Source organism: Virgisporangium aurantiacum (assembly GCF_016863635.1).
GTDB lineage: Bacteria > Actinomycetota > Actinomycetes > Mycobacteriales > Micromonosporaceae > Virgisporangium > Virgisporangium aurantiacum.
Genome location: NZ_BOPG01000014.1, coordinates 1 through 84165, shown reverse-complemented (window position 1 = coordinate 84165; position 84165 = coordinate 1). Strand labels below are relative to the sequence as shown.

Genomic DNA, 84165 nt, shown 5'->3' with positions numbered 1-84165 from the left:
TGCTGGCTTGTGCCGCTCTGCTTGTGTCGCTCTGCTTGCGTCGCTCCGGCCTGTGCCGCGGTTCTCGAACCGGCTTGCGTCGCTTCGGCGGACAGGCTGGGTCGGGGGGCCTAGGGTGAATCGGATGGTGGAAAGCGCCGAGGTGGTCGTGGTCGGGGCCGGGCTCGCCGGCCTCGTCGCCGCGCGCCGCCTGCGTGACGCCGGCATCGACGTACTGGTGCTCGAGTCCGCCAACGAGGTCGGTGGTCGAGTCCGCACGGATCTGGTCGACGGGTTCCGGCTCGACGCCGGGTTCCAGGTGCTGTGCCCCGCCTATCCCGCGGCCGCCCGCGAGTTCGACCTCTCCGCACTCGACCTGCGACCGTTCCTACCCGGCGTCCGCGTGCACACCGACGACGGCAGCCACCTCCTCGCGTTCACTCCCGCGGCGGTCGCCGGTGCGTGGAAAGCGCTTTCTTCAGGACTTTTCCGGCCGGGTGACCTGTTCGCGCTCGCCGCGCTGAGCGGCCGCGACCTCGTCGGCGCCCGGAAGAAGCTGCGCGCCGACCGCCCCACCCACCGCGAACTGCAGCGGCTCGGCTGCTCGAACCGGCTGATCAACACCGTGCTCGCCCCGTTCCTGTCGGGCGTGTTCCTGGAGGGTGAGCTGACCACGTCCAGTAGGTTCTTCCACCTGGTCTGGCGCTCTTTCCTGCGGGGTGGCGCGGCCCTGCCCGCGGCGGGCATGGGCCAGCTACCGGAGCAACTCGTCGCGCGGCTGCCGGCCGGAACCATACGTATGAGAACGGCCGTGAGCACCGTGGCGCCGGGCGAGGCGCGCACCGCCGACGGCAAGCGGTACGCCGCCCGTGCGGTCGTGGTGGCGACCGACGCCAGGTCCGCCGCGACGCTGCTGCCGGGTATCCGCGTGCCGTCCTGGAACGCGGTGACGACGTACTATCACGCCACCACCCAACCGTTGGACCCCGAGCCGGTGCTGCGCGTCGACCCGACCGACGGTCTGCTGGCGAACAGCGTCGTGGTCAGCGCCGTCGCGCCGGCCTATGCGCCGCCGGGCACGAGCCTCGTGGCGACGTCCGTGCTCGGTGTTCCGTCCACAGTGGACGCGACTGAGCGCCGCGTCCACGAGCGACTGCCCCGGTTGTACGGCGTGGATGCCGGCGCGTGGACCACCGTGGCCGCGTACCCGGTGCCGTACGCCCTCCCGGCGATGCCGGCGCCGCACCCGTTGCGGGGCCGGGTGCGGCTCGGCGAGGGGTTGTACGTGTGCGGGGACCACCGCGACACGAGTTCGATCCAGGGGGCGCTCGCTTCCGGCCGGCGCGCCGCCCGCGCGGTCCTGGCCGATCTGCGGCCGCGCTACCCCGACGTCGTTCAGTAGTCGGTGTTCAGCGTGAAGTAGATGTACAACGGGGTGATGATCGCGCCGATGACGATCGCCGTGATCGTCCAGCCCTTGGCCTTGCCCACTTTCTCCAGGGCCTCGTAGTAGTCGCCCCGGTTCTCGGCGTTGACCGCCAGGGCGGAGTAGACGATTCCGACGATGCCGGCGAGCGTGCAGCACAGCAGCGTGGCCGCGATGGACAGGCCGAGCCACAGTCGGGCTTTGGTATCGGGCCGGTCCGGGTACGTCATTGCGCCTCCACGGATATCGATGGACGCTCAGGGTAAGGGTCGACCGCAACAGTCGGTGAATGGGTCGTGTCACTCGGTGTTGCTGTCGCCGCCGCCGATGATCGTCCCGTTGTTGCCGTTGCCGTTGCCGTTGCCGTTGCGGTCGCTGCCTCGTCCTCGCCGTTGCCGATGGTCGTTCCGTTGTCGCCGCCGCCTTGTCCCCGTCCCCGTCCTCGCCGTTGCCGTCCTTGCCGGTGCCTCATGGTGTTCCGTTGTCGCCGGGCTGGCATCGCCGGCCCGTTGACACCGTTCCTCCGTCCTCAGCGGCTCGCACCCCGTTCTCGGCCCCATCGGGCAACTCGGCGGGACAAGCCCGGCCGCGCCGGGCAGCACAACAGACCCGGGGTGCCCATCGGCCCACGGGCGGACAACGTCGGCAGCCGACCCGATTCCGCGCCCGGTTTTGATAACGATAACAATCGACAATCGTCTATGCTCCTCCCATGACACCCACCAGCAGGAATGCGCTTTCCGCAGTACTTGCGGCCCTCGTGGTGGTCACGGCCGCGACCGCCACTCGCGCCGCAACCGCTCCCGCCACCCCGAGTGCCCTGAGCGCCCCGGTCGCACTTGCCACCCCCACCGTGCCGCCCGCCGCCTATCCCGCCCCCGGCCGTCTCACCGGCGACACCGGCGCGCACGACCCGGTGATGATCCGCCGTCCGGAAGGCGGTTACCTGCTCGCGATGACGGGCAACGGGGTCAGCCTGAAGACGTCCACCGATCGCGTGACCATCCGCAACGCCGGGTCGGCGTTCCCGAACGGCACGCCGTGGGCGAACACGTACACCGGGAATGGCCGCAACCTCTGGGCGCCCGACCTGTCCTACCGCAACGGCCGCTACTACATGTACTACTCGGCCTCCACGTTCGGATCGCAGCGGTCGGCGATCTTCCTCGCCACCAGCACCACCGGCGCGGCCGGTTCGTGGGTCAACGAGGGCCTGGTCATCGAGAGCAGCAGCGCCAACGACTACAACGCCATCGACCCCAACCTGTTCGTCGACGGGCAGGGCCGATGGTGGCTGACCTTCGGATCGTTCTGGACGGGCATCAAGCTGATCAGCCTCAATCCGGCCACGGGTCGCCGGTCCACGACGGACACCGCCGTGCGTCCGCTCGCGTCCAGGTCGGGGAGCACCGCGATCGAGGCCCCGTTCATCGTGCAGAAGAACGGATACTTCTACCTGTTCGTGTCGTTCGACCTGTGCTGCCGTGGCGCCCAGAGCACGTACCGCATCATGGTCGGCCGGTCGACCAGCATCACCGGCCCGTACGCCGACCGCGCCGGAACCCCGATGACGTCCGGCGGCGGAACGCAGGTGCTCGCCAGGCACACCACGGTGATCGGACCCGGGCACCAGGCCGTACTTTCCGACACCGATTCCGACGTGCTGATCTACCACTACTACCTGTCGAACGGGCAGTCCCGCCTCGGGATCAACCTGCTCGCCTACGACACGGCCGGATGGCCGTTCGTGTACTGAGACCGCCGGCCGCGAGCGTCGTCGCACGGCCAGGCTCTCTCGTGTGAGGAAAGCGCTATCCCGGGCACGGGCGCTGCCTCTTGCGGCCAGCGGTGAGGTCCGGGATAGCGCTGTCCTTGAGCAAGCGCTGTCGTTGCGGGGCGGGCGCTGTCGCCGAGGCAAGCGCCGTCCCCGAGGCAAATCCGCGCGACGGCCCAGGGCAAGCGCCGTCCCCGAGGCAAATCCGCGCGACAGCCCAGGGCAAGCGCCGTCCCCGAGGCTAACCGCGCCATCCAAAGGCGCATGTCTCGCCCACCGGTTCACGTCGCGTTCGTGCGGGCGGGGGTCGTTCGTTCACCCCGTCCGCCATAGCATCGACGTATGTCGCTCCCGTATCCGATCAGCCGCCGCCGGTTCGTCGCCAGCGCCGCCGGGGCCGTCACCGGGCTCGTCGCTGGTCCCGCACTCATCGGGCCCGACGGTGCCCGCGCCGTCCCGCGGCCCGGCGCCTCGCCCGCGCTTCCTGACGGGCTCTTCGCGCTCGGTGTCGCCTCCGGTGACCCGGGCCCGGACGGGGTCGTGCTGTGGACGCGCCTCGCGCCCGACCCCGTTCACGGCGGCGGCATGCCCGACGTCGACGTGCCGGTGTTCTGGGAGGTCGCCGAGGACGAGCGGTTCCGCCGCGTACGGCAGCGCGGGACAGCGCTTTCCCGGTCGCAACTGGCGCACTCGGTGCACGTCGAACTGCGTGGCCTGCGGCCCAACCGCGAGTACTGGTACCGGTTCAGGGTCGGGAAGCAGGTCTCCGAGACGGGCCGGACGCGCACCGCTCCGGCACCCGGAGAACGCGTCCACGACCTCCGCTTCGCGTTCGCCAGTTGCCAGGACTTCCAGGCCGGCCACTACACCGCGTATCCGCACCTGATCGACGAGGACGTGGCATTCGTGGCGTTCCTCGGCGACTACATCTACGAGAACACGCCCAACCCGGCCGCCCCCCGCCTCCACGAGGGTACCGGCGAGCCGATCACGCTCACCGACTACCGCAACCGGCACGCCCAGTACCGCACTGATCCCGACCTGAGGAAAGCGCATTCCTCCGTGCCGTGGATCGTCACGCTGGACGACCACGAACTCGACAACAACTGGGCCGACGAGATCCCGCAGGACCCGGCCCTGCAGACGCCGGAGGCGTTCCGGGCGCGCCGGATCGCCGCGTTCCAGGCGTACTACGAGCACATGCCGCTCCGTCGCTCGTCGATCCCCGACGGGCTGGACATGCGGCTGTACCGGCGGCTGTCGTTCGGACGGCTGGTCAACCTGCACGTCCTCGACACCCGGCAGTACCGCAGCGACCAGGTCGCCACCCTGGAGGAGACCTACGATCCGACGCGCTCGATGACGGGCGAGGAGCAGGAGCGTTGGCTCGTACGCGGGATGAGCGAACGGCACGTCCGCTGGAACCTGCTCGCCAACCAGGTGATGTGGGCGCAGAACGACCGCACCGCCGGCCCGACCCAGACCTTCGACCTCGACAACTGGGACGGCTACCGGGCGCAACGCCGTCGCCTGCTGGAGTTCTTCGGGTCCGGCCGGACCAGCAACCCGGTCGTGCTCACCGGTGACCGGCACGCCACGTGGGTCTGCGATCTCAAGCCCGACTTCGACGACCCGGCGTCGCCGGTGGTGGGCGCCGAACTGACCGGCACCTCGATATCCACAGGCGGCAACGCGAACACGGCGGCGTTCCACGCCACCTACGACCCGATCATGGCGGAGAGCCCGCACTGGAAGTTCATCGACAACCAGCGCGGCTACATGGTCTGTGACGTGAGCGAGGAGCGGTTGCACGCCCGGCTGCGGGTTGTCGACACGGTGCTCGCGCCGACGGCCCAGGTGTCGACCGTCGCGCAGTTCGAGGTGACGGCGGGGCTGCCGGGGGTCCACATCGTCTGACCGGCACGAACAGTAGGCGTCAAAGCACGATCTGTAGACAAGTCGGGACCACGGACGCCAAATGCGGGGTTCCTGGCTTCCGATCAATAGCATCGGCGCATGCCGTTGTCCTATCCGTTGAGCCGGCGTCGGTTCGTGGCACAGGCCGCCGGGGCGGTCGCGGGCCTGGTCGTCGGTCCGGCGTTGATCGGACCGGAGGGGCAGAGTCCCCTGGCCGTGCCGGTTCCCCGGCCGACGCCGACCCTGCCCAGCGGGCTGTTCTCGCTCGGCGTCGCCTCGGGTGATCCCACGCCCGATGGCGTCGTGCTGTGGACACGCCTCGCCCCCGACCCGGTCGCCGGCGGAGGCATGCCCGACGTCGACGTATCGGTGGACTGGCAGGTCGCCGAGGACGACCGGTTCCGCCGTATCGTGCAGCGCGGGAAAGCGCTTGCCCAGCCCGAACTGGCGCACTCCGTGCACGTCGAACTGGTCGGCCTCCGGCCGGGCCGCGAGTACTGGTACCGCTTCCTGGCGGACGGACAGGCGTCCGAAACAGGCCGGACGATCACCGCGCCCCCCGCCGACCAGAGCCCGCGCCGACTGCGCTTCGCGTTCGCGAGTTGTCAGGATTGGGCGGCCGGCTACTTCACCTCCTACCCGCACCTCGTCGACGAGGACCCGGCGTTCGTCATCTTCCTCGGCGACTACATCTACGAGAACGGGCCGAACAAGGGCGCGACGCGCCTGCACGAGGGCATCGACGAACCGTACTCGCTGGCCGACTACCGCAACCGGCACGCCCAGTACCGCACCGATCCCGACCTCAGGAAAGCGCATTCCTCGTTCCCGTGGATCGTCACCCTCGACGACCACGAGATCGACAACAACTGGGCCGACGAACATCCGCAGGACCCCACCCGGCAGACCCCGGAGTCCTTCCGCGCCCGACGCGTAGCCGCGCTCCGGGCGTACTACGAACACATGCCGCTGCGGCGGCAGTCGCTGCCGAACGGCCTGGAGTCCCAGATTTACCGGCGGCTCGACTTCGGTCCGTTGGCCAGCCTGCACGTCCTCGACACGCGGCAGTACCGCACCGCCCAGCCGTGGAACCTGGCGAGGGCCAACGACCCGACCATGACCATGACCGGCGCCCGGCAGGAGGAGTGGCTGATCCGCGGAATGCGCGGGGGCGCGCGCTGGAACCTGCTCGCCAATCAGGTGATGTGGGCGCAGAACGATCGCGTCGCCGGGCCGCGGCAGACATTCGAGATGGACTGCTGGGACGGCTATCGCGTGCAACGGCGCCGATTGCTGGACTTCTTCGGCTCCGGCCGCACCAGCAACCCGGTCGTGCTCACCGGTGACCGGCACGCCACGTGGGTCTGCGATCTGAAACCCGACTTCGACGACCCGGCGTCACCGGTCGTCGGCGCCGAGCTGACCGGCACGTCGATCACCTCCGGCGGCGACTACAGCCGCACCGCGTTCCACGCGTTGTTCGACCCGATCATGGCGGAGAGCCCACATTGGAAGTTCATCGATAATCGACGCGGATACATGGTGTGCGAACTCACCGCCGACAGCCTCCAGGTCGCGCTGCGCACCGTGGACACCGTGCAGACGCCGGCGGCCAACATCGTCACGGCCGCGAGGTTCGAGGTCCTTGCGGGAGTACCGGGGGTCCGGCTGGTCAGCACGCAAGGCTAGAAAAGAATCGATGACGCCGTGAGCGTCATCGATCAACCCCTATGTGTTCGTTGTACCGTGCCGCGGATGCCAGCAGCCTCGACTTCGCGTCACCGGTGAGGACCCGGCCCCACCACCCGCCGTAGATCGAGTCGAAGTCGAACGGCTCCAACAGCCGCACCGCCCGCGCGATCGTCTCGGGATGCTCCGGAATCAGGTTCGGGTAGCTGTACATGAAGCTGACCCAACGCCGGTCCATCACCACCATCACGATGTCGCCTGTGCACAACGCGCGGCCGCCGGCCCAGTGGAGAACCGTTCCACCCGGGAAGTGCACACCGCAGTTGACGAGCGTGCGTCCCGGCAGGATCTCCCGCGTGTCACCGCTCCAGAGGACGACGTTGCCGGACCGGCGGACCCACTCGCGATCGGCCTCGTGCACGTAGATCGGCACGCCGCCGAACGCGTCGCTCCACTCGACCATCGAGCCGAAGAAGTGCGGGTGCGAGATCGCGATCGCGGCGATCCCGCCCTGCGCGCGCACGGCGTCCACAGTGGCGTCGTCGATGACGGAGACGCAGTCCCACAGGACGTTTCCGCCCTCCCCGGGCACGAGCAGCGCACGTTGCCCGATCGCGGTCGCCGGCTCGGCGCCGACCCCGTAGAGGCCGGGCCCCTCCTCCCGCACGACGCCACGGTGTCCGTCCGCTGCCAGCGAGGTCACCGTCGTCCACAGCTGCCCGTTCCAGCCGACGTACTGACGGTCGTCCGCACAGATCGGGCAGACCTCGGCTTCAACGTCCTGTTGTACCCCACAGGTGCGGCAGATCGGCGCGCCGGAGAACGCCATCAGGAGCCGGTGTAGTAGCGGTCGGCGACGTCGAGAGCGTCGTCGATCACGTCCAGCCCGTTGGAAAGGTCCTTCTCGGTCGTGACGCAGGGCGGCACCACGTGCAGGCGGTTGAAGTGCGTGAACGGCCAGACGCCCTGCGCCTTGCAGGCGGCGGCCACCTCGAGCATCGGCTTCGCGGCCTCGCCGGCGGCGTTGTAGGGCACCAGCATCTCGCGGGTCGCCCGGTCCTTCACCAGTTCGATCGCCCAGAACAGGCCGAGTCCGCGGACGTCGCCGACCGACGGGTGGCGCTCCTGCAACTTCGCCAGCCGCGGCCGCACCACCTCCTCGCCGAGACGGCGTACCCGCTCGTTGATCCCCTCGTCCTTCATCGCGTTGATCGTGGCGACCGCCGCGGCACAGGCCAACGGATGCCCCGAGTACGTCAAACCCCCGGGGTAAGCCCTTTCCGCGAACGTCTCGTACACGCGCGGCCCGAGCACGACACCGCCCAACGGCACGTACCCCGAGTTGACCCCCTTCGCGAACGTGATCAGATCCGGGGCGACGTTCCACCGGTCGACGGCGAACCACTCGCCGCACCGGCCGAAGCCGCTCATCACCTCGTCGCAGATCAGCAGGACGCCGTGCCGGTCACACAACTCGCGTACGCCGGCCAGGTAGCCGTCCGGCGGCACCAGAATGCCGTTCGTCCCGACCACCGTCTCCAGGATGACGGCGGCGATGGTCTGCGGACCCTCGAGCGTGAACACCTCGTCGAGATGCGCCAACGCCCGCTCGCTCTCCTGCGCCTCCGACTCGGCGTGGAACGGCGACCGGTACGGATACGGCCCGAAGAACCGCACGACGCCGGGCATCGCGGGTTCGTTCGGCCACCGTCGCGGGTCGCCGGTGAGCGTGATCGAGCCGGTCGTGGCGCCGTGGTACGAGCGGTACGCCGCGAGAATCTTGTGGCGACCGGTGGCCAGTCGCGCCATCCGGACCGCGTGCTCGTTCGCCTCGGTGCCACCGTTGGTGAAGAAGACATGGCTGAGATCGCCGGGCGCGAGATCCGCGATCAGGCGCGCGGCCTCACTCCGGGCGGCGTTGCCAAAAGACGGGGCGACCGTGCACAGCGCGGCCGCCTGCTCCTGGATCGCCGCCACCACCCGCGGGTGCTGGTGGCCCATGTTGAGGTTGACCAGTTGCGACGAGAAGTCGAGGTAGCGGGTGTCATCCTCGGTCCAGAACCAGGCCCCCTCACCACCGACGACGACGGCGGGTGCGAGAGCACGCTGCGCCGACCACGAGTGGAAGACGTGCGCACGATCGTCCTGAAACGCCTGGCTGGTCATCGGAGGACCTCCCGGAGTGGCAGCACTATGCCGCCGACCGTAATGGCACAACCGTCACCAGACAATACGTGTTCTGTTACAGCTGTTCGGCGTGTTCCACAGAGCCGCCCGTCGTGAGGCGCCGTCGCGGAGACGCTGTCCGGCGTCCGGATGGCCGCGCCGAGCATCGGCCGCGGGACGCTGTCCGCCGGCCACGAACGACCTGGCCGTGAGCACTGCTCGCCGAGCACGCCGCCCGGGCCGCTGCCAGCTCGGCCCGGGTGCCGGTCGCGCTGTCACGACCGACCCGGGCGCCCAGGGTCGTGGCGGCGCCGTCCGCGTGTCGAGGTCGCGGTGGCGCCGTCCGCGTGCCCAGGTCGTGATGCCGCCGTCCGCGTGCCTAGGTCGTGGTGGCGCCGTCCCGGGTGCCTACGCGCGGTGGCGCCGTCCGCGCGCCCGAGCCGCGTCGGCGCCCTGCCGCCGATGTCAGCCGCGCTGGACCGAGTCCAGAGCGGCGACGGCGGCGCCCCGCGCGCCCGCCATGTCGAGGTCGGGGACCAGCGCAAACGTCGACGCGTGCTCCTGCTCCTCGCGGAGCAGCGTGTGCTCGCGGACGGTGGCGAGGAACCAGTCGCGGAAGTGCGGGGCGGCCTCGACCACGCCGCCGCCGACGAAGTACGCGTGTGGATCGGTGACGTTCGCCGCGATCGTGAACAGCCGGCCGATCGCCTTGGCCTGCTGCCCGAAGACGGCCATGGCGAGCGGATCGTTCCGTTCCCCGAAGCCGCGGAGCAGTTTGGCGGCCTTGTGGATATCGATGTTGGCCAGCTCGTGGTCGGGATACCGCGTGAGCCAGTAGGGGAGGAGGTTCTTCTCGATCCCGGTCAGCGAGGCGAAGCTCTCCGTGTCGCCCTCGAAACCGCAGTTGCACTGCGGCATCGGCTGGTCGGCCTCGAGCAGACCGTGGGTGGGGATATGGACGTGGCCCAGTTCGCCGGCCATGCCGGCCGCGCCGGTGATCACCGTGCCGTCCTGGATCACGCCGCCGCCGAGGCCCGTGCCGACGATCGCCGACACCGACGAGCGCGCGGTGGCGTCGGCGCCGAAGTACTGGTGGTGCGCGTAGAGAGCGGCCGCGTTGGCGTCGTTGGTGTAGACGACGGGCAGGCCGAGGCGGCGCTCCAGTGCTCCCCGGATGTCGAAGCCCCACCACTCCCGCTGCGAGAAGTTCGTGGCGCCCTTCGACGAGATGACGCCGTCGGCGCTGGCAGGCCCCGGGGTGTCCAGGCCGACCGAGCGCACGAGGGTGCGCACCGTTCCGGTCAGTTCCAGAATCGCATCGAACGCCGTCGCCAGGGATTCGACCGCCACGGAGGGACCTTCCAGCACGCGGCTGGGTGTCTCCACAAGCTGGTCGACCAGGTACTGGCCGGTCGCGTCGAGCACCGTCGCGTTGTTGGTGGTGCCGCCGTTGTCGAGCCCGACGACCACCCAGGAGGCGGGAGTGCGCATAGCGATTATTGTGCGTCGAACGTCCGCCGCGGCGGAAGGATCATGAGGGTGTGGAACGGGTGCCGATGTGGGCCGGACGCGTTTCCGCTCGCCCGCGCGGCCCCGCGCGGCCACCTGCGTTCCCGCGTGGGCCGTCGCGTTCCCGCCAGGCGGGGGCTGCGTTCCGCGGAGGTCTGCCAGTACTCCCACGCGAGGCCGCGTACGTTCCCACCAGGCGGGCCCGCGTTCCCGCCGGCTTGCTCCGTTCCCGCCGGGTCTGCCCCGTTCGCGCCGGGCTCCGCCCCCGTTCCAGCCGGGCTCCGCTCCCGTTCCCGCCGGGCTCCGCTCCCGTTCTCGCCACGAAAGATCATGGCCGCTGGTCGGTAGCCGAAACAGATCTGTGGCACGGTGGGAATGGTGATCGCCTTGGCGGACTGGAACGCGCTTTCCCCGGCGGAGGCCGCGCAGGAGCTGGTCGTCTGCTGCGCCGCGCCGGCCTGGGCGCTGGCGCTGGCCGAGGAAAGGCCTTTCCCCACGACGAGCGAGATGCTCGACTCGTCCGACCGGGTGCTGACCGCGCTCGACTGGGTCGACCTGCAACCTGCACTTGCCGCCCACCCCCGCATCGGTGAGCGGATCCGGCGCCAGGGGGCCGAGGCCGACTGGTCGCGCCGGGAGCAGGCCGGCGCTCAGGACACCGACGACGCGACCGCGCGTGCGCTGATCGAGGCGAACGAGGCCTACGAGGAACGGTTCGGCCACGTTTTCCTGATCTTCGCGACCGGGAAGTCGGCCGGTGAGATGCTCGCGGCAGCGCGCGAACGCCTGCGCAACGATGAGATCACCGAGCAGGCCGCGGTCCGGGCCGAGCTAGCGAAGATCACCCGGCTACGGCTGGAGAGGTTGCTGACGTGACGCTGTCGACCCACGTGCTCGATACCGCGCGGGGCGAGCCGGCAGCCGGCGTGCCGGTGACGCTGGAACATCTCGACGGCGACACCTGGCGCCTCATCGCCGACGGCCGTACCGACGGCGACGGTCGGCTGCGGGACTGGGTCCCCCCGGCTCGCTTCGTCGCGGGCCGGTACCGGCTGACCTTCGACACGGAGGCGTACCTCGGGGAAGGCGCTTTCTTCCCGACGGCGGTGGTGGTCTTCCACGTGGCGGCGCCGGACCGGCACCTCCACGTCCCCCTGCTGTTGAGCCCGTACGGCCTGACGACCTACCGGGGGAGTTGATGGCGATCACGTTGGGTCCCAACCGGTACGGCAAGGCCGAGATCCGGATGGTGCACGTCGACCGGACGACGCCCAGCCACGTGCTGACGGATCTCAACGTCAGCGTGGCGCTCTCCGGGGACCTCGACGCCGCGCACACCGTCGGCGACAACTCGGCCGTGCTGCCGACCGACACGCAGAAGAACACCGTGTACGCCTTCGCGGCCGAGCACGGGGTGGGCGCGATCGAGGACTTCGGGTTGCGGCTGGCGCGGCACTTCGTCACCACGCCGAGCATCACGCGCGCGGTGGTGACGATCGAGGCGTACCCCTGGCGCCGGCTCGGCCCGCACTCGTTCCAGCGCGACGGCGGCGAGTCCCGCACCGCCCGGATCACCGTCGCCGACGGCGGTGAGCATGTGATCTCCGGCGTCACCGGCCTCGTGCTGATGAACACGACCGACTCCGAGTTCGTCGGCTTCATCAAGGATCGCTACACGACGCTGGCCGAGACGACCGATCGCATCCTGGCGACGTCGGTCACCGCGGCCTGGCGTCACGCCCCGGCCGGCCCGGCCGGCGACCCCGCGGAGGCGACAGCGACGCCGACCGCGCCGGACGCCGACTGGAACACCTCGTACTCCACCGCTCGGCAAGCGCTTTCCGACGCCTTCACCGGTACCTACAGCCGGGCGTTGCAGGAGACGTTGTTCGCCATGGGGCAGGCGGTGCTCGGCACCGGGAAAGGGCTTGCCGAGGTCCGCCTGTCGCTGCCGAACCGGCACCACTTCCTCGTCGACACCGCGCCGTTCGGGTTGTCCAACGAGGGTACGGTCTTCCACGCCGACGACCGCCCGTACGGACTGATCGAGGCGACCGTGCGCGACGACGAGCTACCGGAGGCGCCGCAGGCATGGACTTCCTGAGTCCCGCCACCTGGGCGGACGCGCTCGCGGCGAAGGCCGAGCATCGCGACGCGGTGCCGATCGCCGGTGGAACCGATGTCATGGTCGAGCTGAACTTCGATCGGCGGCGGCCGGCCGCGCTGCTCGACCTCACGCGGATTCCGGAGCTGTCCACGCACGGCACCGACGGTGAACTGATCCGGATCGGCGCCGGCGTTCCGTACGCGCGCGTCATCACGGAGTTGGGAAAGCGCTTGCCCGGACTCGCGCAGGCGTCGCGCACCGTGGGCTCGCCGCAGATCCGCAACCGCGGCACGATCGGTGGCAATCTCGGGTCGGCGTCGCCGGCCGGTGACGCCCATCCGCCGCTGCTGGCCGCCGGTGCGCTGGTGGAACTGGCTTCCGTCGAGGGCACCAGGCGGGTACCGATCGGCGATTTCTTCACCGGTCCCAAGAAGAGCGTGCTGGGGCCCGACGAACTGATCGCCGCCGTGCTGCTGCCGCCCGCGCCCGGCCCGCAGCAGTTCGCGAAGGTGGGCACCCGGAACGCGATGGTGATCGCCGTCTGTTCGGTGGCGGTCGCGCTCGACGCCGAGCGGCGCACGATCGGCACCGGGATCGGTTCGGCCGCGCCGACGCCCGTCCGCGCACCCGACGGGGAAGCGCTTTCCGCCGACCTCCCGTGGGAGACCCGGGGCGAGCTCCCTGAGCTGTTGGCGCGACGGTTCGGTGAGCTGGTCGCGGCCGCCGCTTCACCGATCGACGACGTGCGTGGCACCGCCGCGTACCGCAGGAAGGCGCTTTCCGTGCTCGGCCGCCGCACGCTCACCTGGGCCTGGGACGAATACCGGAAGGGGACGGCATGACCGTGGCGGCGATGCGGAAACGGGTCGGCCGGGAACTCGTCCGCGAACGGCGGCTCACCGCGGATGCGAGAGCGACCGGCGGTCCGGTCGTGGAAGGCGGGTCGACGTGAGAATCACGTGCACCGTCAACGGTGAGACACACGAGGCCGACGACGTCTGGCCCGGCGAGAGCCTGCTCTACGTGTTGCGCGAACGCCTCGGCCTGCCCGGCGCGAAGAACGCCTGTGAGCAAGGCGAGTGCGGGTCGTGCACGGTGTACCTCGACGGCACCGCGGTCTGCTCGTGCCTGGTCGCCGCCGGGCAGGCCCAGGGCCGGTCCGTGGTGACCGTGGAAGGGCTTTCCCGTGACGACGGAAGCCTGCATCCCGTACAGGAAGCCTTTCTGGCGACGGGGGCGGTGCAGTGCGGGTTCTGCACCCCCGGGCTGATCGTCGCCGTCCACGATCTCTTGGCCCGCAACCCGGCGCCGGCCGACCCGGAGATTCGCGAGGCGCTGGCCGGGAATCTGTGTCGCTGCACCGGGTACGAGAAGATCCTGGAAGCGGTTCGAATGGCGGCGCGGTCATGAGCGTCGTCGTTCTGCAGAATTGCGCGGTGGCGCCGGTTGTCGGCGAGGAGTACCTCGACGGCCATGTCGTGGTGCGCGATGGCCGGATCGCGGCGGTCGGATCCGGGCACGCCGGCCGGTTCTCCGGCGAACAGGTGCGGATGATCGATGCCACCGGATGTCTGGTGACGCCCGGCCTCGTCAACACGCACCATCACCTGTACCAGTGGGCGACGCGTGGGATGGCCGTCGACAAGAACCTGTTCGACTGGCTGGTCGAGCTGTATCCGGTGTGGGCGCACATCGACGCGCCGCTCGTCGAGGCCACCACCGCGGCGGGCCTCGCCTGGCTTGCCCTGAGCGGCTGCACCATGTCGATGGACCACCACTACGTCTATCCGCACGACGCCGGTGACCTGTTCACCGCTCAGGTCGAAGCGGCGCAACGGATCGGGCTGCGCTTCCATCCGACGCGCGGCTCGATGGACCTCGGCCAGTCGCGGGGCGGCCTGCCACCGGACCGGATCGTCGAGGAGACCGACGCGGCGCTCGCCGCCACCGAGGATGCGATCGACCGCTGGCACGACCCGGCGCCCGACTCGAAGCTCCGGGTCGCGGTGGCGCCGTGCTCCCCGTTCTCGGTGACGTCGCGCCTCATGACCGAAGCCGCGGAACTGGCCCGCCGTAAGGGCGTTCGGCTGCACACCCATCTCGCCGAGACCGTCGAGGAGGAGGAGTTCTGCCGCAAGACGCACGACTGCACGCCGACCGAGTACGCCGAGCGCCTCGGATGGCTCGGCGACGACGTGTGGCTCGCGCATGGCGTCCACCTGAACTCGGACGCGATCGGTCGGCTGGGTGCGACCGGCACCGGCGTCGCGCACTGTCCGAGCTCCAACGGCCGTCTCGGTGCCGGCATCGCCCCCGTACGCCAGTTGCTGGACGCGGGTGCGCCGGTCGGGCTGGGCGTGGACGGTCCGGCGTCGCAGGAGGCCGGCCGGCTCGGCGACGAGTTGCGGCAGGCGTTGCTCGCGGCGCGACTCCGCGGCGGTCCGGCCTCGTTGACCGCGAGGGAAGCGCTTTCCATGGCGACGATCGGCGGCGCGCGCTGCCTCGGCCGGGACAAGGAGACGGGCTCGATCGAGAAGGGCAAACTCGCCGATCTGGCCGTGTGGCGCCTGGACGGCATCGGGCAGGTCGGTATCGACGACCCGGTCGTGGCCCTGGTGTACGGCGCGCAGCCGCCGTTGGAGTTGCTGCTTGTCGGTGGCGAAACCGTTGTGCGGCACGGCGAACTGCAGACCGGTGACGCCGACTCGCTCGCCCGGGGCGTGCGACGGGCACACCGTCAACTGATGAAGCGGGTACGTCGGTGACCGCGCCTGCGTCCACGGGAACCGGAACCACCGGCGGTGTCGGCAGCAGCCCGCGCCGTCCCGACGGGACCCTGAAGGTCAAGGGGGAGTTCGCCTTCTCCTCGGACCTGTTCGCCGACGACATGCTCTGGGGCGCGACGCTGCGCAGCCCGCATCCGCGCGCCCGTATCCGGTCGGTCGACATCGGGAAAGCGCTTGCCCTGCCGGGCGTGTACGCGGTGCTCACGGCCGACGACGTCCCGGGCGAGAAGGTGTACGGCCTGGAGATCGCCGATCAGCCGGTCCTCGCCTTCGACGAGGTGCGGTACCAGGGCGAGCCGGTTGCCGTAGTTGCCGCCGAGCACCCGGAGACGGCGCGGCGGGCCGCGGCCCGCATCGAGGTCGAGTACGAGGTGCTGCCGCCGGTCGCCGATGTGACGGCGGCTCTCCGGCCCGGTTCGCCGACCGTGCATCCGCCGGCGGAGGACCCGCCGGTACCGGGAGACTCCGAGCCCGGACACGCCCTGCCTGTCATGGGAAACGTGCTGCGGCACGTGCCGGTGCGGCGCGGGTCTGTGTTCGAAGCCGATGTCGTGGTCACCGGCGAGTACGAGGTCGGCATGCAGGATCAGGCCTTCCTCGGGCCGGAGTCCGGGCTCGCCGTGCCGGCCGAGGACGGCGGGGTCGACCTGTACATCGCCACCCAGTGGCTGCACGTCGACCAGCGACAGGTAAGCGCTTGCCTCGGGCTCCCGCCGGAGAAGGTTCGGCTGACGCTGGCCGGCGTCGGCGGCGCGTTCGGTGCCCGCGAGGACCTGTCGATGCAGGTGCACGCGTCGATGCTCGCGCTGCACACCGGCAAGCCGGTGAAGATGGTGTACTCCCGCGAGGAGTCGTTCTTCGGGCACGTCCACCGGCATCCGGCCAAGATGCGGTACGAGCACGGCGCGACCCGCGAGGGCCGGTTGGTGTACGTCAGGGCACGCATCGACCTCGACGGCGGGGCGTACGCGTCGTCGTCGCCGGCTGTCGCGGCGAACGCGGCGACGCTGGGCATCGGTCCGTACGACGTCCCCAACGTCGAGATGGACGCGTATGTCGCCTACACCAACAACCCGCCGTGCGGCGCGATGCGCGGCTTCGGCGCCGTACAGGCGTGCTTCGCGTACGAGTCGCAGATGGACAGGTTGGCCGCCGCGGTCGGCCTCGATCCGGTGGAGCTGCGCCGGATCAACGCGTTGGAGACCGGCGCGCTCATGCCGACCGGACAGGTGGTCGAGGGTCCGGCACCGGTGGCCGAACTGCTCGCCCGCGTCAAGGCGGCACCGATGCCCGGCCCGGCGTCCGGCGACCCGCGCGAGCAACCCGGTGGAGTCTCGAACACCACCCACGGCGAGGGTGTGGTGCGCGGTGTCGGATACGCGATCGGCATCAAGAACGTGTGCTTCTCCGAGGGTTTCGACGACTACTCGACCGCCCGCGTGCGGCTGTCGGTGGTCGGTGGCGAGCCGGCGGTGCTCGTCCACACGGCGGCGGCCGAGGTCGGGCAGGGCCTGGTGACCGTCCAGGCGCAGATAGCCCGCACCGAGCTGGGCGTGGATACGGTGACCGTCGCGACCGCCGACACCACCGTCGGCAGCGCGGGGTCGACATCGGCCTCCCGGCAGACGTACATGACCGGCGGCGCGGTGCGAGCGGCCTGCGAGGCGGTACGGAGGAAAGTGCTCTCCCGCGTACCCGGTGCGGTGGGGCTGGGCGGCGGCATGGTGCTGGGAGCGGACGGCGAAGCGCTTTCCTCGCTGGTCGACCTGCTCGGCACCGACGTGGTCGAGGAGACCGCCGAGTGGCGGCACCGCCCCACGTCGTCGCTCGACCCGGCCACGGGTCAGGGTGACGCGCACGTGCAGTACGCGTTCGCGGCCCATCGCGCCGTGGTCGACGTCGATGTCGACCTGGGTCTGGTGCGGGTCGTGGAGATCACCACGGCACAGGACGTCGGCAAGGCGGTGCACCCGCAGTCGGTCGTCGGGCAGATACAGGGCGGCACCGCGCAGGGACTGGGGCTGGCGTTGATGGAGGAGATCCAGGTGGTGGACGGGCTGGTGCGCAACCCGTCCTTCACCGACTACCTGATCCCGACGATCCTCGACATGCCGCCGATGAACGTCGATGTGCTCGAGATGGCCGACCCGCACTCGCCCTACGGCCTGCGCGGTGTGGGCGAACCACCGACGATCTCGTCGACGCCGGCGATCGTCGCGGCGGTGCGGGCGGCCACGGGGAAACCGCTTTCCCGAGTTCCCATCCGCCCCGAACACATCGTGTGACTCAGAGGTTCAGCCGGTACTCCACCGACCTGGTCGCGGTCGTGAAGCCGGCGCCCTCGTACACGCCGACCGCGCCGGTCGGGCTGTCGGCGTCGACCCACAGGTACGCGTAGCCCTTGCCGAGCGCCGCCGTCCCGGTCAGGACGTCCGAAAGCAGCGCGCCGGCGGCGCCAGGCCCGTCGGGTACCGACGTGTCCGATGTAGACGCGGTCAGGGTCGGCGTCGTCGTAACTGAGTACGTAGGCGGCCAGCTCGTCGCCGTCGAACGCCAGCCGCGACAGGTCGGCCCGGAATGACTCGGACCGTACGGTGAACCCGGTCCACTGGTCGAACGTCCGTTGCTGGTGTCCCCAGTGGTCGCTGAACGCCTCGGTATGGGCCTCGAAGAGCGCCCGCTCGAACCGTGGTTCGTAGGTCTGGACGCGCAGACCGTCGGGTGCCGGCCTTGGGCCATCCTTTGCCGGGGCGACCATCTCGAAGTAGTACCGCGACGGAGCCGCCCCGAACCGTTCGAACAGCCGGACGGCCGCGTCGTCGGCGAGGAGCGTGTTCGTCTCGAACACCCAGCCGTCGGGCGAGCCCGCGGCCCGGTGGATCTCACGCGACCGGTCGAGCTGCCAGCCGAGCACCTCGCGCCCCAGCCCGCGCCCCCGCCACTGCGGCGCCACGCCGCCGTGCGCGTCGATCCGGAACCCGCCGGGCGGCGGCGTGGCCACCACACCCGCCGCGACCAGCTCGCCGTCGGGGGAGAACACCAGGCGGGAGTCGGTTTCCGGGTCGGCGACGATCGAGTTGATGATCGCCGCGGTCTCGTCCTCGGTGTTGCCGGGATGACCTCCCCCGTGCCGTTCGACGGCGTTGTACAACGCGGTGAGCGCGGCCGCGTCGCCGAGCCGGTACGGGCGGGAGGTCGGATCAGCCATGCCACGACGCTATCCGGGCGGGCACCCGAAATACCTCAGACCAAGGTAGCTAGATCAACGTGATCATGAATTGCCGGAGCGACGTTAAGCTGGCGTGATGGAGGAGAGTGGGCGGCTGGGCGCCGAGGTCTCCGCCGAGCTCGATCAGTTGCTCGGCCCGGTCGACGCGGTGCTCGCCGCCACGTATCCCGGTCCGCTGCGGGGCCGCCAGCCCGTGCACACCGTTTACGTTCCCGCCGACCGGATCGTGCCGAGCCTCACGGCCGCGTGGGGAAGGGCCGCGAGGGAAGCGCTTTCCGCCCACCCGCCCACCCCGTTCGAAGCCGACCTGCTGCCCCGGGTGCATGCCAAGCTCGACCGGGAGCCGATCGAAGACCTGCGGGTCGACTTCGAGGACGGCTTCGGCGTACGGCCCGACGCCGAGGAGGACGCCGCGGTCGACCGCGCGGTGGCGGCGCTCGTCGCCGGTCCGATGCCGCCGTTCGTGGGCCTGCGGTGCAAGAGCCTCGAGGCGGCCACCCGAGCGCGAGCGGTCCGTACCCTCGACCGCTTCCTCGACGTGCTCATGAGTACCGCCGACCTGCCGGACGGGTTCGTGGTGACGCTGCCGAAGGTCAGCGCCGTCGAGCAGGTGACGGCGATGGTCCTGCTGTGCGAGCGGCTGGAAAGCGCTTACCAGTTGCCCGTCGGCCGCTTGCGGTTCGAGCTCCAGGTGGAGACACCGGCCGCCGTCCTGGGCGCCGACGGTACCGCCACGGTGGCCCGGATGCTGCACGCCGCCGCCGGCCGGTGCGCCGGTCTCCACTACGGCACCTACGACTACAGTGCATCACTCGGCATCGCCGCCGCCCAGCAGGCGATGGACCATCCGGCCGCCGACCATGCCAAGGCCGTGATGCAGTTGGCCGCCGCCGGTACGGGAGTGCCGGTGTCGGACGGATCGACCAACGTGCTCCCCGTCGGCGATCCGGAGCAGGTTCACACGGCGTGGCACCTGCACGCCCGGCTCGTCCGGCGTTCGCTGGAACGCGGGTTCTACCAGGGATGGGACCTGCATCCCGCACAACTGCCCACCCGCTACGCCGCCACGTACGAGTTCTTCCGGAAAGGGCTTTCCCCCGCAGTGGCCAGGCTGCACGCGTACCTGGAACGCCGCGTCGAGGGCATCGCGGACGAGCCGGCGACGGCCCGGGCACTTGCGGGCTATCTGCTGCGCGGGCTGTACTGCGGGGCGCTCGACGACGACGAGGTTCCGTTCGAACGGTCCACATTGGAGGCCCTGTGATCCTGGAGGCTCGGTGACGGATCTGGTGCTCCGGTCGCGGCGGGTGGTGTTCCCGGACGGCGAGCGCCCGGCGACCGTTCACGCGCGCGGCGGCCGCATCACGGAGATCACCGCCTATGGCGACGAAGGGACCGACGTCCCGGCGCTCCTGCCCGGCCTGGTCGACACCCACGTGCATGTCAACGAGCCGGGCCGCACCGAGTGGGAGGGCTTCGCCACCGCGACGCGCGCGGCCGCGGCCGGCGGAGTCACCACGATCATCGACATGCCGCTGAACTCGATCCCGGCGACGGTGTCGGAGGAAGCGCTTTCCGTGAAGCGCACCGCCGCCGAGGCCGCCCGGCCGTCGGTCGACGTGGGCTTCTGGGGCGGCGCGGTGCCCGGCAACGCTCCCGACCTGCCCGCCCTGCACTACGCCGGCGTGTTCGGGTTCAAGTGCTTCCTCATCGACTCCGGTGTGCCCGAGTTCCCGCCCCTCGACGTTGCCGGCCTCGACCGTGCTCTGTCCACAGTGGACGCGCTGTTCGTCGTACACGCGGAAGACCCGACGATGGTCGTCGACGCGTCCCCGTCCCCCCACTTCTCGGACTTCGTGGCCTCACGACCGATGCGGGCCGAGACACGCGCGGTCGCGACCGCCATCGACGCCGCGCGCCGGCACGGTGCCCGCGTGCACATCCTGCATCTGTCCGCGGCGGAGGCTCTGCCGCTGATCGCCGCCGCGCAAGAGAGCGGGCTACGCGTGACGGCCGAGACCTGCCCGCATTACCTGACGCTCGACGCCGCCGACGTGCCCGACGGGGCGACCGAGTACAAGTGCTGCCCGCCGATCCGCGACGCGGCGAACCGGGAGGCGCTATGGAAAGGGCTTTCCTCGGGCACGATCAGCTGTGTCGTGTCGGACCACTCGCCGTGCACGCCCGACCTGAAAGTGGGCGACTTCGCCACCGCCTGGGGTGGCATCGCGTCCGTGCAACTGGGACTTCCGGTGGTGTGGACCGCTGCCCGGGAACGCGCTTTCCCGCTCGCCGAGGTGGTCCGCTGGCTCGCCACCGCACCGGCCGATCTGGTCGGGCTGCGGAACAAGGGCCGAATCGCCGTGGGTGCGGACGCGGATCTGGTGGCGTTCGATCCCGACGAGCCGTTCGAGGTCGATCCGGCCCGGTTGCATCACCGCCACCCGGTGACGCCGTACGCCGGTGCGCGGCTGGTCGGCACCGTACGGTCGACGTGGGTCCGCGGTGTGCCAGCGGCGTCCGGCACCGGCCGGCTGATCACCCGGGAGGTGGCCGCGTGAGCGGGTGGTCATGGGAACTGCGGTTGTCCTGACGCGCACGGCGGCCGTCGAGGCGGGCGCGGTGCGCGTGCGGACGGGCGCGGGGGCGTGGTGGACGGGCGCGGCGGTCGTGTGGATAGCCGCGGTGATCGCATGACGAGTGTGATGACCGTGCAGACGGGTGTGGTGGACGCGGGGACATTGCGGACGGGCGCGGCCGGCGTGGGGACCGTGTGGACGGGCACGGTGGGCGTGGACGGCCGCAGCGGGCGTGTGGACAGGTGCGGTGAGCGCGTGGACAAGCGCGACGAGCACAAGCGCAGCGAGCGAAGTGGGGCGATCGCGTGACGGAGTTTGAACTGCTTCCGGATCTCGCCGCCCGCAGTCTGGGTGGGGGCGTCGTGTACGCCAACGACGAGCTGTTCGCGGCCGCCGATCATCTGGTGCACGATGCGGCACCCGTGTTCAACCCGGCGACGTTCGGGCCGAAGGGACAGATTTACGACGGGTGGGAGTCGCGGCGGCGGCGGTCACCGGGCCATGACCACGCGATCGTGCGGCTCGGGGTGCCCGGCGTCGTGCGCGGGGTGGTGGTGGATACCGCTTTCTTCACCGGAAATTATCCGCCCGAGGTGTCGGTGGAGGCCTGCAGCAGCCCGGGGCATCCGGCGCCGGACGAGCTCGCGGCGGCGGACTGGGTCACCCTCGTTCCGCGGTCGCCGGTGGTGGGTGACAGCCGCAATCCGTTCGCGGTCGGGGTGCCGGTGCGCTTCACGCACGTCCGATTGACGATTTTTCCGGACGGCGGAGTGGCGCGCCTGCGTGTGCACGGCGAACCGGTCCCGGACCCGCGGCTGCTGCCCGGTGGCCTGATCGATCTCGGGGCGCTGGAGCACGGGGCGCGCGTGACCGCGTGCAGCAACATGTTCTACGGCAGTCCCGGCAATCTGCTGCGGCCCGGCCTCGCGCGCGTGATGGGCGAGGGCTGGGAGACCGCGCGACGTCGCGACGCCGGCAACGACTGGGTCGAGGTGGCACTGGCGGCGCCGGGTCGGGTTCTGGTGGCCGAGCTGGACACCACGCATTTCAAGGGAAACGCCCCGGGGGCGGCCAGCCTGCGGACCATGACGAGCGGTGCGGCCGGTGGCGACCTTCTTCCCCGGACCCGGTTGCAGCCAGACACGCGGCACCGGTTCGCGATCGACGGGTCGGACGAGGTCGAGGCGGTTCGGCTGGATATCTTCCCGGACGGGGGGATGGCCCGGCTGCGGTTGTGGGGGCGGCTCGGGCCGGTGGCGGCCGAGCGGTTGACCCGTCGTTGGATCGAGGCGCTTCCGCCGGCGGAAGCCGCCCAGGTGCTCGACGGCAGGTCGGTGGAGGCGCTGGTCGCGGAGATCGCCGGCGGCTGGTCGCGCTAGCGCTGGTCGCGGAGGCGAACACAACGGTCGCGGAGACGGCGGAGTCGGATACGGCGGTCGCGGCAGCCGTGGACAGCGGCCGCGGGGACAGCGGCAGCGCAAGACAGCGGACGCGGAGACGGCGGTCGCGGCAGCCGGAGACCGCGGCAGGGCAAGACAGCGGGGGCGCAAGACAGCGGTCGTGGACGCGGAAGACAGCGGACGCCAAGACAGCGATCGCGGACCCGAAAGAGAGCCGGGACACCCAGCGTCAACCAGCAAGAACGGGTGCAATGTCTCACCGGCTCTTGCGCTCCTGCCATCCCCTATGGCTACCCTAACTTAGGATAGGCTAAGCGCAGGGGAGTGTCCGTGTTCGTGTGTATTTGTGCCCGGGTTCGGGAGTGTGAGGTCCGCTCCGCGATTCTGTTGGGCGCGCACACCGAGGACGCGGTGGGCGATGCGTGCGGCGCCGGCACCCACTGCGGGACCTGCCTCGACCGGATCGAGGAGATCCTCACCGAGGAGGACAACGTCGTAAGGGTTGGCTGACCATTGTTAGGTCTGGCTGACAAGAAACGGACATTTGGCCCCCCGTAACGTCTGTGGACATGCAGGGCGACACCAGAGTCATCGAGTTCCTGAACGAGCAGTTGACGGCCGAGCTTACGGCGATCAACCAGTATTTCCTGCACGCCAAGATGCAGGAGAACTGGGGCTACACCAAGCTTGCGGCCCACACGCGGTACGAGTCCATCGACGAGATGAAGCACGCCGAAGTGCTCACCGACCGCATCCTCTTCCTCGAAGGACTGCCGAACTTCCAGAAGCTGTTCCCGCTGCGCATCGGCGAGACGGTCAAGGAGCAGTTCAACTGCGACATGAAGATCGAGGTCGAGGCCGTCGACCGGTTGCGGCGGGGCATCGAGTACATGCGGTCGATCGGCGACGTGACGTCGGCGCGGATCTTCGAGGACATCCTCAAGGACGAGGAGCACCACGTCGACTACCTGGAGACCCAGCTGCACCTCATCGAGACGCTGGGCGAGCAGCTGTACCTGCAGAATGTGACGGAGCATCCCGAAGCAGGATGACGCCGAAGTGCTACCCTTACTCGTTTCACGGCAACAAAAAAGAGCGGCATAAAGCCGCTCGACCAGTCGCCAGTGTATCGAATGGGGTAACGGCTTGTCAAACGACGTCGAGTGGGAGCAGGGCCAGGAGCAGGTCCACCTGGACCTGCTCTACGGCCACCTCGATGAAATGCGGGAACGGGCCCAGGCGCGGCTCAGGGAAACCCGACTGAGCCGCGGCAGCACGCACCAGGCGATGTCGGAGCGCGACAGCATGTCCGCGCTGCTCGCCGATCAGATCGAACGCTACGACGCCGTCGAGAACGGTCTATGTTTCGGACGCATAGACGGGTTCGACGGCACCACCCGGTACATCGGCCGCATCGGCCTCTACGACGAGAAGAGCGGCGAGCACATCCCGCTGCTCACCGACTGGCGTGCCCCGGCGTCGCGGCCGTTCTACCTGGCCACGGCCGCGTCGCCCGAGGGCGTCCAACGACGACGCCACATCCGCACGCGCGGCCGGAAGGTCACCGACCTCGACGACGAGGTGCTCGACCTCGACGTCGCCAACGTCACCGCCGGCAAGACGCTGAGCGGGCTGGCCGGCGAGGCCACGCTCATGGCGGCGATCAAGGCCAAGCGAACCGGCCGGATGAGCGACATCGTCGAGACCATCCAGGCCGAGCAGGACGTGGTGATCCGCTCCGACCTCGGCGGCGCGCTCGTCGTGCAGGGCGGGCCGGGCACCGGCAAGACCGCGGTCGCGCTGCACCGGGCCGCATACCTCTTGTATACATTCCGCGAACTGCTCGAGACCCGGGCCGTACTCATCGTCGGGCCGAACGACACGTTCCTGCGCTACATCTCGCAGGTGCTGCCGTCGCTCGCCGAGACCGGGGTGCTGCTCTGCACGGTCGGCGATCTCTTTCCGGGGGTCACCGCCCGCCGCGAGGAACCGGCCGTGGTCGCGGAGATCAAGGGACGCCTGACCTTCACGGACATCCTGAGAAAGGCACTCGACGACCGCCAGCGCCAGCCCACCAAGCGGATCCCGATCGAGATCGACCGCGACGGCAACCGCGAGACGCTGTACCTGGAGCCGGGCGAAGCACGGCGGGCCCGGAACCTCGCCCGCGCCACGAAGAAGCCGCACAACGCGGCAAGAGCCGCCTTCGAGAAAGAGATCGTCGAGGCACTGACAACAAAGATCGCGGAGCGGATCGGCGACGACCCGTTCGCCGACATCACCCGCGCCGCGTTCGAGAGCGGACGCAAGGACGACTTCGCCAACGCCGAGGACATCGGAAACAACGTCCTCGACCAGTCCGACATCGCCGAGATCCGGAAGAGCCTCGCGAAGGAGCCCGAGGTGCTGGCCGTCTGCGACTGGTTGTGGCCCGTCCTCACGCCGCAGCAACTGGTCGCCGGGCTCTACGCGTCACCCGAGCGTCTCGACAAGGCCGCGCCGCAACTCACCGGAAGCGAACGCGCGGCCCTGCGCCGCGACCCCCGCGGCGGCTGGACGGCGGCCGACGTGCCCCTGCTCGACGAGGCGGCCGAGCTGCTCGACGGCGACAAGCCGGTCAGCGACGAGTTCGTGATCGAGGAGCGGGAGCGGCTGGCCCGCCGCGAGTACGCCGAGGGCGCGCTGCAGATCCTGGAGGGCTCGCGGTCGCTCGACGACGAGGAGGACCCCGAGTACCTGGCCGCCACCGACCTGATCGACGCCGCCGACCTGGGCGAACGCCAGCGGGTCAGGAGCCACGTGACCGCCGCGCAGCGGGCCGCCGCCGACCGGAGCTGGGCATTCGGGCACATCATCGTCGACGAGGCGCAGGAGCTGTCGCCGATGGCCTGGCGGCTGCTGATGCGGCGCTGCCCCAGCCGCTCGTTGACGCTGGTCGGCGACGTCGCGCAGACCGGCGACCTGAGCGGCGCCGCGTCATGGGAGACCACCCTGCGGCCCTATGTGGAAAACCGGTGGCGCCTCGCCGAGCTCACCGTGAACTACCGGACGCCGGCGGAGATCATGGCCGTCGCGGCCGGTGTGCTCGCCGACATCGACCCGACGATGTCCCCGCCGCGGTCGGTGCGCGAGACCGGGGTGCCGCCGTGGGCGGAACGGATCGATCCGGTCAAGCTGACCGACCGCCTCGTCGACGCCGTGCGGCAGGAGACCGCGGAGGCCGGCGACGGTCGCGTCGGGGTGCTCGTGCCGGCCGGGCGGGTCGCCGACCTCGGCGCCGCCGTCGCGTCGGCGATCGGGGGCACCGCCGTGGGCGCCGGCGCCGACCTGGTCAGCCCGGTGGTCGTGCTCACCGTCAAGCAGGCCAAGGGCCTGGAGTTCGACTCGGTGCTCCTGGTGGAGCCGGACGAGATCGTCAAGGGCTCACCGCGCGGCGCCAGCGATCTCTACGTGGCGCTGACCCGCGCCACGCAACGCCTGGGGATCCTCCACACCAAACCGCTGCCACCGGCGGTGAGACTGTAAGAACCGCGGTGACCACGGGAGAATGCCTCCCGTGGTCACCGTCGAGTTCGTCAAGGCCTTCTGTGCCGGCCTGCCGCGCACCGAAGTGAAGATCATCCGGGACCGGCTGAAGTTCCGCGTCGGTCCCATCGTCTACGCGGCCTACTCCCGCGACGAGACCCAGCTCGGCTTCGGGTTCCCCAAGGAGGAGCGGGCCGCCCTGGTCGAGGCGGAGCCGCACAAGTTCTTCCTGCCCGGGCCGTCCGACATGCGGTTCAGGTGGGTCTGCTGCTGGCCCGCCGCGATCGAACCCGACGAGATGGAAGAGCTTCTCCTGGACGCATGGGCGATGTGCGTACCTAAGAAGGTGCGCCGAACGGTAGTCCCACGTAGTTCTCGGCCAGACTGGTGAGAGCGGCCGTCGACGACGCCGTGTACCGGAGTTGCGAGAGCTGCAACCGGTGGTCGAACGGGTCGCCGGCCGGGTCGCGGTGCAGCATCGACGTCATCCACCAGGAGAAGTGCTCGGCCCGCCAGACCCGGCGCAGGCACGTGTCGCTGTAGGCGTCGAGGAGGTCCGTGCGGCCCTCGCGCAGGAAAGCGCTTGCCGCCGACGCGAGCACCCGGACGTCCGCGATCGCCAGGTTCATGCCCTTGGCACCGGTCGGCGGGACGATGTGGGCGGCGTCGCCGGCGAGGAACAGCCGACCGTGGCGCATCGGCTCGACGACGAAGCTGCGCATCGGGGTGACGCTCTTCTCCAGGATCGGGCCGGTGGTGAGCGTGAACCCGTCGGCGGAGAGCCGCGCGGAGAGCTCGTCCCAGATGCGATCGTCGGACCATCCGTCGAGGGATTCGTCCGGCGGCACCTGCAGATAGAGCCGGGTGATCTCGGGCGAGCGCATGCTGTGCAGCGCGAACCCGCGGTCGTGGTAGGTGTAGATCAGCTCCTCGTGCGACGGCGCGGCCCGCGCCAGCACCCCGAGCCACGCGAACGGGTAAGCGCGTTCATAGAAGGAAAGTTCAGAAGCGACAGCGGGCCGGCAGATCCCGTGGAACCCATCGCAGCCCGCGATGATGTCGCACTCCAGCGTCTGCGCCACGCCGGCGGCGTCCACGTAGGAGATGCGGGGTCGCGAAGACGTGAAATCGTGCACGCTCACGTCCGTCACCTCGAATTCGATCGCGAGCCCGGCGCCGAGCCGGGCCGCGATCAGGTCCTTGACGACCTCCTGCTGCCCGTAGACGGTGATCTCGCGGCCGGTGAGGTCGGTGAGCGCGACGCGGTGGTCGACCCCGTCGAACCGCAACGCGAACCCGTGGTGCGGCAACCCCTGCGCGTCGAGCCGCTCGCCCAGGCCGGTCTCGCGCAGCAACTCGACGGTTGGGTGCTCCAGCACTCCGGCCCGCACCCGCTTCTCGACGTACTCGCGGCCGCGGTTCTCCAGCACCACCGACTCGATGCCGGCGAGGTGCAACAGGTGCGCCAGCATGAGGCCGGCCGGGCCGGCACCGACGATTCCGACCTGCGTTCTCATGGCACCAGACTATGGCTGTTGCCGGCCCGCCCAGTCCACCACCACGATCGCCGCGTCGTCGTCGAGCGGGACGCCCTGCCGGAACACGTTGTGGTCGGCGAGGACGGCCCGCACCGCCTCGGCCGGCGGCAACCGGCGGGTGCCCACGAGGGTCTGCCGCAACCGCCCCTGCTCGGTGTACCGCTGGTTCCCGTACGGCGACTCGTGCACGCCGTCGCTGAGGACGATCAGCCGGTCGCCCGGTTCGGCCCGGAACGTCTGCTCGACGTACACCGTCGACTCGAACATGCCGAGCGGAAGCTGGGCCTCCAGGTTCACCTGGGTCAGCTCCGCGCCGCGCAGTCGCAGCACCATCGGCGATCCGGCGTCGACCGCGGCGACCATCCCGGTGTCCAGGTCGAACCGCAGCAGCAGCGACGACAGGTGTCGACGGCCGGCATGCTGAGCGTATACAGCCTGGTCGGCCAGCGCGGCGTGGTCGGAGATGCGCGGGCTGGCGAGCCGGGCGTTGCGCATCGCGGTCACCGCGAGCACGGTCAGCAGCGACGCCTCGATGCCGGTGCCGTGACCGTTGGTGACGGTGAGCACGAGGTGGTCGTCCTCGGCCGCCCAGTCGAAGTTGTCACCGCACACGGAGTACGCGGGTTCGAGCTGCCCGGCCAGGGCGAACTCGGGCTTGCGGCACGAGCGTCCGGGCAGCAGGTGCCACTGCATCTCGGCGGCGACGGTCAACGCGGTCCGGCGCCGCGCGTTGCGGTAACGGTCGGTCACCGAATCGGCGGCGCGGAGGTCATGGCCGAGGGCGGTCGCGAGAAAAACCAACTCGTCCAATTCCGACGGTCCGGGCCGCGCTTCAAGATCAAGAATTAATACGCCCGCAGCGTCCCCGCGTGCGGCCGCGGGCAGCAGTAACCGGACCCCCTCGGGCCCCTCGGTGACGATCGCGCGCCGGTCGACGAACACCTGGCCGGCCGCGCTGCCGGTGACCGGTACCGGTTCGGCGACCCCGATGACCGGGCACAGCACGTTCAGCTCGTAGTCGGCGAGCAGGAGATCGACGGCGAGCACGCCGTAGTGCTCGCGCAACGCGGCCGCGAGGGCGTCGATCAGTGCGTGCGCCGGTGCCTCGAACATGGCACGTTGGCAGCGGAGGTATCGGTCGGGCCTCGGCTCGGACTCAGTCACCGGCGTCCTCCCAGCGCGACGAGGCGGCGATAATGGTGCACAGTACAAACGATCCACCGGTTCCGTTGCGGGGCTGGGCGATCGCCCGACGCAGGGGAGGAGAGACGCTGCCCGACATCCCCGACGTCGACGTTGGCGACCCGGTCGCGCTGGCGGCCGCGGTCGACGCCGCGACGCGGGCACTGGTCATCACCCTCGGCCGCGCCGAGGAGGAGGTGCTGCCGCGCGTCTCGGTGTCCCAGCTGCGCGCGTTGCTGATCATCAGCCGGCAGGCTCCGACCAACCTCAACCAGCTCGCCGAGGAGCTCGGCGCGATCCCGTCGTCGGCCAGCCGGCTCTGCGACCGTCTGGTGGCCGCCGGCCTGGTGACCCGCCGCCCCGGGAGCGTCGACCGGCGCGAGGTGGAGCTGCGGGTCAGCGCCGAGGGACAGCGGCTGGTCGACGGGCTGCGCGAGACCCGGGTTTCGCAACTGGCGACGGTGCTCGCCGCGATGTCCGCCGACGGGCGGCGGGCGCTGCTGCAGGGCCTGCGGGAGTTCGAGCGCGCGGCGGAACGGCTCGAAAATGCCGCCGCCGCGTCCGACGACCCGCCCGCCGACCACGACGTGGCCTGATCTCGCACTCTCCACCCCTGCCCTTATTTGTCGCGCGGCAAGAGTATCGCCTCGTGCCGTGACAAACGCCGGTGGCCGGCCTCCACGGGGGAAGAGGCCGGCCACCGGTTCTTGGGGTGTTGTTTCAGGTTTTCCGGGCTTGTTACGCGCGGGCGTACGGGTTGGTGTCGTGGTCGCCGTAGTGCACCTCGTCGAAGACGCCGTCGAAGTCGGTGTCGGTGACGGTCTTGTCGATGTTGCCGTCCTCGTCCGGGTCCACCTGGACCTGGTCGACGCGGCCGTCGAAGTTGCGGTCGAAGGCGGCCAGGTCGAGCGCGCCGTCGTGGTCGGTGTCGGCCGCGGCGGCGTCGACGTAGCCGTCCTCGTTGGTGTCGGCGTAGACCTGCTCGGGGTTGCCGTCCTCGTTGTGGTCGACGTAGACCGTGTCGAGCGCCGGGCCACCGTGCTCGTCGGTGTACACCAGCTCGGGGCGGCCGTCGCCGTCGGCGTCGGTGGCCAGGATGTCGGCGTAACCGTCGTGGTCGTAGTCGGCGACGCCGATCTGCGAGCCGTCCGTGAACTGCGCGACGATCACGTGCTCGTCGTGCGTGGGCTCCGGGGCGTAGTCGTCGTTGTGGCCGTAGTCTTCGCCGGTCGGCTCGTACTCGCTCATGTGAATCTTCCTCCGAGTTTATGTTTTTCGTTCCGTTGTTGCGGTGTTGAAGAGAACAGTAGGAGGAGTTCGGAGCCGGGTGCTCCCGGCTTCGTGCCACCCCGTAGGGGTTCCGTTGGCCCCGGTGGGGGGCATATATTGCACTCACCGTGTAGAAAGATTGGGGGCCGCGGTGACAGCGTTGACAGAGGCCGCCCTGCGCGAGCAGGTCGCCACGTTCCTGGCCGGGCACGACCCCGCCGGTTCTCGGTTGGAGTTCCTGCGCGCGCGTTTCGACGCCGGTCTCGCCTGGGTGCACTACCCGGAGGGGCACGGCGGCCTCGGTGCGCCGCGCGCCCTGCAGGCGGTGGTCGACGTCGAGTTCGCCCGGGCCGGCGCGCCCGTGGTGAACCCGGCGCTCAACCCGATCGGGCTGGGCATGGCGGCGCCGACGATCCTGCGTCACGGCACCGAGGAGCAGAAACGCCGCTACCTCCGTCCACTGTGGACCGGTGAGGAGGTGTGGTGCCAGCTCTTCAGCGAGCCCGGCGCCGGCAGCGACCTCGCCGGCCTGGCCACCCGCGCGGTGCGCGACGGCGACGACTGGATCGTCGACGGCCAGAAGGTGTGGACGTCGCTCGCGCACCTGGCGCGGTTCGCGATCCTGGTGACCCGGCACGATCCGGCGCTGCCCAAGCACGAGGGCATGACCTACTTCGTGCTCGACATGACCGCGCCGGGCGTGGAGGTGCGGCCGCTGCGGCAGCTCACCGGCGAGGCCGAGTTCAACGAGGTGTTCCTCACCGACGTGCGGATCCCCGACTCGATGCGGCTGGGCGCCGTGGGCGAGGGCTGGAGCGTCGCCCGCAGCACGCTGATGAACGAGCGGGTGTCGATCGGCGGCGGGCCGATCCCGCGCGAGGGCGGCGCGATCGGCGTCCTGGCCGACCTGTGGCGCTCCAGTCCTTCGGTGCGGACACCCGGGGCGCACACCGAGCTGATGAAGCTGTGGGTCGACGCGGAGGCCGCCCGGCTCACCGCCACCCGGCTGCGCCAGCAGCTGGCGGCCGGCGAGATCGGGCCGGAGGGCTCGGCCGTCAAGCTCACGTTCGCCACGCTGATGCAGCGCATCTCCGGGCTGGAGATGGAGGTGCGCGGCGAGGAGGTGCTCCGCCACGACGACTGGAACGGCGGCCGGGGCCGGGAAACCCCTTTCCTGGAACGCTCCGCCGGCTACCGGTACCTGCGGGCGAAGGGCAACTCGATCGAGGGCGGCACGTCCGAGATCCTGCGCAACATCATCTCCGAGCGGGTGCTCGGCCTGCCCAGCGAACCCCGTTCGGACAAGGACATCCCGTGGAAGGACCTGCCGCGATGACCTCTGACCTTCTCTATGACGAGGTGGACGAGGAACTGCGGGCCACCGTCCGCGGGTTGCTGGCCGCCCGGAGCCCGTGGTCGGCCGTGCTCGCCCGCACCGAGAGCCCGGAGCCGTACGACACGAAGCTGTGGGCCACGCTCGCCGGCGAGATGGGCCTGGCGGGCCTGCCCGTTCCGGAGGACGCCGGCGGCGCGGGTGCGACGTGGCGCCAGGTCGCGGTGGTGCTGGAGGAGCTGGGGTCGGCGGTGGCGCCGGTGCCGTACCTGGGCAGCGCCGTCCTGGCCACGGCCGCGCTCCTGGTGGCGGCCGGGGAGAGCGCTTCGCCGGGGGCCGCCGAAGGCGCCCCGCCCGGCGCCGGCGCGGAAAGCGCTTCCCCGGCGGCCGCGGCCGAGGTCCGTGCCGCCGCCGAACTCCTTGCCCGACTGGCCTCCGGGGAGAGGTCGGCGGCGCTCGTCGTTCCGTTCTCCACCACCGCCGGGACAGCGCTTTCCCCCACGGTCTCGGCCGCCGGCGACACGCTCGACGGCACGGTGACGTCGGTAGCCGACGCGGTGACCGTCGACGTGCTGCTGGTGCCCACCACCGACGGCCTGTACGCGGTCGACGCCGCCGCCGCCGGGGTCACCCGGACGCCACTGTCCTCATTGGACATGACCCGGCAGGTGTGCGACATCGGGTTCGCATCGGCGTCCGGGATAGCGCTTGCCCGTGGTGAGACGGCCGTGCGCGCGGTGACCACCGCGCTCACGACGGGCGCCGCGCTGCTCGCCTCCGAGCAGGTCGGCCTGGCGCAGTGGTGTCTCGACAGCACCGTCGACTACCTGAAGAACCGGTACCAGTTCGGCCGCAAGGTCGGCTCGTTCCAGGCGCTCAAGCACCGCCTCGCCGACCTGTGGACGCGCGTGGCGCAGGCCCGCGCCGTCGCCCGGTACGCCGCCGCGAGCATCGGCACCGACGACGCGGAGGTCGCGGCCGCGCTGGCGCAGTCCTACTGCTCCGAGACCGCGGTGCTCGCGGCCGAGGAATGCGTGCAGCTGCACGGCGGAATCGGGTTCACCTGGGAACATCCCGCGCACCTGTACCTGAAGCGGGCCAAGAGCGCGGCGATCGGCCTCGGCACGCCCGACCGGCACCGCGCCGTTCTGGCGAACCTGGTCAATCTTCCACCTGCCTGAGGGAGCCCTTTTCATCCCGCCTTGGCGTAATGTGAGCACCCCCGAAATTCCCTGGTCACAGCCTCGCAACAAGACCGTTGACGGGGCGATCCAAAAATGTACACTCCCGATGTAATTACTTTGATCGGCTCGTACCTCGCATCACCAGGCGCGTCCCCGGCGCGGTAGCGCCCCACCCCACCCCAGAGGTGAAGATGAGCCCGCCGTCCGCTGATCCCCCGGATACCGGTATCGGCAGTACCGGTATCCGCAACACCGGTGCCAGCCTCGACCTGAGCGGCATCGGCGTGAACTTCGGTGGCCTGGTGGCACTGGAAGACGTGTCGCTGGCCGTTCCGGCCGGCAGCGTCGTCGGTGTCATCGGGCCCAACGGTGCCGGAAAGACCACGCTGTTCAACGTCGTGTGCGGGTTCGTGGAGCCCAGCAACGGAAGCATCACGTTCGACGGCCGGCCGTTGCGGCCGAAGCCGCACCAGCTGGCGCGCCGGGGAATCGTGCGCACCCTCCAGGGTGTCGGGCTGTTCCGGGGCCTGTCGGTGCTGGAGAACGTGATGGCCGGCGCGACGCACACGTCCGACGCGGGTTTCCTGTCGGCGCTGTTCGGGCTGCCCCGCAGCGACCGCGACGAGCGCCGGCTGCGCGCCGAGGCGGTCGCCCGGCTCGACGAGCTGGGCGTCGCCGACCACGCCGGTGCCTACCCGGAGACGTTGCCGTACGCGGTGCGCAAGCGCGTCGCCCTGGCCCGGGCGTTGGTGGCGAGGCCGCGGCTGCTGCTGCTCGACGAGCCCGCCGGCGGTCTCTCCGCGGAGGACATCGAGGAACTGGCCGCGCTGATCGTCGGGTTGCCCGCGCGGTCGGAGGGAGCCTGCTCGGTGATGCTGGTCGAGCACCACATGGACCTGGTGATGCAGGTGTGCACGGGAATCGTCGTGCTCGACTTCGGCCGCGTCATCGCATCCGGTACGCCGCAGGAGATCCGCGACAACCCCGCGGTCGCCGAGGCCTATCTCGGTGCGGAGGTCACGTCATGACGCTGCTGGAAGTGAAGGACCTCAGCTCCGGCTACGGCGCGGTGCCCGTCCTGCGCGACGTGAACCTCACCGTTCCACAGGGGACGATCACCGCGGTGCTGGGCGCCAACGGCGCCGGCAAGACCACGTTGCTGCGCACGCTCACCGGCCTGGTGAAGCCGACCGGCGGCAGCGTCACGTACAACGGCACCGATCTGCGCGGCTGCAAGGTCGAGCAGTACGTGCAGCGCGGCATCGCGCACGTGCCCGAGGGCCGCGGCGTCGTCGCCGAACTCACCGTCGAGGAGAACCTGCGGCTCGGCGGGTTGTGGCGCAAGGACAAGGCCGACGCGAAGAAGGCCACCGACGAGGTCTACGAGCTGTTCGAGCCGTTGGCCCGCCGGCGCCGCCATCTCGGGCACCAGTTGTCCGGCGGGGAACGGCAGATGCTCGCGGTGGGGCGGGCGCTGATCGCGCGTCCCGAACTGTTGTTGCTCGACGAACCGTCGCTCGGTCTCGCGCCGAAGGTGACAGCGCAGATCATGGCGCTGCTGCGGCGGTTGCGTGACTCCACCGGTCTCACCGTGCTGCTGGTGGAGCAGAACGTCCGCAGCGCGTTGTCGATCGCCGACCAGGGCGTGGTGATGTCGCTCGGCCGCGTCGTCATGACCACCGACGCCGACCGGTTGCGCGACGACGAGTCCCTCCGCCACGCGTACCTCGGTTTCTAGGGGGATTGCCTTGGAACGCTTTGTCTTCCTCACCTTCGACGGCGTGTCGAGGGGCGCGATCTACGCCGCGTTCGCGCTCGCGCTGGTGCTCATCTGGCGGGCCGCGCGGGTGGTGAACTTCGCGCAGGGCGCGATGGCCGTGGTCACCGCGTACGCGGCCTACCTCGTCTCCGACTCGACCGGCTCGTACCTGCTGGGGCTCGTGGTCGGGCTCGTCGGCGGGTTCCTGCTCGGCGCGGCCGTGGAGCGCGGGCTGATGCGGTTCGTCGGCCACGCGAATCCGCTCAACGACGTCATCGTCGCGCTCGGGCTGGTGCTGTTCCTCACCGCGGTCGTCGGCATCATCTGGGGCGGCGAGTACCGGGCGGCGAACCATCCGTTCGGCACCGCGGCGATCGAGGTCGGCGGCGTACCGCTGATGACCCAGTACGACCTGTTCATCTACGGGTCGGTCGCCACGATCGTGGTGCTGCTGGCGTTGCTGTTCACGCGCACCGCGATCGGGCTACGGATGCGGGCCGCGGCGTTCGCGCCCGAGGTGTCGCGACTGCTGGGTGTGCGCGTCGGCCGGATGCTCACGCTGGGCTGGGCGCTGGCGGCGCTGGTCGGTTCGCTCGCCGGCATCCTCATCCTGCCCACCGAACTCGGCCTGCATCCGCACGCGATGGACCTCGTGTTCGCGTCCGCGTTCACGGCCGCCGTGGTGGGTGGTCTCGACAGCCCGGTCGGCGCCGTCGTCGGCGGCATCATCGTCGGGCTGATCCTGTCCTACGTCAGCGGATACCTCGGCGCCGCCGTGACGCCCATCGCGGTGCTCGTGGTGCTGCTCGGCGTCCTGCTGTTCCGGCCGGGCGGAATCTTCTCCAGCGTGCGAGCGAGGACGGTATGACGACCACGGAAAAAGCGCGCGAGACCGTGCCGGTGACGCCGCAGCGTTCGCCCTTGCGCCGCTTCGTTTCCGCCGGCATCGCGCCGGCACTGCCGGGCCGTGGCGGCTCGACCCTGCTGCGGCACCTGATCTGGGTGGCCGTCGGCGCGATCCTCGTCTACTTCATCAGCTACGGCATCGAGCCGTTCCGCAACTACCAGTTGGCGACCGTCGCCGCGTACCTGTGCGTCACGGTCGGGCTCACGATGCTCACCGGGCTCAACGGTCAACTGTCGTTGGGGCACGGCGCGTTCATGGCGTGCGGCGCGTACACGGTCGCGTTGATGCAGAACGAGTTCAGCGACCGCAACCTCCTCGGCAACTGGACGCTGCTGGTGTCGTTGCCGTTGGGCGTGATCGTCGCGTCGCTCGCGGGTCTCGTCATCGGGATGTGCGCGGCCCGGCTGCGCGGCCCGTACCTCGCCGGCGTGACGCTCGCGGTCGCGCTCGTCGTGCCGGCATTCACCACGCGGTTCGCGAGCGTCTTCAACGCCGACCAGGGCTTGTCGGTCTACGTCGAACCGTCGCCGGCCGCGCTCGGCCCGTACTTCCCGCCCGAGCGGTGGCTGGCCTGGATCGCCATCATCTGCGCCCTGGTGGCGGTGCTGTTCGTCGCCAACCTCGTACAGAGCCGGTTCGGCCGTTCGTTCAAAGCCGTCCGGGACGACGAGGTGGCCGCCCGGTTGTGCGGCATCCATGTCGCCCGCACTCAGGTGCTGGCGTTCGTGGTGAGCGCGGCGTGCGCCGGTCTCGGCGGCGGCGTGCTCGCGGTCATCTCGCAGAGCGTGTCGCCCAGCGTCTTCGGGTTGACGCTCTCGCTCAACCTGTTGCTCGCGATCGTGCTCGGCGGGCTGGGAAGCCTGTTCGGCGCGGCGTGGGGCGCGCTGCTGCTCGTCGTCCTCCCGTATCTCACCACCGAAATGACCCGCAGCTTCGAGATGAGCCGGGCCATGGCCAACAAGCTCGAAGGAAACCTGCCGCTGGCGATCTTCGGGCTCACCCTGATCATCGTGATGCTTCTGGCGCCCGGCGGCATCCAGGGCGCGTTCCGCAAGGCCGGTTTCGCCATCCGCCGGCGCCTGCGTGCCCGTAAAGCCTGAACCTGTAGAACCCGAACCCACCCTCTTCGCAGGAAACCCACCACCAACCCACCCGAACAGGAGAGCCATGCATCGCATCGCACGGCGCGGCATCGCGATCGCCGCCGCGCTCACGCTCGTTGCGGCGGTCGCCGCGTGCTCCGACGAAGCACCCGACGAGGGCGGCACCGCCGAGAACGTTCCCGGTGTCACCGCCGATTCGATCACCTTCGGCACGCACATGCCGCTGACCGGTCCGGCCGCGGCCGGTTACTCGAAGATCGCGCCCGCCACCAAGGCATACTTCGACTACGTCAACAAGAACGGCGGCGTGCACGGCCGTCAGATCAAATACCTGATCGAGGACGACGCCTACAACCCGGCGAACACCCAGAACCTGGTGCGCAAGCTGGTGTTGGAGGACAAGGTCTTCGCGATCCTCAACGGTCTGGGGACGCCCACCCACACCGGCGTGCTCGACTTCCTCAAGCAGCAGAAGGTTCCCGACCTGTTCGTCGCGTCCGGCAGCCGTAGCTGGGACCAGCCCGACAAGTACCCGGGCACGTTCGGCTTCCAGCCTGACTACACGGTCGAGGGCAAGATCATGGCCGACTACGTGAAGCAGAACTTCTCCGGCCAGACCGTCTGCCACTTCGGCCAGGACGACGACTTCGGCCGCGACAGCCTCGCCGGCGTCGAGAAGATCCTGACCCCGGCCGGCGTCAAGGAGAAGCAGAAGTACGTCACCTCCAACGCCAACATCACGCCGCAGATCCAGGCGTTCAAGACGGCCGGCTGCCAGGTCGTCATCTCCGGCACCATTCCCGGCTTCACCGCCCGGGCGCTGGGCACCGCCGCGCAGCTCGCGTTCAAGCCGCAGTGGGTGGTCTCCAGCGTCGGCGCCGACAACCTGACGCTCTCCGGCCTGCTCGGCCAGAACAAGGGCCTCCTCGAGGGTCTGCTCAGCGTCGGCTACCTGCCGATCGCGACCGACGAGTCGAACCCGTGGATCCAGCTCTACAAGAAGGTCAACGCGGAACACAACGCGAACGCGCCGTTCGACAACAACATCGTGTTCGGCATGACCGTGGGCTACCTGACCGTGCAGGCGCTGCAGAAGGCCGGCAAGAACCTGACCCGTGACAAGATCATCGAGGCGATCCAGTCGGGCGGCTTCAAGAACGCCGCGGCCGGCCCGTACCGGTACTCGAAGACCGACCACTCGGGCATCGGCGGCATGCAGATGGGCAAGATCTCCGGCGGGTCACAGGCCGCGTTTGGCCCGGTGCTGGAGACCGACGAGGCCGACGGCGCCGTGAAGGAGTACTCGGAGAAGGCCACCGCGCCGCCGGGCAACGGCATTCCGTCCTGATGTGACACGCGAGCGGGCCGCCACAACGGGGTGGCGGCCCGCTTCGTCTGTCAGAAATAAAGACGGGCGACGGTCTGCGCGACGCAGATCGGCTTCTCGCCGCCCTCCCGCTCCAGCGTCACCTCGTTGGTGACCTGGTAGCCGCCGTCCTTCGTCTGCTCGACGCTCATCAGCGTGGCGCCCGCGCGGACCTTGCTGCCGACCGGCAGCGGCGACGGGAACCGCACCTTGTTCGTGCCGTAGTTGATGCCCATCCGCACGCCCTCGATCGCGTAGATCTCGGGCGTGAGCGCCGGGAACAACGACAGCGACAGGAACCCGTGCGCGATCGTCGTCTTGAACGGTCCGGCGGCGGCCTTCTCGGTGTCGACGTGGATCCACTGGTGGTCGCCGGTGGCGTCGGCGAACTTGTTCACCCGGTCCTGGTCGATCACGTGCCAGTCGCTGTAGCCCAGGTGCTCACCGACGGCGGCGGTGAGATCCTCGGGGGAGGTGAAGATCCGCATGTACGGCTCTCCTTTCAGCTCAGCTCATTCTCTCGATGATCATTGCCATGCCCTGGCCGCCGCCGACGCACATCGTCTCCAGGCCGATCTGCTTGTCGTGCCAGCCGAGCGAGTTGATGAGGGTGGTCGTGATCCGGGCGCCGGTCATGCCGAACGGATGACCGACCGCGATCGCACCCCCGTTCACGTTGAGCTTCTCCCAGTCGGGGCTGAGGTCGGCCGCGCTGGGGACGACCTGCGCCGCGAACGCCTCGTTGATCTCGACCAGGTCGACGTCGTCGATGGTCATCTTCGCGCGGGCGAGCGCCTGGCGCGAGGCTTCCACCGGTCCGAGCCCCATGATTTCCGGCGACAGCGCCGACACGCCGGTCGAGACGATCCGCGCGAGCGGCGTGACGCCCAGTTCGCGGGCCTTCGTGTCCGACATGATCACGACCGCGGCGGCGCCGTCGTTGAGCGGGCAGCAGTTGCCGGCGGTCACCGTGCCGTCGGGCCGGAAGACCGGCTTGAGGTTGGCGACGGCCTCCAGCGTGACGTTGGCGCGCGGACCGTCGTCCCTGCTCACCACCGTGCCGTCGGGAAGCGTGACGGGCGTGATCTCGCGGGCCCAGAAGCCGCTCGCGATGGCCGCTTCGGCGAGGTTCTGGGAGCGGACGCCGAACTCGTCCTGGAGTTCTCTCGTGATTCCCTTGGCGTACGCCAGGTTCTCGGCGGTCTGGCCCATCGCGATGTAGATGTCGGGGATCAGGCTGTCCTCGCGCGGGTCGTGCCACGCTTCGTTGGTCTCCGCCCGCTTCGCCGTGCGCTCCAGCGCCTCGGCGAAGTCGGGGTTGTGGGTGTCGGGGAGGCCGTCGCTGCGTCCCTTTCCGTAGCGGGAGACGCATTCCACGCCGGCCGAGACGAAGATGTCGCCCTCGCCGGCCCTGATGGCGTGGAACGCCATGCGGGTGGTCTGCAGCGACGACGAGCAGTACCGGTTGACGGTGGTGCCGGGCAGCGTGTCGAGCCCGAGTTTCACGGCGATCACCCGGGCGAGGTTGTAACCCTGCTCGCCGGCCGGCTGGGCGCAGCCGACCATGAGATCGTCGATCGTGGCGGGGTCGAGCTGCGGCACCTTGTCGAGCGCGGCGCGCACGATCGTGGTGGCGAGATCGTCGGGGCGCAGCTGGGTCAGGGACCCTTTGCCGGCGCGTCCGATGGGGGAGCGGGCGGTGGAGACGATGACGGCCTCGGCCACGGTGGGGGTCCTCTCGGGTCGGTTCTGGCATACCCGGCGTTGCTTTCCTGGGGCTGGCTCCATAGTATCTGCACTTACGATGCATAAATAGGGGAGCGTATGACTGGACGTCTTGCCGGCCGGGTGGCCATCGTCACCGGCGCCAGCCGCGGTATCGGGCTCGGCATCGCGACCCGGCTGGTGGCCGAGGGCGCGAAGGTCGGCATCACCGCCCGCAAGCCGGAGGCGCTGGCCGAAGCCGTCGCGTCCCTCGGCGCTGATCACGCCGTCGCGATTCCCGGCAAGGCCGACGACGCCGACCACCGGTCGGAGGCCGTGGAACGGGTGGGCGCGGCGTTCGGGCCGGTCGACATCCTCGTCAACAACACCGGGATCAACCCCGTGTACGGGTCGCTGGCCGAGCTCGACCTCGCCGCCGCGCGGAAGATCTTCGAGGTCAACGTGCTGAGCTCGCTGGCCTGGGTGCAGGAACTGTGCCGCACCGGGCTGGCGGAGCGGGGCGGGGCGATCGTGAACGTGTCCTCGATGGCGGGGCTGCGCCCGTCGGGCGGGATCGCGTTCTACGGCGTCACCAAGGCGGCGCTGAACCACCTCACGATGAATCTGGCCGCGGAGCTCGCGCCCAACGTGCGGGTGAACGCGGTGGCGCCGGCCGTGGTGAAGACGCGCTTCGCCTCCGCGCTGTACGAGAACGACGAAGAGGCGGCGGCAAGCGCTTACCCGTTGAAGCGACTGGGCGTGCCGTCCGACGTCGCGGGTGCGGTGGCGTTCCTCGTGTCGGACGACGCGGCCTGGATCACCGGACAGACCCTCGCGATCGACGGCGGCGCGCTCCTCGGGCGGGCCTGAATGCTTCCCGGGTTGGACCTCCATGTCCTCCGCCGTTACCTCGACGACGCGGTTCCCGGCCTGGTGCGCGGTGACCTGTCGGGCGAGGTGATCGCCGGCGGCCGGTCGAACCTGACGTACGTCGTCACCGACGGCACCGACCGGTGGGTGGTGCGGCGCCCGCCGCTCGGTCACGTGCTCGCCACCGCGCACGACATGGGCCGCGAGTACCGCGTGTTGACAGCGCTCTCCCCGACGGGCTACCCGGTGCCGTCGACCATCACGTTCTCCGCCGACCCGGACCTCGTCGGCGCGCCGTTCTACGTGATGCAGTTCGTCGAGGGTGACGTGCACCGGGAAGCGTCGTCCCTGGCGGCGTTCGTCCCGTCGCTCATCTTCGATCTTGTCGACCGGTTGGCGGATCTGCATGCCGTGGACTACGGATCGGTCGGGCTGGGCGACTTCGGGCGGCCCGACGGCTACAACGAGCGCCAGGTGCGGCGCTGGAAGAAGCAGCTCGACCTGTCGCGCAGCCGTTCGGTTCCCGGGCTGGATGAGCTGCATCTGCTTCTGGCCGCTTCGCCGCCGCCGGTGCGGCAGGGGACGATCGTGCACGGCGACTTCCGCATCGACAACGCGATCGCGGTGGGAACCCGGATCGTCGGCGTGCTCGACTGGGAGATGTCGACGCTCGGCGACCCGCTCAGCGACCTGGCGCTGCTGCTCCTCTACACGGCCGACCGGACCCTGTCGGTGCCCGGGCATCCGAGCCTCGACGACATGGTCTCCCAATACGCGTCCCGGTCCGGGCGCGACGTCTCCGACCTGCACTGGTACCGGGCGATGGCCGCGTTCAAGCTCGCCGTCATCTCGGAGGGCATCCACTTCCGTTTCACGCAGGGGCTGACGGTGGGCGACGGCTTCGACGTGGTCGGCGAACGGGTGGCCCCGCTCGCCGCGATGGGACACGACTTCCTGGGGGAGAACTGATGGACTTCGCGTACGACGCAACGACCGTCGAGTACCGGGACCGGCTCCTCGCGTTCATGGAGGAACACGTTTTCCCGGCCGAGCCGGTGTTCGCCCGGGAGTTGGAACAGCGGAACGACCCGTGGTCGATCCCACCGGTCGTCGCCGTACTGGGCGCCGAGGCGCGCCGGCGCGGCCTGTGGAACCTGTTCCTTCCCGGCGAGCACGGCGCGGGCCTGACCAACCTGCAGTACGCGCCGCTCGCCGAGATCACCGGACGCAGCGGGCTGGGGCCGATGGCGCTCAACTGCGCCGCGCCCGACACCGGCAACATGGAACTGCTGGCGCAGTTCGGCACCGAGGCGCAGCGCAAGGAGTGGCTGGAACCGTTGCTGGAGGGGCGGATCCGGTCGGCGTTCGCGATGACCGAGCCGGCGGTCGCCTCGTCCGACGCGACGAACGTCGAGACCCGCATCGAACGCGACGGCGACGGGTACGTCGTCAACGGCCGGAAGTGGTTCATCACCGGCGCGCTGAACCCGAACTGCCGCATCTTCATCGTGATGGGCAAGACCGATCCGGCCGCGCCCCGGCACCGGCAGCAGAGCCAGATCCTGGTTCCGCGCGACACCCCCGGGCTGAGCGTCGTCCGCGCCATGCGGGTCTTCGGTTATTCCGACGACGACCACGGCGGCCACGGCGAGGTCGTGTTCGACAACGTGCGGGTGCCGGCCGAGAACCTCATCGGCGGCGAGGGCGACGGGTTCGCGATCTCCCAGGCCCGCCTCGGCCCCGGCCGGATCCACCACTGCATGCGCCTCATCGGCACGGCCGAGCGCGCGATCGAGCTCATGTGCCGCCGCGCGGTGGCGCGCACCGCGTTCGGGAAAGCGCTTGCCGACCAGGGTGTGGTGCAGGACTGGATCGCCGAGGCCCGGGTCCGCGTCGAGCAGGCGCGCCTCCTGGTGCTGAAGACCGCCTGGCTGATGGACACCGTGGGCAATCAGGGCGCGCACACCGAGATCCAAGCCATCAAGATCGCCGTGCCGTCGACGGTGGAATGGATCCTCGACAAGGCGATCCAGGCCCACGGCGCCGCCGGCGTGAGCCAGGACACGCCGTTGGCGCGCCTGTGGAGCGGCGCCCGATCACTGCGTCTGGCCGACGGCCCGGACGAGGTCCACCGCCGTTCGCTGGCACGCCGCGAACTAGCCCCATATCGGGCCGCTTCGGGACAGGTCTAGACTTCCCGCTTGGCCTGGCGAGCCCCTGACCACTACAAACCGACGAAGGACAGCTTGCGATGACCGACATCGAAGCGTCGAATCGGGTCGACGGCCGGTCGGCGCGCTCCGAGCGCACCCGACGGGCGATCGTGGCCGCACACCTCGCCCTGATCGACGAGGGTGACCTCAAGCCCACCGGCGAACGCATCGCCGAGCGGGCCGGGGTATCGCTACGCACCCTGTGGACGAACTTCAAGGACATGGAGACGCTGTTCGCGGCGTCCGGTGAACTGGTCAAGGAGCGCCAGGACGCCATGTACCGGCGCATCGAGCCGGAGTTGCCGCTCGTCGAACGGGTGGAGGAGTTCTGCTCCCAGCGCGTCGAGGTGCTCGAGATGCTGGCGCCGTCGGCACGGGCGTCGTCGTTGCGCGAGCCGTTCTCGGCCCAGCTGCGGATCAACCGGGCCCGCAACATCGCCCGGGCGCGCCGCCAGATCGAGGAGGTCTTCGAGACGGAGCTGGCGTCGGCCGTGGAACGCGACCAGCTGGTGAACGCGATCACGGTGGCGAGCACGTGGTCGTCGTGGTCGATGATGCGCGACGCCCTCCAGATGCCGATCGACGACGCGGAGGCCATCATGCGGCGGATGGTGGCCGCACTGCTTCAGTAGGGCGTCCTCAGAACACGACCACCGACCGGCCGCCCTCGCCGCGGGCCATGCGCTCGAACGCTCCTGGTGCGTCATCGAGCTCGATGCGATCGGTGATCAGCGGCCCGAGGTTCAACGTCTTGTTGAGCACGGAGGCGGCGAGCGCCGGCACGTCGCGGTCGGGATCAGCGGCCCCGTACACCGACGACCGCAGCACCTTCGCGGAGTGGAAGATGTCCAGCGCGCCGAGGCTGACCATGTCGTCGCGGCGTCCCATGCCGACGACGGTCACCTGGCCACCGCGGCGGGTGGCCCGCCACGCGGCCTGGATCGTCGCCGACCGGCCGACGCACTCGAAGGCGTGGTCGACGCCGCGCCCCTCGGTGAGCCCGCGCACCGCCTTGGCGAGCCGCTCGTCGGAGACCAGGTAGTCGGTGGCGCCGACCGCCTCGGCGAGCGGGCGCTTGGCCTCGGACACGTCCACCGCGATCACCGGCGCGGCCCCGGCCGCCCGCGCGGCGAGCACCACCGACAGCCCGACCCCGCCCAGCCCGATCACCAGGACGGACTCGCCGTCCCGGACGGCGGCGGTGTTGCGTACGGCCCCCGTACCCGTGAGCACCGCGCAGCCGAGCAGCGCCGCCACGTCGGCCGGCACGCCGGCCGGGACCTTGACGACGGCGTTCCCCGGCACGAGCACCTCCTCGGCGAGCGCTCCGAGCCCGAGCGTGACGCTCACCGGAGTGCCGTCCGCCGTTGTGCCGCCGGGCTTCGCCGGGCCGGCGGCCGTCTCGCACAGCCACGGCTGACCGTGGGTGCAGTGCCAGCACTGCCGGCAGGCCGGTGACCAGTTGAGCACCACCTCGTCGCCGGCGCTCACGTGCGTCACCCGATCGCCCGCCGCGACCACGACGCCGGCCGCCTCGTGGCCGAGCACGAGCGGAAAGCTCGGCGCGAGCGTGCCGTTGATCATCGACAGGTCGGAGTGGCAGACCCCGGCCGCGCGGACCCTGACCCGGACGCTGTCCGGACCGAGGTCGGGCAGCGTGATGTCCTCGACCACGAGCGGCCCGTCGACGCCCCGCGAAACCAGCGCTCTGACCATCGTGTCTCCCCTCCGGATCCGCGAACCGTACCCCGCCACCTTCTGCGCGGAGAAACCTAACACTGGAAGTTTAATGCGGGTAGTCTCCCGCCATGGACCTCACCCTCAGCCCGGAGCAACAGGCCGTCCGGGAGCTTGCGGCCGGGTTCGTCGACCGCGAGATCGTGCCCCACGCCGCCGAGTGGGACCGGCGCGAGCGGGTCGACACCGGCATCGTCGAGAAGCTCGGCGACCTCGGGTTCCTCGGGCTCACCATCCCCGAGGAGCACGGCGGTTCGGACGGCGACCACCTCACCTACTGCCTGGTGCTCGAGGAGCTCGGCCGGGGCGACTCCGCCGTGCGCGGCATGGTGTCGGTGTCGCTCGGGCTCGTCGGCAAGTCGATCGCCGGGTTCGGGACGCCGGAGCAGCAGCGGGAGTGGCTGCCGCGCCTGTGTTCCGGGAAAGCGCTTGCCTGCTTCGCGCTCACCGAGCCCGACACCGGGTCCGACGCGGCCTCCCTCAAGACCCGAGCCGACAAGGACGGCGGCGACTACCTCATCACCGGCTCGAAGATGTTCATCACCAACGGCACCTGGGCCGACGTGGTGCTGGTGTTCGCCCGCACCGGCGGCCCCGGTCACCGCGGGGTAAGCGCTTTCCTCGTCCCCACCACCGCGGCGGGCCTGACCCGCCGCGAGATCCACGGCAAGCTCGGCCTGCGCGGCCAGGCCACGGCCGAGCTGGTGTTCGACCACGTCCGCGTCCCGGCCGACGCGATGCTGGGCCCGGAAGGAAAGGGCTTTCGCGTGGCGATGACCGCGCTCGCCAAGGGACGCATGTCCGTGGCGGCCGGGTGCGTCGGCATCGCGCAGGGCTGCCTCGACGCGGCGGTCGCCTACGCGCGGCAGCGCGTGCAGTTCGACAAGCCGATCGCCGCCCATCAACTGGTGCAGAGCCTGCTCGCGAACATCGCCGTCGACACCGAGGCCGCCCGGATGCTGGTGTGGAGAACGGCCGACCTGATCGACCGCGGCGAGCCGTTCGCCACCGAGGCGTCGATGGCGAAGCTGTTCGCGAGCGAGGCCGCCGTGCGCGCGGCGAACAACGCGCTGCAGGTGTTCGGCGGTTACGGCTACATCGACGAGTACCCGGTCGGCAAGTACCTGCGCGACGCCCGGGTCATGACCCTGTACGAGGGCACGAGCCAGATCCAGGAACTGCTGATCGGCCGTGCCCTCACCGGAATCAACGCATTCGGAGGAACAACGTGAGGTTCACCGACCGGGTTGCCGTCGTCACCGGTGGCGCACAGGGAATCGGCGCCGCCACCGCGGCGATGCTCGCACAGGGCGGTGCGCGCGTCGCAGTGGTCGATCTCACAGCGGATCGTTCGGCGTCGATCGTGGAAAAGATCACATCTGACGGCGGCCGCGCGCTCGCGATCGGCTGCGACGTGACCGACGCGGACGCCGTCACCGCGATGGCCGGGCAGGTCTTCGAGACGTGGGGACGCGTCGACATCCTGGTCAACAACGCCGGCATCACCCGCGACAACATGCTGTTCAAGATGCCCGAGGCAGACTGGAACGCCGTGCTCACCACGAACCTGACCAGCATGTTCCTGTGCTGCCAGGCGGTGCAGAAGTACATGGTGGAGCAGCGCTACGGCAAGATCGTCAACCTGAGCAGCCGGTCTGCGCTGGGCAACCGCGGACAGGTCAACTACGCGGCCGCCAAGGCCGGCGTTCAGGGGCTGACCGCGACGCTGGCGATCGAACTCGGGCAATTCAACATCAACGTCAACGCCGTGGCACCCGGCTACATCGCCACCGCGATGACCGCCGCCACCGCCGAACGCGTCGGCGCGACGCCGGAGGAGCACCAGAAGCACGTCGCGGCGAGCACTCCGCTACGCCGGGTCGGCCAGCCGGAGGAGGTGGCGTCGGTGATCGCGTTCCTCGCCAGCGACGACGCGTCCTACGTGAGCGGCCAGACCCTGTACGTGAACGGCGGCGCCCGCTGAGGATCGCCAAAGCAGCGGGCGCCGGCGCGGGTCAGACGCCAGCGTCCGCTGAGAAGGCCGAGCAGGTCCGGTCCGCCGCGCCGATCTGGCCCTGACCGACGCGGCGGACCGTAGCTACCAGTCCCTAGGCATCCGCAATGGCCGAATGCCGAGGCCGATTGAAGAACCGTGCCCAGCACGCCTCCTGAGCCAGCCGCATCAGCGGACCCAGATCGAGACGCCCGGCGGGAGGCACCGCCGACCGCCTCTCCACCGGAGGCAGTTCCACCGGGAACGCCGGCAGGCGGCGTCCGCCGGCCGCGTTGACCGTCCAGCGGGACCGGTAGGCCGTGTCGAAGTTCTGCGCGGCCCGCCGGCCGACCCCGTTGTACGCACGCTCGCGGTCAGCGTCCATCGCTGCGCCCTCCCATCAGGGCCCTCCCATCAGGCCGGCCGGGGGTGGCCGGCATTCGTCAGCGACCCCGCCACGACCTTGCCGGGATGGACAAGATCGGTCGTTCGCCACAACTGGCGCAGGTGACGTGGTCGCCGCACTGCGGGCACCACGAGTTGATGCGACGCAGGTACCAGCCGATCGCGACGCCGGTGAGGAGCGCCAGCAGGCCGACCATGGCGATCATGGCGAACCTTTCGAGGGGGTTGAAGCGGGCGGGACGGTGCCGTGGTGCGTACTACGAGGTGGTGACGCGATCGAGCAGGGGGTCCCGATCAGCACGGGCGAGAACGAACCGCGCGGTCAACGTATCGACGCCCGTGCCACGGGAGTCGCTCGGGCGATACGTGACCATCGCGGCGCGTGCGGACGCGGCTTCGATCACTCCCGCCCGCCAGTTGCCGCCGCGGAAGACCCAGACCGGGTCGAAGCGCTGGTAACTGTCGGTAGGCGCCACATCTGCTGGATCGCGGAGTTCTGGGTCGATCGTGGGGACCGGCATGCCTGGTTGCCTCCCGCCTGCGTGCCGTCCGGGTGGGGAAGTTTTGCGCTATGTAGCTGGGGAAGTAGCGGGGAGTTTCGGTTGGTCACCCGTCTGGATGAAGAGCAACCCTTTCGGCCTCATAAGTCGTCATTGAGCATGTCTGTGCCTGGCCGATCCTCACTCCCTGTGCGATATCATCCTCCGCGTCGCATGCAGGCGCAAGAGCGGATGCACGTGCAGATGACGGATTCACCGCTCGACAGAGCACCCAGTCCCGCCTGAGACATAGAGAGACACACATGAGCGAAGTGAGTGTGAGATCGTCGGCCAGTGATTTACCCGTCCTGGCCTGGCGGAAGAGTCGTCGGAGCAACCCGAGCGGCAACTGCGTCGAAGTTGCCGAGCTTCCCGACGGCAGGGGTGTCGCGGTGCGGAACTCCCGTGATCCGGAGGGTCCCGCGCTGATCTACACACCCGCGGAGATTGCGGCATTCATCCTCGGCGCGAAGGATGGGGACTTCGACGATCTGATCACGTGACCTGAACCGGCAGTTTCGCCGGTTACCGATTGGTCATAGCATGCCTACGGGGGAGAGCAGCGGCCTGACGTCGGGTCGCCTCTCAGTAACCGGAGGTATTTCGTGACGACGGCCCAGCCGGAACCTGGGTCGGCCGGTGGGCCGACCGTGCTGCGTATTCTGCTGGGCAACCAGCTCCGCACGCTCCGCGAGGCGAACAATGTCACCCGGGAAGCGGCCGGGTACGAGATCCGCGCCTCCGAGTCCAAGATCAGCCGTATCGAGCTTGGCCGCGTCGGCTTCAAGGAGCGCGACGTCGCCGACCTGCTCACGCTGTACGGCGTCACCGACGAAAAGGAGCGTGCGGCGCTGCTGTCCCTCGCCCGGGAGGCGAACACGCCCGGGTGGTGGCACCGGTACGGCGACGTCATGCCCAGCTGGTTCCAGTCCTACATGGGCCTGGAGTCGGCCGCGGAGATGATCCGTACCTACGAGGTGCAGTTCGTGCCGGGTCTCCTCCAGACCGCCGACTACGCCCGCGCCGTCATCTGCCTCGGCCACGGCGACGCCTCCGACGCGGAGATCGAGCGCCGCGTCCAGCTCCGCATGGACCGCAAGCGCCTGCTCACCCGCACCGCACCGCCCGAGATCTGGTTCGTGGTCGACGAGGCCGCGCTGCGCCGGATGATCGGCGGCCGCGACGTGATGCGCGCCCAGCTCGAGTACCTCATCGAGGTGGCACAGATGTCGCACGTGCGGCTGCAGGTCATCCCGTTCCACGCCGGCGGCCACGCCGGTGCCGGCGGCGCGTTCACGATGCTGCGCTTCCCCGAGGAGGAACTGCCCGACGTGGTCTACGTCGAGCAGCTCACGAGCGCGCTCTACCTCGACAAGCCGGAAGACCGCGACCAGTACGCCCTCGCGATGGAACAGCTGTGCATCGAGGCCGAGTCGCCCACCCGCACGGTGGAGATCCTGGACAAGATCCTCCAGGAGATCGATCTCTATCACCGCTGAAAAGCTTATGAGACGGGCGCGGCGCCGCCCGGCTACGGAAATCCCGCGCCGTTGTGTCTAGGAGCGCGTCCCGTCGAGGTAGGCGAGCACGGCCAGCACCCGCCGGTTGTCGTCGTCCGACGGCGCGAGCCCGAGCTTGGTGAAGATGCTGGCCGTGTGCTTGCCGACCGCGCTCTCGGACAGGAACAGCCGCTGCCCGATCGCCGCGTTCGACCGGCCCTCGGCCATCTGCTCCAGCACCTCCCGCTCGCGCGGGGTCAGGGCTGCCAGCGGCTGGTCGGTGGAGTTGCGGGCGAGCAGCTTCGCGATCACCTCGGGGTCCATCACGGTGCCGCCCGCGGCGACCCGCCGCACGGCGTCGACGAACTGCTCGGAGTTGAACACCCGGTCCTTGAGCAGATAGCCGACCCCGCCCGAACCGTCGGCGAGCAACTCGCGGGCGTACAACTGCTCGACGTGCGACGAGAGCACCAGCACCGGTAGCCCGGGCCGCTCCCGCCGCGCGGAAAGCGCTATCCGCAGGCCCTCGTCGGTCTGCGTCGGTGGCAGTCGCACGTCGACGACGGCCACATCGGGCTGGAGGTTCGGGAGGGCGGCCGCCAACTCGGGGCCGGTCGACACCGCCGCCACCACGTCGAAGCCGTGGGCGGTCAGGAGATGGCGCAGCCCGTCCCGAAGAATCGCCAGATCCTCGGCCAGCACAACCCGCATGGGGGCGAGCCTAGGGCCAGGGCGCCGGTGTAGTTACCTACACCCGGGTGGGTATCCATCGTCATTACCGCGGGCCGGCGTGATCCATAGCGTTTTCCCCATGCCAGTCATCGACGTTTCCCAGCTCCGTAAGGCCTACGGCGCGCGGCGGGTGCTCGAGGATGTCTCCTTCTCGGTCGAGCGGGGCGAGATCTTCGGCATCGTCGGCCCGAACGGCGCCGGCAAGACCACGACGGTCGAGTCCATCGCCGGCATCCGCACGCCGGACGCCGGAACCATCCGGGTGCTCGGCCTCGACCCGCGCCGCGAGCGCGACACCCTCCGGACCCGCCTCGGCGTGCAACTGCAGAGCGGCGACCTGCCCGACAAGATGCGGGTGGGGGAAGCGCTTTCCCTGTACGCGTCGTTCTACCGCGACCCCGCCGACCCGGCGGGACTGCTTGCCGACTTCGGCCTCGACGGCCACCGGAAGACCGCGTACGGCAAGCTCTCCGGCGGCCTGAAGCAGCGCGTCTCCATCGCTCTCGCCCTGATCGGCAATCCCGAGGTGGCGATCCTCGACGAGCTGACCACCGGCCTCGACCCGCACGCCCGCAGGGAGACCTGGCGGATGGTGTCGCAGATCCGCGACCGCGGCGTCACCGTGCTGCTCGTGACCCACTACATGGACGAGGCGGAGCGGTTGTGCGACCGCATCGCCGTGATCAACAACGGCCGGGTGGTCGCCCTCGACACGCCCGCCGGCATCCGGGCCCTCGCGGGCCCGGACGCCTCTCTCGAAGACGCCTACGTGACCCTGACGACCACTGGGAGCGACCGATGACGACCGGACTCAGGCAGCTGACCCTCATGGAGTTCAAGCTCGCCGCGCGCGACTTCATCACGATCCCGCTCGCGCTGGTGCTCCCCACGGCGCTGGTGCTGGCGTTCGGGTTGCCGGCGAGCAGCCGGGTGCCCGACCCGAACTTCGGCGGCGCCCGCGCCGTCGACTCGGCCCTGCCGGCGCTCGCGGCGACGCTGGCGGTGGCGGCGCTCGCGCTCACCGTGCTGCCGACCTACTTCGCCACCTACCGGGAAAGGGGAATCCTGAAACGGTTGTCGACGACGCCGGCGAGGCCGAGCGCCCTGCTGTTCGCGTACCTGTCGGTGCACGTGGCGCTGTCGCTGGCGGCGCTGGTGCTCACGCTCGTGGTCGGCGTGCTCGCCGTCGACATGAAGCCGCCGCAGCACCTGCCCGGGTTCATCGCGTCGTACGTGTTCGGCCTCGCCGCGATGTTCGGGCTCAGCATGCTGGTGGCCGCGGTGGCGCGGACCGCGCGGGGCGGCAGCGGCTACGGGTTCCTGCTGTTCTTCCCGTCGCTGTTCTTCGCCGGCGCGTACCTGCCGAAGGAGCAGATGCCCGACTGGCTGAGCCGGACGGGCGACTTCACGCCGCTGGGCGCGTTCCGCATCACCGTGCAGGAGTCGTGGGCGGGCACCGCTCCCGAGTGGATCCTGGTGGTGTTCCTCGCGGCTTTCGCGGGGATCGCGTTCTGGGCCGCGTCGAGACTGTTCCGGTGGGAGTAGTTTACTTGTGGACGCAACTAGGTGAAGGAGGACGGAGATGCCGCAGCCACAGGGCGAGGAGCTCGCCGCCGTACGGCAGCGCCGCGACGAGATCCGCGAGCGTTACCTCCGTCCCCGCACCGAACGGACCCCGCCCACGACGCGGGGGATCCACCACGCGGCCCTGATCTGCCGCGACGTGACGGAGACGATCGAGTTCTACCAGGAGTTCCTCGGTTTCCCGCTGGTGGAACTGGTGGAGAACCGCGACTACGCCGGGTCCAGCCACTTCTTCTTCGACCTGGGAAACCGCAATCTTCTGGGGTTCTTCGACTTCCCCGGTCACGACCACCCGCCGTTCACCGAGACCATCGGCGCCGTGCAGCACCTGGCGCTGTCGGTGAGCCCGGAGCAGTTCGCCGCGGCGAAGGCGAAGCTCGACGAGGCGGGCGTCGAGTACCTCGGTCCGGATCGCGGGGTGGAGGACAGCCTCTACATCCGCGATCCGAACGGGGTCGGCATCGAGTTGTACCGCGAGGTGCTCGGCCGCTTCGAGGGCACCGAACTCCTCTAGGGAGCCAGCGTTTCCAGGATCTCCTCGGCGCGTTCGACGGCCTCGACCGGGTCGGCGTCGGGGGATCCGATCCGCGGGTCCCAGTTCAGGTCGTAGAAGACCTCGGTGACGCCCTGCGACGCGAGCCACTCGGTGCCGGCGCGCACCTGTTCCGGCGTCCCGGACAGCGGAGCGTCGGTCTTCTCGCCCAGCCGCACCACGCCCCGCGACACGACGCGCAGCGCCGCCGGGTCGCGGCCCGCCTCGGCGGCGGCCTCGCGGACGATCGCGACGTCGCCGGCGATCGACGACAGGTCGGTGGCGCTGCGGCTGACCCAGCCGTCGCCGAGGCGGCCGGCCCGCCGCAGGGCGGCCTTCGCGGAGCCGCCCACGAGGATCTGCGGGCCCGGCCGCTGCACCGGCCGGGGATCCATGCGGCTGGGCGGAACGGTGTAGAACTCGCCGCGGAAAGCGCTTACCTCGTCGGTCCACAGCGTGCGCAGCACCTGGATGTACTCGTCGGCGCGGGCACCCCGGCGCTCCATCGAACCGCCGGTGGCGACGAACTCGGACTCCGAGTGGCCGGTGCCGAGCCCGAGGTCGAGCCGTCCGGCGGAGAGGACGTCGAGGGTGGTCGCCTGCTTCGCCAGGTAGGCGGGCGACAGGAACGGCAGGTTGATGACCGCGACACCGAGCCGGATGCGGGTGGTGTGCGCGGCCGCGAACGTCAACGCCAGCAACGGATCCAGGACGCTACGGTAGTTCGGCGGTGGCGGTTCGCCGGCGTCGACGAGCAGCCGCTGGAACGTCCACAACGACCCGTACCCCAATGCCTCCGCCCGCTGGGCGAAGCGCACGACGTTCTCCGGTGTCGCCCAGACCCCGGCGACAGGCAACCCGAACCCGATCCGCATGGCCCTACGGTAATCCCCGGATCATGGCGCCGTGCCGCCGGAGCCAGCCAGGTGGCTACCCGACGCCTTGCACGGTTCTGTGCCGACATCGCCCGGCATCGTTGTTGCTAATAGTGAACGTACGTATCCTCTAGGTAAGCGGTGGCGTCGGGGAAGGGCGCCGCCGCTTCAGCGTTGGCGACGCATCGATAACCGCCAAATCGTCGTCATTCAGTGATCTTCTCGAATGGACACGGCCCTGCGCCCGTGCCAAGGTCGGGTACGCGCACCCGCCGTTTCCTTCGGGGAGGAACCGATGCATCGACGCATCCTGCCCGCGCTCGCCGCCGTCCTGCTCGCCGCCTCCGCCACGTCCGCGTGCCTCGGCAGCGACGACGAGCCCGATACCGCCAAGAACGCCGACGCCAAGGAGTTCAGCCTCACGATCGCGGCCAACGCGATCGCCGGTGGCAAGAACGCCGCCGGTGCCGAGTGGATCGAGAACTGGGTGATCCCCAAGTTCATCGAGGCCCAGAAGGCCAAGGGACGCACGGCGAAGGTCGAGTTCCAGCCGTCCGGCGCCGGCGACGAGGACTACAAGAGCAAGATCGCGCTGGACCTGAAGACGGGCAGCGGCGCCGACATCTACTCCCTCGACGGCATCTGGGTCGGTGAGTTCGCCGACGCCGGTTACATCAAGCCGCTCAACGATCTCGTGGGCGCCGACGTCGTCGACGGGTGGGACGGGTGGAAGCAGATCCCGCAACCCGTGCAGGGCAACATGTCCTACAAGGACAAGCGGTACGGCGTCCCGGAAGGCACCGACGGCCGCGTCATCTACTTCAACCGCACGTTGCTGGCCAAGGCCGGCCTGCCGCGTGACTGGCAGCCGAAGTCGTGGGACGAGATCATCACCGCGGCGCAGACCATCAAGACCGCCGCGCCCGGCGTGACGCCGATCCAGCTCAACGCCGGCACGGCGATGGGCGAGGCGACCACGATGCAGGGCGTGCTGCCGTTGCTCGTCGGCACCGGCAAGCAGATCTGGGCCGACGGCAAGTGGCAGGGCAACAGCGCGGCCGTCCGCGACGTTTTCGGCCTGTACCAACGGGTCTACGGCGGCGGGCTCGGCGATCCGGTGCTGCAGCAGGACGCCAAGGGTCGGGACAAGTCGTTCCAGGCGTTCGCCGAGGGGAAGATCGCGATCCTCCTCGAGGGCGACTACTTCTGGCGCAGCGTCGTCGAGCCGACCAAGGGCATCGCGAAGATGGCCGACCGCAACGAGAACGTCGGCTACGCGCTGATTCCGGCCACCAAGGCCGGTGGCGGCGTCCGCGGACAGGACTTCGTGTCGATGTCCGGCGGCGCCGGACGGGTACTGAACCCGGCCACCAAGTACCCGCGCCAGGCCTGGGAACTGCTGCAGTTCATGAACTCCAAGGAGGCGACGGTCGCGCAGGTCGGCACCTCGCCCCGGCTCACCCAGCGGCAGGACGTCAACGACGAGATCCTGAAGAACGATCCGCTGTTGACGTTCATCGCCCAGAAGGTGCTGCCGCTGACGGCGTTCCGGCCCGGCTTCGCCGAGTACCCGCGGGTGTCGCAGGCGTTGCAGCAGGCGACGCTGTCGGTGGTGACCGGCACGGCACCGGCGGCGGCCGCGTCGGAGTACCAGAAGAAACTGGAGTCGATCGTCGGCGGGGCGGACAAGATTGCCTCCGACTGACCCCGACACCGGCCCGGGGCCGGCGTCGTCTGGACTGAGGAGCGCAGGGAGCGTAGCGACCGGAGCGACGAGGGAAGACGACGCCTCCGGAGGCCCCGGGCCCGCGCGAGCGGACGCGAGCGCAGACAGCAGAGCGAGCACAGACGCGGCGGGGTTGGGGCGGTGGCGCGCCTTCGGGTTCACCGCCCCGGCCCTGACCCTCATCGCGGTGTTCCTGGTCTTCCCGGCCCTGTGGACCCTCTACATCGGACTGACGAACTTCCGGCTCACCGGCGCCGAGGCCCGCCGCCCCGCCTTCGTGGGGCTGGACAACTACAGCCGCGCGCTCACCGACGAGACGTTCTGGAACTCGCTGTGGCTCACGCTGCTGTTCGTGCTCGGCTCGGCCGTGCTGGGCCAGAACGTGTTCGGATTCCTGCTCGCGTACGCGTTGCGGGCGGCCGGCACGGTGCTGCGGCGGATGGTCGAGGCGCTGGTGCTGCTGGCGTGGATCCTGCCGAGCTCGGTGGTGGCGTTCCTGTGGATCGCGATGCTCGACCGCGACGCGGGCACGCTCAACAACATCCTCGGCGGCGCCACCGCGTGGCTCGTCGAGTACCCGATGATCTCGATCGTCGTGTTCAACGTCTGGCGCGGCACCGCGTTCTCGATGATGCTGTACGGCGCGGCGCTCACCAGCGTGCCGCCGTCGCACCTGGAGACCGCGCGGCTGGCCGGATCCGGCCGCTGGCAGACCCTGCGCGACGTGGTGCTGCCGCACCTGCGTCCGTACGTGCTCACCAACACGCTGCTGATCAGCCTGTGGACGTTCAACGACTTCACGCCGTTCCTGCTCACCGCCGGCGGTCCGGGGAACGAGTCGGAGATCGTGCCGGTGTACATCTACAACACCGCGATCATCGGCGGCGACATGGGGTACAGCGGCGCGATCTCGTTGCTGGTGCTGCTCATCAATCTCGGGCTGGCGCTGGTGTACCTGCGGGCGTCGAAGGTGCGTGGGTCGTGATCATCCGGTACGTGGCCGGGCGCGTCGGCGTGTACGTCCTCGTCGGGCTCGGCATGGCGTTCTTCGCGCTGCCGTTGCTGTGGTTGCTGTCGGCGCCGTTCGACGAGACGCCCACGTACGCGGTGCGCCCGCCGTCGGATCCGACGCTCGGGAACTTCGCCGAGGTCGGCGACAACCGGTACGCGTTGCCCTCGTTGCTGAACTCCGTGCTGCTGTCGGTGGGCGCGATGCTCGTCGTGGTCACGGCCGCGGCGCTGGCGGCCTACGCGCTCAGCCGGGTGCGGATTCCGGGACGCGACGCGCTGCTGTACGCGTTGCTGCTGCTGTCGAGCGTGATCACCGGAACCGCGGCGATGGTGCCGATCTTCCTGCTCGTGTTCGAACTGGGGCTGATCGACTCGCGGGCCGGCGTGATCCTGGTGCTGTCGGGCGGGCTGCTGCCGGCGGCCATCTTCCTGTTGAAGGACTTCATCGACACGATCCCGCGGTCCTACGAGGAGAGTGCCCGGGTGTTCGGCGCCTCGCCGTTGCAGGTGCTGCGGCACGTCGTGGTGCCGGTCGCGCGGCCGGGCCTCGCGACCATCGGCGTGTGGACGATCGTGCAGGTGTGGGGCAGCTTCCTCACCCCGTTCATCCTGCTGCGCGACCCTGACAAGCAGCCGGCCGCGGTGCTGGTGCGCACCCTCTACACCGAGGGCGGCTCGCCGAACCTCGCCCTGATCTCGACGTTCTCGTTGCTCTACTCGATACCGGTGGTGCTGATGTACCTGTTCGCCTGGAGCCGTTACGGGTTCCGCTTCCACGGCGGGATCAAGAGCTGATGGCCGACATCGTCCTCAGTGGACTCGTGAAGGAGTTCCCCGGTGGCGTCCGGGCGCTGGACAAGCTCGACCTGACGATCGCCGACGGCGAGTTCTTCGCGCTGCTCGGGCCGAGCGGCTGCGGCAAGACGACGCTGCTGCGCACGATCGCCGGTCTGGAACCGCCCACCGACGGCACCGTCCACATCGGAGCGCGCGACGTCACCCGGCTCGCACCCGGCGCCCGCGACGTCGCCATGGTGTTTCAGGACTACGCGTTGTTCCCGCACATGACGGTCAGCGAGAACATCTCGTACCCGTTGAAGGTGCGGCGCCGTCCGCGCTCCGAGCGGTCGTCGCGGGCTGCGGAGGTCGGTGCGCAACTCTCGCTGTCGACCTTGCTGGAACGGCGTCCGGCGGCCCTCTCGGGCGGGCAGCAGCAGCGGGTGGCGCTGGCCCGCGCGGTGGCCGTGCGGCCGGCCGCGTTCCTGTTCGACGAGCCGCTGTCGAACCTCGACGCCCGGCTGCGGCTGGAGGCGCGCACGTTCCTCAAGCGGCTGCAGCGGGAGTTGGCGGTGACGACGGTGTTCGTCACCCACGACCAGGCCGAGGCGCTGGCGCTGGCCGACCGCATCGCGGTGATGGACGCCGGCCGGATCCGGCAGGTGGGCACGCCGCGGGAGGTGTTCGGTCGGCCGGCCAACACGTTCGTGGCGAACTTCATCGGGTCGACGCCGATGAACCTGATCGACGGGTCGGTCCACGATGGAGGGTTGTCGGTCGCCGGTGCGCTGCTGCCGTGGAAGGGCCCGTTGGAGGACGGCGAGAAGGTGGTCGTCGGCGTGCGGCCGGAGTACCTGACGCTGAGCACTACCGACCCGGGCGGGCCGGCGCTGCGGGGCACCGTGTCGGTCGCCGAGAATCTGGGTACGTCGGCGCTCATGAGCGTGGCGGTGGGAGACGAACTGATCGGCGCGGTGGTGCCGGAGGAGGCCGAGCCCGCGGCCGACACACCCGTGTGGCTGACGCCGCAGCCCGGCCGGATGCTCGTCTACCGGGCGTCCGACGGAGAATTGGTGACGTGAGCGAGCACTTGTGCGAGCGAACCATTGGCTCAGTGCCGTGCGAACGCATCGCACCGCGGAGCGGGGCGATCGCGTGAGCACCGTCCACCGTGGAGTGTGGCGGCCGGAGGACCGGGCGGCGGCGCCGTACCGCTACCTGCCGGTCGACGTGCCGGCCGGCGTCCGGACGCTGCGGGTCGAGCTCGACTACGACCGGTCGGCCGGCGTGCTCGACCTCGGCTGCTTCGACCCGAGCGGCGCGTTCCGCGGCTACTCCGGCGGTGCGCGCGAGTCGTTCGTGGTGGGGGAGTCGGTGGCGACGCCCGGCTACCTGCCCGGGCCGCTGCCGGTCGGCACCTGGCAGGTGCTGCTGGGCCTGCACCGGGTGCCGGCCGACGGGGTCGCGTGGCGGATCACGGCCGAACCCGGTGTCTCCCTTCCCGTTCCCGCGGCGACGGCGCCCGACGGAGCCGGTACGGCGGGCACGGGGCCGCGGCGTCGCATGCTCCCCGCGTCACCCGGTTTCACCTGGCTTGCGGGCGACCTCCACGCCCACACCGTGCATTCCGACGGAAGCTTGACGGTCCCGGCGCTGGCCGCGTTGGCGGCCGGCGCGGGCCTGGATTTTCTCGCGGTGACCGACCACAACACGGTCTCGCACCATCCCGAGCTCGCGGCGGCCGGTGCGGCGGCGGGGATCCTGCTCGTGCCCGGGCAGGAGGTGACGACCGGACGCGGCCACGCCAACGCGTTCGGCGCACTCGACTGGGTGGACTTCCGCGACCGGCCGGACGCCTGGCTGTCCACTGTGGACGCCGGCGGCGGGCTGCTGTCGGTGAACCATCCGCTCGGCGGCGACTGCGCCTGGCTCATGCCGATGACGGGTCGCCCGCCGCTCGCGGAGGTGTGGCACTCCGGTTGGTGGGACCGCACGTGGGGCGCGCCGCTGGCGTGGTTGCTGGCGTGGGCGCCGGGCGCGGTGCCGGTCGGCGGATCGGACTTCCACACGATGGACGGCCCGGAACGGCCCGGATTGCCGACCACGTGGGTGGCGGTCGCGGAGCCGTCGGTGGCCGGGATCCTGGACGGGTTGCGCGCGGGCCGGGTCGCGGTGAGCGCGGCGCCCGACGCGCCGGTGCTGCTGCGCGCCGACGACCGGTTGGTGGCCGTCGACGCCGACGGGACGCTGCTGGTCGACGTGGAGGGCCGGCGCCGGCCGGTGCGCGGCGGGGTGGCCCGGTTCCACGTGTCCGGTGCCGGTCCGTTCTGGCTGGAGGACGCGAAGGCCCAGGTGCTGGCGCTGACGGCGTAGTGTCCGGCGGATCCTGGCCGCGCGGGGTGGTTACGCTCGGCGCGTGGCGGACGAGATCGAGGACGGGTCGTTCCTCAGCGACGACTGGTACGGCGAGGACCTCGGCGACCGCGTCTACACCCAGTGCTTCTTCACCAACGTCGACCTGACCGAGGCGGTCAGCCGGGGCGCGGTGTTCACCGAGTGCCGGTTCGGCGGGGTGCGGTTCAACGCGTCGCGGCACGAGGACAGCGCTTTCCTGCGGTGCACGTTCGAGCGCTGCAACTTCTTCGAGGCGTCGTTCAGCGGGTGCAAGCTCGTCGGCAGCACGTTCACCGAGTGTGACCTGCGTCCGCTGACGGTGACCGGCGGCGACTGGTCGTTCGTCTCGCTCGCCCGCGCCGACCTGCGCGGTGTCGGGTTCACCGGCACCCGGATGCGCGAGGCCGACCTCACCGGCGCGAACCTGACCGGCGGCACGCTCACCGGGGTCGACCTGAGCGCGGCGCGGCTGGGCGGCATCAAACTGGGGCAGTGCGACCTGCGCGGGTCGGACCTGAGTGCCCTGGACCCGCGCGACGCCGACCTGCGCGACGCGGTCATCGACGCCGAGCAGGCCCTCACGGTGGCGCGGGCGTTGGGCCTGCGCATCGGGTGAGACGGTCGGCTACGCGACCCACCTCCTGATACGTCGAGTTTCCGGCTGCCGTCGCGCCCCGGCGTCCGCACCCTTCTACGGTGAACAGCTACCACCTCGACCTGACCCAGTGCCCCGACCCGGAGTGCGGTGCGCCGGCCGAGGTCGCCCACCGGTGGACCCTCGGCTCCACGTCGGGCGCCATGACGATGGCACACACGATCTGTCTGCGCCGGCACATCTTCGTGCTCCCGGAGTCCTGGTTGCCCAACCGGGAAAGCGCTTTCCAGGCCGGCGGTGTCGCCCCGACACCCTGACCGGGACCCGCGCATTCGCCCGCGTCACTGGCTTTTGATCGACGCACGCGAATAGGCTCGGCGCACCCGATTCAGGAGGCGCCTGCGATGCGATCCGTCCGTCAGCTCGTCACCCTGACCGCCGCCGCCACCGTGGCGCTGCTCGCCGTCACCGCGAACCCGGCCTCGGCGGTGCCGAAACCGCCCGGGATCGTCGTGCAGAACGGGGTGACCCAACCCGTCTTCGACTACACCCAGGCGATCCGCGAGCGCCGGTACGTCGAGACGGAGATCGACAGCGATCACGACGGCAAGCGGGACCGCGTCGAGGTGCGCGTGATCCGGCCGGCCGAGACCGAGCGGGGGCTGAAGGTCCCCGTCATCTTCCAGCCGAGCCCGTACTACGCCGGCCTCAACGACGTCCCCAACCACGACGACATCGACCGCGACGACCCGGCGGCCGCGCGATCGGCCGGCGGGGCCGACCGCGCCGCGGAGACGATCCTGTTCGCCGGCTATCTCGACAACTACTTCGTGCCGCGCGGCTACGCGGTGGTGTTCGCCGACAGCATCGGCACCGGCGGCTCCGACGGCTGCCCGACGTCCGGCGACCCGAACGAGACGCTCGGCATGAAAGCGGTCGTCGACTGGCTGAACGGGCGGGCGCGCGGCTTCACCCCGGAGGGTGACAGCGCCCGGGCGACCTGGTCGACCGGGAAGACCGGCATGATCGGGGTTTCCTACAACGCGACGCTGCCGAACGCCGTCGCGACGACCGGCGTGCGCGGGCTGGAGACGATCGTGCCGATCGCCGGGATCTCCAGTTGGTACGACTACTACCGCGCCAACGGTGGTGTGGTCGCGCCGTTCCCGTTCCAGGGCGAGGACACCGATGTCCTGGCGAGACTCGTGCTCACCCGGAAGAACCCGGAGGTGTGCGCCGGGGTGATGGACGAGCTGGAACGGCGGCAGGACCGGGAGACCGGCGACTACAGCCGCTACTGGGACGAGCGGAACTACGTCAAGGACGCGCACAAGGTGCGGGCAAGCGTTTTCCTGGTGCACGGCCTCAACGACTGGAACGTCCGGACCAAGAACGGGATCCAGTGGTGGAACGCGCTTTCCTCGAACGGCGTCCAGCGCAAGATCTGGCTGCACCAGGGTCCGCACACCGACCCGTTCAACGTGCGCCGGGCCGAGTGGATCGCGACGCTGCACCGCTGGTTCGACTTCTGGCTGCACGGCGTGCGCAACGGCATCATGAACGAGCCCATGGCCGACGTGGAGACCGCGCCGAACCAGTGGACGACCAGCCGCTCCTGGCCGGTCCCCGGCACGACGCAGGTGCCGCTGTTCCTCGGTCCGGAGGCCGCGGACGGACGCCCGGGCACGCTGAGCCGCTGGCCGTCCGGGTTCGGGCACGATCAATCATTCGTTGACGACACGAGCCAGACCGCCGACCAGCTTGTGGACAACGAACTGGCCGCCGACCCCAACCGGCTGGCGTTCCTGACCACGCCGCTGACGTCGCCGGTCCGGCTGTCGGGCACGCCGCGCGTCACCGTGCGGGCCAGCCTCGACGGGCGCTCGCCGTACCTGACCGCGCTACTGGTCGACTACGGCACCGACGTGCGGTTCGCCGGCATCGCGACGGTGCCCGGGCAGGACTGCATCGCGCCGGGCATCCCGGAGGATCCTGGCTGCTTCAACAAACGGGCGTACGTGACGCGGGAGACGCCGCTGAAGATCGTCAGCCGCGGCTGGCTGGACGTCCGCAACCGCTACTCGCAGTGGGACGAGACCCCGGTGGCGGCGGGCCGCACGTACACCCTGTCCTGGGACCTGCAACCCCAGGACCACGTGTTCAAGCCCGGCCACCGGATTGGCGTGGTCCTGATCTCGACGGACCGCGACCACACGCTGCGCTATCGCACCGGCACCCGCGTCGAGGCGGAACTGGGCCTCAGCCACGTGCTGCTCCCCCTGTCCTGAGCGGTGATCCCCGTCGATCTTGCAGTTGTGGTGCCACCCAAATATGTACAAAACAGGGTGATTCCGGCACCACAACTGCAAGATCGACTCGCGAGAGGGGGGCGGTGGCGCGCGGGGTTACGGACGGTGGTGGCGGGCTCTCGCGGTGGCGCGGCGCCAGAGCACGGTCCAGTCGGCGCCGGCGAGCCAGGCCGCCGGCACCACCAGGCCGGTTACGGCGATGCGGTCCCAGAACTCGTCGACGGGTGCGCCGAGGTCGCGGACCGCGGGCCAGGCCCGCTGCCACGGGCCGTCGGGGTCGTCGAGGGTCGAGGCGGGGAAGCCGGGCACGCGCACCCGGCGCGGCGGCAGGATCCGCACCGAGTCGACAGTGTCGGCCCACAGCGAGGTGGCGGTCACCAGCGCGCACAGGGCGGGCGTGGTCGACTCGGTGGCCACCGCCGTGGCCAGGGCCGGGTCGCCGGACCGGGCGAGGCGGCCCAGCGCGGCGCGCAGCCGCGCGTTGACGGCCTCCAGGGTGCGGCCGGGCGCGATCTTCGGCGTGCGCACCAGCAGGCGTAGGGAGCGCGGGAGCTCGTCGTCGCCGGTGAGGCGGGACAGGGCGGGATAGCGGTCGCGGAGCTCCGCGGGGAGGGCGGCGACCGCGGTGGTCAGGGGGCGGACGTCGGTGGCGGTCCACAGCTCGTCGAAGCCGCCGGGGCGCGCGATCGCCGCGCGGACCAGCTTCGTGAGGTCGTGGTCGGTGGCGCGATGTAGAGCTGTGCCCAGGGTGGTCACCACGGCCAGGGACCCGCGCGAAGCGGGCGTGGCCAGGTTCTCGGTGACCAGGTCGCCGAGCCGGGCGGCCGTGTCGTCGAGCAGGCGGCGGGCCAGCTGGCGGGGTGGCGCCGTGCGGATCGGCTCCGCGTCGCGGGCCGGTGGGTCGGTGGTGCCGCGGCCGCCGTGCGGGTCGATCCGGTTGTCGCGGACGTTGAACGCGGGCGCGGCCGGTGCCGCTTCGGGATGCGTGGGGGTGCGGAGGGCGGCGACCCAGCGGCGCACCGCCTCGACCAGGGCGGGCTCGGGGTCGGCGTTGAACCGGGCGGCCAGCGCGTTCAGCGCCCACGGGCCGGCGGGGAAGCCGCGGCGCAGTTCCAGGTTCACCACCGGGCGGCCGTCGGCGTCGACCAGCGCGGCCAGCACCCGGCGCCCCCGCTGGGCGCCGACGGCGTAGTGCGGCGACGCGATGCAGTTGCCCATGTCGTTGGCCCAGCGGGCCAGCGCCGTGCTGTCGTGGGCGAACTCGACGCGCAGGGCGGTGCCCGGAAGCACGGTGCCGTCGAGGCCGGGGAACGGGTCGGGCAGCAGGAACGGGCCTGTGCGCCCCTCGGCCAGGGCCTCGGTGGCGAGCAGGCCGTCGACCAGTTCGGCCCAGGTGCCGCAGCGCTCCGGCACCCGGCCGCCGATCGACACCAGTTGCGCGGCACCGGCCACGGCCAGCGGCACCGACTCGAGCACCTGTCGCAGCGGATCGTCGTCGTCGGTCGGGCGGCCCGCCGGCCACACGACCGGGCCCCACAGGTCGACCTGGACGTCGGCCGATGCCCGCCCGCGGTAGACGGCCAGCGCGTCGCCGAGGTCGGCGTACCACAGCAGGTCGGCGGCGACCTCGACGTCGCCCGGGGGCTGGCCGGGGCGGTCGGCCAGGCGGGTGGCCAGCGGACCGAGGCTCAGCAGGTCGTGGAACACCGGCACCTGTGACCACGAGGCCGGCGCGCGGTGGTACCCGGCGGCCCGGCGCCAGCCCTCCATCGACCGGGTGGCCCACATGGCCAGCGGCGACTCGCGGGGATCGAAGCCGCCGGTGAAGAGCTCGCGGATCGCGTCGCCGGACGCGTCGAATACGACCCGCCCGTAGTCGCGCGCGGTCGAAAGAACCTCAACGGGCGGCTGGGCCGACCTGCCCGACACCGCCTGCCACAGGTCGTGCACGTAACAGCCGGGCCGGGCCGGATGGCCGTCTCCATCGGAAGCGCGGGCCGCGGCGTTCAGCAGCCCGGCGCCGTACTTGAGGATCGGCCGCGACGCGGCAAGACCATCGGTGACGCCGGTGCGCGCGACCGCTTCCGCGGTGCGCAGCAGGATCGTGGCGGCGAGCGCGTCCTTGAGCAGGTCGCGCAGGCCCTCGGCGAGGTCGTGGAGGTCGGGTTTCCAGCGCGCGGCGTCGAGCAGCGTCGGCTCGTGACCGTAGAACCGGTGCACCGTCGCCAGCAGGACGGCATCGCGGTACGCCCGGCGGCGGGTGGCCAGTTCACCGCTGAGGTCCACCGCGGACTGGCCCGTACGGATGCGTCGATAGACGGATCTGGCCGCCTGGTGGACGCTCACGGCGTCCCATAATGATCTTAAAATGCGTGGACGCCGCGCCGGCGCGATCGGGCCGAGCGCGACCGCCAGATGCCCGGCGAGATCGGACGCGCGGCCGTGCGGAACCGGGTCGGTGCCGGGTGGGACGGGCCAGCCGAGCACGTCGGCGAGTTGTTCCGGGCCGAGCAGGTCGCTGGCGGCGCTGGCCAGGTGCACGACCGCCCAGCGGCCCTCGTCGACCGCGCGGCCCGCCGCGGCGCCGAGCGGTTTGGTGGCGGCCGGGCCGAACAGCGCGACGAGGACGCCGGCCCGGTCGCCGAGCCGCTCGGGGCCGATCGACCGCAACGCGGCGAGGACGGCGTCGCGCCGGTCGCCGCGGGCACCGGCGAGGCGCGCCGAGCGGAACCCGTCGCCGAGGTCGACGCCGGCGCCGGTGGCCTCCACGCCGGCGGCCGCGACCAGCTCGGCGAGCGCGGTCACCGCTGCGGCCGGATCGGCACCGGCGGGGCCGACGGCGACCGGGAGACCGGACCCGTCGCCGGCCGCCGGTGGACACGGGCCCTCGGGCGAGGGCAGCCACACCGTGAGACCCGCCCCCGCCGCCACGCCACCCGCGAGCCGAACGGACACCCTGAGAATGATGACCGCTGATCACTCCCGGCCGCCAGCCCGTTACGCCGTCGCGGGCACCACAGCCGGGCGGACCGGCGCGCCGCGACGGATCGCCAGCGACAGGACCGCGCCGAGGATCGCCAGCCCGCCGGCCACGTACCAGGCCACCGTGTACTCGCCGAGGCGGTCGCGCACCAGGCCGGCGCCGGTGGCGGCGAGCGCCGCGCCGAACTGGTGCGACGCGAACACCCAGCCGAACACCACCGGCCCGGCCGCGCCGTAGTACTCCCGGCACAGCGCGACCGTCGGCGGCACCGTGGCCACCCAGTCGAGCCCGTAGAAGACGATGAACACCACCATCGGTGCGGCCGAGGCGTTGAACAGCGTCGGCAGGATCAGCAGCGACAGCCCGCGGCCGGCGTAGTACACGCCGAGCAGGATCCGGCTGTCGACCCGGTCGGTCAGCCAACCCGAGACGACCGTGCCCACGATGTCGAAGAGACCGATGAGCGCCAGCAGGCTCGCGGCGGCGGTCGGCGCCATGCCGTGGTCGTGCGCGGCGGGGATGAAATGCGTGCCGACCAGGCCGTTCGTGGTCGCGCCGCAGATCGCGAAGCCGCCGGCGAGCAGCCAGAACGGCCGGGTCTTCGCGGCCGACGTCAACGCGCCGATCGCCCGCCGGGCGGCCCCTTCCTTCATGGGCGGCGGCGGTTCGGGGTCGGCGTCCGCGCCATAAGGGCGCACACCGACATCCGCCGGGTAGTCGCGGAGCCAGATCAGAACCAGGGGGACGACCGCCAGCGCGGCGCCCGAAACGATCAGTGACGCGGTGCGCCAGCCACTGTTCTCGACGACGAGTGCCAGCACGGGCAGGAAGACCAGTTGCCCGGCGGCGCCGGCGGCCGTAAGCACGCCCGTCACCAGGCCGCGCCGCTTGACGAACCACCGCCCGGTGACCGTCGCGACGAACGCCAGCGCCATCGACCCGGTGCCCAGCCCGACCAGCACCCCCCACAGCAGGATCAGCTCGACGCTCGACCGCATCAGCACGGTCAGCCCGCTGCCCGCCGACACCAGCAGCAGCGCGCCGGTGGTGACCCGGCGGACGCCGAAACGGTCCATGAGCGCCGCCGCGAACGGGGCGGTGAGCCCGTACAGGATCAGGTTGACCGACACCGCGGCCGAGATCGTGGCCAGCGGCCAGCCGAACTCCTCGTTCAGCGGGTGCAGCATCACCGACGGGGTGGCCCGGAAACCGGCGGCACCGACCAGCGCCACGAGCGCGACGCCGGCGGCCAGCCAGGCAGGGTGGACTCTTCTCACCCGACCAGTCTTCCGATCATCGGTAACAACCGGGAGTGGCCGACAGGCCATCATGCGCAATAATCGGGCCATGAGTGCTTTTAGCGGTGACGGGCGTCACCGGGTGGCGGTGCTGGCGCTCGACCACGTGGTCGGCCTCGACCTGGGCACCTCGCCCCAGGTCCTGGGCTCGGCCCGCGACCTCGACGGCCGCCGGTACTACCAGGTGCGGGTCTGCACGCCCGGCGGCCGGCCGGTCCGGAGCGCGGCCGGCTTCTCCGTGCTGCCCGACAACGGGTTGGAGCTGCTGGAAGCGGCCGACACGGTGATCGTCCCCGGAATCCACAACGGCCCGGCGCTGCTCGACGGCGTCCTCGATTCCGAGATCGCCGAAGCGCTGAGCCGCGCGCACGGGCGCGGCGCCCGGATCGTCTCGATCTGCACCGGTGCCTTCGTGCTGGCCGCCGCCGGCCTGCTCGACGACCGCCCCGCGGCCACCCACTGGGCGCACGCCGACCGCTTCGCCCGCCTGTTCCCCGCCGTGAAGCTCGACGCCGACGTCCTCTTCGTCGACGACGGCGAGATCCTCACGTCGGCCGGCGTCGCGGCCGGGATCGACCTGTGCCTGCACCTGATCCGCCGCGACCACGGCGCCGAGGTGGCCAACCGCGCGGCCCGGCGCTGCGTCGTCCCGCCGTGGCGCGACGGCGGCCAGGCCCAGTACACCGAGCGGCCGGTGCCGTCGCCGTCGAACGCGGGCACCGCCCGCACGCGGGTGTGGGCGATGGATCACCTCGGCGAACCGCTCACCCTGGACCGGATGGCCGCCCATGCCCGGATGAGCGTGCGGACGTTCACCCGGCACTTCCGCGACGAGACGGGCCTGAGCCCGGCGCAGTGGCTGCTCCAGCACCGCACCGACCGGGCCCGGGAACTGCTGGAGTCGAGCGACCTGAGCGTGGCGCGGATCGCCCGCGACACCGGGTTCGGGAGCGCCGCGGCGCTGCGGCAACGGTTCCACCAGGCGCTGGGCGTGTCGCCGCTCGCCTACCGCCGGACGTTCGCCCCGCGCTGAGTCCCGCGGGTCAGGTCGGTTCCCACACGTCGTCCTCGACCGGGTCCGGCGCGCCGACGCGGGCACCCTCCAACTGCGCCGAGAACGCCAGGCCGAGGAACAGCGCGATCCCGGTGAGGTTGGCCCACAACAGCAACGCCATGATGCCGGTGAGCGCGCCGTAGGTGGCGCCGAACGCGTCGCTGCTGCGCACGTACAACGCGAGCAGGCCGCTGATCAGCCACCAGATCGCGGTGGCCAGGCCGGCGCCGAGCAGCAGCCACGACAGCCCGGGTTGCCGGCGCCGGGGCGCGTGCCGGAACAGCAGGCCGATGCTCACCACGGTCAGGGCCAGGCTCAGCGGCCACCGCGCCCAGCTCCAGACGGCGTGCGCGACGTCGCCCCAGTGGTAGTGCCGCTCGATGGAGTCGCCCACGGCTCCACCGGCGACCAGGAACAGGAAGCCGATCAGCGCCGGCAGGCCGGCGGTGACGCCGAGGATCACCGCGCGGGTGTACTTGGCCAGCGCGGGCCGGTCGCGCTCGACGCCGTAGATGCGGTTGGCGCCGCGCTCGATCTGCGCCATCGCGGTGCTGAGGGCCACCATGCCGGTGATCAGGCCGAGCGCGAGGGCGACCTCACCCGCGTCCTCCGTGCCCTCGTCGCCGCCGAGCAGGTCGGTCACGAGGCTGTCGCTCGCGCCGGGCGTGAGGGCGAGCACGACGTCGGCGACGACCCGGCCGCCCTCCTCGACGCCGAGGTCGCTCGACAGGCCGGTGAGCGCGATGAGGAACGGCACCGTCGCGAGACACAATTGCAGGCCGAGCGCGCGGGAGTGGCTGAACCCGTCGCCGTAGCGGAAGCGGAGGAACGCGTCGCGCACCAACCGCCAGCCGCCGTAGTGGCGCAGGGCGTGCCAGGCGTCGTCGGCCGACAGGTCCTCGTCACCCATCAGTTTGGTCTCGGGGACCCGGCGCGTGCTGCTCACGAGGAGAGACGGTACCCAACAGGGATCTTCCGTGAACGGCCATCGATGGTTGACAATGTCCTCCCATCACCACCGATCGGAGCTGATCGATGACAATCAGACGTCTCCTGGGACTGGCCGCGGTCGCCGCCGCCGCGGCCGTTCCGATCACCGCGATCGCCGCACCCGCCCACGCCGCCGCGCCCGTCGACTACGTCGCCCTCGGTGACTCGTACTCGTCCGGGGTCGGCGCGCCGCCGTACCTGTCCGGCGGCTGCTCCCGCAGCAACAACAGCTACGCCGCGCAGTGGGCGACCACCCACGCCGCGGCGACGTTCGCGTTCCCCGCCTGCGGCGGTGCCACCACCAACGACGTCCTGACGACCCAGGTCGCGTCCGTCACCGCGAACACCGACCTCGTGACGATCACGATCGGCGGCAACGACGTCGGGTTCGGCGACACGATGGTCAACTGCACGATCGGTAGCGACAGCGCCTGCATCAATTCGGTCAACGCGGGGATCACGGCCACGAACACGACGCTGCCGGCCAAGCTCGACGCCACGTACGCGGCGATCCGTTCGCGGGCGCCGTCGGCGCGCGTCGTCGTGCTCGGCTACCCGCGGCTGATCTCGCCGACCGGATCGTGCGGGCTGTTCAACCTCAGCGCCGCCAAGCGCACCGCGCTCAACAACGGCGCCGACATCCTCAGCGGCGTGATCGCGGGGCGGGCCGCCGCGGCCGGCTTCACGTACCTGGACGCGCGCGGCCCGTTCGCCACCCACGGGGCGTGCGGTTCGTCGCCGTGGATCAACCGGTTCAACCTGTTCGCGATCGGCGATTCCTACCACCCGAACACCGCCGGCTACACCCAGGGCTACCTGGCGATGCTGAACTCGGTGGGCGCTCTCGCGCGTCGCCGGTAAAGCGGCCGGTAGTGCCGAATGTGAAGGCCGGGCCCGCCGGCCTTCACATTTCCATAGACAACCATCGGCTACAGTCCGGGCGTCTATCCGGTTGTGCTCCTCGACGAGGGGCCGCGATCTGGGGGTGGCCCGGTGCCTTTCACGAGACGCGTGCGGATGCTCGGCGTGTCCGCCGTCCTGCTCGCCGGCACCGCGCTGGTGGCGTGCGGTTCCGACGACAAACCCACGACGCCCGACCTGGCGGCCCGCGGCACGGCGATGACCACGGTCAAGCCGGAGCGCCGCGACCTGGCCAACAAGGTCAGCCTCACCGGCAAGGTCGTGCTCAACCCGACCTACGGGCTGGTGGCGCCGGTCGACGGCGAGGTGCGCTTCCTCAACGTCCGCCCGCCGACCCGCACGCCGACGAAGGCCACCCGGGTGGCGACCGTCTATGACGACGACGACAAGGCCCACCACATCGAGGTGCCGGCCGGGTCGGGCTTCGCCGGGCGGCTCGTCGACGACCGGGCCACGGTGACCGCCGGCATGCCGGTCGTGTCGGCGAAGTACGCCGGGTACGCGCTGGTGGCCGAGCTCGACGGCGGGCAGGCGTACCAGATCTCCGGTGCGGCCGGCACGGTGATCGCGCAGATCAAGAACGGTCCGGGACCGTTCCCGTGCACGATGCTCGGCACGATCGCGGCGCTGCCGGCCGGCAACGTGCCGGAGGAGCCGGCGCCGTCGACGTCGGCGAGCGCGCCGCCGGTGGTGCGGGAGCCCGGCAACACGCAGAACTCCGAACCCACCGGGCTGCGGCTCACGTGCACCGGCGCGGCCGACATCAAGATGATCAACGGGGCGGCGGCCACGCTGGAGGTGGTCACCCAGTCGGCCAGCAACGTTCTGACGCTGCCGGTCGAGGCGGTCGCCGGCAAGCAGGGCAAGGGCCAGGTCGACGTCGTGGGGCCCGACGGCATGCGGCAGACGCGCGAGGTGGTGCTCGGCCTCACCGACGGCAAGGTCATCGAGATCAAGTCCGGGCTCACCGGCGACGAGATGGTCGCGGTGCCCGGTCCGAACCTGCCGCAGCCGGCTCCGGGCGAGAACGGCCCGCTCGGGCCGGGGACCAAATGACCGGGCCGCTCAATGAGCCGCTCATTGAACTGACCGGCCTCACCAAGACGCTGCGCGGGCAGAAGGAGCCCCGGCCGATCCTCACCGGGGTCGACCTCACCGTCCACGCGGGCGACAGCGTGGCGATCCTCGGCCGGTCCGGTTCGGGCAAGAGCACCCTGCTGAGCCTCATGGGCCTGTTCGACCGGCCCGACGGCGGCCGGTATCTGCTGCACGGCCGCGACATCACGCGGTTGCCCGAGCGGAAGGCGGCCGCGCTGCGCAGCGCCGAGTTCGGGTTCGTGTTCCAGCGGTTCTTCCTGCTCAAGCACCTCACCGCGGCGCAGAACGTGGCCATGGCGCTGGTCAACGGGCAGGGCTGGCTGCCGCGCCGGCGGCGGAAGGCGAAGGTGATGGCGGCGCTGGAGAAGGTGGGCATCGCCAACCTGGCCAAGCATCGGCCGCCCCGGCTGTCCGGTGGCGAGCAGCAGCGGGTCGCGATCGCGCGGGCGCTGGTGCGCGAGCCGCGGGTGCTGCTGGCCGACGAGCCCACCGGTGCCCTCGACACCGAGACGGGCAACCTCGTGGTCTCGACGCTGTACGAAGCCACGGCGCAGGGCTGCGGCCTGATCCTGGTGACCCACGACTGGGACCACGCGCGAAGGATGGACCGGGTGCTGCGTCTCACGAACGGTCGCCTGGCCGAAGTCGACGGGGCCGAATCCGAGCGGACGCAGGAGTTTCCGGCCGGGGTCGGCTCATGATCCGGCTCAGGGGACGGTTCCGGTCCGCGCTGATCATCGGCGGGCAGGGCATCCGGGCCCGCAAACTGCGCACGTTCCTGTCGATGATCAGCCTGTTCATGGGCGTGCTGGCGGTGGTCGTCGTGCAGGCCGCCGCCGAGACGGCCGAGCGGGCGGTGCGGTCCGATCTCGAACTGAACGAGGGACCCGACGGCACGATCGTGATGCAGCTGCCGAACATGAACGGCGCGGTGCCGATCGTCCTCGACCAGGTGCGCGGCAAGACCGGCGTGGTCGCCCAGATCACCGGCCAGGCGATCATCGGCGAGCCGAACGTCGAGCCGGTGAACCCGGGCGCCGGCCCGTTCGAGGACGGCCGGGCGCTCGACTTCGGCGGGCCGCCGTTGACCTGCGACGCCAACGGGTTCTGCACCGTCGACGAGAACGCGCCCCGGCCGACGAAGGGCGCGGCGATAGCGGTCGAGCTGATCGCGGTCACCGGCGACGTGCGCCAGTTCCGCCCGTACCGGCCCGAGACCGGTGCCTGGCTCGACTTCGCGTCGCCGCCGTCGCTGGCGCCGCGTCTCGTGCTCAACCGCGAGGCGGCCGAGGGCTTCGCGATGCACCGGGTGCCGGCCGAGATGCGCGTCGACGGTGCGATCGCCAACACCACGCCCCGGGTGGTCGGCGTGGTGGACGACTCCGGGTTCCAGCCCCGCGCGTACATGCGGGCCGACGAGCTCGTGAACTGGCTGCCCGAGAGCGCGCTGAAGTCCAACAGCGGCCGGGGCTCGTTCTACGACATCCAGGTGATGTTCACGCCGGCGGCGGCCGGCGAGATGACGGCCCTGCGGTCGAAGCTCTCCGGCCTCGGCCTGCCGCCCGACGCCATCTCGGTGCGGACCGTCGACATCGAGAAGCGGCTGGGCAAGCAGATCCAGGTCGTCCGGTACGTGTTCCTCGGGCTGGCGTCGCTGGTGCTGCTGATCGGCGTCGCCGGGATCCTCAACGTGGGCCTCGCGACGGTGGGGGAGCGGGTCGAGGAGTTCGCCCTGCGGCGGGCCGTGGGCATGTCCCGAATACTGCTGGCCGGCATCGTGCTGGCCGAGACCCTGCTCACCGGCTTACTCACCGCGGCGGCCGCGATCGGGCTGTCCGCCGCGGCGATCCCCGTGATCGCAGACCTGATCGGCGACCGCGACCCGACGCTGCGCAACCTCACGTTCCCCTGGGAGGCCGGGGTGGCGGGCGTGATCGCGGGCCTGATCGCCGGCATCCTCGGCGGGCTGATCCCGGCCATCCGGGCCGCCCGCATCCCGATCGCGACGGTGATGCGGGCCTAGAACCGGGCCGACACGGCGTCGTCGAGGAACCGGGTGATGCCGCTGATGCGGTCGCCGGCGCAGGTGAGGACGAGGACGCCGGCCCGCCGTTCCGCGAGGTGGCAGACGAACGCGGGCTGGCCGTTGGCGCGGGTCGGTCGGAGGGACTCCGGGCTGGTGGTCGCGGCCCAGCTCGCCCGGAGGAATGCCCTTACCGCCTCGCGGCCGTGGTACTCGTGCGGGGCGGGCGGCATGGCCAGCCACGCGTCGTCGGTGAGCAGGGCGAGCAGGCGATCGAGGTCACGGTCCACGAAAGCTTCCGCGAAACGGCGGGAGAGTTTCTGCTCGTCCCTTTTGATGGGTTCTTCCATCGGACGCGCGAGCGTGGCGCGGGCGCGCTGCAGCGTCCCCTTGACGGCGACCTCGGTGGTGCCGAGCATCCCGGCGACCTCCGCCGCGCTGTAGCCGAGCACGTCGCGCAGCACCAGCGTGGCCGCCTGCCGCGGTGGCAGGCGCTGCAGGGCGGCGATGAACGCCAACTCCACCGTTTCGCGGCGCGCGGTTCGCGTTTCGGGCGTCTCCGGATACGGCTGCAACCAGGGGACGTCTCCGCGGCGCGTGGGTTCCGGCGGCTCGAACGGCGGCACCGGCTCGACGGGGATCCGGCGCCGGCCGTCGCGGATGGCGTTGAGGCAGCGGTTGGTGGCGATCCGGTACAGCCAGGTGCGCAGGCTCGCTCGGTGGTTGAACGCGGGCAGGCCACGCCAGGCCGCCAGCAGCACCTCCTGCAGCACGTCGTCGGCGTCGGTGAGCGACCCGAGCAGGCGGTAACAGTGCAGGTGCAGCTCGCGGCGGTACGGCTCGACCAGGTCGCCGAACGCGTCAGATCCCGTCACGTCGGACCGTTCCCTTTCCGCGTCGCCCGGTGTCGGTACGTGGTGCAGGCTTTCACACGAAGATCGGAGCAGACATGGACGCATTGCAGGTGGCCCTGGCCTACCACCGGGCCTGGGCGGCCCGGGACCTGGACGCGGCGATGGCCTTCATCGCCGACGACGTGGTGCTCGACGCACCGGCCGGACGCGTCGAGGGCGCCGCCGGATACCGGGCGTTCCTCACGCCGTACCTCGACATGCTGGTCGGCGCCGAAGTGCTGGCGGCCTACGGGGACGCCGACCGGGCCGTGGTCGTGTACGACTCGGCGACGAAGCCGGTGGCCAGCGCCCCGGCCGCGGAGTACGTGACGGTGCGGGACGGCAAAATCACGTACAGCCGCTTCATCTTCGACCGTCTCCCGTTCCACCTGGCCCGCCAGGCCTGATCCTCCGGCGCCGGCCCGATCTTCCGGATCTTGGACTCCCCGAGGGGTTATGGCACCTCGGGCAGTCCAAGATCCGCAAATCGTGGCGGTCAGCCGTCCTCGTCGCCGCCTCCGGTGCCGGCACCGGTGCCGCCGGCGTCGGTGTCCGCTCCGGTTCCGGCCGAGCCGGTGCCGCCGGCGGGCGGGGGTTCGGGGTCGGTCGTGGCCGGGTTGCTGGCCGGGGGCTCGTTGGTCTGGGTGGGCGTGGTGCCCGGGTTCCCGGCCGGGGTGGAGGCGCGGCCGGGCGTCGTGCCGCCACGGGTGCCGGTGGAGGTGGGGCGGCCGTTGGTCGTCTGGGTGCCGGCGGTGGTCGGCACGGTGGTGGTCGTCGGGTTGCCCGGGCCGGACGGGTCGGCGCCGTCGTTGTCACCCGTGAACGCGACGACGGCGGCCAGCGTCGCGCCGGCGAGCACCACCGCGGCGGCGCCGGCCAGGGCGGCCATCCGCTTGCGGGATCCCGACCCGGCCACACCGGCACCGCCCGCGCGCCCGGACCCGCCCGCGCCGCCCATGCCGCCGCCCGCGCCACCGCCCATGCCGCCCGCGCCGCCGGCAACGCCAGCACGGCCTGCACCGCCGCCCGGGCCACCCGGACGGCCGGAGCCGGCCCCGCCGCCGGCCCCGCCGCCGGCCCCGCCGCCGGCCAAGCCGCCGGCCAAGCCCGTCGCGCCGCCCGCGCCGCCGCCAGCCGCGCCGCCGCCCATGCCGCCGGCCGCGCCGCCAGCCGCGCCGCCAGCCGCGGCGCCCGCTGCCAAGCCGGCCGCGCCGCCGGCAGCACCGGCGCCGACCGCCCCGGCGAAGCCGTTCGATCCGTTCGAGATCGGGTCACCCATCACGGTGGTGCCGCCGCGTCGGCCGGATCCGCCGTCGAAGGGAGGGCCGTCGGACGGTGGGCCGGCTGGTGCGCGTCCCGGAGCGAAGCCGCCACCCGGCGGCACCGGCGGCAGGTCGATGGCCGTGCGGGCCATGCCCCCGACCGGTGCGACCGCCGCGACCGCCGTCGTGCCGGCGGCGCCGCGCACCTCGCCGCCGATGGCGACGGCCGCCGCGCGGGCCGCGGCCGCGAACTCCGCCGCGGTCTGGTAGCGGTCGGCCGGGTTCTTCTCCAGCGAGCGCATCACCAGGTGACGGACGGGCTCCGGCGTGTCGCCGGGCAGCGGCGGGACCTCGTCGTTGAGGTGGCGCAGCGCGATCTCCATCGGCGCCTCGCCGTTGAAGGGCGGGACGCCGGACATGCACTGGTACGCCACGGCGCCCAGCGCGTAGATGTCGGTGGTCGGCGCGACCGGCTTGCCGGACACCTGCTCCGGCGCCATGTACAGCACCGTGCCGGGAACGGCGTTCGCCGCGGTGATCGCGGTGATGTCGGCCGACCGGGCCACCCCGAAGTCGACCAGGACGACCGTCCCGTCGGCCTGGACCAGCAGGTTGCCGGGCTTGACGTCGCGGTGGACGACGCCGCCGCCGTGTGCGGCCGCGAGCGCGTCGGCGGCCTGCGCCACCACCGACAGCGTCTCGACGACCGGCAGCCGGCCGTCGGTGGCGATGCGGTGCGACAGCGGTTCGCCGTCGACGTACGCCATCACCAGGTAGGCGGCCGAGCGGCCGTCGAGGTCGCTCTCGCCGAAGTCGTAGACGTCGACGACGTTCGGGTGCCGGAACGCGGCCAGGATGCGCGCCTCGGCCTTGAACCGGGCCAGGAACGCCGCGTCGGTGAGCAGCGCGGGCAGCAGCACCTTGACGGCGACGGTGCGGCCGAGCACCACGTCGGTGGCGCGCCACACCTCGCCCATGCCCCCGCTGGCGAGGAACGCGTCGAGACGGTAGCGGTCGCTGAGGAGTTCTCCGGGGCGCAGCACGTATCGTCCTTACCCCACGGTGGCCCTACCTACGCGCACCGCATCGGTCCGGGGCGACATGCCTCACACCCCACCTAGGTATATCGTTTCTGATATGACGGACGACGGCCTGCCGGTCCTCCCGGGGTTCCGGGAGATGGCGGCCAATCACCTGGTCGCGGAGCTGGTGGCGATGCGGCACGCGGCCGGGCTCTCGCAGAACGACGTCGCCGAGCGGATGGGCACCTCGCAACCGGCGGTCGCGCGGCTCGAGGCCGGACTGGTCGACGCGCGGATGTCGACGGTCCAGCGGTACGCGGCGGCCGTCGGCGCCCGGCTCGAACTCAAGGAACAACGGGGAGACCACCATGCGTAACGATCGCCCGGTACCCGGGCCGCCCGGTGCCGACGGCGTCGCGCCCTGGCTGGCCGAGCGGCTGTTCGACCGGCGGCTGGTGCTGCTCACCGGTCCGCTCACCGGCGGGTCGGCCAGCCAGGCCGCCGCGTCGCTGCTCACCCTCGACGCGCTCGGCACCGAGCCGGTCCAGCTGCACCTGTCGGCGCCGGAGGGCGACCTGAACGCGGCGTTCGCGGTGGTCGACGCGATCGACGCGATGCGGTGCGAGTTGCACGCGACCGTCACCGGCGAGGCCGGTGGGGCCGCCGTCGCGATCCTGGCCGCGGCCCACCGCCGGCTCGCGTACCGGCACGCCCGCATCCGGCTGGCCGAGCCGCGGTCGGCCAGCGTGTCGGGGACGGCCGACGAGGTCGCGTCCGCGGCCGGGCGCTACCTGCGTGAGCTGGAGGAGTTGGCGGTCCGGCTGGCCGAGGTGACCGGGCAGCCGCGGAGCCGCGTCGAGACCGACCTGTCGACGGGCCGGATTCTCACCGCCGCCGAGGCCCTCGACTACGGGCTGGTCGACGAGGTCGTGGGCGGCGTGCGCGGAGAGTGAGCGTCGTACATCGACCGCCGTGGACGACGCGGAGAACCGCTGTCAATGTGCGCCGTTGATATTGAGGACCGGGCGGTGTCAGCATTGTCGGGTGGATGAGGTACCGAAGCCACGCACGCGGCTCCGGACGGGCACCGACGAGGTGCTCGTGCTGGAGAGCTTCCTGTCGTTCCAGGTGACGATCCTGTCCAAGCTGCTCGAGCGGCGGCTGGCCCGGATGCTCAGCGAGCGGTTCGGCCTCGCGGTGGCCGAGTACCGGGTGCTCGCACAGGTCACGATGCGCCCCGGCTGCACCGTCCGTGCCATCGCGGCGCGCACGTACGTCGACAAGGCGCAGGTCAGCCGCGTGGTGGCGGCCCTCGAGGAGCAGGGCCTGGTCACCCGGTCCACCCGGAGCAACGACCGCCGGTCGCCCGAGTTCACGGCGACGCCGGCCGGCCGCGCGCTGATCGGCAGCATCGTGCCGCTGCGCCGGCAGCAGGAGCACGACCTCTGCGAGCACCTCGGCGCGCTGGGCTCCGAGCAACTGGCTGTCGCCGTCCGGTCGCTGATCGGGCTGCTCAGCGAGCCGTCGCGGGAAGCCGAACCCGAGCCGACCGCGATGCAGCGGCGGCGGGCGATCCGCACCGAGCGGGTGGTGCGGTCCCGCGCCAGGGCGGCCGCCCGCGCTCAGGGCTGAGACCTTAGCCACGCGAGTGATCCACGTCGATCGCGGCGGACGCGCGCGCCGCTCGTGCGACGAGCGGCGCACGCGCCACCGGTGGTTACCGGGTGTGACGTGACGGCAGGACGCGTCCCCGTACCTCGCCCAGCGACACGCCGTTCGACGCGGTGGCGCGCAGGACCACCTCGTCGCCGTCTTCGAGGAACGTGCGCTTGCCGGCGCCGGTCGGGATCTCGTCGCGGCCGCCCCAGGACAGTTCCAGCAGCGAGCCCATCTGCTCTCTGGTCGGACCGCTGACCGTGCCGGACGCGAACAGGTCGCCCGTGCGCAGCGTCGCGCCGTTCACGGTCATGTGGGCGAGCTGCTGTGCGGGCGTCCAGTACATCGAGGCGAACGGCGGCCGCGATATCAACGTTCCGTTGATCTCGACCTCCAGGGCCAGGTCGAGGCCCCACGGCGCGGTGCCCGCGTCTTCGAGGTAGGGGAGCAGCGGTTCGGTGCGCGGGGGCGGGGGGACGCGTGCGTCGTCGAGCGCCGCGAGCGGCAGCACCCACGCCGACACCGACGTGGCGAACGACTTGCCGAGGAACGGCCCCAGCGGCACGTACTCCCACGCCTGGATGTCGCGCGCGGACCAGTCGTTCAGCAGCACCACGCCGAACACGTGCCGGTCGAGATCCGCCAGCGGAACCGGTCGGGTCGCCGGCACGCCGACCACGAAACCGACCTCGGCCTCGATGTCGAGCCGGCGCGTCGGTCCGAACGTCGGCACCGGGTCGCCGGGCGCCTTGCGCTGACCATCGGGACGCACGACGTCGGTGCCGCTGACCACCACCGTGCCGGCCCGGCCGTGGTAGCCGATCGGCAGGTGCTTCCAGTTCGGCGTCAGCGGTTCGCCGTCGGGTCGGAAGATGCGGCCCACGTTGGTGGCGTGGTGCTCCGACGAATAGAAATCCACGTAGTCGGCCACGTCGAAGGGCAAATGCGGGGTGACGTCGGAGAGCGCGATCAACGGTTCGTTGAGAACCCATTCACGGGCGTCGTCGCGTACCTCGGCCCACACCTCGGGGCCGGCCGCCATCAGGGGATTGAGCACGGGACCCGCGACCAGATCGGCGTACGGGCGGCGGTGCGCCGCGGCCGTCCCGGAAAGGTCGAGAACCGAATCATCGACCCGCACGCCGATGCGCGGCCGTCCGTCCCCGACCGAGAACGCGCCGTAGGAAAGGGCTTTCTCAGCCACGGCCACCGACCCACGTCCACGCGTACTTTCCGTCGTCGCTGGCGCGGCCGCCCTCGCCGAGTTCGAGCGGGCGGAACGTGTCGACCATGACGGCGAGTTCGTCGAAGAAGTCGACGCCGACGCTGCGCTCGTACGCGCCCGGCTGCGGGCCGTGCGGGTGGCCGCCCGGGTGCAGCGACACCGAGCCCTGCGCGATGCCGGAGCCCTTGCGCGCCTCGTAGTTGCCGCCGCAGTAGAACATGACCTCGTCACTGTCCACATTGGAGTGGTAGTACGGCACCGGGATCGACAGCGGGTGGTAGTCGACCTTCCGGGGAACGAACGCGCAGATGACGAAGTTCGTGCTCTCGAACACCTGGTGCACCGGCGGCGGCTGGTGCACGCGTCCGGTGATCGGCTCGAAGTCGCTGACGTTGAACGTGTACGGGTACAGGCAGCCGTCCCAGCCGACGACGTCGAACGGGTGCTTCGGGTAGAGAAAGCGCGTTCCCGTGACGCCGGCGGCGGTGCGGTGCTTGACGAACACCTCGACGTCGTCGCCCTCGGCCATCATCGGTTCCGTGGGGCCGTGCAGGTCGCGCTCGCAGTACGGGGAGTGCTCCAGCAACTGGCCGTACTTCGACAGGTATCGCTTGGGCGGCGAGATGTGCGTCGACGACTCGATGCAGTACGCCTTGAACGGCTCGCCGTCGGTGGGGATCCAGCGGTGGGTCGTGTTGCGTGGCAGCACCACGAAGTCGCCCGTCGTCACGGGTAGCGAGCCGAAGAGCGTCTCGACGACGCCGTCGCCCTTCTCGACGTAGACGCACTCGTCGCCGATCGCGTTGCGGTACAAGGCCGACGGCGTGCCGGCGACCACATAGGACAGTCGCACGTCGGCGTTGCCGAGCACCAGGCGCCGGCCGGTGACGACGTCGGTGCCCTTCCAATCGTCGGTGCCGAACAGCTTCGGCAGCTGGAAGTGGCGCGGCTGCAGGGGATGGTTGGGCACGGTCGCGACGTCGGGCGGCTGCCACGGCTGGGCGTCGACGATCGCGGACGGGATGTTGACGTGGTACAGCAGCGACGAGTCGGACGAGAAGCCCTCCTCGCCCATCAGTTCCTCGTAGCGGAGCGTTCCCTCGGGCCCGCGGTGCTGGGTGTGCCGCTTGGGCGGGACGCTGCCGACCTGACGGTAGTAGGCCATGCCCGCAGCCTACGGTGAGCACATGACGCACGCGACCGTGAACGGTGTTCCCGCTTCGGCGGACGACCTGGTGCCCCTGGCGTTCGCCGGATACGGGCACTACACGTCCATGCAGATGAGGGCCGGGCGGGTGCGCGGGTTCGGCTTCCACCTCGACCGGCTGCGGGTGGCGTCGCTGGAGCTGTTCGGCGTCGCGGTTCCGGACGAGCGGGTGCGGGAGTGCGTCCGCGCCACCGTGACGGGCGACGCGTCCGTGGTCGTGCACATGTTCGTCGGCGACTGGGCGGCCTTCGAGGCCGGGCGGCCGGTGGAGCCGTCGGTGCTGGTCCGGACCCGCGCTCCGGCGGAGCCGTCGGAGACGCCCGTACGGGTGCGTACGGCGCGGTTCGGCCGGTACCTGCCCCACATCAAGAACGCCGCGACGATGGGCCTCGTCCACCACCACCGTCACGCCGTGATCGACGGCTACGACGACGCCCTGTTCGTCGACGACGACGGGGTGATCTCCGAGGGTTCGGCCTGGAACGTCCTGTTCCTCGACGCCGACGGCACGACGGTGTTCCCGGTCGCGCCGATGCTGCTGGGAACCATGCTCCAGATGATCCGGACCCGGTTCACCGGGCCGGTGACGGACCGCGCGGTGGGCGTAATAAATCTCCCGGATCTGCGTGGCGCCGCGCTGACGAATTCCATCAACCCCGCGCGGCCCATCTCCGCTGTCGACGGCCGCGAGTTTCCCGTGGACGACGAGTGGCTCGGGCGCCTCCGTGCCGCGTACGCCGACAATGTTCCCGAGGCCGTGTAGAAATCCGGCTGCCCCGTTCGACGCGGTATTGAAGGCCTGCCGATGAGGGAGAAATCGCAATGAACTGGACACTGGAAGTGGTGCACGTGCCGGTCTCGGACGTCGACCGGGCGCTCGGGTTCTACGTCGACAAGCTGGGCTTCGTGGTCGACCACGACACGCACGCCGGGTCGATGCGGTTCGCGCAGCTGACGCCGCCCGGATCGGGGTGCTCGATCGTGGTCGGCATGTCGCAGATGGAGCCGGGGTCGCTGCACGGGACGCAGCTGGTGGTCAACGACGTGCGGAAGGCGCGCGCCATCCTGGTGGAGCGCGGCGTCGACTGCGGCGAGGTGCAGTACGCGAGCCGGGAGGGCGGCATGCGATCGGCTCAGGACGGCGACGACCTGAACAACTCGGGCTTCCTCTTCCTGACCGACCCGGACGGCAACAGCTGGGCGGTCCAGCAGATCACCGCGCGCTCGTAGCGTCAGTGCAGCTGCTCGACCTCCAGTTCGCCCTTGGCGTAGGTGGACTGGAGTTCCTTCTTGTTGAACTTGCCGACGCTCGTCTTCGGCACGGCCTCGATGAAGGACCAGCGTTCGGGCAGCTGCCACTTCGCCACCCGGCCGGCGAGGAACTCCTTCAGCTCGGCGGCGGTGATCGTCTCCCCGGGGGCGACCACCACCGTCGCGAGGGGACGTTCGCCCCACTTCTCGTCGGGGACCGCGACCACGCACGCCTCCGCGACGGACGGGTGCTCCATCAGGTGGTTCTCCAGTTCGAGCGAGCTGATCCACTCGCCGCCGGACTTGATGACGTCCTTGGCCCGGTCGGTGAGCGTGATGAAGCCCTCGGCGGTGAGCTTGCCGACGTCGCCGGTGCGCAGCCATCCGTCGCGGAACTTTTCCGGGTCGCTCTCCCGGTCGCCGATGTAGGTGCCGGTGACCCACGGGCCGCGCACCTCGAGCTCGCCGACCGCCTCGCCGTCGTTCGGCATCACCTCGCCGGCCGGGCCGACGATGCGCGCCTCCACCGACGCCGGCACGCGGCCCTGCGTGTACCGGTACGCCCACTGCTCGCTCTGGCTCACGCCGGCGGGGGCGCGGGCCACCGAGCCGAGCGGCGACGTCTCGGTCATGCCCCAGGCGTGGATGACCTCGATGCCGTGCCGCTCCGACAGCGCGTGCATCAGGGCCGGCGGGCACACCGAGCCGCCGATGATGACCTCCTTCAGGGAGGACGTGTCGGTGGGGTTCGCGTCGATGTGGCGCAGCAGGTCGGCGAAGATGGTCGGCACGGCGCCGGCGAGGTTGGGCTTCTCGGTCGCGATCATCTGGGCGATCGGCTCCGCCTGGAGGAACCGGTCGGTCATGACGAGCGACGCGCCGCTCATGAACGCCGCGTACGGCAGGCCCCAGGCCATCGCGTGGAACATCGGGACGATGCACAGCTCGCGGATCGACGGGTTGAGCCCGAACGTCTCCGCCGAGCACACCTGCAACGAGTGCAGGTAGATGGAGCGGTGCGAGTAGGCGACGCCCTTCGGGTTTCCGGTGGTGCCCGACGTGTAGCACAGCGCGGCGGCGTCGTTCTCGTCGACGTCGGGCCAGTCGTAGGTGTCCGCCCGTCCGGCCAGGAGCTCGTTCCAGCGGTGCACGGTGACGCCGTCGAGCGCGGCCGGGTCGCCGCCCTCGCCGACGATGACGACATGCTCCACTGTGGACAGATGCGGCAGGACCTTGGCCAGCAACGGGACCAGCGTGTCGCTGACGATGACGATCCGGTCTTCGGCGTGGTTGGCGATGTAGGCGATCTGGTCGGGGAACAGGCGCAGGTTGAGCGTGTGCAGCACGGCGCCCATGCTCGGTACGGCCAGGTAGGTGGTGAGGTGCTCGGAGTTGTTCCACATGAGGGTGGCGACGCGCTGGTCGCCGGTGACGCCGAGCTCGTCACGGAGCGCGTTCGCCAACCGGGCGGCGTCGCGTCCGACGTCGGCGAAGGACGAGCGACGGGACGCACCGGGCGTTCCGGTCCAGGTGACGACCTCCGAGCCCCCGTGCACGGTGCTGCCGTGACGCAGGATGCGGGAGACCTGTAACGGCAGTGTCATCATCGTGCTACGCATGACGAAACGTTAAAGCACCATCCGGCGCGAGGGAAGCAAGGAAAACCGCGGCCGCGCACTCCGGCTAGCCCCACCATGGGGTGGGGCAGACCCCACCTCACACCAGCAGGTCTGCCGGATCGATCTCAATCGTTGCTCTCCGTAGCTTTTGGAGCATGGCGGAAATCAAGGGGATCGCGGCCCGCACGGCGGGCTGGAGCATGCGTCACCGGGCGCTGGCGGTGATCGGCTGGCTCGTGTTCGTGGCGGGAACGGTGGTGCTGAGCGGGATGCTCGGCACGATCGACGACGAGACGGGCGGTAACCACGGCGAGACGGCCCGCGCCGAGAAGCTGATCGAGGCGGCGAACTTCCCCGAGCGGTCCGGCGAGATGGTGCTGGTGCGGGCGGGCGGCCGCACGATCGACGACCCGGAGATCCAGGCGGCGCTCGCCGAGCTCACCCGGTCGCTCGACGCCACCGGGGTCGCCCTCGACCGGTCCGAGCCGCTGGCGTCGGCCGACCGCACCGCCGCGCTGGTCACGTTCGACCTGGCGAACGCCGACGACGTCGACCAGACGCTCGCCGCGGTCGCCGCGGTGCAGAAGGCGCACCCGTCGCTCACCGTGGCCGAGGCCGGCGATGCCAGCGGCGACAAGTTCATCGGCGAGGAGCTCGACCGGATCCTCAACAAGGTGGGGATCGCGTCGCTGGCCGTCACGTTCGGGATCCTGCTGGTGGCGTTCGGGGCCGTGGTCGCCGCGCTGCTGCCGGTCGGTCTCGCGATCACCGCGGTCATCGCGGCGATGGGCCTGGTGGCGGTCGCCAGCCGGGCGGCGCCGCTGAGCGACACCACGCCGCACGTGATGCTGCTGATCGGGCTCGCGGTCGGCGTCGACTACTGCCTGTTCTACATCCGCCGGGAGCGCGAGGAACGGGCCCGCGGCAACGACAAGGACCGTGCGCTGCTGATCGCCGCGCAGACGTCCGGCCGCTCGATCTGGATCTCCGGCCTCACCGTGATGACCGCGATGGCCGGCCTGCTGTTCACCGGCGACGTCACGTTCGTCAGCATCGGCATCGGCACCATCCTGGTCGTGGCCACGGCCGTGCTGGGCTCACTCACGGTGCTGCCGGCCCTGCTGTCGCTGCTCGGCGACAAGATCAACGCCGGCCGGCTCCGCCGTCGCAAGGCGACCCACAGCGCCCGGTCGACCGGACGCGCATGGCGGGCGGTGCTCGCGGTGGTGCTGCGGCGTCCCCTCGTCTCCGCGCTGCTCGCCGCGGTGGCCCTCGGCGCCCTCGCGATGCCGGCGCTGCGCCTGAACATCCAGGGCGAGGGCCTCAACGACTTCGGCGACACGATCCCGACGATCAACACGCTGCGCGACATCCAGGCCGCCTACCCGGGCGGTGCCGAGCCGGCGCAGGTCGTGGTCGCCGCCGACGACGTCACCGCCGCGCCGGTCACGGCCGCGATCGAGCGGTTCCGCGCCGAGGCGGTCGCGACGGGTCAACTGCACGAGCCGATCTCGGTGGTGATCAGCCCCGATCGGAGCGTCGCGATCGTCTCGGTCGGGCTGTCGGGCTCCGGGACGGACTCGGCGACGGAGAAGGCCCTGAAGGTGCTCCGCGGCACGGTGATCCCGAAGGTGTTCGACGAGGTGCCGTCGGTCTCCGACGTGGCCGTGAGCGGCGAGGCGGCCGGCTCCTACGACTTCAACCGGTCGCTGCACAAGAGCATGCCGCTGGTGTTCCTGTTCGTGCTCGGCCTGACGTTCGTGCTGGTGCTGCTGTCGTTCCGGTCGGTGGTGCTCGCGGCGACCACGATCGTGCTGAACCTGCTGTCGGTGGCGGCCGCGTACGGCGTCCTGGTGCTGATCTTCCAGGACGGCCACGGCTCGCGGGTGCTCGACTTCGAGCCGAGCGGCGGGATCACCGACTGGCTGCCGCTGATGCTGTTCGTGATCCTGTTCGGGCTGTCGATGGACTACCACGTGTTCGTGCTGTCGCGGATCCGCGAGGGCTACGACCGGGGCCTGACCACCCGGCAGGCGGTCGCCGACGGCATCGCCGGCACCGCGGGCGCCATCACCAGCGCGGCGGTCGTGATGGTGGGCGTGTTCGGGCTGTTCGCCCTCATGCCGCTCACCTCGATGAAGCAGATCGGCGTCGGCCTGTCGGTGGCGGTGCTCCTCGACGCGACGCTGATCCGGGCGATCCTGCTGCCGGCGGTGATGGCGCTGCTGGGCAAGGCGAACTGGTACCTGCCGCGCTGGCTGGGCTGGCTGCCCCGGATCGAGCACGGCCCCGCGTCGTCGCCGGCCGCGCCGCTGCCGCCGACCCAGCCGACCGCCGAGCCGGCCGGGGTGGGCGCCCCCCGCTGATTTCCGCGAGCGCCTGTTTGGAAAGGGGGGTCGAGCCGAGGCGAGGTCCAGGCGGCGATCCGGCAAGGCGCGGCT

Annotated in this window: 83 protein-coding genes; 60 read left to right on the top strand and 23 right to left on the bottom strand. The window is 70.8% G+C overall.

Annotated features, from left to right (window positions below; genetic code table 11):
* Positions 1 to 124 precede the first annotated feature (124 nt).
* Entirely contained in the window at positions 125 to 1381 is a 1257-nt protein-coding gene (locus Vau01_RS13440; RefSeq protein WP_203991677.1) for an NAD(P)/FAD-dependent oxidoreductase, read from the top strand.
* Here the strand turns inward: Vau01_RS13440 and Vau01_RS13435 are convergent.
* Complete coding sequence (locus Vau01_RS13435) at positions 1375 to 1635, bottom strand: CD225/dispanin family protein (RefSeq protein WP_203991673.1); 261 nt, start codon at positions 1633 to 1635, stop codon at positions 1375 to 1377. The two genes, Vau01_RS13440 and Vau01_RS13435, sit on opposite strands and share 7 nt — an antisense overlap.
* 482 nt (positions 1636 to 2117) lie before the next feature.
* Here Vau01_RS13435 and Vau01_RS13430 point away from each other — a divergent pair, with 482 nt between their 5' ends.
* The 3 genes from Vau01_RS13430 to Vau01_RS13420 all read left to right on the top strand — a co-directional run bounded on the left by Vau01_RS13430 (position 2118) and on the right by Vau01_RS13420 (position 6785).
* Positions 2118 to 3161 carry an arabinan endo-1,5-alpha-L-arabinosidase gene (locus tag Vau01_RS13430; RefSeq protein WP_203991670.1) on the top strand — a complete coding sequence of 348 codons (1044 nt, stop codon included), beginning with the start codon at positions 2118 to 2120 and terminating at the stop codon, positions 3159 to 3161.
* A 360-nt stretch (positions 3162 to 3521) separates the two neighbouring features.
* Positions 3522 to 5096, top strand: coding sequence for an alkaline phosphatase D family protein (locus Vau01_RS13425; RefSeq protein ID WP_203991667.1), 1575 nt, complete (start codon positions 3522 to 3524; stop codon positions 5094 to 5096).
* A gap of 99 nt (positions 5097 to 5195) precedes the next feature.
* Positions 5196 to 6785, top strand: coding sequence for an alkaline phosphatase D family protein (locus Vau01_RS13420; protein WP_203991664.1), 1590 nt, complete (start codon positions 5196 to 5198; stop codon positions 6783 to 6785).
* Between the two features lie 25 nt (positions 6786 to 6810).
* On the opposite strand, the gene Vau01_RS13415 is transcribed toward Vau01_RS13420, so the two are convergent.
* From Vau01_RS13415 to Vau01_RS13405, 3 genes are all read right to left on the bottom strand, one after another.
* Entirely contained in the window at positions 6811 to 7614 is an 804-nt protein-coding gene (locus Vau01_RS13415; RefSeq protein ID WP_203991661.1) for an MBL fold metallo-hydrolase, read from the bottom strand.
* Positions 7614 to 8951 (bottom strand): aspartate aminotransferase family protein, encoded by a 1338-nt coding sequence (locus Vau01_RS13410; RefSeq protein ID WP_203991658.1) that lies wholly within the window; start codon positions 8949 to 8951, stop codon positions 7614 to 7616. Before Vau01_RS13410 ends, Vau01_RS13415 begins: the two co-directional genes overlap by 1 nt.
* A gap of 465 nt (positions 8952 to 9416) precedes the next feature.
* Positions 9417 to 10442 (bottom strand): ROK family protein, encoded by a 1026-nt coding sequence (locus Vau01_RS13405; protein ID WP_203991656.1) that lies wholly within the window; start codon positions 10440 to 10442, stop codon positions 9417 to 9419.
* Between the two features lie 396 nt (positions 10443 to 10838).
* Here Vau01_RS13405 and uraD point away from each other — a divergent pair, with 396 nt between their 5' ends.
* The 16 genes from uraD to Vau01_RS13330 all read left to right on the top strand — a co-directional run bounded on the left by uraD (position 10839) and on the right by Vau01_RS13330 (position 26477).
* Positions 10839 to 11336 (top strand): 2-oxo-4-hydroxy-4-carboxy-5-ureidoimidazoline decarboxylase, encoded by a 498-nt coding sequence (gene uraD / locus Vau01_RS13400; protein ID WP_239151559.1) that lies wholly within the window; start codon positions 10839 to 10841, stop codon positions 11334 to 11336.
* Positions 11333 to 11659 carry a hydroxyisourate hydrolase gene (gene uraH / locus Vau01_RS13395; protein ID WP_203991651.1) on the top strand — a complete coding sequence of 109 codons (327 nt, stop codon included), beginning with the start codon at positions 11333 to 11335 and terminating at the stop codon, positions 11657 to 11659. Before uraD ends, uraH begins: the two co-directional genes overlap by 4 nt.
* On the top strand, positions 11659 to 12564 hold the full coding sequence (gene pucL / locus Vau01_RS13390; RefSeq protein WP_203991640.1) for a factor-independent urate hydroxylase: 906 nt from the start codon (positions 11659 to 11661) through the stop codon (positions 12562 to 12564). The genes uraH and pucL overlap by 1 nt, the downstream gene beginning before the upstream one ends.
* On the top strand, positions 12552 to 13409 hold the full coding sequence (locus Vau01_RS13385; protein WP_203991637.1) for an FAD binding domain-containing protein: 858 nt from the start codon (positions 12552 to 12554) through the stop codon (positions 13407 to 13409). The genes pucL and Vau01_RS13385 overlap by 13 nt, the downstream gene beginning before the upstream one ends.
* A 106-nt stretch (positions 13410 to 13515) precedes the next feature.
* Positions 13516 to 13977: a (2Fe-2S)-binding protein gene (locus tag Vau01_RS13380; RefSeq protein ID WP_203991634.1), complete on the top strand. Its 462-nt coding sequence runs from the start codon at positions 13516 to 13518 to the stop codon at positions 13975 to 13977.
* 26 nt (positions 13978 to 14003) lie between these two features.
* Positions 14004 to 15332, top strand: a complete 1329-nt coding sequence (locus Vau01_RS13375; RefSeq protein WP_239151558.1) for an 8-oxoguanine deaminase — start codon at positions 14004 to 14006, stop codon at positions 15330 to 15332.
* Positions 15329 to 17638, top strand: a complete 2310-nt coding sequence (gene pucD, locus Vau01_RS13370; RefSeq protein WP_203991628.1) for a xanthine dehydrogenase subunit D — start codon at positions 15329 to 15331, stop codon at positions 17636 to 17638. Before Vau01_RS13375 ends, pucD begins: the two co-directional genes overlap by 4 nt.
* Positions 17639 to 18658: 1020 nt before the next feature.
* On the top strand, positions 18659 to 19846 hold the full coding sequence (locus Vau01_RS13365; protein WP_203991624.1) for a DUF6986 family protein: 1188 nt from the start codon (positions 18659 to 18661) through the stop codon (positions 19844 to 19846).
* A 13-nt stretch (positions 19847 to 19859) separates the two neighbouring features.
* Positions 19860 to 21143 carry an allantoinase AllB gene (allB, locus tag Vau01_RS13360; protein WP_203991621.1) on the top strand — a complete coding sequence of 428 codons (1284 nt, stop codon included), beginning with the start codon at positions 19860 to 19862 and terminating at the stop codon, positions 21141 to 21143.
* A gap of 10 nt (positions 21144 to 21153) precedes the next feature.
* The gene (locus Vau01_RS64605) at positions 21154 to 21279 is read left to right on the top strand and encodes a hypothetical protein (protein ID WP_275423937.1); all 126 of its coding nucleotides are present in this window, start codon (positions 21154 to 21156) and stop codon (positions 21277 to 21279) included.
* A complete protein-coding gene (locus Vau01_RS13355) occupies positions 21276 to 21470 on the top strand; it encodes a hypothetical protein (protein ID WP_203991618.1) in 195 nt (64 codons plus the stop codon). Before Vau01_RS64605 ends, Vau01_RS13355 begins: the two co-directional genes overlap by 4 nt.
* Positions 21467 to 22540 (top strand): allantoicase, encoded by a 1074-nt coding sequence (gene alc / locus Vau01_RS13350; protein ID WP_203991615.1) that lies wholly within the window; start codon positions 21467 to 21469, stop codon positions 22538 to 22540. The genes Vau01_RS13355 and alc overlap by 4 nt, the downstream gene beginning before the upstream one ends.
* A 351-nt stretch (positions 22541 to 22891) precedes the next feature.
* The gene (locus tag Vau01_RS13345; RefSeq protein ID WP_203991612.1) at positions 22892 to 23071 is read left to right on the top strand and encodes a (2Fe-2S)-binding protein; all 180 of its coding nucleotides are present in this window, start codon (positions 22892 to 22894) and stop codon (positions 23069 to 23071) included.
* 59 nt (positions 23072 to 23130) lie between these two features.
* Positions 23131 to 23613, top strand: coding sequence for a bacterioferritin (bfr, locus tag Vau01_RS13340; protein ID WP_203991609.1), 483 nt, complete (start codon positions 23131 to 23133; stop codon positions 23611 to 23613).
* A gap of 94 nt (positions 23614 to 23707) precedes the next feature.
* Positions 23708 to 26086: a HelD family protein gene (locus Vau01_RS13335; protein WP_203991606.1), complete on the top strand. Its 2379-nt coding sequence runs from the start codon at positions 23708 to 23710 to the stop codon at positions 26084 to 26086.
* 22 nt (positions 26087 to 26108) lie between these two features.
* The gene (locus tag Vau01_RS13330) at positions 26109 to 26477 is read left to right on the top strand and encodes an MmcQ/YjbR family DNA-binding protein (protein ID WP_373320232.1); all 369 of its coding nucleotides are present in this window, start codon (positions 26109 to 26111) and stop codon (positions 26475 to 26477) included.
* Here the strand turns inward: Vau01_RS13330 and Vau01_RS13325 are convergent.
* Positions 26425 to 27603: a 4-hydroxybenzoate 3-monooxygenase gene (locus tag Vau01_RS13325; RefSeq protein WP_203991600.1), complete on the bottom strand. Its 1179-nt coding sequence runs from the start codon at positions 27601 to 27603 to the stop codon at positions 26425 to 26427. The genes Vau01_RS13330 and Vau01_RS13325 overlap by 53 nt on opposite strands.
* Positions 27604 to 27612: 9 nt before the next feature.
* Entirely contained in the window at positions 27613 to 28737 is a 1125-nt protein-coding gene (locus Vau01_RS13320) for a PP2C family protein-serine/threonine phosphatase (protein ID WP_203991597.1), read from the bottom strand.
* Positions 28738 to 28820: 83 nt separating this feature from the next.
* Here Vau01_RS13320 and Vau01_RS13315 point away from each other — a divergent pair, with 83 nt between their 5' ends.
* Positions 28821 to 29402: a MarR family winged helix-turn-helix transcriptional regulator gene (locus Vau01_RS13315; RefSeq protein ID WP_203991594.1), complete on the top strand. Its 582-nt coding sequence runs from the start codon at positions 28821 to 28823 to the stop codon at positions 29400 to 29402.
* Between the two features lie 142 nt (positions 29403 to 29544).
* Here Vau01_RS13315 and Vau01_RS13310 read toward each other — a convergent pair whose 3' ends face one another.
* Entirely contained in the window at positions 29545 to 30054 is a 510-nt protein-coding gene (locus tag Vau01_RS13310) for an FG-GAP-like repeat-containing protein (RefSeq protein WP_203991591.1), read from the bottom strand.
* A 172-nt stretch (positions 30055 to 30226) separates the two neighbouring features.
* Between Vau01_RS13310 and Vau01_RS13305 the strand changes: the two genes are divergently transcribed.
* The 7 genes from Vau01_RS13305 to Vau01_RS13275 all read left to right on the top strand — a co-directional run bounded on the left by Vau01_RS13305 (position 30227) and on the right by Vau01_RS13275 (position 37709).
* Positions 30227 to 31411: an acyl-CoA dehydrogenase family protein gene (locus Vau01_RS13305; protein WP_239151557.1), complete on the top strand. Its 1185-nt coding sequence runs from the start codon at positions 30227 to 30229 to the stop codon at positions 31409 to 31411.
* Complete coding sequence (locus Vau01_RS13300; RefSeq protein ID WP_203991588.1) at positions 31408 to 32589, top strand: acyl-CoA dehydrogenase family protein; 1182 nt, start codon at positions 31408 to 31410, stop codon at positions 32587 to 32589. Before Vau01_RS13305 ends, Vau01_RS13300 begins: the two co-directional genes overlap by 4 nt.
* A gap of 194 nt (positions 32590 to 32783) precedes the next feature.
* On the top strand, positions 32784 to 33620 hold the full coding sequence (locus Vau01_RS13295; RefSeq protein ID WP_203991585.1) for an ABC transporter ATP-binding protein: 837 nt from the start codon (positions 32784 to 32786) through the stop codon (positions 33618 to 33620).
* Positions 33617 to 34330, top strand: a complete 714-nt coding sequence (locus Vau01_RS13290) for an ABC transporter ATP-binding protein (protein ID WP_203991582.1) — start codon at positions 33617 to 33619, stop codon at positions 34328 to 34330. The genes Vau01_RS13295 and Vau01_RS13290 overlap by 4 nt, the downstream gene beginning before the upstream one ends.
* 10 nt (positions 34331 to 34340) lie before the next feature.
* Complete coding sequence (locus tag Vau01_RS13285; protein ID WP_203991580.1) at positions 34341 to 35219, top strand: branched-chain amino acid ABC transporter permease; 879 nt, start codon at positions 34341 to 34343, stop codon at positions 35217 to 35219.
* Entirely contained in the window at positions 35216 to 36358 is a 1143-nt protein-coding gene (locus Vau01_RS13280) for a branched-chain amino acid ABC transporter permease (RefSeq protein WP_203991577.1), read from the top strand. Before Vau01_RS13285 ends, Vau01_RS13280 begins: the two co-directional genes overlap by 4 nt.
* Before the next feature lie 67 nt (positions 36359 to 36425).
* Complete coding sequence (locus Vau01_RS13275) at positions 36426 to 37709, top strand: ABC transporter substrate-binding protein (RefSeq protein ID WP_203991574.1); 1284 nt, start codon at positions 36426 to 36428, stop codon at positions 37707 to 37709.
* A gap of 50 nt (positions 37710 to 37759) precedes the next feature.
* On the opposite strand, the gene Vau01_RS13270 is transcribed toward Vau01_RS13275, so the two are convergent.
* The gene (locus tag Vau01_RS13270; protein ID WP_203991571.1) at positions 37760 to 38215 is read right to left on the bottom strand and encodes a MaoC family dehydratase; all 456 of its coding nucleotides are present in this window, start codon (positions 38213 to 38215) and stop codon (positions 37760 to 37762) included.
* 19 nt (positions 38216 to 38234) lie between these two features.
* The gene (locus Vau01_RS13265; RefSeq protein WP_203991568.1) at positions 38235 to 39452 is read right to left on the bottom strand and encodes an acetyl-CoA C-acetyltransferase; all 1218 of its coding nucleotides are present in this window, start codon (positions 39450 to 39452) and stop codon (positions 38235 to 38237) included.
* Between the two features lie 99 nt (positions 39453 to 39551).
* Here Vau01_RS13265 and Vau01_RS13260 point away from each other — a divergent pair, with 99 nt between their 5' ends.
* From Vau01_RS13260 to Vau01_RS13245, 4 genes are read left to right on the top strand one after another with little or no spacing between them, the layout of a single operon-like run.
* Positions 39552 to 40301: an SDR family oxidoreductase gene (locus Vau01_RS13260; protein ID WP_203991565.1), complete on the top strand. Its 750-nt coding sequence runs from the start codon at positions 39552 to 39554 to the stop codon at positions 40299 to 40301.
* Positions 40302 to 40313: 12 nt separating this feature from the next.
* Positions 40314 to 41270, top strand: a complete 957-nt coding sequence (locus tag Vau01_RS13255; RefSeq protein ID WP_239151555.1) for a phosphotransferase family protein — start codon at positions 40314 to 40316, stop codon at positions 41268 to 41270.
* The gene (locus tag Vau01_RS13250) at positions 41270 to 42493 is read left to right on the top strand and encodes an acyl-CoA dehydrogenase family protein (RefSeq protein ID WP_203991558.1); all 1224 of its coding nucleotides are present in this window, start codon (positions 41270 to 41272) and stop codon (positions 42491 to 42493) included. The genes Vau01_RS13255 and Vau01_RS13250 overlap by 1 nt, the downstream gene beginning before the upstream one ends.
* 59 nt (positions 42494 to 42552) lie before the next feature.
* Positions 42553 to 43146: a TetR/AcrR family transcriptional regulator gene (locus Vau01_RS13245; RefSeq protein ID WP_203991553.1), complete on the top strand. Its 594-nt coding sequence runs from the start codon at positions 42553 to 42555 to the stop codon at positions 43144 to 43146.
* Between the two features lie 7 nt (positions 43147 to 43153).
* Here Vau01_RS13245 and Vau01_RS13240 read toward each other — a convergent pair whose 3' ends face one another.
* Positions 43154 to 44230 carry an alcohol dehydrogenase catalytic domain-containing protein gene (locus tag Vau01_RS13240; protein WP_203991550.1) on the bottom strand — a complete coding sequence of 359 codons (1077 nt, stop codon included), beginning with the start codon at positions 44228 to 44230 and terminating at the stop codon, positions 43154 to 43156.
* Between the two features lie 92 nt (positions 44231 to 44322).
* On the opposite strand from Vau01_RS13240, the gene Vau01_RS13235 reads away from it, so the two are divergent.
* Together Vau01_RS13235 and fabG are read left to right on the top strand one after the other, a co-directional pair.
* The gene (locus tag Vau01_RS13235) at positions 44323 to 45483 is read left to right on the top strand and encodes an acyl-CoA dehydrogenase family protein (protein WP_203991547.1); all 1161 of its coding nucleotides are present in this window, start codon (positions 44323 to 44325) and stop codon (positions 45481 to 45483) included.
* Positions 45480 to 46235: a 3-oxoacyl-ACP reductase FabG gene (fabG, locus tag Vau01_RS13230; protein ID WP_203991545.1), complete on the top strand. Its 756-nt coding sequence runs from the start codon at positions 45480 to 45482 to the stop codon at positions 46233 to 46235. The genes Vau01_RS13235 and fabG overlap by 4 nt, the downstream gene beginning before the upstream one ends.
* A 124-nt stretch (positions 46236 to 46359) precedes the next feature.
* Here fabG and Vau01_RS13225 read toward each other — a convergent pair whose 3' ends face one another.
* Genes Vau01_RS13225 through Vau01_RS13215 form a run of 3 tightly spaced genes read right to left on the bottom strand, consistent with a single transcriptional unit; the run spans position 46360 to position 47170 of the window.
* Entirely contained in the window at positions 46360 to 46629 is a 270-nt protein-coding gene (locus Vau01_RS13225) for a hypothetical protein (RefSeq protein WP_203991543.1), read from the bottom strand.
* Positions 46630 to 46687: 58 nt separating this feature from the next.
* Positions 46688 to 46855: a hypothetical protein gene (locus tag Vau01_RS13220; protein WP_203991541.1), complete on the bottom strand. Its 168-nt coding sequence runs from the start codon at positions 46853 to 46855 to the stop codon at positions 46688 to 46690.
* A 51-nt stretch (positions 46856 to 46906) separates the two neighbouring features.
* Entirely contained in the window at positions 46907 to 47170 is a 264-nt protein-coding gene (locus tag Vau01_RS13215) for a hypothetical protein (protein WP_203991539.1), read from the bottom strand.
* A gap of 281 nt (positions 47171 to 47451) precedes the next feature.
* Here Vau01_RS13215 and Vau01_RS13210 point away from each other — a divergent pair, with 281 nt between their 5' ends.
* Together Vau01_RS13210 and Vau01_RS13205 are read left to right on the top strand one after the other, a co-directional pair.
* Positions 47452 to 47691: a DUF397 domain-containing protein gene (locus tag Vau01_RS13210; protein ID WP_203991537.1), complete on the top strand. Its 240-nt coding sequence runs from the start codon at positions 47452 to 47454 to the stop codon at positions 47689 to 47691.
* Positions 47692 to 47793: 102 nt separating this feature from the next.
* Positions 47794 to 48687 carry a Sco1979 family transcriptional regulator gene (locus tag Vau01_RS13205; protein WP_203991535.1) on the top strand — a complete coding sequence of 298 codons (894 nt, stop codon included), beginning with the start codon at positions 47794 to 47796 and terminating at the stop codon, positions 48685 to 48687.
* Between the two features lie 57 nt (positions 48688 to 48744).
* On the opposite strand, the gene Vau01_RS13200 is transcribed toward Vau01_RS13205, so the two are convergent.
* Positions 48745 to 49398, bottom strand: coding sequence for a LuxR C-terminal-related transcriptional regulator (locus Vau01_RS13200; protein ID WP_203991532.1), 654 nt, complete (start codon positions 49396 to 49398; stop codon positions 48745 to 48747).
* Positions 49399 to 49498: 100 nt separating this feature from the next.
* Here Vau01_RS13200 and Vau01_RS13195 point away from each other — a divergent pair, with 100 nt between their 5' ends.
* From Vau01_RS13195 to Vau01_RS13185, 3 genes are read left to right on the top strand one after another with little or no spacing between them, the layout of a single operon-like run.
* Positions 49499 to 50221: an ABC transporter ATP-binding protein gene (locus Vau01_RS13195; RefSeq protein WP_203991530.1), complete on the top strand. Its 723-nt coding sequence runs from the start codon at positions 49499 to 49501 to the stop codon at positions 50219 to 50221.
* Positions 50218 to 50964, top strand: a complete 747-nt coding sequence (locus Vau01_RS13190; protein ID WP_203991527.1) for an ABC transporter permease — start codon at positions 50218 to 50220, stop codon at positions 50962 to 50964. The genes Vau01_RS13195 and Vau01_RS13190 overlap by 4 nt, the downstream gene beginning before the upstream one ends.
* A 37-nt stretch (positions 50965 to 51001) precedes the next feature.
* On the top strand, positions 51002 to 51517 hold the full coding sequence (locus Vau01_RS13185) for a VOC family protein (protein WP_203991524.1): 516 nt from the start codon (positions 51002 to 51004) through the stop codon (positions 51515 to 51517).
* Here Vau01_RS13185 and Vau01_RS13180 read toward each other — a convergent pair.
* Entirely contained in the window at positions 51514 to 52410 is an 897-nt protein-coding gene (locus Vau01_RS13180; protein ID WP_203991522.1) for a TIGR03619 family F420-dependent LLM class oxidoreductase, read from the bottom strand. The two genes, Vau01_RS13185 and Vau01_RS13180, sit on opposite strands and share 4 nt — an antisense overlap.
* 295 nt (positions 52411 to 52705) lie before the next feature.
* Here Vau01_RS13180 and Vau01_RS13175 point away from each other — a divergent pair, with 295 nt between their 5' ends.
* The 8 genes from Vau01_RS13175 to Vau01_RS13140 all read left to right on the top strand — a co-directional run bounded on the left by Vau01_RS13175 (position 52706) and on the right by Vau01_RS13140 (position 61201).
* Positions 52706 to 54115, top strand: a complete 1410-nt coding sequence (locus Vau01_RS13175) for an extracellular solute-binding protein (protein WP_203991521.1) — start codon at positions 52706 to 52708, stop codon at positions 54113 to 54115.
* Between the two features lie 154 nt (positions 54116 to 54269).
* Positions 54270 to 55121, top strand: a complete 852-nt coding sequence (locus Vau01_RS13170; protein ID WP_203991511.1) for a carbohydrate ABC transporter permease — start codon at positions 54270 to 54272, stop codon at positions 55119 to 55121.
* Positions 55118 to 55942, top strand: a complete 825-nt coding sequence (locus Vau01_RS13165; protein ID WP_203991508.1) for a carbohydrate ABC transporter permease — start codon at positions 55118 to 55120, stop codon at positions 55940 to 55942. The genes Vau01_RS13170 and Vau01_RS13165 overlap by 4 nt, the downstream gene beginning before the upstream one ends.
* Positions 55942 to 57006, top strand: a complete 1065-nt coding sequence (locus tag Vau01_RS13160) for an ABC transporter ATP-binding protein (protein ID WP_203991505.1) — start codon at positions 55942 to 55944, stop codon at positions 57004 to 57006. Before Vau01_RS13165 ends, Vau01_RS13160 begins: the two co-directional genes overlap by 1 nt.
* A gap of 73 nt (positions 57007 to 57079) precedes the next feature.
* The gene (locus tag Vau01_RS13155) at positions 57080 to 58297 is read left to right on the top strand and encodes a CehA/McbA family metallohydrolase (RefSeq protein ID WP_203991500.1); all 1218 of its coding nucleotides are present in this window, start codon (positions 57080 to 57082) and stop codon (positions 58295 to 58297) included.
* A gap of 43 nt (positions 58298 to 58340) precedes the next feature.
* Entirely contained in the window at positions 58341 to 58934 is a 594-nt protein-coding gene (locus Vau01_RS13150; protein WP_203991498.1) for a pentapeptide repeat-containing protein, read from the top strand.
* Between the two features lie 80 nt (positions 58935 to 59014).
* Positions 59015 to 59230, top strand: a complete 216-nt coding sequence (locus Vau01_RS13145) for a hypothetical protein (protein ID WP_203991496.1) — start codon at positions 59015 to 59017, stop codon at positions 59228 to 59230.
* A gap of 87 nt (positions 59231 to 59317) precedes the next feature.
* Complete coding sequence (locus Vau01_RS13140) at positions 59318 to 61201, top strand: Xaa-Pro dipeptidyl-peptidase (RefSeq protein ID WP_203991494.1); 1884 nt, start codon at positions 59318 to 59320, stop codon at positions 61199 to 61201.
* Between the two features lie 117 nt (positions 61202 to 61318).
* On the opposite strand, the gene Vau01_RS13135 is transcribed toward Vau01_RS13140, so the two are convergent.
* The gene (locus Vau01_RS13135) at positions 61319 to 63568 is read right to left on the bottom strand and encodes a hypothetical protein (protein ID WP_203991492.1); all 2250 of its coding nucleotides are present in this window, start codon (positions 63566 to 63568) and stop codon (positions 61319 to 61321) included.
* Between the two features lie 69 nt (positions 63569 to 63637).
* On the opposite strand from Vau01_RS13135, the gene Vau01_RS13130 reads away from it, so the two are divergent.
* Positions 63638 to 64198: a hypothetical protein gene (locus Vau01_RS13130; RefSeq protein WP_203991490.1), complete on the top strand. Its 561-nt coding sequence runs from the start codon at positions 63638 to 63640 to the stop codon at positions 64196 to 64198.
* Between the two features lie 21 nt (positions 64199 to 64219).
* Here Vau01_RS13130 and Vau01_RS13125 read toward each other — a convergent pair whose 3' ends face one another.
* Complete coding sequence (locus Vau01_RS13125; RefSeq protein WP_203991488.1) at positions 64220 to 65533, bottom strand: MFS transporter; 1314 nt, start codon at positions 65531 to 65533, stop codon at positions 64220 to 64222.
* Position 65534: 1 nt separating this feature from the next.
* Between Vau01_RS13125 and Vau01_RS13120 the strand changes: the two genes are divergently transcribed.
* Positions 65535 to 66536 (top strand): GlxA family transcriptional regulator, encoded by a 1002-nt coding sequence (locus Vau01_RS13120; RefSeq protein WP_203991485.1) that lies wholly within the window; start codon positions 65535 to 65537, stop codon positions 66534 to 66536.
* Between the two features lie 10 nt (positions 66537 to 66546).
* On the opposite strand, the gene Vau01_RS13115 is transcribed toward Vau01_RS13120, so the two are convergent.
* Positions 66547 to 67503 carry a YihY/virulence factor BrkB family protein gene (locus Vau01_RS13115; RefSeq protein ID WP_203991482.1) on the bottom strand — a complete coding sequence of 319 codons (957 nt, stop codon included), beginning with the start codon at positions 67501 to 67503 and terminating at the stop codon, positions 66547 to 66549.
* 89 nt (positions 67504 to 67592) lie between these two features.
* On the opposite strand from Vau01_RS13115, the gene Vau01_RS13110 reads away from it, so the two are divergent.
* From Vau01_RS13110 to Vau01_RS13095, 4 genes are all read left to right on the top strand, one after another.
* On the top strand, positions 67593 to 68408 hold the full coding sequence (locus tag Vau01_RS13110; protein WP_203991479.1) for an SGNH/GDSL hydrolase family protein: 816 nt from the start codon (positions 67593 to 67595) through the stop codon (positions 68406 to 68408).
* Between the two features lie 132 nt (positions 68409 to 68540).
* Positions 68541 to 69524, top strand: coding sequence for an efflux RND transporter periplasmic adaptor subunit (locus tag Vau01_RS13105; protein ID WP_239151554.1), 984 nt, complete (start codon positions 68541 to 68543; stop codon positions 69522 to 69524).
* Positions 69521 to 70267, top strand: coding sequence for an ABC transporter ATP-binding protein (locus Vau01_RS13100; RefSeq protein ID WP_203991478.1), 747 nt, complete (start codon positions 69521 to 69523; stop codon positions 70265 to 70267). Before Vau01_RS13105 ends, Vau01_RS13100 begins: the two co-directional genes overlap by 4 nt.
* On the top strand, positions 70264 to 71589 hold the full coding sequence (locus Vau01_RS13095; protein WP_203991476.1) for an ABC transporter permease: 1326 nt from the start codon (positions 70264 to 70266) through the stop codon (positions 71587 to 71589). The genes Vau01_RS13100 and Vau01_RS13095 overlap by 4 nt, the downstream gene beginning before the upstream one ends.
* On the opposite strand, the gene Vau01_RS13090 is transcribed toward Vau01_RS13095, so the two are convergent.
* On the bottom strand, positions 71586 to 72512 hold the full coding sequence (locus tag Vau01_RS13090) for an RNA polymerase subunit sigma-70 (RefSeq protein ID WP_373320234.1): 927 nt from the start codon (positions 72510 to 72512) through the stop codon (positions 71586 to 71588). The genes Vau01_RS13095 and Vau01_RS13090 overlap by 4 nt on opposite strands.
* A 26-nt stretch (positions 72513 to 72538) precedes the next feature.
* On the opposite strand from Vau01_RS13090, the gene Vau01_RS13085 reads away from it, so the two are divergent.
* Positions 72539 to 72889: a nuclear transport factor 2 family protein gene (locus tag Vau01_RS13085; RefSeq protein ID WP_203991472.1), complete on the top strand. Its 351-nt coding sequence runs from the start codon at positions 72539 to 72541 to the stop codon at positions 72887 to 72889.
* An 89-nt stretch (positions 72890 to 72978) separates the two neighbouring features.
* Here Vau01_RS13085 and Vau01_RS65225 read toward each other — a convergent pair whose 3' ends face one another.
* Entirely contained in the window at positions 72979 to 74787 is a 1809-nt protein-coding gene (locus tag Vau01_RS65225) for a serine/threonine-protein kinase (RefSeq protein WP_239151552.1), read from the bottom strand.
* A gap of 94 nt (positions 74788 to 74881) precedes the next feature.
* Between Vau01_RS65225 and Vau01_RS13075 the strand changes: the two genes are divergently transcribed.
* From Vau01_RS13075 to Vau01_RS13065, 3 genes are all read left to right on the top strand, one after another.
* The gene (locus tag Vau01_RS13075; protein ID WP_203991470.1) at positions 74882 to 75142 is read left to right on the top strand and encodes a helix-turn-helix domain-containing protein; all 261 of its coding nucleotides are present in this window, start codon (positions 74882 to 74884) and stop codon (positions 75140 to 75142) included.
* Positions 75135 to 75719, top strand: coding sequence for an ATP-dependent Clp protease proteolytic subunit (locus tag Vau01_RS13070; protein WP_203991468.1), 585 nt, complete (start codon positions 75135 to 75137; stop codon positions 75717 to 75719). The genes Vau01_RS13075 and Vau01_RS13070 overlap by 8 nt, the downstream gene beginning before the upstream one ends.
* A 91-nt stretch (positions 75720 to 75810) precedes the next feature.
* Positions 75811 to 76398 (top strand): MarR family winged helix-turn-helix transcriptional regulator, encoded by a 588-nt coding sequence (locus tag Vau01_RS13065; protein ID WP_203991465.1) that lies wholly within the window; start codon positions 75811 to 75813, stop codon positions 76396 to 76398.
* A gap of 85 nt (positions 76399 to 76483) precedes the next feature.
* On the opposite strand, the gene fahA is transcribed toward Vau01_RS13065, so the two are convergent.
* A complete protein-coding gene (gene fahA / locus Vau01_RS13060; RefSeq protein ID WP_239151551.1) occupies positions 76484 to 77626 on the bottom strand; it encodes a fumarylacetoacetase in 1143 nt (380 codons plus the stop codon).
* A complete protein-coding gene (locus Vau01_RS13055) occupies positions 77619 to 78812 on the bottom strand; it encodes a homogentisate 1,2-dioxygenase (RefSeq protein ID WP_203991460.1) in 1194 nt (397 codons plus the stop codon). Before Vau01_RS13055 ends, fahA begins: the two co-directional genes overlap by 8 nt.
* A gap of 22 nt (positions 78813 to 78834) precedes the next feature.
* Here Vau01_RS13055 and Vau01_RS13050 point away from each other — a divergent pair, with 22 nt between their 5' ends.
* Both Vau01_RS13050 and Vau01_RS13045 read left to right on the top strand, forming a co-directional pair.
* A complete protein-coding gene (locus Vau01_RS13050) occupies positions 78835 to 79617 on the top strand; it encodes an aminotransferase class IV (protein WP_203991457.1) in 783 nt (260 codons plus the stop codon).
* Between the two features lie 59 nt (positions 79618 to 79676).
* Entirely contained in the window at positions 79677 to 80084 is a 408-nt protein-coding gene (locus Vau01_RS13045) for a VOC family protein (protein ID WP_203991454.1), read from the top strand.
* 2 nt (positions 80085 to 80086) lie between these two features.
* On the opposite strand, the gene Vau01_RS13040 is transcribed toward Vau01_RS13045, so the two are convergent.
* Positions 80087 to 81709 (bottom strand): fatty acid--CoA ligase, encoded by a 1623-nt coding sequence (locus tag Vau01_RS13040; protein ID WP_203991679.1) that lies wholly within the window; start codon positions 81707 to 81709, stop codon positions 80087 to 80089.
* A 170-nt stretch (positions 81710 to 81879) separates the two neighbouring features.
* Between Vau01_RS13040 and Vau01_RS13035 the strand changes: the two genes are divergently transcribed.
* Positions 81880 to 84090: an MMPL family transporter gene (locus tag Vau01_RS13035; RefSeq protein ID WP_203991450.1), complete on the top strand. Its 2211-nt coding sequence runs from the start codon at positions 81880 to 81882 to the stop codon at positions 84088 to 84090.
* Positions 84091 to 84165 lie beyond the last annotated feature (75 nt).

Coding starts and splice junctions, on each gene's coding strand:
- Vau01_RS13440 (WP_203991677.1), top strand. CDS start 125: ATGGTGGAAAGCGCCGAGGTGGTCGTGGTCGGGGCCGGGCTCGCCGGC.
- Vau01_RS13435 (WP_203991673.1), bottom strand. CDS start 1,635: ATGACGTACCCGGACCGGCCCGATACCAAAGCCCGACTGTGGCTCGGC.
- Vau01_RS13430 (WP_203991670.1), top strand. CDS start 2,118: ATGACACCCACCAGCAGGAATGCGCTTTCCGCAGTACTTGCGGCCCTC.
- Vau01_RS13425 (WP_203991667.1), top strand. CDS start 3,522: ATGTCGCTCCCGTATCCGATCAGCCGCCGCCGGTTCGTCGCCAGCGCC.
- Vau01_RS13420 (WP_203991664.1), top strand. CDS start 5,196: ATGCCGTTGTCCTATCCGTTGAGCCGGCGTCGGTTCGTGGCACAGGCC.
- Vau01_RS13415 (WP_203991661.1), bottom strand. CDS start 7,614: ATGGCGTTCTCCGGCGCGCCGATCTGCCGCACCTGTGGGGTACAACAG.
- Vau01_RS13410 (WP_203991658.1), bottom strand. CDS start 8,951: ATGACCAGCCAGGCGTTTCAGGACGATCGTGCGCACGTCTTCCACTCG.
- Vau01_RS13405 (WP_203991656.1), bottom strand. CDS start 10,442: ATGCGCACTCCCGCCTCCTGGGTGGTCGTCGGGCTCGACAACGGCGGC.
- pucL (WP_203991640.1), top strand. CDS start 11,659: ATGGCGATCACGTTGGGTCCCAACCGGTACGGCAAGGCCGAGATCCGG.
- Vau01_RS13385 (WP_203991637.1), top strand. CDS start 12,552: ATGGACTTCCTGAGTCCCGCCACCTGGGCGGACGCGCTCGCGGCGAAG.
- Vau01_RS13365 (WP_203991624.1), top strand. CDS start 18,659: ATGGAGGAGAGTGGGCGGCTGGGCGCCGAGGTCTCCGCCGAGCTCGAT.
- Vau01_RS64605 (WP_275423937.1), top strand. CDS start 21,154: ATGGGAACTGCGGTTGTCCTGACGCGCACGGCGGCCGTCGAGGCGGGC.
- Vau01_RS13355 (WP_203991618.1), top strand. CDS start 21,276: ATGACGAGTGTGATGACCGTGCAGACGGGTGTGGTGGACGCGGGGACA.
- bfr (WP_203991609.1), top strand. CDS start 23,131: ATGCAGGGCGACACCAGAGTCATCGAGTTCCTGAACGAGCAGTTGACG.
- Vau01_RS13330 (WP_373320232.1), top strand. CDS start 26,109: ATGCCTCCCGTGGTCACCGTCGAGTTCGTCAAGGCCTTCTGTGCCGGC.
- Vau01_RS13325 (WP_203991600.1), bottom strand. CDS start 27,603: ATGAGAACGCAGGTCGGAATCGTCGGTGCCGGCCCGGCCGGCCTCATG.
- Vau01_RS13320 (WP_203991597.1), bottom strand. CDS start 28,737: ATGTTCGAGGCACCGGCGCACGCACTGATCGACGCCCTCGCGGCCGCG.
- Vau01_RS13315 (WP_203991594.1), top strand. CDS start 28,821: ATGGTGCACAGTACAAACGATCCACCGGTTCCGTTGCGGGGCTGGGCG.
- Vau01_RS13310 (WP_203991591.1), bottom strand. CDS start 30,054: ATGAGCGAGTACGAGCCGACCGGCGAAGACTACGGCCACAACGACGAC.
- Vau01_RS13300 (WP_203991588.1), top strand. CDS start 31,408: ATGACCTCTGACCTTCTCTATGACGAGGTGGACGAGGAACTGCGGGCC.
- Vau01_RS13295 (WP_203991585.1), top strand. CDS start 32,784: ATGAGCCCGCCGTCCGCTGATCCCCCGGATACCGGTATCGGCAGTACC.
- Vau01_RS13290 (WP_203991582.1), top strand. CDS start 33,617: ATGACGCTGCTGGAAGTGAAGGACCTCAGCTCCGGCTACGGCGCGGTG.
- Vau01_RS13280 (WP_203991577.1), top strand. CDS start 35,216: ATGACGACCACGGAAAAAGCGCGCGAGACCGTGCCGGTGACGCCGCAG.
- Vau01_RS13275 (WP_203991574.1), top strand. CDS start 36,426: ATGCATCGCATCGCACGGCGCGGCATCGCGATCGCCGCCGCGCTCACG.
- Vau01_RS13270 (WP_203991571.1), bottom strand. CDS start 38,215: ATGCGGATCTTCACCTCCCCCGAGGATCTCACCGCCGCCGTCGGTGAG.
- Vau01_RS13260 (WP_203991565.1), top strand. CDS start 39,552: ATGACTGGACGTCTTGCCGGCCGGGTGGCCATCGTCACCGGCGCCAGC.
- Vau01_RS13250 (WP_203991558.1), top strand. CDS start 41,270: ATGGACTTCGCGTACGACGCAACGACCGTCGAGTACCGGGACCGGCTC.
- Vau01_RS13245 (WP_203991553.1), top strand. CDS start 42,553: ATGACCGACATCGAAGCGTCGAATCGGGTCGACGGCCGGTCGGCGCGC.
- Vau01_RS13240 (WP_203991550.1), bottom strand. CDS start 44,230: ATGGTCAGAGCGCTGGTTTCGCGGGGCGTCGACGGGCCGCTCGTGGTC.
- Vau01_RS13235 (WP_203991547.1), top strand. CDS start 44,323: ATGGACCTCACCCTCAGCCCGGAGCAACAGGCCGTCCGGGAGCTTGCG.
- Vau01_RS13225 (WP_203991543.1), bottom strand. CDS start 46,629: ATGGACGCTGACCGCGAGCGTGCGTACAACGGGGTCGGCCGGCGGGCC.
- Vau01_RS13220 (WP_203991541.1), bottom strand. CDS start 46,855: ATGATCGCCATGGTCGGCCTGCTGGCGCTCCTCACCGGCGTCGCGATC.
- Vau01_RS13215 (WP_203991539.1), bottom strand. CDS start 47,170: ATGCCGGTCCCCACGATCGACCCAGAACTCCGCGATCCAGCAGATGTG.
- Vau01_RS13210 (WP_203991537.1), top strand. CDS start 47,452: ATGAGCGAAGTGAGTGTGAGATCGTCGGCCAGTGATTTACCCGTCCTG.
- Vau01_RS13200 (WP_203991532.1), bottom strand. CDS start 49,398: ATGCGGGTTGTGCTGGCCGAGGATCTGGCGATTCTTCGGGACGGGCTG.
- Vau01_RS13195 (WP_203991530.1), top strand. CDS start 49,499: ATGCCAGTCATCGACGTTTCCCAGCTCCGTAAGGCCTACGGCGCGCGG.
- Vau01_RS13190 (WP_203991527.1), top strand. CDS start 50,218: ATGACGACCGGACTCAGGCAGCTGACCCTCATGGAGTTCAAGCTCGCC.
- Vau01_RS13185 (WP_203991524.1), top strand. CDS start 51,002: ATGCCGCAGCCACAGGGCGAGGAGCTCGCCGCCGTACGGCAGCGCCGC.
- Vau01_RS13180 (WP_203991522.1), bottom strand. CDS start 52,410: ATGCGGATCGGGTTCGGGTTGCCTGTCGCCGGGGTCTGGGCGACACCG.
- Vau01_RS13175 (WP_203991521.1), top strand. CDS start 52,706: ATGCATCGACGCATCCTGCCCGCGCTCGCCGCCGTCCTGCTCGCCGCC.
- Vau01_RS13160 (WP_203991505.1), top strand. CDS start 55,942: ATGGCCGACATCGTCCTCAGTGGACTCGTGAAGGAGTTCCCCGGTGGC.
- Vau01_RS13140 (WP_203991494.1), top strand. CDS start 59,318: ATGCGATCCGTCCGTCAGCTCGTCACCCTGACCGCCGCCGCCACCGTG.
- Vau01_RS13130 (WP_203991490.1), top strand. CDS start 63,638: ATGCCCGGCGAGATCGGACGCGCGGCCGTGCGGAACCGGGTCGGTGCC.
- Vau01_RS13125 (WP_203991488.1), bottom strand. CDS start 65,533: ATGGCCTGTCGGCCACTCCCGGTTGTTACCGATGATCGGAAGACTGGT.
- Vau01_RS13120 (WP_203991485.1), top strand. CDS start 65,535: ATGCGCAATAATCGGGCCATGAGTGCTTTTAGCGGTGACGGGCGTCAC.
- Vau01_RS13110 (WP_203991479.1), top strand. CDS start 67,593: ATGACAATCAGACGTCTCCTGGGACTGGCCGCGGTCGCCGCCGCCGCG.
- Vau01_RS13100 (WP_203991478.1), top strand. CDS start 69,521: ATGACCGGGCCGCTCAATGAGCCGCTCATTGAACTGACCGGCCTCACC.
- Vau01_RS13095 (WP_203991476.1), top strand. CDS start 70,264: ATGATCCGGCTCAGGGGACGGTTCCGGTCCGCGCTGATCATCGGCGGG.
- Vau01_RS13085 (WP_203991472.1), top strand. CDS start 72,539: ATGGACGCATTGCAGGTGGCCCTGGCCTACCACCGGGCCTGGGCGGCC.
- Vau01_RS13075 (WP_203991470.1), top strand. CDS start 74,882: ATGACGGACGACGGCCTGCCGGTCCTCCCGGGGTTCCGGGAGATGGCG.
- Vau01_RS13070 (WP_203991468.1), top strand. CDS start 75,135: ATGCGTAACGATCGCCCGGTACCCGGGCCGCCCGGTGCCGACGGCGTC.
- Vau01_RS13055 (WP_203991460.1), bottom strand. CDS start 78,812: ATGGCCTACTACCGTCAGGTCGGCAGCGTCCCGCCCAAGCGGCACACC.
- Vau01_RS13050 (WP_203991457.1), top strand. CDS start 78,835: ATGACGCACGCGACCGTGAACGGTGTTCCCGCTTCGGCGGACGACCTG.
- Vau01_RS13045 (WP_203991454.1), top strand. CDS start 79,677: ATGAACTGGACACTGGAAGTGGTGCACGTGCCGGTCTCGGACGTCGAC.
- Vau01_RS13040 (WP_203991679.1), bottom strand. CDS start 81,709: ATGACACTGCCGTTACAGGTCTCCCGCATCCTGCGTCACGGCAGCACC.
- Vau01_RS13035 (WP_203991450.1), top strand. CDS start 81,880: ATGGCGGAAATCAAGGGGATCGCGGCCCGCACGGCGGGCTGGAGCATG.